General features: G+C 63.9%; 99 protein-coding genes and 4 pseudogenes (2 of these 103 only partly in view). 51 read left to right on the forward strand and 52 right to left on the reverse strand.

Annotated elements, in window-relative coordinates; genetic code table 11:
* A protein-coding gene (locus OOT43_RS02475; protein ID WP_266023099.1) for a hypothetical protein crosses the window boundary here: on the reverse strand, nt 1-111 show its 5' portion. Its footprint begins 27 nt before the window's first position; the window shows 111 of its 138 coding nt (coding positions 1-111); its start codon is at nt 109-111; its stop codon lies beyond the left edge, outside the window.
* A gap of 80 nt (nt 112-191) precedes the next feature.
* Between OOT43_RS02475 and OOT43_RS02480 the strand changes: the two genes are divergently transcribed.
* The 4 genes from OOT43_RS02480 (at nt 192) to OOT43_RS20505 (ending at nt 3,842) form a co-directional block, all read left to right on the forward strand.
* A complete protein-coding gene (locus OOT43_RS02480; RefSeq protein ID WP_266023100.1) occupies nt 192-1,463 on the forward strand; it encodes a hypothetical protein in 1,272 nt (423 codons plus the stop codon).
* The gene (locus tag OOT43_RS02485; RefSeq protein ID WP_266023101.1) at nt 1,447-2,523 is read left to right on the forward strand and encodes a hypothetical protein; all 1,077 of its coding nucleotides are present in this window, start codon (nt 1,447-1,449) and stop codon (nt 2,521-2,523) included. The genes OOT43_RS02480 and OOT43_RS02485 overlap by 17 nt, the downstream gene beginning before the upstream one ends.
* A 7-nt stretch (nt 2,524-2,530) precedes the next feature.
* A complete protein-coding gene (gene mepA, locus OOT43_RS02490; protein WP_266023102.1) occupies nt 2,531-3,370 on the forward strand; it encodes a penicillin-insensitive murein endopeptidase in 840 nt (279 codons plus the stop codon).
* Nucleotides 3,371-3,686: 316 nt separating this feature from the next.
* On the forward strand, nt 3,687-3,842 hold the full coding sequence (locus OOT43_RS20505; RefSeq protein WP_394358029.1) for a PIN domain-containing protein: 156 nt from the start codon (nt 3,687-3,689) through the stop codon (nt 3,840-3,842).
* A gap of 82 nt (nt 3,843-3,924) precedes the next feature.
* Here OOT43_RS20505 and miaA read toward each other — a convergent pair whose 3' ends face one another.
* The 4 genes from miaA to trxB all read right to left on the reverse strand — a co-directional run bounded on the left by miaA (nt 3,925) and on the right by trxB (nt 8,396).
* Nucleotides 3,925-4,863 (reverse strand): tRNA (adenosine(37)-N6)-dimethylallyltransferase MiaA, encoded by a 939-nt coding sequence (miaA, locus tag OOT43_RS02495; RefSeq protein WP_266023103.1) that lies wholly within the window; start codon nt 4,861-4,863, stop codon nt 3,925-3,927.
* On the reverse strand, nt 4,860-6,665 hold the full coding sequence (gene mutL, locus OOT43_RS02500; RefSeq protein WP_266023104.1) for a DNA mismatch repair endonuclease MutL: 1,806 nt from the start codon (nt 6,663-6,665) through the stop codon (nt 4,860-4,862). Before mutL ends, miaA begins: the two co-directional genes overlap by 4 nt.
* Before the next feature lie 127 nt (nt 6,666-6,792).
* Nucleotides 6,793-7,404: a hypothetical protein gene (locus OOT43_RS02505; RefSeq protein WP_266023105.1), complete on the reverse strand. Its 612-nt coding sequence runs from the start codon at nt 7,402-7,404 to the stop codon at nt 6,793-6,795.
* A 38-nt stretch (nt 7,405-7,442) separates the two neighbouring features.
* Entirely contained in the window at nt 7,443-8,396 is a 954-nt protein-coding gene (trxB, locus tag OOT43_RS02510) for a thioredoxin-disulfide reductase (RefSeq protein WP_266023106.1), read from the reverse strand.
* Between the two features lie 192 nt (nt 8,397-8,588).
* Between trxB and OOT43_RS02520 the strand changes: the two genes are divergently transcribed.
* On the forward strand, nt 8,589-10,949 hold the full coding sequence (locus OOT43_RS02520; RefSeq protein ID WP_317134038.1) for a DNA translocase FtsK: 2,361 nt from the start codon (nt 8,589-8,591) through the stop codon (nt 10,947-10,949).
* 15 nt (nt 10,950-10,964) lie between these two features.
* Here OOT43_RS02520 and OOT43_RS02525 read toward each other — a convergent pair whose 3' ends face one another.
* From OOT43_RS02525 to OOT43_RS02550, 6 genes are all read right to left on the reverse strand, one after another.
* The gene (locus tag OOT43_RS02525) at nt 10,965-11,462 is read right to left on the reverse strand and encodes a type II toxin-antitoxin system RatA family toxin (protein ID WP_266023107.1); all 498 of its coding nucleotides are present in this window, start codon (nt 11,460-11,462) and stop codon (nt 10,965-10,967) included.
* A 285-nt stretch (nt 11,463-11,747) separates the two neighbouring features.
* Nucleotides 11,748-12,284: a flavodoxin gene (locus tag OOT43_RS02530; protein ID WP_266023108.1), complete on the reverse strand. Its 537-nt coding sequence runs from the start codon at nt 12,282-12,284 to the stop codon at nt 11,748-11,750.
* A 392-nt stretch (nt 12,285-12,676) separates the two neighbouring features.
* The gene (gene nhaD, locus OOT43_RS02535) at nt 12,677-14,128 is read right to left on the reverse strand and encodes a sodium:proton antiporter NhaD (RefSeq protein WP_266023109.1); all 1,452 of its coding nucleotides are present in this window, start codon (nt 14,126-14,128) and stop codon (nt 12,677-12,679) included.
* Nucleotides 14,129-14,212: 84 nt separating this feature from the next.
* Complete coding sequence (locus tag OOT43_RS02540; protein ID WP_266023110.1) at nt 14,213-15,526, reverse strand: porin; 1,314 nt, start codon at nt 15,524-15,526, stop codon at nt 14,213-14,215.
* A 230-nt stretch (nt 15,527-15,756) separates the two neighbouring features.
* A complete protein-coding gene (locus tag OOT43_RS02545) occupies nt 15,757-16,488 on the reverse strand; it encodes an HAD family hydrolase (protein WP_266023111.1) in 732 nt (243 codons plus the stop codon).
* On the reverse strand, nt 16,488-17,222 hold the full coding sequence (locus OOT43_RS02550) for an SDR family NAD(P)-dependent oxidoreductase (protein WP_266023112.1): 735 nt from the start codon (nt 17,220-17,222) through the stop codon (nt 16,488-16,490). The genes OOT43_RS02545 and OOT43_RS02550 overlap by 1 nt, the downstream gene beginning before the upstream one ends.
* Nucleotides 17,223-17,461: 239 nt before the next feature.
* On the opposite strand from OOT43_RS02550, the gene OOT43_RS02555 reads away from it, so the two are divergent.
* Both OOT43_RS02555 and OOT43_RS02560 read left to right on the forward strand, forming a co-directional pair.
* Nucleotides 17,462-18,757 (forward strand): MFS transporter, encoded by a 1,296-nt coding sequence (locus OOT43_RS02555; protein ID WP_266023113.1) that lies wholly within the window; start codon nt 17,462-17,464, stop codon nt 18,755-18,757.
* A 30-nt stretch (nt 18,758-18,787) separates the two neighbouring features.
* Nucleotides 18,788-19,846, forward strand: a complete 1,059-nt coding sequence (locus OOT43_RS02560) for an ABC transporter substrate-binding protein (protein ID WP_266023114.1) — start codon at nt 18,788-18,790, stop codon at nt 19,844-19,846.
* 15 nt (nt 19,847-19,861) lie between these two features.
* On the opposite strand, the gene OOT43_RS02565 is transcribed toward OOT43_RS02560, so the two are convergent.
* From OOT43_RS02565 to OOT43_RS02575, 3 genes are all read right to left on the reverse strand, one after another.
* Complete coding sequence (locus OOT43_RS02565; RefSeq protein ID WP_266023115.1) at nt 19,862-20,119, reverse strand: SemiSWEET transporter; 258 nt, start codon at nt 20,117-20,119, stop codon at nt 19,862-19,864.
* Nucleotides 20,120-20,434: 315 nt separating this feature from the next.
* Nucleotides 20,435-21,010, reverse strand: a complete 576-nt coding sequence (locus OOT43_RS02570) for a DUF1003 domain-containing protein (RefSeq protein ID WP_266023116.1) — start codon at nt 21,008-21,010, stop codon at nt 20,435-20,437.
* A 118-nt stretch (nt 21,011-21,128) separates the two neighbouring features.
* Nucleotides 21,129-21,959 (reverse strand): methyltransferase domain-containing protein, encoded by an 831-nt coding sequence (locus tag OOT43_RS02575; protein ID WP_266023117.1) that lies wholly within the window; start codon nt 21,957-21,959, stop codon nt 21,129-21,131.
* Between the two features lie 339 nt (nt 21,960-22,298).
* Here OOT43_RS02575 and OOT43_RS02580 point away from each other — a divergent pair.
* Nucleotides 22,299-22,781 (forward strand): annotated as a pseudogene (locus tag OOT43_RS02580) (VOC family protein).
* Between the two features lie 146 nt (nt 22,782-22,927).
* Here the strand turns inward: OOT43_RS02580 and OOT43_RS02585 are convergent.
* The gene (locus tag OOT43_RS02585; RefSeq protein ID WP_266023118.1) at nt 22,928-23,326 is read right to left on the reverse strand and encodes a VOC family protein; all 399 of its coding nucleotides are present in this window, start codon (nt 23,324-23,326) and stop codon (nt 22,928-22,930) included.
* A 204-nt stretch (nt 23,327-23,530) separates the two neighbouring features.
* On the opposite strand from OOT43_RS02585, the gene OOT43_RS02590 reads away from it, so the two are divergent.
* On the forward strand, nt 23,531-23,971 hold the full coding sequence (locus OOT43_RS02590; protein WP_266023120.1) for an antitoxin Xre-like helix-turn-helix domain-containing protein: 441 nt from the start codon (nt 23,531-23,533) through the stop codon (nt 23,969-23,971).
* Nucleotides 23,968-24,444, forward strand: coding sequence for an RES family NAD+ phosphorylase (locus OOT43_RS02595; protein WP_266023121.1), 477 nt, complete (start codon nt 23,968-23,970; stop codon nt 24,442-24,444). The genes OOT43_RS02590 and OOT43_RS02595 overlap by 4 nt, the downstream gene beginning before the upstream one ends.
* A 23-nt stretch (nt 24,445-24,467) precedes the next feature.
* On the opposite strand, the gene OOT43_RS02600 is transcribed toward OOT43_RS02595, so the two are convergent.
* From OOT43_RS02600 to OOT43_RS02615, 4 genes are read right to left on the reverse strand one after another with little or no spacing between them, the layout of a single operon-like run.
* Nucleotides 24,468-25,268 (reverse strand): sulfite exporter TauE/SafE family protein, encoded by an 801-nt coding sequence (locus OOT43_RS02600; protein WP_266023122.1) that lies wholly within the window; start codon nt 25,266-25,268, stop codon nt 24,468-24,470.
* Between the two features lie 14 nt (nt 25,269-25,282).
* Nucleotides 25,283-27,091 (reverse strand): DUF3604 domain-containing protein, encoded by a 1,809-nt coding sequence (locus OOT43_RS02605; protein ID WP_266023123.1) that lies wholly within the window; start codon nt 27,089-27,091, stop codon nt 25,283-25,285.
* Nucleotides 27,092-27,107: 16 nt separating this feature from the next.
* A complete protein-coding gene (locus tag OOT43_RS02610) occupies nt 27,108-28,100 on the reverse strand; it encodes a HupE/UreJ family protein (protein WP_266023124.1) in 993 nt (330 codons plus the stop codon).
* Complete coding sequence (locus OOT43_RS02615; protein WP_266023126.1) at nt 28,097-28,978, reverse strand: peptidylprolyl isomerase; 882 nt, start codon at nt 28,976-28,978, stop codon at nt 28,097-28,099. The genes OOT43_RS02610 and OOT43_RS02615 overlap by 4 nt, the downstream gene beginning before the upstream one ends.
* Before the next feature lie 206 nt (nt 28,979-29,184).
* Between OOT43_RS02615 and OOT43_RS02620 the strand changes: the two genes are divergently transcribed.
* The 4 genes from OOT43_RS02620 to OOT43_RS02635 all read left to right on the forward strand — a co-directional run bounded on the left by OOT43_RS02620 (nt 29,185) and on the right by OOT43_RS02635 (nt 32,506).
* Complete coding sequence (locus OOT43_RS02620) at nt 29,185-30,000, forward strand: alpha/beta fold hydrolase (RefSeq protein ID WP_266023127.1); 816 nt, start codon at nt 29,185-29,187, stop codon at nt 29,998-30,000.
* Nucleotides 30,001-30,030: 30 nt separating this feature from the next.
* Nucleotides 30,031-31,284, forward strand: coding sequence for a bifunctional 3,4-dihydroxy-2-butanone-4-phosphate synthase/GTP cyclohydrolase II (locus OOT43_RS02625; protein ID WP_266023128.1), 1,254 nt, complete (start codon nt 30,031-30,033; stop codon nt 31,282-31,284).
* 27 nt (nt 31,285-31,311) lie between these two features.
* On the forward strand, nt 31,312-31,974 hold the full coding sequence (locus OOT43_RS02630) for an O-methyltransferase (RefSeq protein WP_266023129.1): 663 nt from the start codon (nt 31,312-31,314) through the stop codon (nt 31,972-31,974).
* Between the two features lie 61 nt (nt 31,975-32,035).
* Entirely contained in the window at nt 32,036-32,506 is a 471-nt protein-coding gene (locus OOT43_RS02635; protein WP_266023130.1) for an HAD family hydrolase, read from the forward strand.
* A gap of 15 nt (nt 32,507-32,521) precedes the next feature.
* Here the strand turns inward: OOT43_RS02635 and OOT43_RS02640 are convergent, their stop codons facing one another.
* From OOT43_RS02640 to fae, 13 genes and pseudogenes are all read right to left on the reverse strand, one after another.
* Complete coding sequence (locus OOT43_RS02640; protein ID WP_266023131.1) at nt 32,522-33,181, reverse strand: trimeric intracellular cation channel family protein; 660 nt, start codon at nt 33,179-33,181, stop codon at nt 32,522-32,524.
* A gap of 14 nt (nt 33,182-33,195) precedes the next feature.
* Nucleotides 33,196-34,521, reverse strand: coding sequence for an SLC5/6 family protein (locus OOT43_RS02645; protein WP_266023132.1), 1,326 nt, complete (start codon nt 34,519-34,521; stop codon nt 33,196-33,198).
* A 67-nt stretch (nt 34,522-34,588) separates the two neighbouring features.
* Nucleotides 34,589-34,954: a rhodanese-like domain-containing protein gene (locus OOT43_RS02650; RefSeq protein ID WP_266023134.1), complete on the reverse strand. Its 366-nt coding sequence runs from the start codon at nt 34,952-34,954 to the stop codon at nt 34,589-34,591.
* A 166-nt stretch (nt 34,955-35,120) separates the two neighbouring features.
* Nucleotides 35,121-37,337: an aminotransferase class V-fold PLP-dependent enzyme gene (locus tag OOT43_RS20425; RefSeq protein WP_317134041.1), complete on the reverse strand. Its 2,217-nt coding sequence runs from the start codon at nt 37,335-37,337 to the stop codon at nt 35,121-35,123.
* Complete coding sequence (locus OOT43_RS02660) at nt 37,321-38,250, reverse strand: family 2A encapsulin nanocompartment shell protein (protein WP_266023135.1); 930 nt, start codon at nt 38,248-38,250, stop codon at nt 37,321-37,323. The genes OOT43_RS20425 and OOT43_RS02660 overlap by 17 nt, the downstream gene beginning before the upstream one ends.
* Nucleotides 38,251-38,305: 55 nt before the next feature.
* Nucleotides 38,306-38,653, reverse strand: coding sequence for a hypothetical protein (locus OOT43_RS20430; protein ID WP_317134042.1), 348 nt, complete (start codon nt 38,651-38,653; stop codon nt 38,306-38,308).
* Nucleotides 38,654-38,715: 62 nt separating this feature from the next.
* A pseudogene (locus OOT43_RS20435) lies at nt 38,716-39,243 on the reverse strand (hypothetical protein); the annotation flags it as partial.
* Between the two features lie 256 nt (nt 39,244-39,499).
* The gene (locus tag OOT43_RS02670; protein WP_266023136.1) at nt 39,500-40,978 is read right to left on the reverse strand and encodes a DcaP family trimeric outer membrane transporter; all 1,479 of its coding nucleotides are present in this window, start codon (nt 40,976-40,978) and stop codon (nt 39,500-39,502) included.
* Between the two features lie 185 nt (nt 40,979-41,163).
* A protein-coding gene (locus OOT43_RS02675; RefSeq protein WP_394358030.1) for an IS3 family transposase occupies nt 41,164-42,269 on the reverse strand; the annotation gives its coding sequence in 2 pieces (ribosomal slippage) (nt 41,164-42,011 and nt 42,011-42,269; 1,107 coding nt in all).
* A 342-nt stretch (nt 42,270-42,611) separates the two neighbouring features.
* Complete coding sequence (locus OOT43_RS02680) at nt 42,612-43,658, reverse strand: IS110 family RNA-guided transposase (RefSeq protein WP_266023138.1); 1,047 nt, start codon at nt 43,656-43,658, stop codon at nt 42,612-42,614.
* Nucleotides 43,659-44,130: 472 nt separating this feature from the next.
* Entirely contained in the window at nt 44,131-45,711 is a 1,581-nt protein-coding gene (locus tag OOT43_RS02685) for a hypothetical protein (RefSeq protein WP_266023139.1), read from the reverse strand.
* A 310-nt stretch (nt 45,712-46,021) separates the two neighbouring features.
* Complete coding sequence (locus OOT43_RS02690) at nt 46,022-46,390, reverse strand: rhodanese-like domain-containing protein (protein WP_266023140.1); 369 nt, start codon at nt 46,388-46,390, stop codon at nt 46,022-46,024.
* Between the two features lie 161 nt (nt 46,391-46,551).
* Nucleotides 46,552-47,064 (reverse strand): formaldehyde-activating enzyme, encoded by a 513-nt coding sequence (gene fae / locus OOT43_RS02695; protein WP_266024980.1) that lies wholly within the window; start codon nt 47,062-47,064, stop codon nt 46,552-46,554.
* Between the two features lie 515 nt (nt 47,065-47,579).
* Here fae and OOT43_RS02700 point away from each other — a divergent pair.
* The 3 genes from OOT43_RS02700 to OOT43_RS02710 are packed head-to-tail and all read left to right on the forward strand — an operon-like array spanning nt 47,580 to nt 50,358.
* A complete protein-coding gene (locus OOT43_RS02700) occupies nt 47,580-48,386 on the forward strand; it encodes a class I SAM-dependent methyltransferase (protein WP_266023141.1) in 807 nt (268 codons plus the stop codon).
* Nucleotides 48,387-48,415: 29 nt separating this feature from the next.
* Complete coding sequence (locus tag OOT43_RS02705; protein WP_266023142.1) at nt 48,416-50,032, forward strand: FAD-dependent oxidoreductase; 1,617 nt, start codon at nt 48,416-48,418, stop codon at nt 50,030-50,032.
* On the forward strand, nt 50,029-50,358 hold the full coding sequence (locus tag OOT43_RS02710) for a 4Fe-4S binding protein (protein ID WP_266023143.1): 330 nt from the start codon (nt 50,029-50,031) through the stop codon (nt 50,356-50,358). Before OOT43_RS02705 ends, OOT43_RS02710 begins: the two co-directional genes overlap by 4 nt.
* Nucleotides 50,359-50,364: 6 nt before the next feature.
* Here OOT43_RS02710 and OOT43_RS02715 read toward each other — a convergent pair whose 3' ends face one another.
* Nucleotides 50,365-52,851 (reverse strand): cation-translocating P-type ATPase, encoded by a 2,487-nt coding sequence (locus tag OOT43_RS02715; RefSeq protein ID WP_266023144.1) that lies wholly within the window; start codon nt 52,849-52,851, stop codon nt 50,365-50,367.
* Nucleotides 52,852-52,995: 144 nt separating this feature from the next.
* Here OOT43_RS02715 and OOT43_RS02720 point away from each other — a divergent pair, with 144 nt between their 5' ends.
* Genes OOT43_RS02720 through OOT43_RS02730 form a run of 3 tightly spaced genes read left to right on the forward strand, consistent with a single transcriptional unit; the run spans nt 52,996 to nt 55,728 of the window.
* Nucleotides 52,996-53,685 (forward strand): cytochrome b/b6 domain-containing protein, encoded by a 690-nt coding sequence (locus tag OOT43_RS02720; RefSeq protein WP_266023145.1) that lies wholly within the window; start codon nt 52,996-52,998, stop codon nt 53,683-53,685.
* On the forward strand, nt 53,669-54,376 hold the full coding sequence (locus OOT43_RS02725; protein ID WP_317134044.1) for a response regulator: 708 nt from the start codon (nt 53,669-53,671) through the stop codon (nt 54,374-54,376). The genes OOT43_RS02720 and OOT43_RS02725 overlap by 17 nt, the downstream gene beginning before the upstream one ends.
* Nucleotides 54,373-55,728, forward strand: coding sequence for an ATP-binding protein (locus tag OOT43_RS02730; RefSeq protein WP_266023147.1), 1,356 nt, complete (start codon nt 54,373-54,375; stop codon nt 55,726-55,728). The genes OOT43_RS02725 and OOT43_RS02730 overlap by 4 nt, the downstream gene beginning before the upstream one ends.
* A 49-nt stretch (nt 55,729-55,777) precedes the next feature.
* Here the strand turns inward: OOT43_RS02730 and OOT43_RS02735 are convergent, their stop codons facing one another.
* Nucleotides 55,778-57,142: an LLM class flavin-dependent oxidoreductase gene (locus tag OOT43_RS02735; protein WP_266023148.1), complete on the reverse strand. Its 1,365-nt coding sequence runs from the start codon at nt 57,140-57,142 to the stop codon at nt 55,778-55,780.
* Nucleotides 57,143-57,695: 553 nt separating this feature from the next.
* Between OOT43_RS02735 and OOT43_RS02740 the strand changes: the two genes are divergently transcribed.
* Nucleotides 57,696-59,039, forward strand: a complete 1,344-nt coding sequence (locus OOT43_RS02740; RefSeq protein WP_266023149.1) for an MFS transporter — start codon at nt 57,696-57,698, stop codon at nt 59,037-59,039.
* A 38-nt stretch (nt 59,040-59,077) separates the two neighbouring features.
* Complete coding sequence (locus tag OOT43_RS02745) at nt 59,078-59,836, forward strand: SDR family NAD(P)-dependent oxidoreductase (protein ID WP_266023150.1); 759 nt, start codon at nt 59,078-59,080, stop codon at nt 59,834-59,836.
* 153 nt (nt 59,837-59,989) lie between these two features.
* On the opposite strand, the gene OOT43_RS02750 is transcribed toward OOT43_RS02745, so the two are convergent.
* Nucleotides 59,990-60,688, reverse strand: a complete 699-nt coding sequence (locus tag OOT43_RS02750; RefSeq protein WP_266023151.1) for a hypothetical protein — start codon at nt 60,686-60,688, stop codon at nt 59,990-59,992.
* Between the two features lie 184 nt (nt 60,689-60,872).
* Entirely contained in the window at nt 60,873-61,121 is a 249-nt protein-coding gene (locus OOT43_RS02755; protein ID WP_266023152.1) for a hypothetical protein, read from the reverse strand.
* On the opposite strand from OOT43_RS02755, the gene OOT43_RS02760 reads away from it, so the two are divergent.
* The 5 genes from OOT43_RS02760 (at nt 61,120) to OOT43_RS02780 (ending at nt 66,008) form a co-directional block, all read left to right on the forward strand.
* Complete coding sequence (locus OOT43_RS02760) at nt 61,120-62,286, forward strand: sigma-54 interaction domain-containing protein (RefSeq protein WP_266023153.1); 1,167 nt, start codon at nt 61,120-61,122, stop codon at nt 62,284-62,286. The genes OOT43_RS02755 and OOT43_RS02760 overlap by 2 nt on opposite strands.
* Before the next feature lie 494 nt (nt 62,287-62,780).
* Nucleotides 62,781-63,683 carry a TauD/TfdA dioxygenase family protein gene (locus OOT43_RS02765; RefSeq protein WP_266023154.1) on the forward strand — a complete coding sequence of 301 codons (903 nt, stop codon included), beginning with the start codon at nt 62,781-62,783 and terminating at the stop codon, nt 63,681-63,683.
* Between the two features lie 17 nt (nt 63,684-63,700).
* Nucleotides 63,701-64,522 carry an NADPH-dependent oxidoreductase gene (locus OOT43_RS02770; protein ID WP_266023156.1) on the forward strand — a complete coding sequence of 274 codons (822 nt, stop codon included), beginning with the start codon at nt 63,701-63,703 and terminating at the stop codon, nt 64,520-64,522.
* Between the two features lies 1 nt (nt 64,523).
* Complete coding sequence (gene def / locus OOT43_RS02775) at nt 64,524-65,099, forward strand: peptide deformylase (protein ID WP_266023157.1); 576 nt, start codon at nt 64,524-64,526, stop codon at nt 65,097-65,099.
* Nucleotides 65,100-65,369: 270 nt separating this feature from the next.
* On the forward strand, nt 65,370-66,008 hold the full coding sequence (locus OOT43_RS02780) for a glutathione S-transferase family protein (RefSeq protein WP_266023158.1): 639 nt from the start codon (nt 65,370-65,372) through the stop codon (nt 66,006-66,008).
* Nucleotides 66,009-66,183: 175 nt separating this feature from the next.
* Here OOT43_RS02780 and OOT43_RS02785 read toward each other — a convergent pair whose 3' ends face one another.
* The 3 genes from OOT43_RS02785 to OOT43_RS02795 all read right to left on the reverse strand — a co-directional run bounded on the left by OOT43_RS02785 (nt 66,184) and on the right by OOT43_RS02795 (nt 69,483).
* Nucleotides 66,184-67,506: an MFS transporter gene (locus tag OOT43_RS02785; protein ID WP_266023159.1), complete on the reverse strand. Its 1,323-nt coding sequence runs from the start codon at nt 67,504-67,506 to the stop codon at nt 66,184-66,186.
* A 100-nt stretch (nt 67,507-67,606) separates the two neighbouring features.
* On the reverse strand, nt 67,607-68,656 hold the full coding sequence (locus OOT43_RS02790) for an NADP(H)-dependent aldo-keto reductase (protein ID WP_266023160.1): 1,050 nt from the start codon (nt 68,654-68,656) through the stop codon (nt 67,607-67,609).
* Entirely contained in the window at nt 68,656-69,483 is an 828-nt protein-coding gene (locus tag OOT43_RS02795; protein ID WP_266023161.1) for a class I SAM-dependent methyltransferase, read from the reverse strand. The genes OOT43_RS02790 and OOT43_RS02795 overlap by 1 nt, the downstream gene beginning before the upstream one ends.
* Before the next feature lie 231 nt (nt 69,484-69,714).
* On the opposite strand from OOT43_RS02795, the gene OOT43_RS02800 reads away from it, so the two are divergent.
* The 5 genes from OOT43_RS02800 to OOT43_RS02820 all read left to right on the forward strand — a co-directional run bounded on the left by OOT43_RS02800 (nt 69,715) and on the right by OOT43_RS02820 (nt 77,082).
* Entirely contained in the window at nt 69,715-70,770 is a 1,056-nt protein-coding gene (locus OOT43_RS02800) for an NADH:flavin oxidoreductase/NADH oxidase (protein WP_266023162.1), read from the forward strand.
* Nucleotides 70,771-70,795: 25 nt separating this feature from the next.
* Complete coding sequence (locus tag OOT43_RS02805; protein WP_266023164.1) at nt 70,796-71,767, forward strand: aldo/keto reductase; 972 nt, start codon at nt 70,796-70,798, stop codon at nt 71,765-71,767.
* A 7-nt stretch (nt 71,768-71,774) separates the two neighbouring features.
* On the forward strand, nt 71,775-72,362 hold the full coding sequence (locus tag OOT43_RS02810; protein WP_266023166.1) for a hypothetical protein: 588 nt from the start codon (nt 71,775-71,777) through the stop codon (nt 72,360-72,362).
* A gap of 105 nt (nt 72,363-72,467) precedes the next feature.
* Nucleotides 72,468-73,613 (forward strand): efflux RND transporter periplasmic adaptor subunit, encoded by a 1,146-nt coding sequence (locus OOT43_RS02815; RefSeq protein WP_266023167.1) that lies wholly within the window; start codon nt 72,468-72,470, stop codon nt 73,611-73,613.
* Nucleotides 73,614-74,022: 409 nt separating this feature from the next.
* Nucleotides 74,023-77,082: an efflux RND transporter permease subunit gene (locus OOT43_RS02820; protein ID WP_266023168.1), complete on the forward strand. Its 3,060-nt coding sequence runs from the start codon at nt 74,023-74,025 to the stop codon at nt 77,080-77,082.
* Between the two features lie 173 nt (nt 77,083-77,255).
* Here OOT43_RS02820 and OOT43_RS02825 read toward each other — a convergent pair.
* The 8 genes and pseudogenes from OOT43_RS02825 to OOT43_RS02860 all read right to left on the reverse strand — a co-directional run.
* Nucleotides 77,256-77,891: pseudogene (locus OOT43_RS02825) on the reverse strand (dienelactone hydrolase family protein); the annotation flags it as partial.
* A gap of 230 nt (nt 77,892-78,121) precedes the next feature.
* The gene (locus OOT43_RS02830) at nt 78,122-78,934 is read right to left on the reverse strand and encodes an ABC transporter ATP-binding protein (protein ID WP_266023171.1); all 813 of its coding nucleotides are present in this window, start codon (nt 78,932-78,934) and stop codon (nt 78,122-78,124) included.
* A 14-nt stretch (nt 78,935-78,948) separates the two neighbouring features.
* Nucleotides 78,949-79,776 (reverse strand): ABC transporter permease, encoded by an 828-nt coding sequence (locus OOT43_RS02835; protein WP_266023172.1) that lies wholly within the window; start codon nt 79,774-79,776, stop codon nt 78,949-78,951.
* Nucleotides 79,777-79,814: 38 nt separating this feature from the next.
* Nucleotides 79,815-81,797 (reverse strand): MFS transporter, encoded by a 1,983-nt coding sequence (locus OOT43_RS02840; RefSeq protein ID WP_266023173.1) that lies wholly within the window; start codon nt 81,795-81,797, stop codon nt 79,815-79,817.
* A gap of 11 nt (nt 81,798-81,808) precedes the next feature.
* Nucleotides 81,809-82,882 carry an ABC transporter substrate-binding protein gene (locus OOT43_RS02845; protein WP_266023174.1) on the reverse strand — a complete coding sequence of 358 codons (1,074 nt, stop codon included), beginning with the start codon at nt 82,880-82,882 and terminating at the stop codon, nt 81,809-81,811.
* A gap of 49 nt (nt 82,883-82,931) precedes the next feature.
* The gene (locus tag OOT43_RS02850) at nt 82,932-83,987 is read right to left on the reverse strand and encodes an ABC transporter substrate-binding protein (RefSeq protein WP_266023175.1); all 1,056 of its coding nucleotides are present in this window, start codon (nt 83,985-83,987) and stop codon (nt 82,932-82,934) included.
* A 17-nt stretch (nt 83,988-84,004) separates the two neighbouring features.
* A complete protein-coding gene (locus tag OOT43_RS02855; RefSeq protein WP_266023176.1) occupies nt 84,005-85,552 on the reverse strand; it encodes a hypothetical protein in 1,548 nt (515 codons plus the stop codon).
* A gap of 141 nt (nt 85,553-85,693) precedes the next feature.
* On the reverse strand, nt 85,694-87,211 hold the full coding sequence (locus OOT43_RS02860) for an amidohydrolase family protein (protein ID WP_266023177.1): 1,518 nt from the start codon (nt 87,209-87,211) through the stop codon (nt 85,694-85,696).
* Between the two features lie 290 nt (nt 87,212-87,501).
* Here OOT43_RS02860 and OOT43_RS02865 point away from each other — a divergent pair, with 290 nt between their 5' ends.
* The 3 genes from OOT43_RS02865 to OOT43_RS02875 all read left to right on the forward strand — a co-directional run bounded on the left by OOT43_RS02865 (nt 87,502) and on the right by OOT43_RS02875 (nt 90,635).
* Nucleotides 87,502-88,437 carry a threonine ammonia-lyase gene (locus tag OOT43_RS02865; RefSeq protein ID WP_266023178.1) on the forward strand — a complete coding sequence of 312 codons (936 nt, stop codon included), beginning with the start codon at nt 87,502-87,504 and terminating at the stop codon, nt 88,435-88,437.
* A gap of 174 nt (nt 88,438-88,611) precedes the next feature.
* Nucleotides 88,612-89,958 (forward strand): LLM class flavin-dependent oxidoreductase, encoded by a 1,347-nt coding sequence (locus OOT43_RS02870; RefSeq protein ID WP_266023179.1) that lies wholly within the window; start codon nt 88,612-88,614, stop codon nt 89,956-89,958.
* 80 nt (nt 89,959-90,038) lie between these two features.
* Nucleotides 90,039-90,635 (forward strand): nitroreductase family protein, encoded by a 597-nt coding sequence (locus tag OOT43_RS02875; RefSeq protein ID WP_266023180.1) that lies wholly within the window; start codon nt 90,039-90,041, stop codon nt 90,633-90,635.
* A 138-nt stretch (nt 90,636-90,773) separates the two neighbouring features.
* Here the strand turns inward: OOT43_RS02875 and OOT43_RS02880 are convergent, their stop codons facing one another.
* Together OOT43_RS02880 and bfr are read right to left on the reverse strand one after the other, a co-directional pair.
* Nucleotides 90,774-90,977: a (2Fe-2S)-binding protein gene (locus OOT43_RS02880; RefSeq protein ID WP_266023181.1), complete on the reverse strand. Its 204-nt coding sequence runs from the start codon at nt 90,975-90,977 to the stop codon at nt 90,774-90,776.
* Nucleotides 90,978-91,110: 133 nt separating this feature from the next.
* Complete coding sequence (gene bfr, locus OOT43_RS02885; RefSeq protein ID WP_266023182.1) at nt 91,111-91,590, reverse strand: bacterioferritin; 480 nt, start codon at nt 91,588-91,590, stop codon at nt 91,111-91,113.
* A 177-nt stretch (nt 91,591-91,767) separates the two neighbouring features.
* On the opposite strand from bfr, the gene OOT43_RS02890 reads away from it, so the two are divergent.
* The 4 genes from OOT43_RS02890 (at nt 91,768) to OOT43_RS02905 (ending at nt 95,886) form a co-directional block, all read left to right on the forward strand.
* On the forward strand, nt 91,768-92,292 hold the full coding sequence (locus OOT43_RS02890) for a YcxB family protein (RefSeq protein WP_266023183.1): 525 nt from the start codon (nt 91,768-91,770) through the stop codon (nt 92,290-92,292).
* A 19-nt stretch (nt 92,293-92,311) separates the two neighbouring features.
* Complete coding sequence (locus OOT43_RS02895; RefSeq protein WP_266023184.1) at nt 92,312-94,216, forward strand: ATP-binding cassette domain-containing protein; 1,905 nt, start codon at nt 92,312-92,314, stop codon at nt 94,214-94,216.
* 18 nt (nt 94,217-94,234) lie between these two features.
* Nucleotides 94,235-94,738 (forward strand): hypothetical protein, encoded by a 504-nt coding sequence (locus OOT43_RS02900; RefSeq protein ID WP_266023185.1) that lies wholly within the window; start codon nt 94,235-94,237, stop codon nt 94,736-94,738.
* A 62-nt stretch (nt 94,739-94,800) separates the two neighbouring features.
* A complete protein-coding gene (locus OOT43_RS02905; protein ID WP_266023186.1) occupies nt 94,801-95,886 on the forward strand; it encodes a YkgJ family cysteine cluster protein in 1,086 nt (361 codons plus the stop codon).
* Between the two features lie 380 nt (nt 95,887-96,266).
* On the opposite strand, the gene OOT43_RS02910 is transcribed toward OOT43_RS02905, so the two are convergent.
* From OOT43_RS02910 to OOT43_RS02920, 3 genes and pseudogenes are all read right to left on the reverse strand, one after another.
* Nucleotides 96,267-97,547, reverse strand: coding sequence for a patatin-like phospholipase family protein (locus OOT43_RS02910; protein ID WP_266023187.1), 1,281 nt, complete (start codon nt 97,545-97,547; stop codon nt 96,267-96,269).
* A 139-nt stretch (nt 97,548-97,686) separates the two neighbouring features.
* A pseudogene (locus OOT43_RS02915) lies at nt 97,687-97,833 on the reverse strand (IS5/IS1182 family transposase); the annotation flags it as partial.
* 200 nt (nt 97,834-98,033) lie between these two features.
* Nucleotides 98,034-98,921, reverse strand: a complete 888-nt coding sequence (locus OOT43_RS02920; RefSeq protein ID WP_317134045.1) for a helix-turn-helix domain-containing protein — start codon at nt 98,919-98,921, stop codon at nt 98,034-98,036.
* Between the two features lie 262 nt (nt 98,922-99,183).
* Between OOT43_RS02920 and OOT43_RS02925 the strand changes: the two genes are divergently transcribed.
* The 12 genes from OOT43_RS02925 to nuoI all read left to right on the forward strand — a co-directional run.
* On the forward strand, nt 99,184-99,435 hold the full coding sequence (locus OOT43_RS02925; protein WP_266023189.1) for a hypothetical protein: 252 nt from the start codon (nt 99,184-99,186) through the stop codon (nt 99,433-99,435).
* 267 nt (nt 99,436-99,702) lie between these two features.
* Nucleotides 99,703-101,298 (forward strand): efflux transporter outer membrane subunit, encoded by a 1,596-nt coding sequence (locus tag OOT43_RS02930; RefSeq protein ID WP_266023191.1) that lies wholly within the window; start codon nt 99,703-99,705, stop codon nt 101,296-101,298.
* Between the two features lie 95 nt (nt 101,299-101,393).
* Nucleotides 101,394-102,590: an efflux RND transporter periplasmic adaptor subunit gene (locus OOT43_RS02935; RefSeq protein WP_266023192.1), complete on the forward strand. Its 1,197-nt coding sequence runs from the start codon at nt 101,394-101,396 to the stop codon at nt 102,588-102,590.
* Nucleotides 102,587-105,751, forward strand: coding sequence for an efflux RND transporter permease subunit (locus OOT43_RS02940; RefSeq protein ID WP_266023193.1), 3,165 nt, complete (start codon nt 102,587-102,589; stop codon nt 105,749-105,751). The genes OOT43_RS02935 and OOT43_RS02940 overlap by 4 nt, the downstream gene beginning before the upstream one ends.
* 183 nt (nt 105,752-105,934) lie before the next feature.
* Nucleotides 105,935-106,354 carry an NADH-quinone oxidoreductase subunit A gene (ndhC, locus tag OOT43_RS02945; RefSeq protein ID WP_266023194.1) on the forward strand — a complete coding sequence of 140 codons (420 nt, stop codon included), beginning with the start codon at nt 105,935-105,937 and terminating at the stop codon, nt 106,352-106,354.
* An 8-nt stretch (nt 106,355-106,362) separates the two neighbouring features.
* Nucleotides 106,363-107,004: a NuoB/complex I 20 kDa subunit family protein gene (locus tag OOT43_RS02950; protein WP_266023195.1), complete on the forward strand. Its 642-nt coding sequence runs from the start codon at nt 106,363-106,365 to the stop codon at nt 107,002-107,004.
* An 18-nt stretch (nt 107,005-107,022) separates the two neighbouring features.
* The gene (nuoC, locus tag OOT43_RS02955; protein ID WP_317134046.1) at nt 107,023-108,786 is read left to right on the forward strand and encodes an NADH-quinone oxidoreductase subunit C/D; all 1,764 of its coding nucleotides are present in this window, start codon (nt 107,023-107,025) and stop codon (nt 108,784-108,786) included.
* A gap of 12 nt (nt 108,787-108,798) precedes the next feature.
* The gene (nuoE, locus tag OOT43_RS02960) at nt 108,799-109,272 is read left to right on the forward strand and encodes an NADH-quinone oxidoreductase subunit NuoE (protein WP_266023197.1); all 474 of its coding nucleotides are present in this window, start codon (nt 108,799-108,801) and stop codon (nt 109,270-109,272) included.
* Entirely contained in the window at nt 109,272-110,555 is a 1,284-nt protein-coding gene (nuoF, locus tag OOT43_RS02965; protein ID WP_266023198.1) for an NADH-quinone oxidoreductase subunit NuoF, read from the forward strand. The genes nuoE and nuoF overlap by 1 nt, the downstream gene beginning before the upstream one ends.
* Complete coding sequence (gene nuoG / locus OOT43_RS02970) at nt 110,548-113,289, forward strand: NADH-quinone oxidoreductase subunit NuoG (protein ID WP_266023199.1); 2,742 nt, start codon at nt 110,548-110,550, stop codon at nt 113,287-113,289. The genes nuoF and nuoG overlap by 8 nt, the downstream gene beginning before the upstream one ends.
* Complete coding sequence (gene nuoH / locus OOT43_RS02975; protein WP_266023200.1) at nt 113,286-114,236, forward strand: NADH-quinone oxidoreductase subunit NuoH; 951 nt, start codon at nt 113,286-113,288, stop codon at nt 114,234-114,236. The genes nuoG and nuoH overlap by 4 nt, the downstream gene beginning before the upstream one ends.
* Before the next feature lie 13 nt (nt 114,237-114,249).
* On the forward strand, nt 114,250-114,397 hold the 5' portion of the coding sequence (nuoI, locus tag OOT43_RS02980; RefSeq protein ID WP_266023201.1) for an NADH-quinone oxidoreductase subunit NuoI. 368 nt of this gene lie beyond the right edge of the window; 148 of the gene's 516 nt are visible here — the first part of the coding sequence; it begins with the start codon at nt 114,250-114,252; the stop codon falls past the right edge of the window.

Below are 114,397 nucleotides of genomic sequence, written 5' to 3' on the forward strand. Positions count from 1 at the left end.
GGGACGCACCGTCTCGGGCAGCTTCGGCTTTCGCGCCGTGCGCAATAGGAGCAATGCGTTGCCGACGATGACCAGGAAAGCAATAATGGAGAAAATCAGGAACAGCCCCATGACATCCCTCTTCACATTCGCCCATAGACTCGATCGATGACCTGCCGCCAAGGTTTCCATTCTGCCCGGACGAGGACAACATGAACACATCGGTCTGGCGCATCGGACAGATATTGAACTCGGTGCAGAGCACCTTCGTGGGCCTCCTGCGCATCTGGTCCATTCCGCTGGTGCTGCTGCTCAGCCTCGCCTCCGGCTACACCACCTATTATGGCTTGTCCTACTTCATTACGGACTGGATCGCCCTGATCATCACCGTCGCCGTGCAGTCGGTCATCGTGATCTGCTCCCTGGAATTGGCGGGCTGCCACTGGCGCGCCAACCTGGCGCGCTTCCTCACCGTCGGCGTGACGCTGGCCGTCGCGCTGCTGGTCTCGGTGTCGTTCTCCTATTTCAAGTTCTACGAGCTTTCGCAGCAGGACAACACCTTGCTGACCCGCTACCGCACCCTGGACCAGAACCTGAACGATTATCTCGACCAGGTCAACAAGCTGAAGAGCACGCTGATGGCGCGCCAGCAGAAGCGGACCGAAGCGGCGGCGAAGGAGGCCACCCAGGCCTATCTCGGCACCCTGCAGGGCGTACGCGAGGAAAGCAGGAAACGGGTGGGCAAGGGACCGATGTGGAGCCACTACAACGAACTCCAGCTCGCCGAGGAAAACCGGCTGCGCCAGATGGAGTCGAACTTCGGCGACCTCGACCAGCGCATCGCGGCCGCGCGCGGCACGGTGCAGAAGTTTTCTTCCGATCTCAAGAATCCGGCCGTCTACGCCGAACTCATGGAACAGGTGCGGCAAGTCCAGGCCAAGGCCGACAATCTCGCGTCTGTCCACGGCGCCAAGCCGGTTCCCGCCCCGGTGTGGGGGAGTCACGTCGAATTCGTCCGCGGCATCACCCCCTCGTTCGCGATGTGGGAAGACCTGTCCCTGTTCGCGCTCGCCTGCGCCGCCATGGTGGATTTCTTCACCCTGGTGCTGTCCTACCGGCTGGAGTTCAGCGCGCCGGGGCCGTTGACCGAGGAGGAACAAGTGCTGGCCTTCCAGGGACTCCGGCAGTTCTCGGAATTCGCCATCAACGACAACGACGAGTTGGAGTTCGTGTTCGAGAAGACCGAACTCGAGCGGGCGAGACGTTATCCCGACTGGAGCCGCATGTTCACCGTCGCCTTCCTGCTCAACCGCGGGTTCCTCCGGAAGGTCAGCGAACGCAGCGTGGAATTCGCGCCCAATCTCTACCCCATCATGGCCGAATGTATGAGGAAGGAGCCCGCACAGGCGGGCGCGAACGAGGGTATCGGCGAAGGCAACATACGGCAGTTCATCGAGAGAAAAGCCCATGAACGGCGAGCTTGACGCCGAGCGCTGGGACCCCGGCTTCGTCGGCGACCATTACGTCGTCACCGCGCGGCTCGGGCCATTCCGTAAGCTGTTCCTCAAGCCGCGCGATTTCACGCCGCGCATCTACCACCGGCTCACCGAACTGACCATCGAAGACTGGAGCCTGCCGGTGCCGGACCTGATGCTGGGCGAGGCACTGCGCATCGGCGTCGAACTGTCCGTGAGATTCCAGCCGACCCTGGACTACGCCCGCGGCAACCCGGACAGCCTCGACCAGCTCGCCCATGCCATCAAGCTGCGCTACCAGCGGGTGCTGCTCGACATGGCCCTGGAAGAACTGCGGATGCTGGAAGACCCGTTCTGGCTGACGGAGGGATGTGCGGGGATCGAGCGGCGCGTAGAAATCCTGACCAACGAGGCCCTGGCCGCGCAGGGCATACGCTGCCGCACCCGCTGCGTGCTCACCCCCGAATTCGAAGTGCTGGATGAGGTGGAAGTCGAGAATCTGCCGCCGTGGTCGCCGTACCGTCCGCTCTATCGGGCTTTGCTGCAGCGCCAGCGCGACCTCGCTGCCGAAGCCGAACGGCGACGCCTCGAACAGGAGGCCCAGGACGAAGCGGCCCGACTGAAACGGGAGCACGCACGACTGGCGCTGGAGCGGCGCGAGACTGAATTAAGGCAGGCGAGGCATGAACACGAAACCGAGCGTCTGAAGGCCGAACTCGCCGCGGAAGAAGCACTGCAGGCCGAACGGCGGGCCGCGGAGGCCCGCCAGAAGGAAGAGCAGGTACGCCACGAGCAGAAACTGCGGGAAATGGAAATCGAGGCCGAACTGCAGTCGAAGGCCCGGCGCGCCGAGGCCATGGACGACGCCGACGCCCGCCTGCGCCGGGAAATCGAGCTGCTCGCGCTGGAGCGCCAGCGTCTGCTGCTGGAGGAAGAAGTCAAGGACATCAAGCTCGCCAAGGCCAAGGGCTGGATCATCAATGCCTCGCGCCGGTTCCAGCTCGGCCAGGACGCCGAATTCGACGAGCCGGAACCGCCCGGCCTGCCCCCAGAATTGCCGGAAAAGTGAGTCGCTGATGCCATCGAACCGCTTAACCCTGCTTCTGGCCCTGCTGTCTGTCGTCAGCCTCCCCGCGGCGAGCCGCGACTGGGGGGACGTCCCCTCCCCGACCTCCGGAACGCCCGAAGCCATCGGCGAAACCGGCGCGGGGTGCCTGGCCGGCGGCATACGCCTGCCCACGGAAGGCGAGGGCTATAAGGTCATGCACCTCGAACGCAACCGCAACTACGGCCACCCCGACCTGATCCGCAGCATCGCCGAACTGGGGCGTGCCACCGTACAAGGGCACTGGGGCGAACTCCATGTCGGCGACCTGTCCCAGCCTCGCGGCGGGCCGATGCGGTTCGGCCACCGCAGCCATCAGAGCGGCATCGACGTCGACGTCTGGTTCGCGCTCGACCCGAACCTGGTCCGCAATGCCGACGGGTTGCGCAGCAACATTCCCGCGCCCTCGCTGCTGACCTCGGACCAGACCCGGCTCAACCACATGTTGTGGGACGCCAGTCATGCCCGCGTCCTCGAAGCCGCCGCCCGCGACCACCGCGTCGACCGGATCTTCGTCAACGCTCACATCAAGCAGGAACTTTGCCGCTCGGTACGCGGCGACCGCTCCTGGCTGCGGAAAATCCGCCCCTGGCACCGCCATGACGACCACTTCCACATGCGCCTCGCCTGTCCCGCCAACAGTCCGGACTGTCTGCCGCAAAAGCCGCTCGAACCCGGCGACGGCTGTGACGCCTCACTGGACTGGTGGCTGTCGCTGCCGCCGTTGCGGCCACTGCCCGACAACCATCATGGCCCGGCGCCGTCGCCCGCCCTGCCCAGAGCCTGCAGGGCGGTATTGACTGGTCGGTGATGCCTTGGTTTAACCGATTCGACCTGGTTAAACGGATATCTCCCGCAACTCGGCCGGAGATACAAATGCACACGGTGCGCACAACGGCGAAAGGCCAGGTCGTCATTCCCGCCGAAGTGCGGGGACAATCCGGGTTTGGCCAAGGTGGCGGAACGCCTCGACTCAGCCCGGCGCGGGGGATGTGAAATCCCGATGCGCCAAATCAGTCTGGGCGACGTGGTCTATCGGATCGGCAAAACCCATGGAGGGCCTTGGCCGAACGCAAACGTCACGAAATCACCCTTCTGCCCCTAACGATCGTTCCCTTCGATGACACATGTTCTGGCAGGCAGTCCAGCTCAAGGCGAACTACCCCATGTCATACGCGGATTGCTTCGCCGCGGCCTTGGCCATAGTCCGGGAGGCGACCTTGCTGACCGCTGACCCTGAGTTTGCCTGTTTGGCAGAGCGCTTGACTCGAATCGCAATATAGGAGCCACCTCCGCCACGCGACCTCCTGCTCGAAGATACTGCTCAGAACGCGGTCCGTCGTGATCACGCGTATGCCCAAATAGCTATAGCGCAGCCTTCACCTCCCCCATCGCTCTCTCGATCAAACCAAGCGCCTCGCTCTCCAGCCAGGTCGCCTCCGTCTCCTTTCTCAACCATGTGTACTGCCGTTTCGCGAACTGCCGGGTAGCGATGATGGCTCGCTCGACGAAGCACTCGAAATCGCATTCGCCCTCGAGATAAGTCCAGGCCTGGCGATAGCCCACGGCACGAATCGAGGGCAGGGTTTCGTTCAGGTCGCCGCGCCGGTAGAGGACTTCGACTTCTTGCAGAAATCCCTCCTCCAGCATCCGCCGGAACCGCTCGGCGATCCGCTCCGCCAACACGGCCCGGCTCGACGGCGCCAGCACGAGGCGCAGCGGCCGGAATGGCAGCACGGGAGTGCGGCTGCCTTCGCACAAATCGGACAGCGTCCGGCCGGTGACGTAGAACACTTCCAGGGCGCGTTGCAGGCGCTGGGGATCGTTGGGGTGGATGCGGGCGGCAGCGGGCGGGTCGAGGCGCGCCAGTTCGGCGTGGAGTGTGGGCCAGCCTTCCCTCGCCGCCCGCGCTTCGATCTCGCGGCGGATAGCCGGATCGGCCGAAGGCAGTTCCGCCAGTCCCCGCAACAGGGCGTTGAAATACAGCATGGTGCCGCCAGCCAGCACGGGCACACGGCCGCGGGCGGTGATGGCGGCGATCAGGGCCAAGGCCTGGTCGCGGAATTGGCCGGTCGAGAAGACCTCGCTCGGGTCGAGAATGTCGATCAGGTGGTGCGGCACGGCCGCCCGCTCAGCGGGGGTGGGCTTGGCGGTACCGATGTCCATGCCGCGGTAGACCAGGGAGGAGTCGACGCTGACGATCTCGCCGTTCAGAGCGTCGGCGAGTTCGATCGCCAGCCGTGATTTACCCGACGCCGTGGGCCCCATCAGCACCACGACCGGCGGCAGCTCGGCAGCGGTCATCGGCCGCGAAGGAACAGACGGTCGAGCTCCTGAGTGTCGAGCTGCACCCAGGTCGGCCGGCCGTGGTTGCACTGGCCAGCCCGCTCGGTGGCCTCCATCTCGCGCAGCAGCGCGTTCATCTCCGGCACGGTGAGCTTGCGTCCGGCCCGCACCGAGCCGTGGCAGGCCATGGTGGCAAGGATGATGTTCAAGGTTTCCTGCAAACGCTCGGAAGACCCGTGCTCGCGCAGATCGGCCAGCGTGTCCCGCACCAGGCGCTCGACGTCTCCCCCGTCCAACAAAGCCGGCACCGAACGGACCAGCACGCTGTCCTCTCCCGTGCGCCGCAGCTCTATCCCTAACCGCGACAGACGCTCACCATGTTCTTCAGCCAGATCGGCGTCGGCCCGGCTCAGCTTGATCCTCACCGGCAGCAGCAGGGGTTGGCTGGCGATCCCGCCGGCCTGGTACTGCCGCTTCAAGCGCTCGTAGGAGATCCGCTCATGGGCGGCGTGGCCGTCGACGAGGATCAGTCCCTGTCCGTTCTCGGCCAGGATGTACACGCCTTTGAGATGGGCGAGGGCATAGCCGAGCGGTGGGATTTCCGTTTCGGTTTCCGGTAGATTCGGAACGCTCTCGGGAGCCGGCGCCGAATAGAGCTTGCGCAGATCGCCCAGCGTGTCGACCACGCTGTCGGTCCGATAGGACTGACGCGGCGTCTCCGCCACCCGGAACAAGGGCTGCTGGCGCCCCTGCGGTTGCTCCGGCGGCGAGGCCGGACGTTCCACGGCTGGCGCATCAACCACGCTCGCCGCCTGCCCCGGCCGATGTCCGGCGATCGAGCGATGCAGCGCGCTGAACAGGAAATCGTGCACCATCCGTCCCTCGCGGAACCGCACTTCCAGTTTGGCCGGGTGCGCATTGACGTCGACCAGGGCCGGATCGATCTCGAGGTACAGCACGTAGACCGGCTGGCGTTCGTGGTACATCACGTCCTTGTAGGCCTGGCGGATGGCATGGCCGACCAACTTGTCCCGGATCAGCCGGCGGTTGACGTAAAAGAACTGCAGATCGGCCTGGCTGCGCGAAAACGTCGGCAGCCCGACCCAGCCGTGCAGCCTGAGGCCGCAGGCTTCGAAATCCACCCGCAGCGACTGTTCCAGGAAATCGGGGCCGCACAGCGCGCCGATGCGCTCGGCCCGGTCGGCTTCTTCACCGCCCGGCCGCAGGCGGAGGACTTCCCGCTGGTTGTGCCGCAGGCTGAAGCCGACGTCGAACCGCGCCAGAGCCATCCGCTGCACCAGGGTCTGGATGTGGCCGAGCTCGGTTTTCTCCGCCCGCAGGAACTTGCGCCGGGCCGGGGTGTTATAGAACAGGTCCCTCACTTCGACCGTGGTGCCGTGGGCATGCTGGGCGGGCTGGATGTCGAAATCGCTCTCGCTGCCGTCGGCGCTCACCCGCCAGCCGCACTGGGCATCGACGGTGCGGGAGGTGAGCGTCAGCCGGGCCACGGAGCTGATGCTGGGCAAGGCCTCGCCGCGAAACCCCATGCTCGCCACCCGCTCCAGGTCCTCGAGCGATGCGATCTTACTGGTGGCATGGCGCGACAGGGCCAGGCCCAAGTCTTCGCGGTCGATGCCACAGCCGTCGTCGCGGATACGGATCAACCGCGCTCCGCCCTGCTCGACGTCGAGTTCGATCCGGCGGGCGCCGGCATCGAAAGAATTCTCGACCAGCTCCTTCACGACGGAAGCCGGCCGCTCGATGACCTCGCCGGCGGCGATCTGGTTGATCAGTTGAGGAGGGAGTTGGCAGATGCGCATGCGGGTCAAGGCGGGAAAAAGGCTCGGCGCGGCTCGTCCGGCAAGCGTTTCCGCACTCCTGAAAACATGGGACGCGGCCGGACCTCCCCGGCCATCTCGAAAGGCTGCCGGCCGGGCCGCGGAAGCGTCATTTCCCGGGCGAGTACACCGCTCTGGCTTTGACGCCGGGATCGGCCGAGACCTTCATCCTTCCCCCCTTGTCCCAGATGAGCTGGTACTGGGCGAAACTGGACAGCCAGTAATTCCACACCGGCGCATCCAGCGAAGGCGTATCGCTGGTCAAGGGATAACCGACCGCCATGATGGCCTGTTCCTTGTTCATGCCCTCCGACACTTTGCCGATGCGGATCGCCTCCCGCACGTCGGGCGGAAATGTGGCAAGACGGACTTTCGGATCCTTCGCCACGACGATCTTCTCGACCCACTGCTGCAGCGTTTCCTGTTTGCGGCCGTAGTCGTGGCCGAGCCGCATCTTCCGGCCGCCGATTTCCGCGTAGGCGCGGTCCCCACTGTATCCGTATACCTTGACGGGCGTCCCTGCGGCGATGAAGGGGTACTCCCCGTAGTTACCGTCGCTGATCCAGTCATCCTCGAAATGCAGGTTGCAGCAGGTGTAACCGGTCCTCAGCGCAGGCGCGTTCGGATCGTAATGGGGTGCACATGCCGTCAAGCCAGCCATGGCCAAGCCCGAAAGCGCGAACCGGCAAGCCGTCTGTAAATTACGGACATTCTTCTTCATCTGCGACTCCTCGAGTGATGTCTGTGGATCACGAATACTTAGCCCAAGCTGTCGAGAAATTTCTCGGCATCGAGCGCCGCCATGCACCCCGAGCCCGCAGAGGTAATGGCCTGGCGGTAGATCGAATCGGACACGTCGCCGGCCGCGAACACGCCTTCCACGCTGGTCGCCGTGGCGCCTCCGTCGCTGCCGCCCCTGACCGTGATGTAGCCGTTGCGCATCTCCAGTTGCCCCGAGAATATCTCCGTGTTCGGGCTGTGGCCGATCGCGATGAACACGCCTTCCAGGGCGATCTCCTTGGCAGTACCGTCCTGCACGTTCTTGACGCGCATCCCGGTGACACCCATCTCATCGCCCAGGACCTCGTCGAGCACGCTGTTCCATTCGATGCCGACGTTGCCGCTATCCGCACGCTCCTGCAGCTTGTCCGACAGGATCTTTTCCGACCGGAACTTATCGCGGCGATGAACCACGGTGACCTTCGCCGCGATGTTGGACAGGTACAGGGCTTCTTCGACCGCGGTATTGCCGCCCCCGATCACGGCCACGTGCTTCCCCTTGTAGAAGAACCCGTCGCAGGTCGCGCAGGCTGAGACGCCCCGGCCCTTGTACGACTCCTCCGAAGGTAGCCCCAGATAGCGGGCGGATGCGCCGGTGGCGATGATCAGCGCATCGCAGGTATATACGCCGGAGTCGCCGGTCAGGGTGAAGGGGCGCCGGGACAGGTCCGCCGTGTGGATATGGTCGAAGACGATCTCGGTGTCGAAGCGCTCGGCATGGCGCCGCATCCGCTCCATCAGCTCTGGCCCCATCACGCCGTCGGCATCGCCCGGCCAATTGTCCACGTCGGTCGTCGTGGTAAGCTGCCCGCCCATCTGGATGCCGGTCACCAGAACCGGCCTGAGGTTGGCACGCGCGGCGTAGACCGCCGCCGTATAGCCGGCTGGGCCCGAACCCAGGATCAGTACTCTGGAATGCTTCGGTTCGCTCATGAAATCCTCTATCCTGCTGCAAAAATGAAGGCATTATACGGCGCGGCCGAGCGCGATTTCTAACCGGACGCGCACGGAAACCGCCAGCGCCGTGAACGGTGCGCCTTGCGGATCGCCGCGCACATTTGAAACAATATTCGATTTATTTATTTGATTGATTTGGTGGGCCTTTTGGCGAGAGTGGACAAGAAGATGACGCCGGCGGACGATCTGCGCTCCTCCCTGGTGCGGACCTTGAGAGAGGGAGCGTTTCTGGCCTATCTGGCGCTCGCCTCGTTCTTCCTCATTGCTCTGGTCACTTTCGACCTGGAGGATGCCGGCTGGACCCATACCGGCAGCCGCCGCTCGGTGTCCAACGGTGCCGGCGCGGTGGGAGCCTGGCTGTCGGATTTTTCGTTTTGCCTGTTCGGGATCATGGCCTATTTGCTGCCGTTGCTCTTGGCCGGCTACGGCTACCGCATCTACCGGGGCCGCCGCGCGCAGCACCGGTTCTCACTGCTCGACTCCACCCTGCGATGGCTCGGCCTGGGCGCGGCCATCGCTGCCGGTTCCGGCATCGTCGACCTGCAGTTGCTGCGGGTGTCGCTGCCTCTGCCGGAAACCACGGGAGGCATCGTCGGCCGGGAACTCGCGGACCTCGTGACCGGCTCGTTCGGCGTCAAAGGTGCATCGGTCCTGCTCGGCGGCGCCTTCCTGGCCGGCGTCTCCCTGGCTACCGGGCTGTCCTGGCTGAAGCTGGTGGATGTCATCGGCCAAGCGGTATTGACGCTGGTCCGGCTGGCTACGACGGTTCCCGCTTTCCTGGCCAGAGACAGGCAGCAGCCCCTACCCGCTCCCTCGCCGCCACAGCCGGCCGCAGCCGCTCCGGTAAAGCCGCGCCAAGGCGCGGCGCGGCCCGCCAGGCCGCAGGAACAGCCGGCAGCACCCCAGCATCCCGCCGAGCCTGCCGCACAGCCTTCGGAGCCCGCTGCACCGCGCGCTCCGGTCATTCCATTTCTGCAACCCAAAAAGCCGCCGGCGGTACCTGTCGTCCGGAAGCCCGCCAGCGGCGCCCTGCCCGCCCTGTCCCTGCTGAACGACACTTCGGCCAAGGTGCATGCCTATTCGCCCACAGTGCTGCAGCAGATGTCCGAACTGGTGGAAACGATCCTCGCCGATTTCGGCGTGGACGTGGAGGTGGTCTCGGTCCATCCGGGGCCCGTGATCACCCGTTTCGAGCTGCAGCCCGCGGCCGGCGTCAAGGTCAGCCGGATCAGCGGCCTGGCGAAGGACTTGGCGCGGGCGCTATCGGTCACCAGCGTGCGGGTGGTCGAAGTCATTCCGGGCAAGTCGGTGGTGGGCCTGGAAATCCCCAACCGGGAGCGAGAGATCGTACTGCTGCATTCCGTCCTGGCATCCGATGCCTACCAGCAGGCGCCCTCCCCCCTCACGCTGGTGCTCGGCAAGGACATCAGCGGCCACCCGGTAGTAGCCAATCTGGCCAAGATGCCGCATCTGCTGGTTGCCGGCACCACCGGCTCGGGTAAGTCGGTCGCCATCAACGTCATGATCCTGAGCCTCTTGTACAAAGCCGGTCCGGCCGAAGTGCGGCTGATCATGATCGATCCCAAGATGCTGGAGCTTTCCGTCTACGAAGGCATCCCCCATCTGCTGACGCCGGTGGTCACCGACATGAAGGAGGCCGCCAATGCCCTGCGCTGGTGCGTCGCCGAGATGGAGCGCCGCTACAAGCTGATGTCGCTGGTCGGAGTGCGCAATCTCGAGGGCTTCAACCAGCGGGTACGGGAGGCCGCCGAAGCCGGCAAGCCGCTGCGCGACCCGCTGTGGAACCCGAACCTGGCCCTGGGCGACGAGGAGCCGCCGCAGCTCGAACCCCTGCCCTGCATCGTCATCGTCATCGATGAACTGGCGGACATGATGATGATCGTGGGCAAGAAAGTGGAGGAACTGATCGCCCGGCTGGCACAGAAAGCCCGCGCCGCGGGTCTGCACCTGATCCTGGCGACCCAGCGGCCGTCGGTGGACGTGATCACCGGCCTCATCAAGGCCAACATTCCGACCCGCATTGCGTTCCAGGTCTCGTCACGGATCGACTCGCGCACCATCATCGACCAGGGCGGCGCCGAAGCCCTGCTCGGCAACGGCGACATGCTCTATCTGCCTCCCGGCACCGGCTTTCCCCAGCGCGCCCACGGCGCCTTCGTGTCCGACCACGATGTCCACAAGGTGGTGGAATTCCTCAAGGGCACCGGCGAGCCGGACTATATCGAGGACATCACACGGTTCAGCGAGGACTCGGGAGACGGATCGGGGTTCCGCGGCGGGAACGGCGACGGCGGCGGTGGCGATGAAGGCGACGCCCTTTATGATGAAGCCGTACGGTTCGTGACGGAAAGCCGCAAGGCGTCCATATCCTCCGTGCAGCGCCGCTTCAAAGTGGGCTACAACCGCGCCGCGCGGATGATCGAGGACATGGAGCGCGCCGGCGTGGTCACCCCGGCCGATACCAACGGCAGCCGCCAGGTCCTGGCTCCGCCACCGCCGCCGGTCTGAACGAGCCTCTCCGGCTCAGGCAGGCCCGGTCTGCCCGACGCCGTCGAGCACAGGCCCCTGCGGCAACGCAGGGCCGGCGTTGCCGTAACGCTTGGCCGCCTGGTTGCAGAACGCCGCCACCAGCGACTCCATCACTTCCCTGAAAATCCCGCCCAAGGCCATCTGCAGGAGGGGATTTGCGAATTCAAAATCCACCCGGAACGAAACGTCGCAGCCGCCGTGGGGATTGGGGTCGAAACGCCAGTTCCCGCGCAGATACTTGAAAGGCCCATCCACCAGCTTCATATGGATGTGCCGGCCCGGCTCCATGGTGTTGGCGGTGGTGAAATTCAGCCTCACGGCGCCTTTCGCCAGGGTGATGGTCGCCTTGACGTGGCGCTCCGCCGCGGACAGCACTCTCACGTCGCGGCAGAGCGGCAGATATTTCGGATAGTCGGCCACGTCGTTGACGAGCTCGTACATCTGGTCCTGCGTATAGTTCACGCAGACGCTGGTCGATATTGTCGGCATCATTTCCCTCGGAAGTTCAGCGGTCGTCCCGGCCTCTTGGCTTAGAGCCACAGCGCAGACCGAAACTCGAGATGATAAATCAGTTTGCCGCTTGGATCGAAGGTGAGCGGCCGTCCAGCGCCGGCCGAAAGAGAGGAATGCCAGGCACTCTCGAAAAGTTCGGAATCTCGCTCAAGCCGCGCAGGCCATACAGCCTTTGACCGGGCAACGGGCGGGAAATTCAAGGAAGCTCCGATCGACCCGGAGCTTCCTTTCACAGCGTTGCGAGCCGAAGCAAGCCGGCGGGTATCAGGCGCCCACGAGGGCCGGCTTGACGATCTCCAGCCACTCGTCGAGGCGTTCGTCCGTCATTTCGCTCTGGTTTTCGTGATCGATCACCAGGCCGACGAACTTGCCGTCCACGACCGCCTTGGATTTTTCGAATTCGTAGGTATCCGTGGGCCACGCGCCGACCACACTGGCCCCGCATTCGATCACCTGCTCGTAGATCTCGATCAGTGCATCGACGAATTCATGGCCGTAACCCTGCTGATCGCCCAGGCCGAACAGCGCCACGGTCTTTCCCGACAGGTCCTTGCCCTTGAACTTCGGCAGGAATTCGGCCCAGCTCTCGTCCGATGCTCCGGAGTCCAGGCCCGGCAATTCGCCATCGCCCAGGGTCGGCGTCCCCAGAATCAGTGCATCGTATTTGAGCACATCGTCGATGCTGGCCTTTTTGACATCGACCGGAGCATCCGCGTCATCGCCCAGCTTCTTGGCAAGCTGCTTGGCGACACGGCGGGTATTGCCGGTATCGGAGCCGAAAAAGATCCCTATCTTCCCCATGACTGTTTCCTCTATAACATTTTGTTCAACAAGGATAATACTGCGCCCGAACCGGTCTGGGCGCCGCCTGTGAACTCCCGGCACCGCCTGGCGGTTCCCTACCAGGACAGCGGCGCGTGAGTCCGCGGCAAACGCCAACGGTTCAGGCATCGACCAGGATGAAGCAATAACCAGACCAGTGGTAAGGAAAACGCGGATCACGGGCACTTGAGCGGTTTCCCCGGAAGAAAAATGTCCACAGAATCTGTGGATAAGCATGTGGGCTTGCCTGACAAAAAGGACTCATACCATTGATCAGCAAAGACATTTATGGAATGCCCAGAGCTTTTCCAGCCGCGCGCGAAAAAGGTGCAAGACCCCGTTCGCGATGCCCGCGGCTGTGGCATGGGTTGTCAGAAATATCGCGCGTTCACGACGAAATGGACGCCGATGGCTGCAAAATAACCAAGAAGGATCACCGGGCACCATTTCAGATGGCTGCTGAAGCTGTATTGCCCTTTGCTCATCCCGAGCAATGCAATGCCCGGTGCCGACCCGATGGCCAGCAGGCTGCCGCCCACCCCCAGCGTCAGCGTCACCAGCAGCCACTGCCCTTCGGGCAGAGCGGGGCGCATGCTCAGGACGGCGAACATCAGGGTCCCATTATCGACGAAGGCGGACGAAAGACCGATCAGCACGTTCGCAAGCGTAGCGCTGTGCTGGCCGTACAGCCAGGCCGATACGGCGTCCAGATAGCCGATGAAACCGAGCCCGCCTATGCCCACCATCGCACCGTAAAAAAACAGGAGCGTGTCCCATTCCAGCCTCCCCACTTTTTCGAAGATGTCGAAATGCTGCGTTTCCAGGATGCCGCTGGGCATATCGGGCTCATTCGGGGAGGGCTTCGCTCCTCTCAGGCTCGGGCCGCTCCGGGCTTCAGTCTTGTGCAGATAAAACGTGAAGAACTGCAACAGCGACAGGCCGGCCATCATCCCGGCGGCCGGCGGCAGGTGCAGGTACATGTCTGAAAACACGGCCAACCCGATGGTGACGCCGAACAGGAATATGACCCGCCCGGCCCCCCGCTGCACCGCGATGCGTTCCGCTTCGACCTGGGGCCTGTCCCTGGGCACCGCGAGGTGCATGGCGAGCGCGGGCACCAGGAAATTCACCAGGCAGGGAACGAACAGGGTGAAGAACTGCGTGAACTCCAGCATCCCCTTCTGCCAGACGAACAGGGTGGAGATGCCGCCCAGCGGGCTGAACGAACCGCCGGCATTGGTGGCCACCACGATATTGATGCAAGCCAGCGAAACGAAACGGGGACTGTTCCGTCCCACCGCGACCACGACCACGCCCATGAGCAACCCGGCGGTCAGGCCATTGACCACGCAGGAGATGAAAAACACCAGGGTTCCGGTGACCCAGAACAAGGCCCGGTAGCCCAGCCGCAGCCTCACCAACGCGATCCGCAAGGCGTTGAAGACACCCATGTCCTCCATGGCGTTCAGATAGGTCATGGACACCATGATGAACAGCAGCAGTTCGATATAGGCGAGGAGATTCGAGGCGAACGCCGTCACCGCCGCATCGACCTGCCCGTGCTGCCGGTAAACGAGGGAAATGGCGAACCAGACCAGGGCGGCACCGAGGAGCATGGGCTTGGATTTCCGCAGATGCGTGACTTCCTCCAGCATGGCCGCGGCGTAGGCCGACACCATCACGACCAGCGAGAAATACCCTGCCCAGTGGTGAGTCAGATCCAAGGGCACCGGCGATGTCTCCGCATCTCCCAAGGCGGCCGATGGAAGCCCGACAAGCAGACCCAACAACGGCAAGGCCGATTTCTTCGCGAGCGGATTCATTCGATGTCCTATTTCAAAAAGGCAGTGCAGTGTAAGGGAATATCCTGGAACAACAGCGCTCCGTTGCCGACGAGGCTGTCGGCATCAGAAAGTCACAGTCACGTCGGCGGAAAACAGGAATTGGTCCGAGCGCTTCCCTGCATCGAAAATCTTGATGTTGTCCGACCAGTCGTAGCGGGCATTGGGACGCAGGATGACCCAGTTCAGGGGCTTCCAGTTCAAGCCCACCGTCAGCGCGTAATACCCGCTGCCCTGAAACGGATAGACGGTGGAAAAATCGGGGTTGCAGGCGTAGGGCCGCGCGGCGCCGGCGCCGTTGATGTTCACGCTCCCGCTGCAGCGCGGCGGACCGGACACGCGGAAGCCGTTGTTGTCACGCCACCATTCGGCGCGGAGCCCCGCCGACCAGTGCTCCTCGAACTCATAGGTCAGCCACTGGGCGATACCGTACCACTGGGCGTTTTCCAGCTTTCCGCCGTTGCGGGCGTAATTGGCGGTCTGCACCTGATCCGCGAAACCGTGGGTGTGTTCGATCACATAATGCAATTTGTTATCCAAAAAACTCGTCTTGCCCACCAAGCTGTATACCGCCCAGAGGTCGCCGAACTGTTCGGAACGCCCCCCTGCCATCGACGTCAGGCTGAGCGAATCGCTCTTGTCGTCGCTGGTCCAGACCGCTCCGCCCAGGAAATCCCAGTTTCCGAGCTGCTGGTCCCAGGAACCGTCACCGCCACCGGTGGCGCTGCCGGTGACCGCGCCGGCCGACACCTCCCAGTTGGCATCGATCACGTAATTACCGAGAACGCCGGTGTGCGTGAATGGATTGAACTGAAAGGTATAAGGCTTGGTGATGAAAAAGTTGTCCGGCGCCGTGACCATTTCGTACCCCAGCGGAGTATAGAAATGCCCGGCTTTGACGCCGAGGCCGTTGCCCACCGGCACGTTGAATTCGGCATAGGCCTGGGGCAGAGCGATCCCGTAGAAGCGGTCCGACCAGCTCGAAAGATGGAGGTCCCAATGTCCCCGATTCAGCGGCCGGCCCGTTCTCGGGTCGACATAGGGGATGCCGTAGGCCTGGGTGAAGATCGCATCGGTACCGTACATGAAGTCGACGCGGCCGCCGGCGTCCCAGTCGTCCGGACTGGCCGCGACGGCTCGCTCAAGATACAGATAGAACTGGTTCATCTGAAGTTCGCCCGCGCGGTCGTTGAACGAAACGGGACCGTTGAAATTGTCCGCCGGTCTGCTTGGGTTATAGGTCACGCTGGTATTAACCCATCCACCCAAATGGATACCGGCGTGCCGCAGCCAGGTGCTGCCGTTGACGTCTGCGCCGAGATAATCCAACAGGCCCGACGCGGTATCCGCTGCTGATGCGAGGGAATGGGCGAGGACCAAGCTTATTTTGAGAGCGGATCTGCGGATAACGGGAAACAGCCTCGCCGGCACCAGAGCCATTCGCTTGTCCGATGAAAAAAAGAGGGCAGTGTAGCTACGCGGAGATAAAAAGTGCGTAAAAGACTCTTGCGTTACCGGATTCCCCTGCCCCCGACTTCCACACATGGCAAGTGCACATCGCACCAAGCCGGACGCTTGCCACGAATATTAACTATCATGTTATCAGTCACTTACGTTATTCTGCGTGAAGAGGCTTCGGTACCCACCAGCATGCCTTGCCTGGCGCCGTCCCAATTTTCGCCCAGTTCTGCCAGCGACCTGATGGCGAACACGCCCTCGGGTTTGGATACCGCGGCACGCTGCAACAGCACCGCCCCAAAGCCGGCCTCCAGGGAAGCCCAATAATCCTCCGGCAGCGAATCCCCCACGTGGACGATGGCGGCCGGATCGGCCCCGACGCGACGCGCCACTTCGCCGAAGAAGCGGACGTCGGGTTTGCTCGCGCCGAGTTTCTCCGAATAGAACAAGGCATCGAACAGTGGATGAATTTCGCTCCGCGAAAGGTCGGTATTGCCGTTTGAGGCTGCGACCAGCCCGACGCCGGCGTCCTTCAGCCATCGAAGCGTCGGCAGGACGTCTTCATATAAATGGTGGTGAGTCGCACGGTAACCCGACCACACCCGCCAGAGCGCATCAATGTGGCGGTCGGGATCGGCGCCAAAGCCGGCGAGCGCTCGGCGGAACGATTCGCGCCGTATCGTTTCGAGCCGTGCGCTCCGGTATTCCGACTCGGCCGCCACGCCGTTACGGAACGCCTGCAGCTCATCGAACGAGGCACCGGCCCCGGTGAGCGATTCCAACGCGTTGCCGACCTCCCGCAGCGCGCCGCGCAGCACCGCCAGGAAATCGACCAGAGTGCCGTCGATGTCAAAGCTCACCACTTCTGGCAGGCCGGCTTTCATCAGCCGTCCCGCCGCATCAGGCTGAAACTCTGCGCCGAAGGACCCCGGTCCGGCTGGGTTGCCAGGAACAGCGCCAACGGCACGACGTCTTCCGGCGCCTTGATCCACTCGCTGTCGCCGAAGGTGGCAAGCCCACCCGGCGCGGTGTTCATGGCGGTATCCACCGGCCCCGGCACCAGTTCGTTGACGCTGATGTTGTCGTCCCACAGCTCCTGGGCCAGCACCCGCGTCAGCATCCATAGGCCCGCCTTGGAACAGGAGTAGGCCGAGCTGCCAGGCTTACCGCGGTGGCCCATGCCTGAGCCGAGGGTGATGATCTTGCCCGCGCCGCGCCGCTTCAGATGAGGAATGGCGGCCCGCGCGCAATGGTAGGCACCGATCAGATTGACGTTGACGACCTCGTGCCACTGCTCCGCGTCGCCCGCCTCGACCGGGACGCGGCCGGGCGAGATCCCCGCGTTGATGACCACAATGTCCAGTCCGCCGAAATGCGCCGCCACGGTCGAGACCAAGTGTTCGACGGCAGCCGGTCGAGTCACGTCGGTCGGTACGGCGAGAGCGTTGCCGCCGCGCTTGACGATGGTTTCTACGGTGTCGGCGATCTCGCCCGGCGAGCGCGCGGCACAGCCGACCGCTGCACCGGCTTCGGCATAGGCCAGGGCGATCGCGCGGCCGATCCCGCGCCCGGCTCCGGTGACGATGGCGACTTTGTGTTCGAGGGATTGCGGATTCATGGGGCTTCCAGGTTGTAGATCAGGGGACGGAGTCGGCGCAAGCAGTCCGCATGCCAGGGCAAAACGGTCCATTGCCCATGCGAACGGTGGTTTCTTGCGCGTGGACACGCAGCACCGAAGCAATTCTTGTTGCCCTGCCAGCAGAAAACCCGCCGCGATGTCCGGAAAACCGCGGTAAACCCGACTGGCACGCACCGTGCGACGCCTGCAATTCCACCACTTTCTCGGATTTCACACCCATGGTCCAGTCCGACGCCACGGAGCCCGTCGCTCAGTCCTCGAAAGATTTCATGCTGCTGGCGGCCCTGAACGGCAGCATCGTCGGCCTCGTCACCGTCGCCGCGCCGCTGTTCGCGATGTCGCTGAATGCCTCGACTTTCGAGATCGGCATGGCCACCGGCGTCCTGCTCCTGGGGATAGGCCTTATGAGCATTCCGATCGGCATGGCCATCGACCGCTTCGGCGCGAAGCGGGTGTTCGCCGCCGGCAGCGCGCTGGGGGCCTTGGCCTTCTTCCTGGTGTCCCGCGCCACCACGCCGGGCGGGCTGATCCTGGCCACGGCCCTGGCCAGTCCCGCCGTACCCATGCACTTCCTTTCCATCCAGAGCGATTTCTTCCATCACCTCAACGTCGCCGGCAACCGCAAGGCGGGCTGGATGCGCGCTATGCAGATGGGCGGCTCGGCTGCGGTCGGCCCCTTGCTCGCCAGCGTGCTGATCCGTTACCTGGATTACCCGGCGATCTACGTCCTGGTCGCCGCGTCTTTCGCCTCGATGCTGCTGCTCGGCCGGAAGGTCCTCACCGGCCGCGCCGACGCCCTCGCCCGCCGTTCCGCCCATCACGGCCGGCCGGTGTGGGAACAGCTCAAAGCGCTGTTCGGCCACCGAGAGATCGCCGAGACCAGCCTGATCGCCTTCGCCTCCTACGGCGCGTCGACCTTCTACAGCGCGTTCATCCTGGTCATCGCCATAGAACAGTTCCGGGTTTCCGAAGAAGCGGCGGCGCCGCTGATTTCTGCTCAGGGCGTCAGCTATATCGGGGCCCTGCTGTTCCTCGGCGGGGCACTGGACACTTTGGGCCAGCGCCGTTATTACCGCAGCGCCTACGCCATCGCGGTACTGGGGCTCCTGCTGCTCGGATTCGCCGGCAGCCTTGCCGGCCTGTGGCTGGGTGCCGTGGTGCTCGGCCTGGGGCTCGGCATGGTCGCCGTCGCCAACGTCGTCCGTCAGGCCGCCGTCGCCGCCCAGCTCGGCGGGGGCAACGTGTCCGGCGCGGGCAATCCTCCGGCCGCCCTCGGCGCCTGGGTCGGCGCCCTCATCGGCGGCGCGCTCGGCGACTGGATCGGGCTGCAGAACGTCTTCCTGGTCTTCATCGCCAGCTTCGCGGCGCTTTCCTGGTTCGAATTACCGCGCCATGTTCAGACCCGGATCGGCGGCGGCCTCGCGCGGCTTCGAGATATTCCGGCCCCCGCGTTCCGGCGCCTGAGCGCAGCGGCCATCGACACGGTCCGCAAGCTGGCCGCCAGAACCGCATAGACCATCGTCCCCTGTCCTGAGGAAATACCCATGAGAATCTTTGTAGTCCTGTTGAGCCTGTCCCTGCTCTGGCCATCCGCACGGGCCGCGGACACCCACAAGCCCGCCGTCATCCGCATGGGCGTGGCCGCCACCGGAGTCGGCGGCCGGCCCTTCGTCGGCGGCGGAATTTTCTCCATCGCTCATGTCAACCAATACCTCGAAAAGGAATTCGAGAAGGACGGCATCAAGATCGAATGGCAGTTCTTCAAGAACGCGGGGCCCGCGGTGAACGAAGCCTATTCCGCCGGCCAGCTCGATTTCGCCTGGCAGGGCGACCTGCCCCAGCTCATCGGCCGGGCCGGCGGCCTCAAGGTCAAGTTCATCCTCGGCGGAGGCCGCCGCGGCAATCTGTATCTCGCCGCCCGCAAGGATTCCACCGCCAATGCCATCGAAGACATCAAGGGCCGCAAAGTGGGCCTGCACAAGGGCACCTGCCTGCAGCTCGGCGTCGCCCGCCTCCTGGCCGACCACGGACTCAAGGAAAAGGACCTGAAGATCTACAACATGGACTACCTGACCTCGGCCACCGCCCTCGGCAACGGCGAGCTGGAACTCACCTTCGGCCTGTACAACCTGTATTTCCTGCGCGACCAGGGCCTGGCCAAGCTGATCTACACCGGCAAGGACGATGGCGGCAAATACGGCTGCGCCGGCGGATTCACGGTGACCGAAGCCTTCGCCGCCCAGTACCCCGCCATCACCCAGCGCGTGGTCAACACCCTGGTCAAGGCCGCCCAGTGGACCGCGGAGGAGCCGAACCGGGAGCAGGTCTACGAAATTTGGGCCAAGTCCGGCATCCCCTTGCAGCACTTCAAGGAAGACTGGGACGGCCAGGACTGGAAGCAGAAACTCTCGCCGCTGATCGACGACTATCTGGTGAACAGCTACCGCACCTCCTTCGAAGACGCCAAAAAATTCGGCCTGGTGCGCGGCAAGTTCGACTACGGCGGCTATTTCGACCGCAGCTACCTGGACAAGGCGCTGGCCGAACTCAAGCTGCAGGGCTGTTGGAAAGAAGAAGACGCGGCCGGGAGACCCAAGCCCTGAAGATTGCGCCGCCGGTCAGGAGCGGAATGCGATTTTCATGACGAGGATCGCCGCCACCAGCACCAGCGAAACCGAGTTGGCCAGGATGATGGGCACAGCGTGGATCATGATCCCGTAAACCAGCCACAGCAGCACCCCGGCCGCGAAGATCGAGAACATGCCGAAAGAAATGTCCTCGGCCGACCGGGATTTCCAGAGCTTCCACACCTGCGGCACGAACGACACCGTGGTCAGTGTCCCGGCCAGCGAGCCGAGCAAGTCTTGAGGTTCCATGAGCGCTTCGGGAAAGAGGGGGCAAGAAGGCAATGCCGTTGAGTTAAGCCGTCATTCCGGCATGGATTGCCGGACCAATCCGCCGGGAGCGGATTGGCACCGGCCCGCAGGGTGCCGGGCAGGACAGCCCGGCGTGAATCCAAGGCACAGGGACGTGTTAGGCCTCGACCCTCCTTGGTTCCAGGACCCCGGCATTCCTTGCCGGGGTGACGAGGCAACCCTTAACAACACTGCGCAAGAGCGTCGGTATGCTACCAGAAACTTTCGGCTCGGCTGAGGATGGACATTGATAACAGCGCATACGGTCCCACGATCTCAAGGCTCGTCTTCGCGTTTCCGTGCTGGTTGAGCCAGGGCCGCCGCGAGCGCGTCCAATCGCTTTTCCATGGCCTCGATTCTGCGGTAAGTCTGGATCGTCACCTCGTAATCCAGCTCGGCACGCATGTCGGCATAGGCACTCTGCCGGTTCTGGCTGATCAGGACGAAGCTGCCGATCAGTATCGCCTCGATCGCCAGGATGATGCCGAGCAAGCCGTAGGGATATTCATCGAAGGTATGGAAGAACGCCAGCATCCCCGAATTGGCCAGTATCCACACGGCAAACCATAGCAGGTGGATGGTGAGGAAGTGCGGATGTCCGGTGAAGCGAGTCACGCGATCCGCCAGTTTTTCAAACCGGCTGCGGTGGGCTTTGAGTTCCTCCAGGACGTAGCGAAACTCCCCCAGCGCCTTGTGGCAGACCTGGTTGATGCAGAAGACGGCATCGGCCGGGTTCGCCGTGCCGCATCCCGGACAGATCAGGACGCTGTCGCCCGGCTGCGGCGGTGATTGCCGGCCGTCCGTCAGGTTGGATTCCACACCGCACATAGTCTGGGGATCGATCGTCGCCATCTGGGTCTCCTGAGCCGGTACTGGGGGAAGGATAACGCCGAAGCGTCTCACGGATGTTATCCCAACGGCGCCGTCGCTTCAGCAGAGATCGAACCCTATCCCAAAAAGGGCAACATCATCACACACCCGCTGTGTCGAGCTCCGTCAGCGGACGGCGTCCGATCACCTGGAACACCTGGGCAGTACTCTGGATGGACCGCGGATCGGCCTCGTGTCCCGCCAGGTCGCCAAGCAAGCGGTCGATTTCCTCGCGGCAAGTCAGCCCCACCGCAATCGCGGACTCGGCGATATTCGAGAGTGTGATCCGCGCGACCGTCTTGCCCTCGCCTTGCCGGAAAACGGGCATGGAAACCGCAACCTCCACGTCTTCGAGGCCGGCGTCGATCAGCAATGCGGGAAGACGCGGCCCGATGCCCGGATCGGCGCCCCGAGCGAGCGCGGTGGCGGTGTACAGCTCGACGTAGCGCCGGAACGCCGCGCTCGGCGGCCAGTGGACATGGGCGGAGATGTCGATGTCCTCAACCACGACCCGGCTGAACGGGCGGACAGCCCTGCACATCCGCCGGAGCGCATCGCGAGGATCGGGGAGGTGAGAAAGAAGGAAGCGCGCGTAAACGAGGTCGAAAGCGCCATCTTCGTCGACTTCTTCGATGCGGCCTTGCCGCCACTCAATTGGGAGGCCACTGCCTTCGGAAGCCCTCTTCGCCTCCGCTAGCACGCCGGCATCCATGTCGATCCCCACGACCCGCCCGTTGGCGCCGGCGACCCGCGCGATCTCGAGCGTCATGTCCCCGCTTCCGCAGCCGAGATCCAGCACGTCCATTCCGGGCGCCAAGCCGGCTCGCCCCAGAACCGCAAGGCTCGCTGGCCACATGACGCGGCCGAGCACGTGCAGCCGCTCTGCCCCGGATTCGCCGCCGCGGATGATGTAGTGCGATTCGTTCGCCATACGCCGTATCGGTTTTCGCCCAGTGTGCCGGAGGAGTTTACAAAGTTCCCGAGCCGCCGTCCGGAAATCAGGATGGATTTAGCTGAAGGAGGGATGTCATCCATTGTGCTTCGTCACCTGGGATCGCCTGTACACGGACTGCCCGCACATCCTTCAGGCGTCGACACGCATCCTCCGTCCGGAGTTGGCGAATGTAGCAATCCTCGGCCGGGTTCAGCCTCTCGACGAGACGATCCGCCGGCTGTGAGAACGGGGTCGAGTCTAGCGTTATTTTCCCGAGCCTCATCGGATGACCCGCTCAAGCAAGACCTGACCCCACAGACCTGGAGAAATAATATGATGAAACAACCCAAAAACACGATTTGCCTTTGGTATGACGGCGGTGCCGAAGAGGCGGCGCGCTTTTACGCGCAGACCTTTCCCGACTCATCCGTTGGTGCGGTACTTCGCGCACCGGGCGACTTCCCATCCGGGAAGCAAGGGGATGTTTTGACGGTCGAGTTCACCGTCGTGGGAATTCCCTGTCTCGGACTCAATGGCGGCCCCATCTTTAAGCACAGCGAAGCATTCTCCTTCCAGGTCGCAACCTCTGACCAGGCAGAGACCGATCGTTACTGAGACGCGATCGTGGGCAACGGTGGCGAAGAGAGTGTGTGCGGCTGGTGCAAAGACAAATGGGGTCGCTCCTGGCAGATTACCCCACGGGCTCTGACAGAAGCGATAGCCGACCCCGACCGCGCCGCTGTCAAGCGGGCGTTCGATGCCATGATGCAGATGAGAAAGATCGACATCGCGGCGATCGAAGCGGCGCGACGTGGTTGAAGCGGGGAGTGGGCAATAGTACATCACTGTCGTTCGGACCCCGGCGCTCGCCAAAGCGCGCAGCGAATCCTGCCGAGGCGGCGGATGGCTTTTCTTGCTTAACGTTTACTGCCTGCGCACCACAGGTTTAGCGCACGCTCCACGGGCTAACCGCAGGTGCTGGCGAAGTTGTAGGTGATGGCGGCGATGCTTGCACCTTGGGGGTCTCGAAACACGCAGAACCGGCCGACGGAGGGGATATCGGTCGGCGGCACGCAGATTTGCGCACCGAGTTCTTCGGCTTTTTTCGCGGTGGCATCCACGTCCTCCACGGTGACATAGGTGCCCCATTGCGGGGCCATGCCTTCCGCTTGGGCCGGTATCGTCATGATGCCGCCGACGGGATTTCCGACTGCTTTGAGCATGGTATAAGGCATGCCAGCGGGATTGACTTCTTCCATCTCCCATCCAAACAGAACACCGTAAAACCGCTTCGCGGCTTCGGCGTCGGAGGTAAGCAGTTCGCACCAGCTGAACGCACCGTGTTGCTGACATTTGTCGGTCATGATGTCGTTCCCGAGTGATCTGTCGAATTAGGGTGGCTAAGCGATTGTTTGTGTAACGTAAGCTTTTGAACTCTGGCACACCGTTTGGCGGGGTGCAAGGCTCGCAGATCTTCCAATCTTCATTATGGACGGTGCTTGAGTCCGGACTCATGTATCATATGAATCTTCATTACGTCTCACATGGTCAATCGAGGATTCGATTCTATGGCAGCCACAGTCCATGAAGTAGCGAGTCTGCTCGGCTTTTCGGAGAGCGCAAGCCGGAGCATGTCGCCGATCCAACTGATCCATCTCATCGAGGACGGATTGCCACTTTCGGCCCTCGAACGCGTTTCCCTGCGGGTTTCTCCGCAGGACGCCAACTTCAAATACCGGATCGTCCCGCGGGCGACGCTGGCCCGCCGCCGCAAACCGGGCAAAGAGAAGTTGCAGACCGGCGAAGGCGACCGCTTAGTCCGCCTGGCCCGCGTGTGGAGTTTCGCCCAGGAAGTCTGGGGCAGTGAGGCCGATGCACGCGCCTTCTTCTTCCGCGCCCATCCCCTGTTGGAAGGCCGCCTGCCAATCGACGTGGTGCTTGCCAGCGAGTTGGGGGCGGAACTGGTGAATGGCATCTTAGGGCAGTTGAAGTACGGAACGGCCGCTTGAAGCCGCAGGTGCTGGATCGCGTGCTGAAGTGCTACCGGATCGGCGATCCGGACGGGACGTATCCCCTCTTCGATGCTACCGGGTCGAAGCTGTTTCCGGGGCGCTGGAATACCGCCGCCAGTCCCATGATCTACACCAGCGAGCATTACTCCACCGCGATGCTGGAAAAGCTGGTACACGGCAGCGGCTGCTTGCCGCCCAACCAGCATTTCATCGAAATCACCCTTGCCAACGGCGTTTCCTACGAATTCGTGACCCCCGCCCATCTTCCCCGCTGGGATGAGGCCACCTGCGCGGCCTCGCGCGAGTTCGGCGAAAAGTGGCAGCTCGAAAACCGCTCCTTGCTGCTGTTCGTTCCCAGCGTGGTGGCGCGGCTCGAGCGGAATGTCCTGATCAATCCGGACCATCCGGAGTTTTCCAGAATCACGGCGGACCTTGCCCAGCCTGTGTGGTGGGATTCCCGGTTGTTCTGAAAGCCGCGTCCGGAAACACCGCCTCAAGCCCAGACGAACTTCACCCCGATCCCCATCAGCAGCGTCGCCAGGATCGGCCTCAACACGCCTTCCGAAATCCTCGCGCTGACGTGGCTGCCGACGTAGATGCCGGGCAGCGAGCCGACCAGCAGGAAACCCAGCAGCGGAAAACTGACGCTGCCCATGTGCAGATAGCCGAGGCCGGCGATGGCGGTGAGAGGGATAGCGTGGGCCAGATCGGTGCCGACGATGCGGACCGCCGGCAGCTTGGGGTACAGGAACAGCAGGGCGATCGTGCCCAGCGCCCCCGCGCCCACCGAGGACAGCGTCACCAGGACGCCGATCAGGAGCCCGGTGGCGACGGTGACGGGCAGGGTCCAGGCGCCGAACCGCGGGCCGATGGCGACCGGCGACGCGGCAGCTTTGCGGGCCAGGCGGTCGTAGTAGATCATCGCCAGGCCGGTCGCCAGCGAAGCGACGCCCAACACGGTCTTGATGACCGCGGCGTTTATGCTGATATGCTCCAGGAGGTATAGCACCGCCAGGGTGGCCGGGATGCTGCCGGCCGCCATCCAGCCGACGATCCGCCATTCCACCGAACGGTGGTTGCCGTGGTGGATCAGTACGCCCCCGGTCTTGGTGATCGCGGCGAACAACAGGTCGGTGCCGATGGCGAGCCGCGGGTCGAAACCGAAGGCGAACACGAGGAGCGGCGTCATCAGCGAGCCGCCGCCGATGCCGGTCAGGCCGACGAGGAAGCCGACCACCATGCCGGCGAGGACGTACAGCGGCGCGTCGAGCGGAGAAATGTGTGTCAGGTCCATGCGAGTCGTCTCCGTCAGATCGGTTTGTAGAACACCGGCGAGGTCCAGGCCCGCTCCTGAATGGTCGGGCTGACCCGTTCGGACAGCGGCAACTGGTATTTCACCGCCCAGATCGTGGACCAACGTGGCGTGGGGATTTCCAGCACCCGGGCGTAGTAGGTCGCGGCCGCGGCGGGATCGAACTCCGGGTCTTCCCAGACCGTGGCCAGTTCGACCGCACCTACGGTGTTGGTATAAGTGGCGGTCTTGAGGTCCACGGTGCTGGCGATGGGCTCCAGCCTGCCGGTCTTCGGGTCGATCTTCCGCCCGCCGCCGCTCCAGATCACGTCGAACACCTTCTCCTGGCTCTTGCCGTCCTTGGTCCAGACCTTGACGATCTGCACCCGGTCGAGATTGCCGGCGTCCGGGTCCTTCACCGCGTCGACAATGAAGCGCGGGGCCTTGGCGCCGCCGGGACGGGCCGGCAGGTCGGCGCCCATCGGCGCGCCGCCGGCATAGGCGTCCTTGACCCAGTCGGGCCGGGCGGTCAGACCTTTTGAGTAGTCCCAGCCGCCGAACAGGCGGACTTTGATCCGGTTGCCGGAGGTCGCGAACACCTCCTTGCGCTTGATCGCATCGAAGATCGCCTCGCGGGTGTTCTGCTCGGCCCAGACACCGGTCAGGCCGGCCGCGCCGAGGATGACCGGCGCCGAGCCCGCCAGCGAATCCTGGGCGGTGAGCACGATCTTCGGGTTGCTGTCCATCAGGCCGTGCGCGCCGGGAAAGTTGTTCTCCTCGGTCGAGGTGATGCCGGAATGGAAATCGCTGGCGCCGACCAGGCCGTACTTGAACGGGTTGACCCCGGTGCGGGCGGCGATCTCCTGGCCCTTGCCGTAGCCCTGGCGGATGTAGCTGCCGTCCACCTTGCCCTTGATGTCGGTCGCCAGCAGCAGCTCCCACAGCTCGAAATTGGCGAATTCGTCGTTGGGCGAGAGCACCGGGTGGGTTTCGCTTTGGCCCTTGGCCTGGTCGACCTCAAACACCGGCTCGTTGCGCATCCGCTGTTCGGCGTATTCCTTCGAGATTGGCTTGCCGTCGGAATCCTGGTCGGCCAGCATCAGGCCGTTGCTGGCGTTGGCGTTATGGGGGATGTCCAGCGCCTCGATGCCGTTCTTGCGGCCGTTGTCGAGGAAGGTCCACAGTTCCTCCGGTCGTTGCGAGTCGATCGAAGAGAATGGCTTGGCCGGGACCTTGCCGCTGCGGTAGATCACGTTGCGGTGCAGATTCTGGAAATCCGGGAAAGAAGTCCATTCGTAGGCGATGAAGGTGGTGAACCTGCCCGGCTGGTAATACTTCTCGGCGGCGTCGATTTCGATCTGCCAGTTGCTGCGGATCTTGTCCTCCTGCAGAAACTCGGCGATCGGCTGGCCGTTGGCGATGGTCAGCGCCAGCTTGTGCACCGCGCCCCAGGCCACCTGCGGGTCCGGGTCGGTCAGCAGCTTGTGCCATTCGGTTCCGGCATAGGGACCTTTCGGGTCCAGCAGGGACCGGACTATCCCTAGATATTCGGAATGATCTGTCACGGCCAGGAAATCCAGGGGGCTGCGCCGCTGGACCTTCTGCCCCAGGTATTCCACGGCCTCGCCCTGGGCGAAGCGGTAGGAATCCTCCGGCAGGGTGTTGGTCTTCATCGCCGCCGCATCGAAGGACAGCGAAGTATGCAAGTGCAGATCGCCGAAATAGGCGTTCCTCAACGGATTGGGCGGCGGCAGCGCCTCGGCGGCCAGGGCCGGAGCGGCCACAGCCCAGGCCAGGGCCAGGGTCGATAAGTTGTAGGGTTTCATGAACGAACCTCGTGGGCTAAAAAAGGAATTCCAGGCGCTCCAGGCACCAGAACGCGGCCAGGGAGCCGATGGCGTGGGGCGCGAGCCGGGGTACCCAGCCGGCCGCGCGCGGCAGCAACAGCCTCAGTCCCTTGATGACGAGCAGCACCGCAAGCACGAACGCCACCTGCCCCGCTTCGATGCCTAAGTTGAACAGCAGCAGCGCCGCCGGAATCGCATCCTCGGGCAGCCCCACTTCAGCCAGGGCTCCGGCGAAGCCGAAGCCGTGCAGCAGGCCGAAAGCGAAGGCCACAACCCAGGGATAGCGGCGGGCGAAGCCCGGCCTCCCCCGGTACAAATGCACCAGTTCCACAGCGACATAGACGATGCTCAGCGCGATCACCGCCTCGATCGGCCGGGGCGACACCTCGACGTAGCCCAGCGCCGCCGAAGCCAGAGTGATGCTGTGGGCCAGAGTGAACGCGGTGATGGTCTTCAGCAGGTTGCGCAGGCCGTCCACCAGCAGGATCAGCCCGAACACATAGAGCAGATGGTCGATGCCCAGCCAGATGTGGGTGACGCCGAGCCGGAAGTAGTCCCCCACCGGCAGCGATGACTTGCCGGCCTGCTCGATGGTGAACCTCGCCTGTCCGGGCCTCAGCACCTGGCTCAGCGAACTGCCATCGGCGAAGTTGACGCGCAGCAGGACGTCTGTGATGGTCCGGTCCAGTCCATCGATGGCGACGGTCTGGCCGTTCAGTCCGCCCGGCGGGACCGAATGCTCCCAGCGGCGGAGCATATAGGATTCGGTGAAGGTCGCCGAAGCCGGCGGCGCGTCCAGCCAGCCCGAAGACAGATGGGGGCTGAGCGGCAGGGACAAGCGGCCCGCGGTCGGCTGCTTCCACAGCACATGCACCTGGCCGGAACGGCTTTCGCTGATTTCCAGGTAGGCCGGCCTGACTTCGTGCGCCGCCGCCGGCAGCGAAACCCAAGCCATCGAAAACAGCAGAAAAAGCTTGGCCGCACTCATTCGGTCGGCTCCAGACCGGCGTAACTCACCGCGTAGCCGCGCTTCATTTCCTCGAAACGCCTTTCGTTGCCCTCGCGGCGGGCGGCGTCCAGATACGCTTCCCTTACCTTATCCCGGATGGCGTCGAAGGGCGGCACGGAAGGCTCCTTGCGGGCGCTGACGTACACCAGATGGAGCCCGTAGCCGGATTCGACCGGCCCCGTCCATTGGCCTGGAGGCGCCGAAAACAGAGCATCGAGAATGGGCGTGCGGCCGAAGCTCTGGGCGGCTTCGTCCGGACTCAGACCGGAAAAATCGTACTGCAGCGGAAACCGGTCGCCCGCTTCGGGCGCCCGCTCGGTGCCAGCGGTCTTCAGGCTTGCGAGCGCCTGCTCCGCCCGCTTGCGGGCGCCCTCGGCGCCATCCCGGTCGGGACTGAAATAGACATGGCTGAAGCTGACCGTGGCGGGAACCCGGAAGCGCTCGGGATGTTCGGCGTAGAACTGCCGCAGACCGCTGTCCGTAGGATCGGCGATGGCCTGGAGGTCGCGCTGGAGGAAATCCAGCTTCTGGGTCAGCCGCCGCCGCACGATTTCGTCGTCCCGATCCAAGCCCATCCGGACCGCTTCGCGGAACAGCACCTCCTCCCTCACGTATTCGTCAACCAGCTTGTCCATGCGGGCTTGGGACGGGAGCGATCCGGTCTGCAGCTCGTAGAGCCTGGAGAGACGCTCGATCAGAGGCGGGTCGATCACGATTTCGCGTGCGGCATTCGCCCGATGCCGTTCCACCGCATGGGCCACGGCGAACAGGGCCGCGCCCAGGAAAAAGAACTGCAGCAAGGGTTCGTTCAGCAGACGCCCAAGCGCGGGCGCCTTCACCAAGGTTTTATTCGGCATGGATACGAGGGTTCTGATACTTACGAACCGAAATCCCAGTCAATTTCCAAGCCAACGCCGGAACCGGCGCCATTCGGCCTAACCGCTCCCGCAGAATGGTGCTGCCACAACATCGACTGCCCCAACCCTGACCGGAAACCAGCAGGCGGCCTCGGGCCCGATTTCTGCTGGCAAAGCGAAAAACATCAGGCGAGGCGAACTGCACCATGTATCCGAACGGGATTTCCGACTCCGATTTCGAAACGACACTCAACGATCCGACGGCATCCGTCGCCGTTCATCACCGGCCCGGCAACCGCACCGTGCTGATCGCATTCGGCGGTCTCATCGGCGCGATTGGATTTCCGCCCTTCGAGTTTTTCAATCTGACCCGCAAGCTGCCCGTGACCCGCATCTTCGTCCGGGACATCCGCCAGACCTGGTATCAAAGGGGTTTGCCCGGAATCGCGGACGATATCGACGGCATCGCGGCGTTTCTGCGCGAAACGGTGATCGTCCTGGGCGCCGAGCGGATCGTCGTCGTCGGCAATTCGATGGGCGGCTATGCGGCCATCATCATGGGGCTGCTGCTGGAGGCCGACGCCGTCCATGCCTTCGTGCCTCAGACCTTCATGGACCGCCGCAATGTCCGCGCCCATCGTGATGACCGCTTCTACCGCTACGCCTGCCGACTGCGCTGCGTCCGTGGCGCCCGCTATCTCGATCTCGTGCGCCTGCTGCGCAAGCGGGTACATAGCCAATGCGACATCAACGTCTATTACGCCACCGATCACACCGCGGACCGGATCCACGCCGAACGCCTGCGGGGACTGCCCACCGTCAAGTTGCATCCATTCCATAGCGGCGGGCACGAGTTGATCCGACAGCTTCGTGACGATGGCAGGCTGGCGAAGATCATCGACTGTTCGCTGCGAGGCAGCCATCCCCCAGCGCTTGCTGCTTCCTGGACAGCACTCCGATCTGAAGACGATGTTCCGTCGCCGAGGCCGCGGCATAGTGATTGCTGTCTTCGAGAAACATGACCGAATCCGCGGCGATCCCTAGGTGAAGAGATGACCTACGACACGATAGAAACGGCCCTGACCGCGATCCGCAACGGCGGTTTCGTGGTGGTGGCGGACGATGCCTCGCGCGAGAACGAGGGCGATCTGATCCTGGCGGCGGAGAAGATGACGCCCGAGCGCATGGCCTTCCTGGTCCGCCATACCAGCGGCCTGGTCTGCGTGGGGCTGGCGCCGGAGCGGGTGGAGGCCCTGCAGCTGCCGCCGATGGTGGGGAACAACTCCGATCCGTTCCGCACGGCTTTCACGGTGTCGGTGGACCTGGCCCAGGGCACCAGCACCGGGATCTCGGCCGCCGACCGCAGCGCGACCATCCGGGCCCTGGCCGATCCCGAGGCGGGACCGGCGGCGTTCGCCCGGCCGGGCCATGTGTTCCCGCTCAAGGCGAAACCGAACGGGGTGCTGGAGCGGCCGGGCCATACCGAGGCGGCGGTGGACCTGGCCCGCTTGGCGGGGCTGGCGCCGGCGGGGGCCTTGTGCGAGATCGTGAACGACGACGGCCGCATGGTGCGGGGGCCGGAGCTGGTGGCCTTCGCCCGCCGCCACTGGCTGCCGGTGATCCGCATCGCCGATCTGATCGCTTACCGGCGCCGCACCGAGCGGCTGGTGGAGCACGTGGCGGAGGCGAGATTGCCGACGCCGTACGGAACCTTCACCGCCCACGTCTACCGCTCGGTGGTGGACGGCTCCGAACACCTGGCCCTGGTCAAGGGCTGGGTGTACGGGCGGGAGAACGTGCTGGTGCGGGTGCATTCGGAATGCCTGACCGGGGACATCCTGGGTTCGTTGCGCTGCGACTGCGGCAACCAGCTGAAGATGGCGCTGGAGGCGATCGAGCAGGCGGGCAACGGGGTCCTGGTGTATCTGCGCGGCCATGAGGGCCGGGGCATCGGGTTGGCCCACAAGCTGAAGGCCTACCAGCTGCAGGACCGCGGCCGGGACACGGTGGAGGCCAATCTGGACTTAGGCCTGCCGGTGGACGCCCGCAGCTACGACGTGGGGGCGCAGATTCTCACCGACCTGGGCGTGACCACCCTGCGGCTGATGAGCAACAACCCGGCGAAGTTCACCGAGCTGGCCGGCTACCGCCTGAAGATCGTCGAGCGGGTGCCGCTGGAGCCGGCGCCGCACCCGGAGAACCTCGTTTATCTGCGCACCAAGTCGCAGAAGCTCGGCCATCTCCTCAACCTCGACGCCCTGGCCGGGGCCGGCGACGAGTGGATTCATCCGTCGGTCGGGGGATAATCCCTGCCCAACCCTCCCGAGAACGCCATGTCGAAAAATCTCGCCCTGAGCGACACGCTCTACGACTACCTCCTCGCCGTATCCCTGCGGGAACCGGAGGTCCTGAGGCAACTGCGCGATGAAACCGGCACCTACCCCAATGCGCTGATGCAGATCGCCCCCGAGCAGGGCCAGTTCATGGCGCTGCTGGTCAGACTGACCGGTGCCCGCAGGATACTCGAAGTCGGCGTATTCACCGGCTACAGCTCCACCACGCTGGCCCTCGCCCTCCCGCCCGAGGGCCGCTTGACGGCCCTGGACATCAGCGAACCCTGGACCGCGGTCGCGAAACGCTATTGGGAAAAAGCGGGCGTCACCGACAGGGTCGAATTGCGCCTGGGCCCTGCCTTGGACACGCTGGAACGGCTCATCGGCGAAGGCCGCGCCGGCAGCTACGACCTGGCCTTCATCGACGCCGACAAGGAGAATTACGACGGCTATTACGAAAAAACGCTCGAACTGCTGCGGCCCGGCGGCCTGCTGCTCATCGACAACATCTTCCGCGGCGGACAGGTCGCCGATCCGGAGATTCAGGACCCCGGCACGGCGGCGATCCGGGCGCTGAACGAGAAACTCCACACCGATCCGCGGGTCGACATCAGTCTACTATCTGTTGCCGACGGGCTGACCCTAGCCTTAAAGCATTCGTAAATTGGGCAAAACGAAGCACCGCGATCACACCGTTAGACGTCTAAAGCAGGCTGAAGCCGACATGATAGAAATCGACATTCCAGGTTTTCGAAAGCTCCATTTGGCTCACTTGGTGTCCGACTACAACGGCACCCTGGCAATAGACGGAAAACTGATTCCCGGTGTGCAGGAAGCCGTCAGCGCACTTTCATCGAACATTCGAATCCACGTCATCACTGCCGATACCTTTGGATTGGCTGCAGTCCAACTCGCTGGGCTGCCGGTCAAGCTGACCATCGCTCCTGTCGAAGCCCAAGCCGAGACCAAACTCGAATTTATCTCGCAGTTGGGGGTAGATTCCGTGGTCGCGATAGGCAACGGCCGAAACGACCGAAAAATGCTCGGCGCCGCCGTTCTAGGCATCGCCCTCATCCAAAGGGAAGGCGCATCTGCCGAAACACTGGCAAGTGCAGACATCGTGTCTCCCGGCATTCTTGAAGCCCTCGAACTGCTCCAAAACCCCAAGCGTTTGGTCGCTACGCTACGTTCGTGACCGCCTGACTCCCGCTCAAGTCGGCGCCGGATCGTCCGGCCCGGTGCGGACGCGGGGTATCGGTACGCGCCAGTCATGGACGATGGCGCCGAACCGGAGCAGCGCGATCAATCCCATGCCGGCCAGGGCCGCGGCGTCCCGGACGACGCCCAGGTTCTGCAGGGCGAGGTAGAGTACGGCGCCGACCAGCGCGGCGCTGGCGTACAAGCGGCCGGCCCGGAAGATCAAGGGCACCTCGGCGCTGAGTACGTCCCGCACGACGCCGCCTGCTACGCCGGTAATCACCCCCATCAGCGCCACGATCGTGCCGCCCGCTCCGGTCCGTTCCGCGATCTGGGCGCCGCCGATGGTGAACAAGGCCAACCCCAGTCCGTCGGCGATCAGCATGGCGCGGGGCGGAGGGTGGCGGTGGCGCACGTACAGCAGCGTCAAGCCGGTAGCGATGAAGCACTCCCATAGATAGCCGGTATCGCCGATCCAGAACATCGGATGACGCTGTAGCAGCAGATCCCGCAGGGTGCCGCCGCCCAGGGCCGTTGCCAGGGCTATGACCGCCACGCCGACCAGGTCCATGCCCTTGCGGCCGGCGCTCAGCACGCCGCTGGCGGCGAAGAACATCACGCCGGCGGTTTCGAACAAGGGCCGCGCGGCCAGAGCGCTGACGCTGAGCTCCAAATCCGGACTCGCCTTTAGGAAAACGCCAGGAACGGCGAGACCACCAGCAAGAAGCCGGTCAAGACGATGACCTGGAGCCCGAACCCCTTGTACTTGTGCAGCGCCGGCACCCGGTAGACCAGATAGGCCGGGATCAGACAGCCAACCAGGCCGAAGATGGGGCTGCAGATGGAGGTGAAGCTCAGCACCGGGGCGTTCAGCACGATGGCGCCCCAGGCCAGCAGGATGGCGGCCAGGGCGATGCCTCCATGCAGCCAGGTTTCGTCGATGCCGCCTTGGGGCAGAAAGCGCTGGAACAGGTTCGTCACCAGGCCCTGGCAGGCCTCGCGGAAACCGAGATAGACCCCGAAGAACGCCGTCACCACGGCGAAGATGTTGAGGATGACGCCGACGACGGTAGCCCAGGTGCCGGGAAAGAACTGGGCGGCGATGGCCAGCGCCGAGATGTTCTGTTCGTAGGCCTTGACCGCCTCCTCGTGCCCCATCGCCAGGGTGAACGATACGGCGTAGAAGAACACGGCGGTGAACAGCACCAGAAAGGCGATGTTCATGGCGCGCAGGGCCTTGTAGCGCGCCACTTCCGGGGACTTTTCCCTGGCCCGGAACGAAATCACCATCGGGCTCAGGGTCTGGATGAACAAAATCGAAGTCAGCGTGAACGGCAGCGTGATGACGGCGTCCTTGACCAGCTGCCCTCCCGGCGGCAGGGCGCCTACATTGTAGAGCTTCCACATGCCGATCATCGAGAAGCCGAGCGCGGCGACCACGCTCAGCTTGGTCAACACCATGAAGCTGGAAATCTTGAACAGCAGCTGTTCTCCCCGCGAGGCGATGGCCACGAGGAAGCCGATCAGCCCCAAACCGTAGAAGGGGTTCTTCGACAATAAGGTGTCGGTGACGCCGAAGGTGTAAAGATAAGACGCGCTGTCGTTGGTGATCGCCGCGGAGTAAACGAACATCCAGATGATCAGCATGACGACGTAAAGCACGCCGAGCAGGACGCCCCAGCGCTTGCCGAGATAGCCGGCGATGACGCAGGGGTAGTCCTTGCATTCGGGCGATTCCGCCAGGGTGTTGATGAACAACCGCTGGAACAGGTACATGGCCGGATAGCCGACGACGGCGGAGAGCAGGAACACCCACAAGCCCTTCAAGCCCACCTGCACCGGCAGAAACACGATGCCGGCGCCGATGGCCATGCCGATGCTCATGATGACCCAGCCGAAGTCGGCGCCGTCGAACCGGGTCGCCTCCTTCCAGGCCTCCCGGCTCAAGCCCGCCCGATAGACCGGCTCCGGAACCGCGCCGGGAAATACTGCTTCTTCAGTGACCGTTTCCATCGTCTCGTCCTCTCCCGTGAATCACCCGAAAGCGGCCGCCGGACGCCGTGTAGGCGCCGAGTGGATTTCAGGCGATTTTTCTTGCTTCCGAACTTTCCAGATAGGCTTTCAGACCGCCGCCGAGCGAGGCGACGCTGGTATAGCCCAGTTGCTGCAGCACGTCGGCGCCGATGGCCGAGCGGTGGCCTATGGCGCAATAGACCAGAACCGGTGTGGATTTACCCGGCACGGCGGCCTCGATGGCGGTTTCCAGCGGCCCTAAGCTGACGAGTATCGCCCCCGGAATCTTTCCGGCCGCAAACTCCTTTTCCTCGCGGACGTCGACGATCGCCGCGCCCAGTTCGATCCAAGCGCGGGCGTCCTCCGGCGAGATTTCCTTGATGCGGGTCCGGGCTTCGTCGGCGCGCTTCAGAATGTCTTGTACGTATGGCATGGCTTTCACCTCTTGCTAGTTGTCTAGTCGAATGATTAAGCGGAACCGGCGCCGTCTTCCCGAAGCGCCGGCATCCTGCAGCCGGAAAACCGGGCTCCGCCGCCCCGGCTGCTCCGGTCATATCCGCGACCGGAAGAATCGCGCCGCGATCCCTGCGGCGCAGGGGTCAACGCTTGAGGATGCTACCCCCGCTCTGGATGCGGCGTACCGCATCGACCAGGGCATCGACATCCTCGCGGGTGTTGTACAAGGCCAGCGAGGGCCGCACCGTGGTCTCCAACCCGAACCGCCGCAGGATCGGCTGCGCGCAGTGATGGCCGGCGCGCACCGCGATGCCTTCCTGGTTCAGCGCCTTGCCGATGTCCTCGGAACGGAGCCCCGGCAACACGAACGACAGCACCCCGGCTTTTTCCGCCGCCGTACCGATCAAGCGCAGACCCGGCACGTTCAGCAACCCGGCGGTGGCGTATCCGAGCAGCTCGTGTTCGGCTCGGGCGATGTTTTCGATGCCGAGCCGCTCCACGTATTCCAGCGCCGCGCCCATGCCTACGGCATCGGCGATGTTGCCGGTGCCGGCCTCGAAGCGATGCGGGGCGGTATGGTAGATCGTGCGTTCGTGGGTCACGTCCTGGATCATGTTGCCGCCGCCGGCCTCGAAGCGATGCGGGGCGGTATGGTAGATCGTGCGTTCGTGGGTCACGTCCTGGATCATGTTGCCGCCGCCCTGCCAAGGCGGGGTGGTGTTGAGCAGGTCGAGCTTGCCGTAGACCGCGCCGATGCCGGTGGGACCGAAGATCTTGTGGGCGGAGAACACGTACCAGTCGACGTCCAGCGCCTGCACGTCCACCGCCGCGTGGGCGATGCCTTGGGCGCCGTCCAGCAGCACCCGTGCGCCGTGGCGATGGGCGATCTCGATCATCGTCTTGGCCGGCGTGATCGTGCCCAAGGCATTGGAGACCTGGGTGAAGGACGCCAGCTTGGTCCTGGAATTGAACAGCTTCTCGTACTCCTCCAGGATCACCTGGCCGCGGTCGTCCACCGGCGCCACCCGCAGCTTGGCGCCGGTCTCGGCCGCCAGTTGCTGCCAGGGCACGATGTTGGCGTGGTGCTCCAGCCAGGTGATGACGATCTCGTCGTCCTTGCCGATGTTGCGCCGGCCCCAGGACTTGGCGATCAGATTGATGCCTTCCGTGGTGCCGCGGACGAACACGATCTCGTCCTTGGTCGAGGCGTGCAGGAAGCGGGCGACGGTGTCGCGCGCGCCCTCGTAGGCATCGGTGGCGCGTGCCGCCAGCTCGTGCGCGGCCCGGTGGATGTTGGAGTTCTCGTGCCGGTAGAAATGCACCAGCCGGTCGATCACCGCCTGCGGCTTCTGCGTGGTCGCGCCGTTGTCCAGCCAGATCAAGGGCCGTCCGTGGACCTTCTCCTGCAGGATGGGAAAGTCCCGCCGGATGGCGTAGACGTCGAATCCCGGATGCGCCGAGGATTCGCCCGCGACCGGCTTAGGCTCCGCGGCTTCGACCCGCGGCAGCCCGCCCTGCCAGGTTTCCCCCAGGAAATATGGGGAAGCCCCAGCCGCCGGCGGCTGGGCGCCGACGTCCGGCACCGTGCCGAACGGTTCCTGCCCCCGCAGCGGCGCGGACGCCGCCGAGGCGCCGGGTATCGACGGCGGGATGCTCAGCCACGCCCCCACGACCAGCCCCAGATCCGGAATAGGCTCCAGATCGGCGTCGCGCGGCCGCAGATCCACCAGGGAGGCCCCCCGAGACGCAGACGGATACTCCGACGCCAGGAAGTAAGGACCGGCATCCGTAGGCAGATGACCGGCGCTGGGCGCGATCCCGATGCCCCCGGCGACCACCGCCGTCAAATCGCGGATATGGTCTTCGATCGGCGGGCCGAAGGCCGAGGCCGGCGAAATGGCCCCGGCAAACGGCTGCGCACCCAGCTCGATGCCTGGCGTCGCCGGAGCGGTCGAGCCCAGATGCTGGCCGGGCGCCGCGGTGCGTCCCGGCAGCGAACGCGGATCGGCGGGCAGCAGCGCGGAAGGCACGGTCACTCCCGTCGCCGGGTCCAGGCCCGGTCGATCCAGCCGCAACGCCGGCAGCGTTCCAGGCGTGCCGGGCTGGGCGCTCTGGAGAAAATACAGCAACGGCTCGGCACCGCCCGCCTGACCGGGATCGATCAAGGCCTGCGGACTCTGGCCCGTCGTCCCCGCCAATCCCGCCGGCAAGGTCCTCGACACATCCTCGCTGGGGAAGCCTGAAGACAGGCTGGACACGCCGGGCGTCGGGACCTGCGCCGGGTCGAAGCCGGGCAGGACCGTAGACCCGACGTCGAAGGCCGAACCCGGATCGCCCACGCTGCTAAGGCTGGTAGTCATGATATTTCCCCACTTCGACGTTCTCGAGCACGGCGATCGCATCTTCCGTCAACACGGCGATCGAGCAGTACAAAGAGACCAGGTAGGAGGCGATGGCCTTGCGGCTGATGCCGGTGAACTTCACCGACAGGCCGAGGCCTTGCTCGCCGGGCAAGCCCGGCTGATACAGGCCCACGACGCCTTGGCGGTTCTCGCCGGTGCGCAGCAGCAGGATTTGGGTCTTGCCGTCCGTGACCCTGAGCTTGCTGGTCGGAATCAGCGGAATGCCGCGCCAGGTGATGAACGAGGAGCCGAACAGGGTCACGGTGGCCGGCGGCACGCCGCGGCGGGTCGCTTCCCGGCCGAATGCCGCGATCGCTTGAGGGTGCGCCAGGAAGAAGGCCGGCTCCTTCCACACCTTGGTGATCAGCTCGTCCAGATCGTCCGGCGTCGGCGCACCGGTCAAGGTGGAAATGCGCTGCTCCGGCACGATGTTGTTGAGCAGGCCGTATTCCTTGTTGTGGAGCAGCTCTTCTTCCTGCCGCTCCTTGATGGTCTCGATCGCCAGCCGCAGCTGCTGCTGGATCTGGTTGTGGGGGCTGCTGTACAGATCGGAGACCCGCGTATGGATGTCGACCAGGGTCGTCACGGCGCTGAGAAAATATTCGCGCGGATTATCCTGGTAATCGACGAAGGTCTGCGGCAAATCGCTTTCGTCTCCGCGCTGGGAAATGGCGATGGCCGTTTCCACGCGGGTCGAGTCGATCACCCGGTTCACGCGGTAGATGCCCGCTTCCACGCCCACCCAGGGCAGCAGATGGACCAGCCAGCGCGGCGTGATGGGGGGCAGTTGCGGAACGGTCTTGGTGGCATCGGCAAGCTGGCGGGCCGCCAGATCGCCCAAGGCCAACTGCTTCGAGTCGAGTTCAGCCATGATCTTCTTCCTGAATGATGAGTCGTTAGAGAATCGCGGACTTTGCGGGCCGCGACTACTTACTGTAGGTGTCCTTGTAGTCGTGGTACTTGCCGACCTCGACGTTTTCCAGCACCGCAACCGCATCTTCGGTCAGCACCGCCAGGGAGCTGTACAGCGAGACCAGATAGGAGGCGATGGCTTTGCGGCTGATGCCGGTGAACTTCACCGACAGGCCGAGACCCTGCTCGCCGGGCAGGCCGGGCTGGTACAGGCCGACCACGCCTTGGCGGCTCTCGCCGGTACGCAGCAACAGGATTTGGGTCTTGCCGTTTTCGATCTTGAGCTTGTTGCTCGGCACCAGCGGGATGCCGCGCCAGGTGATAAAAGACGATCCGAACAAGTTGACGGTGGCCGGCGGCACGCCGCGGCGCGGCGCGTCGCTTCGCGCCCGAAGGCCGCGATGGCCTTGGGATGCGCCAGGAAGAAGGCCGGTTCCTTCCAGACCTTGGTGATCAGCTCGTCCAGATCGTCCGGTGTCGGCGCGCCGCTCAGCGTCGAAATGCGCTGCTCGGGCGCGATGTTGTGCAATAGCCCGTATTCCGGATTGTTGACGAGTTCGTCTTCCTGCCGTTCCTTGACGGTTTCGATGGTCAGGCGCAGCTGCTGCTGAATCTGGTCGTGCGGGCTGCTGTACAGATCCGAAACGCGGGTATGGACGTCCACCAGTGTAGTCACCGCGCTGAGGAAATATTCCCGCGGATTCTCGTCGTAGTCGACGAAAGTCTGCGGCAGGTCGCTCTCATCCCGCTGCGAGCAGGCAGTCAGCACACGGGATGCGTCCAGCACCCGGTTCACACGGTAGATGCCAGCCTCCACGCCCACCCAGGGCAGCAGGTGCACCAGCCATCGGGGCGAGATAGTGGACAGCTGGGGGACAGTCTTGGTGGCATTGGCCAACTGACGGGCCGCGGCATCGCTCAGAGCCAATTGTTTCGCTTCTATTTCAGCCATTTCTTAACTCCTTGAATAATGACGTGTTGATTGAACGGGAAGCCTCTATCGCCGTGGCTCAGCACTCCATCAGAAACGCTCTCCCTGATTCCTTGCCCAAAAAAAAGCCGACGCCCCCTATCGAGTGCGCCGGCTTCCGGTCGTCCGGTCAGCTACAGGCCTAAGTTCGCAATAAAAGAATATCAATAGGTGTTTTTATATCAGACGATTATTTTCGAATGATTTAAGTCTTACCGGCTATATGGGGTCTGCGCGCTCAAAACGAGGGATGGAAATGAACATCGTAGTTGTAGCGTACGGAAAACTGGACGCGCGGATCGTTGGCCGCATCGCCGTTCTTGTTCTCCCGCCTCGCCCACATCATTTCGATGCCGGCCAGGAACTTCGGCATCGGCGCATAAAGCAGGTTGACCGAGGCATACCGGCCGATATGGAAGGCATCGGGATTCTGCCCCCCCGAATTGTCCTGCAGCGTCTCGCTGTAACCGATGGACGAACTCCAGCGCTCGCTCCAGTAATGGTCGTAGTAGCCCAGCACGCCGAGCAGCGGCATGACCTGACCGCGCAGCATCGCCTGGGGCGCCAGATCGACGCCGCCGTCCTCGACATAGGAGGCGATGCCCTGGCCGTAGGCCACCTGGCCGAGCAACTGGTCCTTGCCGAAAGTCTTGAAGGCACCGGAAAAATTGAAACCCCAGCCGACGAAATTCTGAGATGGATTGCCGTTGCGCCGCCCGGTCACCTGGTAGCCGACGGAACGCAGCACGCCGGCGGCCTGGGCATGCCCCCAATCCCGGTCGGTGCGGATCTGGCCGACCAGATCGGGCCACTGGGTCTTGCTCGCCACCGTCTTGGCGAGATCCGGGTCCACCGTCTGAGCCTTGCCGGAGTCGATGGCGGAGTTGGGCGACTCCAAGGACATCGCCGCTGACCAGCCGGCACCCAAGTCCGGCGTCCAGCGCAACTGGGGCTGGCGCTGAAAGATCATGCCGCCCGGCCCCCAGTAGTCGATGATGTTGGGCCAGACGTCGGTGTCCATGAACACGCTCCAGGTTTGCCCTGCCCCGAACTGGCCGAGTTCGCCCCAGGCATGGCGGAGTCGGAAAGCGGTTTGGCCGGCGTTGGCGCCGACTCCGAACAAATCGAATTCGAATTTGGTCTTGATGTCGCCCAGCGCGGTGGGAAATAGGGTGTTCATGCCGAAGCGCGATTGGCGGGCGCTGAACGTGGTCTGGCCGCTGGTGCCGCAGCCCGGATCGTTGCCTTGCGGGGGGCAGTTCACCGGGATCATCGAGGCGCGGGTGGTCGCCTGCCAGACGGGGTTCTCGCGGCCCGCGTCGTAGATGGAATCGGCTTCGATGAAGCCGTAGAGATCCACCGTAGTTTGCTTGGTGTAGGTAATCTCGCCCAAACGGCCCGGCTCGGGCTCGGTGCGGAACACGTCGCCGGGATGGGCCTGCTTTTCAGCCCGCTGCGTATCGGGCGCCGCCGCCACGGACCGCGCCCAGGCCGCCTGGCGCGGCGACATCTCCGGCGTGGGCTTGGGCGAGGCCGCCGGTTGAACCTGGGCCGCCAGCGTGGCGACCAGTTGTTCCATGGCCTTCATGCGCGCCTCCATCTCCCGGTTCGAGCGCTGCATCGCTTCGAGCTGCGCCTTGAGATCGGCCACGAATTCCGCGGGATACGCCGCTCCGCTCGAGGCCAGCATGGCGCCCGCCAATGCGGCGGCAGACAACCGCGGGAGGTTTCCGTAGCCTTCCGGGAAGGAGCACAAGGAAGTCGAGCGAAGCGAGCGAGTGCGACGCCCCCCGCGAAGCCGTAGGCCCGGATGTTTTGTCGGAGTCTGCGGCTTCATCGCGTGTGGAGCCAAAACATAGGGGATCCGACACGGCGTCGAGTCATACTGACCTGCTCCCCGATTTAGTCCGAAACGGACATAGAGTCTGTGGTTAAAAATGTGTCTGCAAACTGATCTGGCGTCAGGTAAGCCAACGAACTGTGGGGGCGTTGCTCATTGTATTCCCGACGCCACTCCTCAATGACTTGGCGAGCATGGCGCATCGAGACGAACCAATGCTCGTTCAGGCATTCATCCCGGAATTTGCCGTTGAAGCTTTCGATGTAGGCGTTCTGCTGTGGCTTACCTGGCTGGATGAAGCTCAAGCACAGTCCTTGGCTATCGGCCCATTCATCCAAAGCCTTGCCGGCAAACTCGGGGCCGTTGTCGACGGTGACTGATTTGGGCAATCCGCGGATCTCTGCCAGCCGTTGCAGCACACCGACTACACGTCTGCCAGGCAGCGAAGTATCGACTTCGATGGCCAAGCACTGCTTCGTGAAGTCATCGACGATATTCAGGCACCGCAGCCGCCGACCATCGGCCAAACCGTCCGAAACATAGTCCATAGACCAACTCTCGTTAGGCGCCGATGGCGCGACCTTGATTTGGCGCTCCACGCCGGCAATGCGCTTCCGCTTTCGTTTGCGGACCATCAGGCCGGCCTCGTGATACACGCGATAGGTGCGCTTTCGGTTGATTTCCCAACCCTCTCGGCAAAGTAGCACGTGCAGCCGGCGATACCCATAGCGCCGCTTCTGCGCTGCCAATTCGCACAGTCGTTCCTTGAGCTCCTGGTCTGCTGGCCGCTTAGCTTCGTAGCGATACAGCGACCGAGAAATACCGATCAGCCCACAAGCCCGCGTGACGCCCATCTGGTGCTTTGTCATCAGATGGGAGACCGCCGCCCTCTTGGCTTGTGGGCTTACCACTTTCGGCCTACAACCTCTTTCAACGCAGCATTGTCCAGCATCGCCTCCGCCAGCAGGCGCTTGAGCCGGGCATTCTCGGTCTCCAGTGCCTTGAGCCGCTGCGCATCCGACACTGTCAGGCCGCCGTATTTCGCTTTCCAGTTGTAGTACGTCGCCTCGCTGAGCCCGTGCTTGCGGCACAGCTCCGCTACTTTTAGGCCGGCTTCGGCTTCCTTCAGGATGCCAATGATCTGTTCTTCGGTGAAACGCTTCTTCATGCCGCCTCCTATCGAGGCAGACTCTACATCACGACCGGACTAATCTCGGGGAGCAGGTCAATACATGGTCGCCCCAGTATGACAAGCGTTTCGTACCGAAGTTGAGAAAGGGGAGAATGCAGCCATACATTTGGACTCGTGTGGAAGGGTGACCCTCGGTCCCGGATGGAATCTGCGGGTTGGGGCCTTATCACTGTGCCGCGCTGGATGCGCCATGACTCTAGCAGGTTCGCCCAACGCCGGTCTCGCCGGCTCGCCATCGGTTCGGATCACCTAAGCATTCATGTGGCGGGAAAGCCCTCCGTTAAACTCGGGTGGGTCCAATCGTCAAATGGAGAAACTTCAGGCGGTGGCCGCTTGCGGCACATCACTTGGCCGATAGTCCTGGTCGTGCGCCAAGAGCGCGAAGGCGATGCGGACGTTTTTGTGAGCCAAGGCCACCGCCGCGATGTTGGGTTGACGCCGATCGGCCAGCCGCGTCAGCCAGGCGGCGTTGACGTCCGCTCTCCGCTGAGCGGTGCGGAGAGCCGAACGCGCCCCATGAATCAGCAACGTTCGGAGATAGGTATCGCCACGCTTGCTGATGCCGAGGAGCCGGGTTTTGCCGCCGGTGGAAGACTGCTTCGGTACCAAGCCCAGCCAGGCCGCCAATTGCCGGCCGTTGGCGAATCCCCGGATGTCGCCGATCGAGGCTAACAGTGCGGTGGCGATGAGCGGACCGATGCCGGGAATCTGCGCCAGTCGGCGGGACACGGGGTTCGCGCCGTGGACCGCCTCGATGCGCTGGGTCAGGTCATCCACCTGGCGATTCAGTTCAGCGAGATGAGCCCCCAACGTGTGGAGGAGCTCCCGGAAGGCGCCGGGCAGATCGTTCTCGGCATCCTCCAGAATTTCAGGAAGACGCTGCTTCAAGGTGGCCAGTCCCTTCGGGACCACCAGGCCGAATCCGGCGAGAAGGCCGCGGATCTGGTTGGCCTGCGCGGTTCGTGCGGTGACGAAACCCTGGCGAGCGCGGTGCAGAGCCAACAGTGCCTGTTGCTCGGGCGCCTCGATGGAGACGACACACACGGAGGGCCGGGACACCGCCTCGCAGATGGCTTCCGCGTCGGCGGCATCGTGCTTGTTGGCTTTGACGTAAGGTTTCACGAATTGCGGCGCCATCAGCTTGACCGTGTGGCCCAAGACCGTCAGGCGCCGAGCCCAATCATGGGCGCCGCTGCAGGCCTCGATGCCGATGAGACACAGCGGGAGATTGGCGAAGAACGGCAGAACTTGATGACGCTTGAGCGCCTTACGGATCACGGGCTTGCCCCGGGTATCCACCGCATGGACCTGGATCACGTGCTTCGCGATGTCGAGACCTACAGTGGTGATGATGGGCGTGGTCATGGAATGCTCCTTATCAGTAGCGTGCAAGGGGAAGCCCCAAGGTGGCACGACGGTGCCGGTTAAGGAAGGGGCGACCATCCCATTATTGTGGGAGCCTTGGCGGAGTGCGTCGCGGAGAGACGGACGGAGCCGAGGCGGACGCCGGACGGCGCGGGCCACCGAAGGCAAAGGCGTCGCCACAATTTGCTCCCGAGGGTGACTGGGATGTCCCGTCGGGTTTCGCAAGAAATGGCGACCCTCAAGATGACCCAGAAAATGCCTGGGTTTCGAAACCCCAGCCGAAGACTTTCAGCGGGATATCCTCGACTCAAAATGCTCTGTCGCACTTCAAATTTGAAACCGCCCTCCTTCACAAGCGCAGATATCGTATCTTCCGGCATGCTGGAAGCCCTAAATCGGTCCAAAACCCCAGGTGTCCGATCGCATAAAGGCCGGCCGCCGGGTCGGTACCCGGCGACATACCAGCCCCCAATCAATACAACCGCATCTGAATGATCCCGAACAGGCTACCGGTGTATAGGGTGCCGTCCGGCGCCAGGCTCAGAGGCGCGTAGTGGTTGTTGTAAAGGAAATTATCGCTGGCGCCCCCGATTTGCACCGAGAACAGCGATTTATTCAAATCGTCCGGCGCCAGCCCAGTCAGATACCAATAGCCGTCGATACGCTTCTCGTACACATAGACGACGCCGCTGTGCGAATTGCCCTTCGACACGACCGAGGGTACGGATATCTTTTTATTGACATCGCCAAGCACCGCCCCCGCGGGCGTGACGTCGATACGGGCAAAGCCCGGAGCCGTGATCTTCCTGCCGGTCACGGATTTCGGCCCGGTATAACCCCAATTATTCTCGACGAATAGTGCCACTCCAGACTGGGTGGGATAGGCAATTATGCTGTTTTCGTCCGCGCTCTTGTTAGTAGCGAACGGCTGGACCTGGCTGAACAAACGCGGTTCCTGGCCGACATCGGTTTCGGCGCGATAGATGTTGACATTCATCGGCGTGGCGTTGTCGGCAATGGTGACATAGCGGCGGTCCCCGAGAGTGAATACCGTCGGCGTCGTCCCGGATCCCTGGCTGATCTGGCCCGGCTTTTGTTCCTTGCCACGATCGTAGCGCTCCGACCAGTCGATCACTATCGATCCGGCGCGGCGGCCAAACCGATACAGCTTGTGCGTGGACACGACGTAAACGCCGCTTCCTTCATGTGCGCCGTCCCCTTCATCGACCGCAATGGAATTCGCAATCTCCTGGTAGTTCCAGGCATCGGAAGCGACGCGCACCCCATCGCCTTCGGGATCGTTCAGATCGAAGACCTGGACGCTGTCGTCCGGATCGATGTAGCCGACGATGCCCTGGCTGCTGACCCACCAGATATTCCCGGACTTGTCCGGCATGGCCGAATATAGTTCGTCGCCCTTCGGCAGAAAGCGGTTCAGGTTGACATCCCGCGCCGCTACGAAGGTTCCCGTCCCCGATGGCGAGCCCAGAAGAGGCTGGTAAACGACCAGATGGCCGTCACCTTGGACCACCACCGGGCGGTCCAAATCGTCCAGGTAGAAATAGCCTCCCCCGCCGGCGTTGGTAAGGCTGGTGCTCGCGGACGGCAGCTCTTTCGTTGCGAGCAAATGCATTTCCGGATCGAAGGCCAGCAACTGCTTTTTGCCTTGCTGACCGGGCACCGGATATCCATAACAGACCGAATAGAGATTGCCGGCCGCGTCAAAAGTATGCGTAAGGCATTCGCCGAACGGCACGATCTTTTTCGAGTGGGTCACGGGATTCACCGACACCCCATTGGTGACCAATTTTACGTCCGCACCCACCGCGGCGTTCGGACCGGGAACGGTGTAATTGTCACTCTGGTAGGAATCGTTATGCATGTTGCTGCGGTTATTCGGCGCAAGCCCCGGGTTCTGCCAAGTGCCATCGGAAAACACCGGCGCCGCGGCGAGGCTCAGTACGCTGGATAACATTAAATTACGTGAGGCTTTCATATCACTCCTAACAATCAATAGAAAAAACATCCCTATGTGCCAGCCTTTGTCAGGCACCTGTATTCAATAGAAACGACACGCCAACCCTTCGACCGCCCCAAGACCACAACTTATTAAGGACCATCAAAGTAGTTTCACATGCACCCCTACTCCTTAAGGGGAAGGACGGGAAGAGCTGATATTGAATTACCTTATTAACTATCGATATACTCAAATAAAGCTCAAAATCATGTGACATCCTGCAGACCACGGGCGCAGCCAGTCTGAACGGGGATCGTTCGGTATACGATTGGGTTTAAAAAAGCGAGGCCAGGCTGGTTTTATGTATCCGAGAAACCGCCTCCACAGCATTCTGCGCAAGACGCATTCAGGTAATTTGTCTGGCGTTGAACGCTTCCGTATAGGCTTTCAAGCCACCGGCAAGCGAGGCGACGCTGGCGTAGCCCAGCCGTTGAAGTGCATCGGCGGCACGTGCGGACCGGAATCCTAGACTGCAATATAATAGAACTGGCGTTGACTTAAGAGGCGCAACAGCCTCGATGGACGATTCCAGCCGGTCGAGCCCGACGCGTATCGCGCCAGGGATCCTTCCAGCCGCGAACTCCTGTTCATCCCGTACGTCGATGATCAGCGCCCCCAAGTCGATCCAAACCCGTGCATCCTCCGGCGGAATTTCCTTGGCGATGCGGATGGTGGCTTCATCGGCGCGTTTCAAAATGTCCTGGACATGTGGCATGGCGTTCACTCCGTTTCGATTTGACCAACCCGGCGGCCCCCGCCGCCGGTCCAGATAAAAAGCCCGCCCGTGGGGCCGGGCAGGTACCCCAAGAGGATGATGGGTAACTTCAAGAATTCGGGTCCGCCCCGGGGAATCCCGGAGCGGCTTCGGGCGCAGACCTATTTGTGTGCCTGGAATGGATGGTCGACGCTGGACTTTTTCGCGACCACATCAGCAGCCTTGGGCTCGCCGGCTACGGCCCGCTTGATCGCCAGTCGGGTCGCTTCGTAGTTGAAATCCTGGATCTTGGCGTCGTCTTCCGCCAGCCAGTGGATGAACACCCCGACGGAGATGAAGATGTCGTCGGCTTCGTCGGCGGGGATCGTGCCGTCTTCCACCGAATCGGCAACGGCCAGTGCCACGCCGCGCTGAGCCGGCCCGAAGATCTGGACCGCCTGCTTGCCGTTCTTGATGGTGACTTTGTTGTAAAGGATGGTGTGCGGCTTCACCGCTAGGTTAGGGGCGACCACGGCCAACAGAGTGGTGAACCCGTCCTTGTTGTTGACCAGCGCGTTGGCGAACGCGGTTTCGGCGGCACTGCCGCGCGGCCCCAGAATCAGGTCGATATGGGCGATTTCGTTGCCCTCGCCCACCAGTGCTTCGCCCACCAGCAATTTGTTGATTTTCCCCACTTCGATTTCCTCTCTTGAAAAGAACGAAAAAAATTTGGTTATCAAAGACATGTTTGTGTTCTCCATGGAATTCCCGAGTCGGAAGTCGTCCGGCATCCCCCATTGACTCAGGATTCCGATGAAGCGCGCCGGCATCGATGCATGCGATCTTGATCGCACTGGGGTTTATTCAAGTCGCGTGCCATTCATTGATGAATTGATAACTATTGGAAATATGCAGTCCGCCCCGTCCGGGTGCTGGCGAAGAGACACCGTCTGCTGACCCGCTGCTGCCATGGCACCACCAGGTGGACCAGCGTTGCCGGCATCGAAGACCGAAACCCCTTCCTGTTGACGAAGAAACAGCTTCGTGCTGGCCATCTGTTGCAAGTAAGCCAGAGACTGGACTCCAAAGGCCCATACACCCCCGCAATCCCTGCACTTACGGCTCATCGGCCGTATGGCATGCATCCTGCGCGAGGCGATGGGAGGCGATCCGCCACCCTTGAACATCACCCATGACAGGAATTCGATAGATGAACGCTTTGAGCCTGGCTTTCGACACCCAACGTCTCGCCGAAAAATACGAGGAGCTGAGTAGCGACCGCCAATTCGTGCAAGGCAAACACTTGGCCGAGGAATTGAGCATCGCTGCAGGGGAGCATGTCCTGGACATCGGCTGCGGCACCGGCTCCCTGGCCGAGCATGTCGCGGACCTCGTCGGCCCGGCCGGTTCGGTGGTCGGCATCGATCCCCTGCCATTGCGCATCGAGATCGCCAGGCGCAAAGCCAGACCGAATCTCTCCTATTTCGTCGGCAACGCCTACGCCCTGGACGAATTTTCCGAAGAAAACTTCGACGCCGTGTACCTGAACGCCGTGTTCCACTGGCTCTCGGAAAAGGAGGAACCACTGCAGCAAATCCGCCGTGTGCTCAAGCCGGGCGGCCGGCTGGGGCTGACCACCGGCTCCAAGGAGCATCCCAACCGCCTCCAGCAAGTCCGGCGCGAAGTGCTGGCGCGGGAGCCGTACAACGTCTTTCCCGAATCGCGCTCCGGCTCACCGCATTGGGTAAGCGTCCCGGAGCTGGTCTGGCTGCTGGACCGCACCGGATTTTCCATCGAAAAGGTAGAAGTCCGGGACAACCTCATCAGCCACAGCGACGCCGACGCCGCCATTGACTTCTCGCAGGCGAGTTCCTTCGGCAACTTCCTGGGCCATCTTCCCGACGAGCTGCGGGAGGAGGCGCTCCGGGAAATCAAGCAGGAACTCCACGCCTATCTGACACCAGACGGCATACGGCTGGAAGGCCGCCGCATCATTGCCGTTGCAGTAAGAAAGTAATCCCGAACGCTCACATACAGGAGACGCCAATGGGACAGATCAAATCCAGCAACGCAGGCCATTCGAAATCCGACCGCAAACTCACCGGAAATGTGCTCGTACTCGGAGGCGGACCGGCCGGAACCTGGGCCGCCATCAGCGCAGTCCGGGAGGGCGCCAGCGTGATTCTGGCCGACAAGGGCTTTTGCGGCACCAGCGGCGCGACGGCGCCTTCCGGCACCGGCGTCTGGTACGTTCCGCCCGATCCGGAAGCGCGCCGTCAGGCCCGCGACAGCCGGGACGCCTTGGGCGGTTATCTGGCCGATCACCGCTGGGTGCACCGGGTGCTCGATCAGACTTACAGTGCAGTCAACGAACTGGGCGCCTGGGGGTATCCGTTCCCGAAAGATCCGCACGGCCGGCCCCAGCGCCGCAGCCTGCAAGGCCCCGAATACATGCGGCTGATGCGCAAGCAGGTCCAGCGCGCCGGCGTCCAAATTCTGGACCACAGCCCGGCGCTGGAACTGCTGGCCGACGCCGAAGGCCGGGTCGCGGGCGCCGCGGGCATCAACCGCCAGACCGGAGAACGCTGGACGGTGGAAGCCGGGGCCGTGGTCGTCGCCACCGGCGGCTGCGCCTTCCTCAGCAAGGCGCTGGGATGCAACGTGCTGACCGGCGACGGCTATCTGTTCGCCGCCGAGGCCGGCGCCGACCTCTCCGGCATGGAATTCTCCAATGCCTACGGCCTGGCCCCGGCGTTCTCCTCGGTCACCAAGGGCCTGTTCTACAACTGGGCCAATTTTTATTACGAGGACGGCACCGAAATCGAAGGGTCCGGCGCCCACCAGGGCCGCTCGGCCATCGCCCGGACCCTCTTGAGCCAGCCGGTTTACGCCCGTCTGGACCGTGCCACGGACGACATGCGGGCCTGGATGCGCGCTGCCCAGCCCAATTTCTTCCTGCCTTTCGATCGCTTGGGTATCGACCCCTTCACCCAACTGTTCCCTGTCACCCTGCGCCTGGAAGGCACGGTGCGCGGCACCGGCGGCATCCGCATCGTCGACGACCAGTGCGCCACGACCGTACCCGGCCTCTACGCCGCCGGCGACGCCGCCACCCGCGAACCGATCTGCGGCGCCTTCACCGGCGGCGGCAGCCACAACGCGGCCTGGGCGATATCTTCGGGCATCTGGGCCGGCCAGGGTGCAGCGCGGCATGCCAGACGTCATCCCGGAAAACAGCTCAGGCTGGTCCACCTGGGTGAAGCCGGCCTGCAACCCCAGGCGGCCGGGCTGTCGGGCTTGACCGCCCCGGAGGCCGTAGCTGCGGTGCAAGCCGAGGTCTTTCCCTTCGAGAAGAACCTGTTCCGCACCGGGCCGGTCCTGTCGGAATCGCTGCGGAAACTGGACGGGCTGTGGAAAAACATCCGCCGCGGCCTCGCGCCCGCCGATCCGCTCCGGGCACGGGAAGCCGCGGCCATGGCGGCGACCGCCCGCTGGATGTATGCCAGCGCCCTGGCCCGCACCGAAAGCCGCGGCATGCACAAGCGCGAGGATTACCCGGAGCGCGATCCCCGCCTCCATCACCGGTTGATCAGCAGCGGCCTCGATCGGGTCCAAGTGCGTCCCGAAGCAGTGGAACGGGCGGAGGAGGCGCTGGCCTCATGATCGAACTGCTCAGCCAAACCCGCTGCATTGCGTGCAACATCTGCGTCAGGGTCTGCCCTACCAACGTGTTCGCCGAAATCGCAGGAAACCTCCCGGTCATCGCCCGCAAGCACGACTGCCAGACCTGCTTCCTGTGCGAGGCTTATTGCCCGGTGGACGCGCTGTACGTCGCCCCGCAGGCGGAAGAGCCGGTCGAGGTCGATGAGACCGAGCTGGCCGATGCCGCGCTGCTGGGCAGCTACCGCAGCGCCATCGGCTGGGCCAAGGAGCGAGGCCGGGGCGCAGATTCGGATCTAAGCTGGAGGCTGTTGCAGACCATGCGCTGACAGCGCCTAAGAATTGCGCCGAACCGAACAAATGAGAATGGGCGCGGCCACCGACAGGAAGCCGCCGACGGCAGCGATGAGCCAGTCGTCGCGATGCAAAGGCTGCAGGTGCAGATAGCTCGCCAACACCGGCGTCTGCACCAGCAGCCCGGTCAGCACTAAAGTCGCCAAGGACATGAACCAGGCAGCTCCGGTGCGCAGCCGGCTCAACACCGCCGTGATCGCGGCGCTGGCACAGGACAGCACCACCATGGCCATGGCCCGGGCATGCTCGACGTTGCGGCCGGGCAGCAGGCTGCGGTCATAGCTCCAGATGATCAACGCCGTCAGCAGGGCGCCGGCCAGGGCGATCATGACCCACTCCATCGTGCCGAAAAACCGCTTTGCCTGCCGTCTGCGCACCGGTTGCAGCGGACCGCGCGCCGGCAGCTCCTGGAACACCAGCAGCGCCGTCGGGTGAATGATCGCCTCCAGCCAAACGATGTGGATGGGCAGATAGAGGATGGGATAGCCCGCGAGCGGAATGAAAGTCGCGGTGACGACCAGCGGGATGTGGATCATCAGGATGTACAAGAAGCTCATCTGTAAATTGCGGAACAGCTGCCGGCCTTCGGCGATGGCATGCACGATGGTGCTGAAATCGTCGTCCAGCAGGACGATGGAGGCGGCTTCTCTCGCGCTCCGTGTGCCGCGCCCGCCCATCGCCACTCCGATGTCGGCGGCCTGCAAGGCGGGCACATCGTTGACCCCGTCGCCGGTGACGGCAACGATTTCCCCTTCCGCCTTCAGGGCCCGCACCAGATCCAACTTCTGGGCCGGCAGGGCACGCGCCACTACGTCGACCTTTCCGAGGTCCGTGGTCGCGCCGTTCTCCAGCCGTTTCGCCATCTCGTCACCCGATAGGACCCCTGGGACAGGGTCACCCAGGCCGATTTCCCTCGCGACGCAGGCCGCCGTGGCCGGATGGTCGCCGGTGACCATGATGAGCCTTATCCCGGCTTCCCGGCATTGCCGGACGGCCTCGGGCACACCACCCCGAACCGGGTCTTCGCAGGCCAGCAGGCCGGCGAAGCTGCCGTTGCGGTCCGGCTCCCCGCCCGACCAGCGTTCACCCAATCTCCAGTAAACACAGGCAAGCACCTTGTGCCCTTGGGCGGCTAGGCGGTCGACCTGGTCGCTCCACTCGGCCCGCCGGGCGGAATCCAGGTCCGAGATCGCCAGCATGATTTCCGGCGAACCTTTGCTCGCCGCCAGAATCTCCCCGTCCAGCTTCAGCACGGCGGTTTCGCGCCGCCGCTGCTCGGTATAGGGATACGTGGCGAGGATGGAATCCGGCGTCTTCCGGTCGGGCGCGTCGGCCAGGCGCTCGATGATCGCCAAGTCCATGGGATCGCCGGTTTCGGCCCGGCTGGCGAGCGCCGCCAGGTGCAGGAGCTCGGCGTCCGAACTCGTCTCCGCAGGATACAGATGCTCCAGCCGCAATCGGCCTTCGGTGATCGTGCCGGTCTTGTCCGAGCAGATGCAGGTGAGACGGCCGATATTTTCCACCGAGACCCCGCGCCGGACCAGCGCCTTCCGCCGGGCCAGCCGATACACTCCGACGCCCAGAAAGACCGTGAACACCACCGGAAACTCTTCTGGCAATGCCGCCACAGCCAAAGTCGCGGCGCTGACCAGGGCATCGACCCAGTCATGCCCCTGGCGCAACCGCACGCCGGCCAGGATCAGGCACAGCACCCCGGCGCTGACGACCAGTAAGCCGACCAGATGACCGATGGCGTTTTGCAGCGGCGTACGTTCACGGCCGCCTTGCGCCGCCGCGTGGACGATCTCCCCGTAAAGGGTCTGCGCGCCGGTATACACGACACGGAACTTGGCCTCGCCGGTCAGCAACCGGGTACCGGCGAACCCCCAATGCTCGCCCCCGATCCAGACCGCCTGCCCGGAAGACCGGGCCGCGGGCCAACGCGCCATCGGCCGCTTGGGCGCCGGCAAGGATTCGCCGGTCAGCGAAGATTCATCCGCCTGCAGGTTTTCGCCGCCGATGATCAGCCCGTCGGCGGGAAACGGTTCGCCGGTAGCCACCTGCACCCAGTCCCCCGGCACCAGCTCGACTGCGGGCATCTCCACCACAACGCCGTCCCGGATGACCCGTGCCTTCTGGGCCAGTTGGCGGCTCAGGCCTTCGGTGGAAGCCTGTGTGCGGCGATGCAGGAAAGCATCCATGCCGACGAGGGGAAGAATCGCCAGCAGCAAGGTCGCCGCCTCGGTATAGCTGCCCAAGGCGGCATAAACACCGCCGGTCCCGATCAGGAACCAGATCATCGGATCCTTCAGCGTCTCCTGCGCCAAACCGGCCCAGGGGTTGCCTACGACTTCCAGAATCTCGTTGGCCCCGTAACGAACTCGCCGGGCCGCCGCTTCGACGGCATCCAAGCCCTCGTCTTCTCTGGGCAGGTCGTTAAAGCGTGATGCTGAGACGTCTCGGCGCATGGCTTAGTGGGTTATTGGCGAACAAGATCACATGCTTCCATTATGGCCTCTATCTCTCTCGAACCGGACGTATCGCCATAATGTTCGCTTAATCGATCCCCCGCATGCTGGCCTCCGTCGCACATCCACAGGAGACCACCACACATGAAACAACGCATCCTGGTATGGGACCTTCCCACCCGAATCTTTCACTGGACCCTCGCGCTGAGCTTCGCCGGTGCTTATCTCACTGCCGAAAGCGAGCGCTGGCGGGATATCCACGTGCTGCTCGGCTACACCCTGGCCGGCCTGATCGCATTCCGCCTGATCTGGGGATTTACCGGCACACGCTACGCCCGCTTCGCCGAGTTCGTACGCGGCCCGTCCGCCATCACCCGATATCTGAAGAGTTTGGCCGACGGCAGGCCGGAGCATCATGTCGGCCATAACCCGGCAGGCGCGGTTTTCGTCGTTTTGCTGCTGCTCCTGGGCATCGCCAGCGGGGTTTCCGGCTGGATGGTGTTAGAGGACTCCGGCGGCGAATGGCTGGAAGAGGTACATGAATTCTTCTCCAATGCCATGCTGGCGGTAGTCGCCGTGCATATCCTGGGGGTCATCGTCAGCAGCCGCCTGCACGGCGAAAATCTGACCCTGGCGATGCTCACCGGCAGGAAGCAAGGCGAGGCCGGACAAGCCATCCCCAGCCCCCGTCCGCTGGCGGGGCTGTTCTTGCTGGCTGGCCTCCTGGGATTCTGGGGCTGGTCCGTCTACGATGCCGGAACGCACGCGGAAACCGCCCGGTCTTCGCTCTTCGGCTCGGCCGGGCCGCAAGAAAAGGATGAAGACGACGATTGAACCCCGACTCACAGAGATCGAAACCATGCGGATATTGCTCGTCGAAGACGACGCCTTGCTCGGGGACGGCCTGCGGGCCAGGCTGAAGCAGGCCGGGTTCTCCCCGGACTGGGTCCGGGACGGGCTCTCCGCTTGGCACGCGCTGAACACCGAAACCTTTGCCGCCCTGGTACTCGATCTGGGTCTGCCGAAACTAGCGGGCCTTGAACTGCTCAAACGGCTGAGGGAAGCAAAAAACCCGCTGCCGGTCCTGATCCTGACCGCCCGCGACGCGGTAGCCGACCGCATCGCGTGGCTCGATGCCGGCGCCGACGACTACCTCGTCAAGCCCTGCGACCTGGGCGAACTGGCGGCCCGCCTGCGTGCACTGATCCGCCGCAGCGCCGGCCAAGCGGCGCCGGCACTGGAAGTCGGCCCGCTGGTACTGGACCCGGCCGGCCACAGGGTCAGCTTCCGGGGCCAGCCGGTGGAGCTTTCGGGCCGGGAATTCGCACTGCTGCACGAGTTGGCCCAAGAAGCCGGACGCGTGCTGTCCAAGGAACAGCTCATCCAGCGCTTGTATCCCTGGGGAGAGGAGATCGAGTCCAACGCCATCGAGGTACACATCCATCACCTGCGCCGGAAACTCGCCGCGGATGCGATCGTCACGCTGCGCGGCGTGGGCTACATGATCCCAAGGGACTTGCGATGAAGCCGGCGGGCTCACTGCGCCTGCGCTTGCTGGTCGGCGTGCTGGCCACCGTGGCGGTCGCCTGGATCGCGGTGGCTGCGGCCGGCTATTTCAAGGCGAGGCACGAGCTGGACGAACTGCTCGACGCGCATCTGGCGCAATCCGCCTCCATCCTGCTGGCCCTGTTGGGGGAGGAAGCGGACGAGATCGAACTGGAACACACTCCCCGCCTTCACCGCTATGAGCGCCAGGTGGCTTTCCAAATCTGGGACAGCCACCGGAGGCTGCGGCTGCACTCGGCTTCCGCTCCGGCGGGCCGGCTATCCCCCGCCGACACAGGCTTCAGCACCCAGACCACGGAAGGTAAGCGGTGGCGAGTATTCAGCTTGCGCAGCACAGCCCAAGGGGTGCTGATCCAGGTCGGTGAACGCGTCGAAGCGCGGGAAGATGTCAGCGCTGAAATCGCCGAACAGCTGCTCGCCCCCTTAGGGCTCGCACTGCCCCTACTCGCCGGCATACTGGCGTTCGCCATCGGGCGGGGGCTCAAACCGCTCAACACAATGGCGCGGGAAATCTCGGCCCGTGACGCCCAACGGATGGAACCGATCCTGACGGAGCAGGCGCCCGCCGAAATTATTCCACTGGTGAACCAGCTCAATGCACTGTTCCTTCGTATCCAGCATTCGCTGGAAAACGAACGGCGTTTCATTGCCGATGCCGCCCATGAGTTGCGCACCCCGATCGCCGCCATCCGGGCCCAGGCGCAGGTCGCCCGGGCGGCCGCAGACGAGGCGGAACGACAACTAGCCCTGGACAAAGTGTTGGCCGGATGCGACCGCGCGACCCGCCTCACCGAACAGTTGCTGACGCTGGCACGCCTGGATGCGACCATCACGCCCCCCCCCGCCGCGCTCTGCGATCTCGCCCAAGCCGCACGTGTCGTCCTGACCGACTTGGGCCCTTCCGCCTACGACCGGGGCGTCGAACTCGAACTCGTCGCCCCCGCGCCGGTGTTCGTCCGCGGCGAAGAAACCCTGCTGCAGGTCATGGTGCGCAATCTGGTGGACAACGCCGTCCGCTACAGCCCCGGAGGAAGCCGAGTTGCGGTGCGGCTGTCCATGCAGAAGGAACAAGCCCGGCTCGAAGTCGTCGATCAAGGCCCCGGCATCCCGGCAGCCGAAAGAGAACAGGTCCTGCAACGGTTTTACCGGATCGTCGGCACCGAAGCGTCCGGCTCCGGGCTGGGGCTGTCGATCGTCGCCCGCATTGCGGACTTGCATGGCGCCCGTATTTCGATGAACGAGGGCGGAGGCGGGAAAGGGCTGAGAGTGGCGGTAAGTTTTCCCATCGACCACTCCCGTCCCGGTGTCTGAACGGCGCTGCCGCCCTCCCGGAAGGAGCCGGCAGCGCTTTCGCGGGGGATCAGGCCGACTTCGCCTGAAGCCGGGCCGCAGCATAGCGGTTCTCCGGGATCGGCAGTCCCAGGTTGCCGCGCAAGGTGGAAGCTTCGTACTCGGTGCGGAACAGCCCGCGCTTCTGCAGGATGGGGATGACCAGCTCCGCGAACTCGACCAGGCCGGTCGGATACGTCGGCGCCAGCAGGTTGAAGCCGTCGGCGGCGCCGTTGACGAACCATTCTTCCAGCTGGTCGGCGATGCTTTCCGGCGTGCCGTGGATGACGCGGTGGCCGCGGGCGCCCGCGACCCATTCGTAGAGGCCGCGGATGGTCAGGTTTTCCCTTGCCGCCAGTTCCAGCAGCAGGCGTTGACGGCTCTTGTTGTCGTTGGTTTCCGGCAAATCGGTGGGCACCGGACCGTCGAGGTCGTAGGCGCTCAGGGTGTCCAGGCCGCCCAATGTGCTCAGCAGGGACAGCCCGACCTTGGGATCGATCAGGGCGCGCAGCTGCTCCAGCTTGTCCTTGGCCTCCTGCTCGGTGCGGCCGATCACCGGGTAGACGCCGGGCAAAATCTTGATGTGGTCGGGGTTGCGGCCGTACCTGGGCGCACGGCTCTTGACGTCCTTGTAGAAGGCTTGTGCATCTTCCAGCGTCTGCCAGGCGGCGAAGATGGCATCGGCGTAGCGCGCGCCCAGTTCCTTGCCCGGCTCCGATGCGCCTGCCTGGACCAGTACCGGATGCCCCTGGGGCGAGCGCGGTACGTTCAGAGGCCCTCGCACGCTGTAGAACTCGCCCTTGTGGTTCAGCGTATGCAGCTTGTCGGGATCGGCGAAGACGCCGCTTGCCTTGTCGTAGATGAGGGCATCGTCTTCCCAGCTGTCCCACAGGCCTTTCACCACTTCGACGAATTCGGTGGCGCGGCGGTAACGGTCGCCGTGATCGGGATGGGCCTCCAGGCCGAAGTTGTAGGCGGCATCCCGATTGCCCGAGGTCACCACGTTCCAGCCGGCGCGGCCGCCGCTGATGAGATCCAGCGAGGCGTACTTGCGGGCGATGTGGTAAGGGTCGTTATAGGTGGTCGAGGCCGTCGCCACGAAGCCGATGTTCTTGGTCACGGCGGATAGCGCCGAGTACAGCGTGATCGGCTCGAAGCCCGGTCCGTGGCCGTCGCGGCGCAGCACTTCCTTGTCCGCGGAACGCGACCAGATGCCGTCGCTGTCGGCGGTGAAGATCGCGTCGAATTTGGCTTTCTCGGCGATGGCCGCGAGCTTCTTGAAGTGCTCGAAATCGGTCCCGCCGGCCGGGTGGGTATCCGGATGGCGCCAGGAAGCGGCATGGTGGCCGGTGGGGGCGAGGAACGCGCCGAGCTTGATTTGGCGTTTTTTGCTCATGAAGGTCTCCAGCAAGCTAAGGGGAATCGAGCCCGAGCCGCTTCGACGTGCGAATCGGGTCTTGCGTGTTGCCACACCTTTTCACTCCCCCAAAATCCATGCCATCGGAGCGATCGTCTTGAAACCGGCCGAATTTGCGGTTCAGTGAATGCCGGACAATGTCTGGGACATAGCGAGTGCCCCCGAGCCACCAACCGACCAGCAGTGAAGTGCTGATCGAATAGCAGCAGTGCCGTCTATCACTCCGGCGGAGGTCGACGCCAAGGCGTTAGGGGCCACCCAAACTCGGCCTTCCGCCGGCAGAACCGAGTCGCACCGGCTGATCCGAGCCGAAGCCCGCTTGTTCGCTTCGACTCCGCTCAGTGAACGGCTTAGCTTGGCGGTACTGCGGTTGATAGGGAACGGAACATGGCACGCATTCTGATGCAGCCAAACGCATCCAGCCAGCGAGGAGCCCGCTATCGACGCCCCCAACCCAAGCAGCTACGCCGGATCGACAGCCGGCGCCGGCTTTTCGCGCCATCGATTCCTGCTGGCGTTTTCGCTCCTGTCCGTGCTGATGGGCACCAGCGCCGGAACGGCGGTCGTCGTCGCCGCGCTTTACGGCCTGTCGCTGGGCGCGGACGAACGTATGCTGGGGCTCATCGCCGGCTCCCAGAGCATAGGCATACTGGTGATGGGCCTGCCGGTGGGCATTCTCGTCGACCGCTACGGCCCGACCCGGCTGTTCGTGCTGGGGAACCTGCTGGGCGGCACCGTCTACGGACTCATTCCGCTGGTTCCCACCGCCGAGTTCCTGCTGCAGTGCATGGCCCTCATCAGCTTCTTCATGCCGCTGCGTTTCGTTTCGCTCAACACCGTTTTCATGGAGCGGCTGCCGGCCATCGGCGTCAGCAAAGCCGGCTGGGCCCGCGCCGCCTACATGATGGGGCTGCTGCTGGTCGGCCCCTTGCTCGCCGCCAGGCTGACCGAATTGATGGATTTCCCGTCGATCTACCGGCTGATCGCCGCCAGTTTCGGCCTGACCGTGCTGATCTCGCCCATCGTCTTCGCCGATTGCGCCAAACCTGGACAAACCGTGAAGCGCCTGACCGTTCGGGAAGTCGGCACCGCGTTGGCCCTGCTGGGGCAGGACCGGCAGCTTCGGCGAGTTTGCTCCGCGGAATTCATGGTGCAGGCGCTCAACGCCTATTACGCCTTCTTCATCATCGTCATCGCCGTCGAAGTCCTCGGCCTGAGCCCGGAATCGGCGTCCGGGCTGGCTGCGGTGGAAGGCTGCAGCATGGTCGCCGCACTGCTTTTCCTGGGGCATCCCGTCAGCCGCATGAGCCCCCATTCGGTGTTCAGGATCGGACTGGCAGCGATCCTCACCGCCCTGCCCTTGCTGGGACTGGGCCGCAGCGCTCCCGTTTTGTGGGCCGGTGGGCTGCTGCTCGGCTTGGGGCTGGGGATGCTGCAGATCGTGGTGATCTCCCGCCTGGCCCGGGTCGGCGGCCGCTTCGGCCAAGGCAAGGTGTCCGGCCTGACTGCGGTGGTAGGCCCTTCCGGCTCATTCCTGGGAAGTCTGTTGGGCGGTGTGTTCGGGCATTCGCTGGGTCTGCAGGGCGTGTTCCTGCTGTTCGCCCCGTTGTTCGGGCTGGTCGTCTGGCCTCTGCTGTTCGGCCAAGACTCGCACCGGAACCGGGTGGCTAGCGCCGAGAATCCCCGCCACTGGACACTCAGGCCTAGCCTTGCAGCGGCGCTGGCCATCGCCCTCGTTGCCGGCTCCTACCCGCCGCTGCCGTCGGACCTCGCCGCGCTGGAAGGCAAGGCCGCCGAGCTGTGGCTGAAACTGCGTTCCGCACTCGAGCCGAAACCCGCATCCGCCGCCGCCCGCCCCTACCCACAACCGATTTAGCCGGTTTTCCGGCCCACACCGCAAACAGGAGCACAGCTATGGATCTCGAACTCAAAGGCAAACGCGCCATCGTTACCGGCGGCAGCCGCGGCATCGGCAAAGCCATCGCCAGACAGCTCGCGCTCGAAGGCGCCGATGTGGTGATCGCCGCCCGCACCCGCAAACAGCTGGAACAGACGGCGGACGAATTGTCCAAGGAAACCGGCCGAAGGGTCATCCCTGTGGTAGCCGATACCGGCGACGACGCGTCGGTCGAGCGGCTGATCGCCGCCACGGTGGCCGAACTGAGCGGCGTCGACATCCTGGTGAATAACGCGGCGGTCCCCGGCGGCATTTCACCCGCCACTCGGCTCGACCAGATCGTCAGCGACGAAGTGCTGGAAGACGTTAACATCAAGGTGGTCGGCTACCTGCGCACCGCACGGGCCGCGGCTCCCCACCTCGTCGCCAATGGCTGGGGACGCATCATCAACATCGGCGGGCTCGCTGTGCGCAAAGCGGGACGGCCCGTCGCATCGCTGCGCAACGTCGGCGTCGCGACGATCACCAAGAACTTGGCGGACGAACTGGGTCCCAAGGGCGTTAACGTTACGGTCGTGCATCCCGGAGCCACCCGCACGGAGGGTACCGATCCGGCACTGGAAGCCACATACGCCTCCGCTGTCAGTATCGGCCGCATCGTGGATGCGGAAGAAGTCGCCTGGGTGGTCGCCTTTCTGGCCTCGCCGAAAAGCGTATCGATCAACGGAGACGCGATCGCTACCGGCGGCGGAAGCGTCGGGGCAATCTACTACTGATCACTTTCCGAAGGGCGCGGAAGGCATTCTGCCTTCGGGGATTCCCTCCGACAGCCCTGGTTCCTTCCTATCGCTGAAAAAAGACCCGCCGAAGCGGGTCGAAGGAACGGAACTAAGGAACGCGTTGTTTCGGTGCGGGGCAGCGGATCGATGCTAGCGCGCCGGCGTAAACTCGATGTCCTGGAAAAACTTGTCGGCCTCCTTCTCCGTCTCCGGATCGAGGGGCCGCGGGTTGTTGCGGTAATTGGTTTCGTTGATGTAGGCATGGAGCACGACGGCGCTGTTCTGCGGATGGCGGCAGAGGAATCCGCGGTTCACGTACTCGTAGACCATCTGCTCCACCGACTGCTGAATCGGGGCCGGCTCGATCTGCCTGGCCTTGAAGGTCACGCACGGCGCTCCGTTCTTGGAGTACGGTTCCACCGTCAACTCCACGAGGCTTGAGCGCTCGATGTCTTCGAAATCGTCCGAGATGCCGTCGTAGCGTTTGGCCAGGATGGCCTTGGCCGCATCGGGAAATCCAGCGGCATCCGCCGACTGCGCCTTGCCGGCCGGCAAGGATTCCACACCCAGCCGGGCATGAACGAACTTCGGGCGCTTCTCCCTATCCTCCTCCCTCGGCTTGGTGTTTTTCTCGAACACGATGCTGCTGCTCTTCTCCTCCTTGAGGATCCAACCTTCACCTTGCGGCAATGTGACTCTGAATCCATTGCCTTGAAGCCGGCCTTGAGCGTCGGCCGTTGCCGTCGGATATTTCGCGCAACTCCAGACAAAGGGGGTGAGCAAGCCGAGCACCAGCAGCTTGCGAGCGAGGGGGCGGCGATCCGCACCCCGGTAGGCTGAGAAGTTCATGGGCATCCTTGTATGGTCGTTCGAACAGAAGTGAAACGGTCGCTTGTACTAACGCACATTCGATGCCAAGGCCCTCCGGCATGCATTTTTGCTGCACGCTCAACAGGCATGGTACGCAACGTGCTTTCAGAGCAGCAGGAAGCCCGACAATTTGGCCAGGAGGCGGCGGACTCGGCGCCGCGGCTCAAACGTTCCGGGGTACCGCGCTGCTGTCCTGACAACAATAGGGAAACAGGGGTGTTGGAGCCGCAACAGGCTCCGGCGCAATACGCGCTACAACATAAGAATAAAAATATTCGTATTTATTCTTTATTGTTTTATGCAACGCGTTGTTAGAGTTAGGCAACGTCAGACGATGAACCTCGTCGAAAGCGTCGCCGGCGCATGCACTGGAGCCACCGCAATCACCACCAGAGGCGAAGCGAATCATCATGGAAAACACTCTTCCCGATCGACCAACCGAACTGCTCAAGGAAGGACAACTCTCCCCGGTCCTGACTTTCCAGGAACCTCGTTCGCTCTCGCTCTCCATCCGCGCCAGCGCCTTAGTGTTCGAGGATCCCTCTTCGCGCCGGCTGTTGGATCACGTCGAGCGGATCGCACCCAGCGACGCCACTGTGCTCATCATCGGCGAAACCGGCACCGGCAAGGAACTGATCGCCCGTCACATTCATGCCCTCAGCAACCGGCGCAACGGCCCCTTCGGTGCATTGAACTGCGCCTCCCTGTCTGAGTCGCTGATCGAAAGCGAGCTGTTCGGCCACGAGAAGGGCGCGTTCACCGGGGCCGTGGGGGCCAAGGAAGGCTGGTTCGAAACCGCCCACGGCGGCACCCTGTTCCTCGACGAGGTCGGCGACCTGCCTTTGGGGCTGCAGGCCAAGCTGCTGCGGGTGCTGCAGGAGCGTGAAGTGGTCAGAGTCGGCGCGCGCCGGGCCACGCCGATCGACGTGCGGGTCATCGCCGCCACCAATGTGAACCTGGAAGAAGCCGTGGAAGCCGGTCGCTTCCGGGCCGATCTGTACTACCGCTTCAACGTGGCGAACGTGCGGCTGATCCCGCTGCGGGAACGCTCCGGCGACATCCTGCCCCTGGCCCGCCATTTCCTGAATATCTACGGCAAGCGCCTGGGCTATACCGAGGCCTTGCTGACGCCGGAAGCCGAGCAAATCCTGCTGGACTACGACTGGCCGGGCAATATCCGCGAGTTGGAGAACGCCATCCACCGCGCCCTGCTGGTCTGCCCCGGAGACCGGCTCCGTGCCTGCGATTTCAAGCTCTCCGGCTTGAAGACCCAGGCGCCGGCACCCTCGATTTCCACCTCTTCCCTGGAAAACGCGCTGAAAGTCCTGTGCGAGCGCTCTCCGCCCAAGCTGTTCGAACTGATCGAGAAAACCGTGATCCGAACTGCGTATGACTACTGCGAGCAGAATCAGGTGCAGACCGCGCGCCTCTTGGATATCAGCCGCAACGTCCTGCGCCACCGGCTGGCGATCTACGGCATGCTGCCCGGCGACAAGCCGCCGGAACCGGAGCGGCCCTTACCGGCCCGCCAGCACGGCTACGTTCCGCCGGCAGCCGAACTGGGCTGCTGCGACTGAGCCCAATGCCGTTAAATTAAGAAAAACTTGCCGTTCCGGCAGGGATTGCCGGAACTCAGCAATCAGGGATGGCGAAAGGCCTTCATGTCCATGTGACCTGGATTCATGCCGGGCTATCCTGCCCGGCACCCAGCGGGCTGGTGCCAATCCGCTCCCGGCGGCTTGGTCCGGCGGTCCCTGCCGGTATGACGGCTTAACTTAATGGCATTGGGACTGAGCCCGCATCCTCGCGGCTCCATGACCGATTTGTGTTGCCCCTCCTCCTTGACGACCCGCTCTTGCGGGTCCTTTTTTGTACGCTGCTGACCGGTCAACAGTCGGCAGGCAACCGTTGCTGCTGTCCGGGCAGCGAGTGTGCGCAAGCGGAAGCCATCCATGATCCCGGGGCTCCGGCAATCCGTGCCGGGGCGACGGGAAACTGCGAAAAATTCTTGGCATGCTCCTTTCAATGGAACGGGACGGGAATAACCCGCAACCCTCACCTAGGAGTCCTCATGTCCACCGCACCCAATCTGTACCGCACCGACCAGTCGCTTCGCTTTCTAAAGAATGCCGCCGAAATCGAGCCGACCGGAGGCGCTCTCGGCGCATTCGTATCCGGAATCGACGCCAGCCTCCCGGTCGACCCCGCCACCCTCCTCAAGCTCCGGCAGGCCCTCAACGACCACCACATCCTGATCTTCAGCGGCCAGAAGCTGACCGACGAGGCATTCCTCCGCTTAGCCACCTACTTCGGCGCGGTGTTCATCCCGCCGGAAGACGTGCCGGTACTGGCTTCCGACAATGCCGGCAAGACCCCGGACATCATCCCGATCGCCAACGTCGAAGGCGGCTACACCGGCAACGGCGAGCTGCACGCCCATATCGATCATCAATGGACGCCCTATCCTTCCGCGGGCTCGCTGCTGTATGCGCTGGAAGTGCCGGAAACCGGCGGCGACACCACCTGGATCAACCTCGCCCTGGCCTACGACACGCTCGACGAGGCCACCAGGCACCTCATCGACGGCCTGCAGCTCATCACCTACAATCCGTTCAAGCGCAAGCCGGGCGACCCGCGTCCCCGCTACCGGCTCGACCCGAAAGCTCTCCCCAGCAGTGAGGCCTTCCCCCACCCGCTGGTGCGCACCCATCCCGAGAGCGGCAGGAAGCTGCTGTATCTCAGCGCAGCCACCGAAGTGGAAATCGTCGGCTGGGAGCCGCAGGAGGGCGCGGCCCTGATCGAGCGGTTGCGGACCCATCTGGCAGAGCCGCGTTTCGCCTACCGCCACCACTGGCGCGTGGGCGACATCGTGTTCTGGGACAACCAGGCGACCGTGCATGCGCGAACCCCGTTCCCCGCCGAATCGCGGCGCGTGCTCAAGCGCATCAGCCTGGCAGGAGGGCGGCCCTTCTGAGCCATCGATCGAAAATCATGAGCCAAGCCCGAACGCTACTCGAATCCCGTTACGGCCGGCACGAACCCCTGCCGGCCATCGCCTCGAACGCAGTCCTGGAACACCTGCTTTCCCACCGCTCGGTCCGCGCCTACACCGCCGAGCCCTTGGCGCCAGGCACGCTCGAAGCCCTGGTCGCTGCAGCCCAGTCCGCCGCCAGTTCATCCAACCTTCAGCTCTGGAGCGTGGTCGCGGTCGAAGACGGCGCGCGGCGCGCCCGCCTGGCCGAACTGGCCGGCAACCAGGCCCACATTGTCCAGGCGCCGCTGTTCCTGGTCTGGCTGGCGGACCACGCCCGTCTGCGGCGGATCGCGGCCCAGCGAGGCATCGGCGCGGAAGGGCTCGACTGCCTGGAGATGTACACCATGGCCGTGGTCGATGCCGCGCTGGCGGCGCAGAACGCCGTGGTCGCCGCGGAATCGTTAGGGCTGGGCACCGTCTACATCGGCGCGATGCGCAACCACCCGGAGCAGGTGGCGGCGGAACTCGGTCTGCCGCCAGGGGTGTTCGCCGTGTTCGGGCTCTGCGTCGGCCATCCCGACCCCGCCGCTGTCCCCGCCATCAAGCCGCGCCTGCCGCAGGAGGCGGTGTTACACCGGGAAACCTATGCCCTCGAAAGCCAGGACGGCGCGGTGGAGCGTTACAACGCCGCGATGTCGGAGTTCTATGCCGAACATAACATGGCGGTCTCGGGCGACTGGTCGAAACACTCCGCCTCGCGCATCTCCGGCCCCGCCAAGCTGTCCGGCCGCGACCGGCTCAAGGCGGCCCTGAACGCTCTCGGCTTCGAACTGCGCTGACATGGACGGCCTTGCCCTCAGGCTGAAGATCGTCCAGGCCGGCGAACCGGTGCTGCGGCAGCGGGCGCGTCCCTTGAGCCCGGAGGAAATCCGTAGCGCCGCGATCCAGGCGCTGATCGAGCACATGCGCGAGACGATGCGCGACGCGCCGGGCGTGGGACTCGCCGCGCCGCAGATCGGCCAGGGTCTGCAACTGGCCGTCATCGAAGACCGCGCCGACTACCAGAAGGGCCTGTCGGCCGAGGAACTGGCGGCGCGAGGACGCGAACCGGTGCCCTTCCACGTCATCGTCAATCCGGAAATCGTCGCCCGCTCGGAAGAGACCGACGTCTTCCACGAAGGCTGCCTGAGCCTCGCCGGCTTCAGCGCACGGGTGGAGCGCGCCCGCTCGGTGCGGGTGTCCTGCCTGGACCACCGCGGAGAAACGCGGATCATCGAGGCCAGCGGCTGGTATGCCCGTATCCTGCAGCACGAGATCGACCACCTGCACGGCGGGCTCTACATCGACCGCATGGACCCGCGCAGCTTCGCCAGCCAGGCCAACTACGCCCGCTACGGGGACGGCGAAACCGACTGACGCCGGAGCTGAGGATGCTTGTCCAGCAGCACTTTCGCAGCAGCGCATGGCTCCATGAACACAGGCCTGCCGGCTGAACCGGGAGGAATCGGGGGCTTAGACGAATGGCACGGACCCTGCTCTTTCCGCAATAGGCGAAGACAGGCATAGCGACCGGAAAGCCCGCCGCGGGTCCAGCATCAGCCCACACGCCCCTTCCGGCAACGCGCGCGCCAGGGACAAGGAGCGTCTTCGCCCTTCCCGAAATCACTCAAGCATTGGAGACCGCTCATGCCCACGCTTTACGTCGCCCCCGGCGCCTGCTCCTTCGGAGCCCACGTCGTCTTGAAGGAACTCGGCATCCCCCACGAGATTGCCGTCGTACCGCTGCGCACGCCCGATTCGCCGATCCATCGGGTCAACCCGCTGGGACGGGTGCCGGCACTGAAGCTGGATTCCGGCGAAGTGCTGACCGAAAACGGCGCCATTCTGCCTTTTCTCGGCGACCTCAAACCGGAAGCCGGGCTGTTCGGCCCGGCGGGCTCGGTCGAGCGCGCCCGCATCCAGGAGTGGATAGGATTCCTCAACTCCGAGCTGCATCCCGCCTTCCGACCCGTGAACCGCCCGGAGATTTTCCACGACGACGGCGCAGCCCACGACGCGATCAAGGCGAAAGGCGCCGAACGCCTGCTGCAACTGCTCCACTTCGTGGACCGCAAGCTGGAAGGAAAGACCTGGGCCATCGGCGACCGCTTCACCATTGCCGACGCCTACCTGGGCGTGTTCTGGCGCTGGCTCCATCGCACCCAAAGCCCCTGGCTGGCGCAGTTGCCGAACCTGGCCGCCTTCGGCGCCCGCTTCGACCAGCGTCCCTCGGTGCAGGCCGCACTCGCCGCGGAAACAGCTCCCCCTCAGCAGAAAGCCGCTTGATCGGCTAAGACCGGCATCTACAGGGGCCGCGCCAGGCGGCCCCGCTCATTTACCTCGCGAGGTTGGCGCGCCGTGCTTCCCAGCCCACAGCTTCGACTGATTGGCACCGCCGGCGTGACCTACGGTCAGCCAATACCCGCGTCAGATGTCGAACCCCCGAACTTTCCAAACCCGACTATCTGGCTCCCCGCCGCTTTGGCCCCCCACGGCGGCCCTTCCGCTTGGTGTAGCGCCATTGCGATCCCCCGGCGGGTCCGCGCAGCGCTGAGGCCGAGGCTGCGTGGGGAAACCGGTCCATGGTCCGCAACACCGGAAACAGGTACATCCAGGCCGCGGTCACCACCAGCGTCGCGACGCCGCCGAAGACCACCGCCGGCACCAGCCCCAGCAGCACGACGCTGGCCCCGGATTCGAATTCGCCCAGTTCGTTCGACGCCCCGATGAACACCGAGTTGACGGCGCTGACCCGTCCGCGGATCGCGTCCGGCGTCTCGAACTGGACCAGGATGTGGCGGATGTACATGCTGACCATGTCACCGGCGCCGAGCAGGAACAGCGCCACCAAAGACACGGCAAAGTTCGTCGACAGGCCGAACACGATCGTGGCGGCGCCAAAAACCGCTACGCCGCCGAACATCCAGTGCCCCACCCGGCGCGTGATGGGCGCATGGGCCAGGGCGACCGCCGTCAACGCGGCCCCCACGCCCGGCGCGGTGCGCAGGATGCCCAGCCCCGTCGGCCCGACGTGCAGTACGTCGTTGGCATAAGCCGGCAGCAGCGCGGTCGCGCCGCCGAACAGCACGGCGAACAGGTCGAGCGAGATCGCCCCCAGCACGACCGGACGTGAACGTACGAAGCGCAGGCCTTCCAGCAGGGTATGCCAGGTCGCCGGTTCGCGCTGCCTGCGCTGGAACCCGGTATGCACGAAGGCGATCGAGACCGTAGCCAGCGCGATCAGGCCGGCCACGACGGTGTACACGGTTTCCGGGCCAGCCAGGTACAGCAGCCCGCCGACGGTCGGGCCCCCGATCACCGCCACGTGGAAAGCCGAGGAACTGATCGCGACGGCATTGCCGAAATCCTCCGCGGGCACCAGGCTCATCACGATCGCCTGGGTGGTGGGCATGACGAAGGCCCGCGCCACGCCGAATACGGCCATCACCGCCAGCACCGGCCAGATCTCGCGCAGGCCGAACAGCGTAAACGCCAGCAGGGCCAGGGCGCAGAGCAGGTCGACCGCGAAGCAGACCGCCAGAATCCAGCGCTTGTCGTGATGGTCCGCCACCTGCCCCGCCACCAGCACCAGCGCCGCGAAGGGGAGAAATTGCGCCAGACCGACCAGGCCGAGGTCCAGCGCCTCGCCGGTGATCGCGTAGACCTGCCAGCCGACGGCGACGCTCTGAATCTGCAAGGCGATCTGGACAAGGAAGCGGGAGCCCAGGAACAAGGCGAAATTGCGGTGGCGCAGGGCGGAAAAGCCCTTCAAAGAATCGGACATCGGCGGCTCGAAAAGAAAACAAAAAAGCCCGCCGCAAAAACGAGAGGCCCGGCCCTCGTCGAGAACCGGGCCTTCGACCCTTCCGGCGGACGAACCCGGCTCAGGGCGAGGGGTTCGGGTAGGTATTGTGAATGGCTTCGATGCCTTCGGCCACAGTTGGCGGCAATTCGAGGTCGATGCTGGCGAGATTGCTGCGCAACTGCGCCAACGTCGTCGCCCCGATGATGTTGCTGGTCAGGAACGGCCGGCTGTTGACATAGGCCAGCGCCGCCTGCGCCGGGTCCAAACCGTGGTCGCGCGCCAAGCCGACATAGGCCGATACGGCCTTCTCGGCTTCCGGGCTGTTGTAGCGGGCGAAGCGGTCCCACAGGCTGAGGCGGGCGCCTTCGGGTTTCGCACCGTTCAGGTATTTGCCGGACAGCACGCCGAAAGCGAGCGGCGAATAGGCCAGGAGGCTGACGTCTTCGCGGTGCGAAAACTCGGCCAGACCCACCTCGTAGGTACGGTTCAGCAGGCTGTACGGGTTCTGAATGCTGGCGATGCGCGGCCCCACGCCTTTTTCCGAAAGCGAGAGGAACTGGGACACCCCCCAGGGCGTTTCGTTGGACACGCCGACGTGGCGGATCTTGCCGGCCTTGACCAGATCGCCCAGCACTTCGAGCGTCTCCTGGATCGGCACGGTGAATTCGTCGGCGATATGGCTGTAGCCCAGCCGTCCGAAATGATTGGTGCTGCGGTCCGGCCAATGCAGCTGGTATAAGTCGATGTAATCGGTCTGCAAGCGCTGCAGGCTGCCTTCCACGGCGGCTTCCAGATTCTTGCGGTCGAAGTGCGATACGCCGCCCCGCACATGGGCCGCCTGCGGCAGCAAACGGGACGGACCCGCGGCCTTGGTGGCCAGGATCACTTGCTCGCGCCTGCCGCTCTTCTTGAACCAGGAGCCGATGATGCGCTCGGTGGCGCCGTAGGTTTCCGGCTTTGGCGGCACCGAGTACATCTCCGCCGTGTCGATGAAATTGACGCCGGCGTCCAGCGCCAGATCCAGTTGTTCGTGACCGTCCTTTTCGCTGTTCTGTTCGCCGAAGGTCATGGTGCCGAGACAGATCCGGCTCACTTCGAGGCCGGTGCGTCCCAGGGGAGAAAACTTCATTACGTGGTGCTCCTTGTCGTTGGGGATGGATCAAGCTTTTCCGCCACCGCGAAGATCAGGTTCCGGGTCAGCACGATGCCCTCCGGCCCCCGGAGCTTCGCCAGCTCGGACTTGATTTCTTCGATGGCCGAAGCCCTCAGCGCGGCCGGCAGCGTGCCCAGAAAATTGCCGAAGGAACTCGATCTGGAGAAATCGATGACCGTCGCGGGGTTGTCGAAATGGTCGACGAAGCTGCGGATTTCGAGCGAACGAACCCGGAAACCTGCTCGCTCCAGCAGCGCCGCCAGTTCCGCCGACGTCACCTTGTAGGGCGTCGTGGCAGAAACCACGGGGTGCGCGGCGTAAGGCGGACGCTCGACCACCGACTGCACGATCCGCTCCAGCGCATGCGGCCGCTCCCTGGAGGCGGTGCTGATGCCGAGCCGGCCGCCGGGTTTCAGCACCCGGTAGGCTTCGGCCAGGCTGCCGGCCTTCTCGGGCAGCCAGTGGAAGACGCTGTTAAGAAACACCGCATCGAAACTGTCGGCCGGGAAATCGCGGAGATTCTCGCTGCGGCCCTCGCGGAACAACAGGTTGGCGGCACCGCGCCGCTTGGCGATCTCGACCCGCAGCGGCAGCGGATCGACGCCCACCACCCAGCCTTCTTCACCCACCAGTCCGGCAGCGTATTCGGTCAGCCGGCCGGTGCCGCAACCCACATCCAGCACGCGCTGGCCTCGGCCCAGGCCGAGGTCGCCGAGCAGCAGCTTGCCGTGGTTGTACTGCTTGTCGCTGAGATCTTCGTATTGCCGGGCCAATACCGGCGTATCCAGGGCCAGAGTCGTCATGGCGAATCCTCAAAGGGTGGGGACAAACAGTACGAAGCAGGAACCGGACCAGGCAGCAACCCGCGGGCTCCCGCCCCGAGGCTCCGAAGCCGTGTTGGCCGGCCACCAGCGAGACACCAGGGGATGGTGATATGGCAACATTCGGCGCTGTCCCCAGGGCAGCAGCGGCGGTTCGGGCGTATGCTGGCACCGTTTCTGCTGGAGTCTTGATCCCGTCCCGAGGAAACCTGCATGAGCGCAACCCAACTCAAACCCATCCCAGCCAGCCAAGGGCTGCTGTTCTCTCCGTTCCGGCTGCGCGGCATCGAATTCCGCAACCGCACGGTGCTCTCGCCGATGTGCCAGTACGCCGCCGCCGAAGATGGCCTTGCCAGCGACTGGCACCTGGTTCATTACGGCGCCCGCGCGCTCGGCGGCATCGGCCTCAGCATCGTGGAAGCCGCAGCGGTGACTCCGGGCGGGCGCATCAGCCCGGCCGACTTGGGGCTATGGGCCGACGAACAGGTCCCGGCCCTCAAACGGGTCACAGACTTCATCCGCGCCCAAGGCTCCGTCGCCGGCATCCAGCTCGCCCATGCCGGCCGCAAGGCCAGCAGTCACGGCGCCGCGATCGGGCCGAGCCCGTTGGCATTCGGCCCCGGCTCCCCCGTTCCGCGGGCGTTGGACGACACCGGCCTCGAACAGCTCATAGCCGCCTTCGTCCTGGCGGCGAAACGCGCCCTCGCCGCCGGATTCGAGGTCGTAGAGTTGCACATGGCCCACGGCTACCTGCTGCATTCGTTTCTGTCGCCCTTGAGCAATCGGCGCGACGACGCCTACGGCGGCTCCTTCGACAACCGGGCCCGGTTCCCGCTGGCGGTCGCCGCCGCCGTACGCGCCGTGTGGCCGGACGAACTGCCCTTGTTGGTGCGCATTTCCGCGACCGACTGGGCAGAAGGTGGATGGGATCTGGAACAGTCGGTCCGCTTCGCCGGCCTGCTCGGCGAACTCGGGGTGGATCTGATCGACGTTTCCAGCGGCGGCACGCTGCCCGACGCCGTTCCCCCTGCCGCGCCGGGCTACCAGGTCCCCTTCGCCCGGGCGATCCGGGAGCGCACCGGACTCCCCACCGGCGCGGTCGGCCTCATCACCGAACCACGTCAGGCCGAAGACATCCTCGTGTCCGGCAGCGCTGACGCCATCTTCCTTGGCCGCGAGCTGCTGCGGCGGCCGCACTGGCCGTTGAACGCCGCGGCTCTGCTTGGCGCCGACATCGGCTGGCCGGAACGCTACGCCAGAGCACGTTAACCTCACATACGACTAGAAAACGACCATGACCGTCCCCTATACCCGTCTCGGCCGCACCGGCCTCAAAGTCAGCCGCCTCTGCCTGGGCACCATGAACTTCGGTCCGCAGACCAGGGAAGCCGACAGCTTCGCCATCATGGACAAAGCCCTGGAGCTGGGCATCAATTTCTTCGACACCGCCAACGTCTACGGCTGGAAGCTGGGCGAAGGCGTGACCGAGCAGATCGTCGGCCGCTGGCTGGCCCAGGGCGGACGGCGCGAGAACATCGTGCTGGCCACCAAGGTTTACGGCCGCATGGGCGAAGGCCCCAACGACCAGCGCCTGTCCGCCTACCACATCAGGCGGGCGGTCGAAGACAGCCTGCGGCGGCTCAAGACCGACCACATCGACCTCTACCAGATGCACCACGTCGACCGCGAAACGCCCTTGGAAGAAATCTGGCAAGCCTTCGAGCAACTGGTCCAGCAGGGCAAGGTGCTGTATGTCGGCAGCAGCAACTTCGCCGGCTGGCAGCTCGCCCACGCGCAGGGGCTGGCCTCGGCGCGGCACTTTCTCGGACTGGTGTCCGAGCAGAGCCTGTACAACCTGGCCGAGCGGGCGATCGAGTTGGAAGTGATCCCGGCGGCCCGCGCCCTGGGCATCGGCATCATCCCCTGGAGCCCGCTGGCGCGCGGCGCGCTGGCCGGCGACATCCACGCCAAGAGCGGCCGGCGCGGTTCGGAGCTGACGCAGAAATTCATCGAGAAACACCTAGACCGGATCGAGCGCTACGAGGCCTACTCCGCCGAACTCGGGGAAAAGCCAGCCGATCTGGCTCTCGCCTGGCTGCTGCACAACCCGGCGGTGACGGCGCCCATCATCGGCCCGCGCACGCTGGAACAGCTGGAAGGCAGCCTGCGGGCGCTGGAGATCGAGCTGACGCCGGAGACGCTGAAAACGCTGGACGAAATCTGGCCCGGACCCGGCGGCGAGGCACCGGAAGCCTATGCCTGGTGACATCCCCATGACTCACCGGGAACATGCTTCGCCCGTCGCCAAAGGGACTACTCGCGCAGGGAAACTCTCCCTGCTGCGCCGTCTCGCGCTGCTGAGCCCCTTGCTCCTCGCCGGCTGCGCTTCCGGCCTGATGATCTACGCCGACGACGTGCCGCCCGGCACGCTGCGGGTGGCTCAGGTCCAATCGGTCGCCACCCGCAACGACATCGTGCAGATGCAGAAGACCTACCAGGCCCTGCTCGCCTCGGGCATCAAAGACTCCGCCATCACCAACGGCAGCCTGGGCGCAGCCCGCGTGCTCTGCTGCGGCGGGCCGGCCGAACACGGCTCCGACATCTATTTCTACATCCCGCCCGGTACCAAGCTGGCCTTCGGCGACTTCGTCGAAATCCGCTCCGGCCGGCCGGCGAAGGACGGCAGCCCCGGCATGCCCAGCACCTTCGTCCGGGTGGTCCAGAAGCGCGACGAACGGACGCCGCAATGCCGCTGGGACCCGCCGGAGGAATACAACTGGAAGCGTGTCGTCTACTGCGACTGGATGCCGAAGGAAGGCTGGATCGAACCGGGACTGTTTCCGGTCTGGTACAAGCGGTAACCGACGCCCGGAGCCGGCTTTACATTCCCCTCACAAAATCTTGAACCCCGCCATGAGAGAATCCGGCCCGGCTGCCGCTTCGGCGGCCTCACGCTCCTGAGGGTCATGGAATCGCTTTTTACGTTCGCACGCCGGCACCGTCTGTTTCCATTACTGCTGCTGGGTCCGCTGTCCGGCCTGACGGGCTGCCCGAGCGACGCCGGCAACGCCCAGAAACCGGGACCGGGCGCCAAGGCTCAGGGCAAGGTGCCGGTCACCGTCGCGGTGGCGGTACGCAACTCGGTCCCGATCCGTATCAACGCGGTGGGCAACGTCGAGCCCTACGCCACGGTCGCCGTGCGCTCCAAGGTCGAAGGGGAGTTGCTGCGGATCGCCTTCCGCGAGGGCGACGACGTGGTCAAAGGACAGCGCCTGTTCGAGATCGATCCCAGCCAGTACAAATCCCAGGTCCGGCAGGCCGAGGCCAATCTGGCCCGGGACAAGGCCCAGCTGGAAAACGCCCGCTCGCAGGTCCAGCGCTACGAGCAGCTGCGCAAGATGAGCTTCGTCTCCGAGGAAATGATGCAGCGCGCCCGCACCGACGTGGAGGTGTACGCCGCCAACGTCCAGGCAGACGAAGCGGTGCTGGGCTCCGCCCGGTTGCGCCTGGCCGACGCCTACATCGACGCCCCGATCAGCGGGCGCACCGGGCGGATCATGGTCCACCAGGGCAACCAGGTGAAAGCCGACGGCAACGCGCCGCTGGTCGTCATCAACCAGATCGAGCCGATCCAGGTGAATTTCGCCATTCCCGAACAGCGCCTGGCGGAACTGAAAAGCCATGCCCAAGGCCATCAGGTTGCCGTTTCCGCCGAAGTGGCCGGGGCGCAAGGCCCAAGGCCGGCAGGCGAATTGCGCTTCATCGACAACACCGTGGACACCACCACCGGCACGATCAAACTCAAAGCCACCTTCCCGAACAAGGACCGCGGCCTGTGGCCGGGCCAGTTCGTCAAGGTATTCGTCGAGCTGGGTGAGGATAAGAACGCCCTCACCGTCCCCGCCAAAGCCGTGCTAACCGGCCCCCGCGGCGCCTACGTGTTCGTGGTGAAACCCGATCAGACCGTCGAAATGCGGGACGTGGTGCAGGAACGGCAACAGGGTGAAGAAGCGGTGATCGGGCGAGGGCTGGAAGCAGAGGAAAAGGTAGTGCTGGATGGGCAATCGCGGTTGGTGAATGGGGTTTCGGTGGAGATCAAACCAGCACCCTAAAACGCACTCTCTGAACGGTTACGCGAAGCGTGGCCGTTTCCGCTCTTGACTTTCCCCCGTCAGGCCGCGCCGAGCATCGCAGCTTTCGGCGAGAACAGCCCGAAGGGGAGCCGCAGGGAGGCGGCTCGTCCATCGAGGGGCAAGGAGTCCCTTCGATGGACCCTCGCCGAAAGCGACAACTTTGCTGGGAGCAAAGTTGAACAGCCGTAGGCTGGCCCGCAGGGCGAAAACCATGGACGGTTTTCGTAGAAGCGCAGGAAGCTTTCGCGGCCTCCGGGCGGCCTTTTCTTTGCGTACTTTCTTTTGGCCGCCCAAAAGAAAGTACGTCGGCCGTGGGTCCGAAAACCCAATTTCAATCAAAGCCGCGCGCAGCGCTTCCAATCCGATTTCCTAAAGCGCAAAAATCCCAATGAACCTATCCGCACTCTTCGTGCATAGACCCGTAATGACCAGCCTGGTCATGCTAGGCATCCTCCTGTTCGGTGCCTTCGCATACACCCTTCTGCCGGTCGCAGAACTGCCGAGCGTGGACTTCCCCACCATCCAGGTCTCCGCCGGCCTCCCCGGTGCCAGCGCCGAGACCATGGCCTCGTCGGTGGCGACGCCGCTGGAAAAACAGCTGTCGACGGTGCCGGCCATCGACTCGATGACCTCGAGCAGCACCCAGGGCCAGACCCAGATCACCTTGCAGTTCGCTCTGGAACGGGACATCGACGCCGCCGCCCAGGACGTACAGGCGGCCATCTCCCTGGCCCAGCGGCAGTTGCCGCCGGACATGCCGGTGCCGCCTACCCTGCGCAAGGTGAACCCGGCCGACGCGCCCATCCTGATCCTGACCCTCAGCTCCGCCTACCTGCCGCTGTCCGCGGTGGACGAATACGCCGAGACCCTGCTGGCCCAGCGCCTGTCGATGGTGCCGGGCGTGGCCCAGGTCCAGGTGAACGGTGCGCAGAAATACGCGGTGCGGGTCCGGCTCGACCCGAACGCGCTGGCCAGCCGCGGCATCGGCATCGACGAGGTGCGCAAGGCCTTGAGCGAGCACAACGTCAATCTGCCGACCGGCGTGCTGTACGGCAAGGACCGCGCCTATGCGGTGGAGGCATCGGGCCAGCTCCAGAGCGCCAAGGATTTCCGTCCCATGATCGTGGCCTGGCGCAACGGTGCACCGGTACGGCTGGGCGAACTGGGAGAGATCGTCGACGGCGTCGAAACCGACAAGGTGGCAGCCTCGACCAATCTCCAGCCGGCGATCTTCCTCGCCCTGCTGCGCCAGCCCGGCACCAACACCATCGAGGTGGTCGACACCATCCGCGAACTGCTGCCGAAGCTGCGGGCGCAGATGCCGGCGGGGCTGGAACTCAATGTGTTCTATGACCGCTCGGAAACCATCCGCGAGTCGGTCGCCGACGTGCAGGGCACCATGGGACTGACCCTGGTGCTGGTGGTGCTGGTGATCTTCCTGTTCCTGCGCAACGTCCGCGCCACGCTCATCCCCAGCCTGGCCCTGCCGCTGTCCCTGGTCGGCACCTTCGCCGCCATGCATCTCTTAGGCTTCAGCATCGACAACCTGTCCCTGATGGCGCTCACCTTAAGCATCGGCTTTGTGGTGGACGACGCCATCGTCATGCTGGAGAACATTTCCCGCCACGTCGAGGCCGGCGAATCCCCGCTGCAAGCCACTCTGAAGGGTTCCCGCGAAATCGGCTTCACCATCGTGTCGATGACGATCTCGCTGATCGCGGTGTTCATCCCGGTGCTGTTCATGGGCGGCATCGTCGGGCGGCTGCTCAACGAATTCTCGGCGACCATCATGATCGCCGTGCTGATTTCCGGATTCGTCTCCCTGAGCCTGACGCCGATGATGTGCGCCCGGCTGCTGAAGCCCGACGCGGAACGCATTCCCGGGCGGTTCTACCGGGCCAGCGAAGCGGTGTTCGACGCCGGCCTCGCGGCCTACCGGCGCAGCCTGAACGCGGTATTGGCCCGGCAGAACTGGACGCTGGCGGCGTTCTTCCTGATCCTGTTCGGCACCGGCTGGCTGTTTACCGCCGTGCCCAAAGGATTCCTGCCCAGCGACGACACCGGCCTCCTCATCTGCATCACCGAAGCCGCCTCGGACATTTCCTTCGACGCGATGAAGGAGAAGCAGCGCGCCATCGCCACGATCATCAAGAACGATCCGAACGTGGAATCGATCAACGCCGTGGTCGGCGCCAGCGGCATCAGCCAATCGCTGAGCCAGGGCCGGGTCATCGTCCGCTTGAAGCCCCGCGACCAGCGCCAGCCGGCCGAAGCGGTGATCCAGGGGCTGCGGCCCAAGCTCGCCGGCGTTCCCGGCATCAAGGCCTTCATGCAAAACCCGCCCGTCATCCGGATCGGCGGCATGGTCAGCAAGAGTCAGTACCAGTACACCCTGCAAAGCGTCGACACCGCCGAGCTGTTCCATTGGGCGCCGATCGTCGAGGAACGCATGCGCGGCCTGCCCGGCTTCCTGGACGTGACCAGCGATCTGCAGCTCAACAACCCCAAGGTCCGGATCGACATCGACCGCAACAAGGCCTCGGCCCTAGGCATCACCGCCGGCCAGATCGAAGACGCGCTGTACAGCGCCTACGGCGCGCGCCAGGTCTCCACCATCTACACCGCCTCTAACGAATACGCCGTGATCCTGGAGCTGGACCCGCGCTACCAGTCCGACCCCAACGCCCTGTCTCTGCTATACCTGCGTGCAGGCACCGGTGCGATGGTGCCGCTCAGCGCCGTGGTCAAGATGGAACAAGGCACCTCGCCTTTGTCCATCGCCCATCTTGGCCAGTTGCCCGCCGCCACCCTCTCCTTCAGCCTGCCGCCGGGCGCAGCCCTGAGCCAGGCCATCGACCGCCTCGGCGCCGCCATCGCCGAACTCGGCCTGCCGGAATCCCTCACCGGCCGCTACCAAGGCTCGGCCCAGGCCTTCCAGGCCTCGCTCAAAGGCCTCTGGCTGCTGCTGCTCATGGCAGTGCTGGTCATCTACCTGGTGCTCGGCATTCTCTACGAAAGCTTCATCCACCCCCTCACCATCCTCTCCGGCATCCCCACCGCCGCCCTCGGCGCCCTGCTCGCCCTGCTGGCGTTCCAATACCCGCTGGACCTGTACGGCTTCGTCGGCATCATCATGCTGATCGGTATCGTCAAGAAGAACGCCATCATGATGATCGACTTCGCCCTCGAAGCGCAGAAGCTGCAAAACTTACCCCCCGCCCAAGCCATCTACGACGCCTGCCTGATCCGCTTCCGCCCCATCATGATGACCACCCTCGCCGCCATCATGGGCGCCCTCCCCATCGCCCTTGGCGCCGGGGCCGGAGCGGACAGCCGCCGGCCCTTGGGACTGGCGGTCGTCGGCGGACTGCTGGTTTCGCAGCTGCTGACGCTATACATTACGCCGGTGATTTATTTGAAGTTTGAGGGGTTGAGGAGGAAGAAATAAGTGGAGCCAGCGTAGGATGCGCTGAACGAAGGGAAGCGCATCAATCGATGCTTGCAATAATCCTTATCGGGGGGCGGCAAATATGATCGATGCGCTTCGTACCTCAGCGCATCCTACTCAACCTATGACCGGCTGAGCGAAGCCGAAACCGGCCGATGCGCAGCGCCTTGCCTTCAGACGCCGTGCGCCTTGAACCACTCGCGCAGCCGCCGCCAGCCGTCTTCGGCGGCGTCCTTGCGGTAGCTGGGACGGTAATCGGCGTAGAAGGCGTGGGGCGCGTCGGGATAGACCCGTATCGCCGACGGACTGCCGGCGGCTTTCAGCGCGGCGCGCATCTGCTCCACGGTGTCCAGCGGAATGCCCTGGTCCTGCCCGCCGTACAAGCCGAGCACCGGCGCTTTCAGTTCGCCGGCGAGATCGACCGGATATTTCGGTGTGAGGGCGTTGCGGTCGCCGGTCAGCCGCCCGTACCAGGCCACCCCGGCCTTGAGCCGGGGCTGGTGGGCGGCGTAGAGCCAGGCGATGCGGCCGCCCCAGCAGAAGCCGGTCAGCCCTAAGCGGTCGAGGTCGCCGCCGTTCCTGCCGGCCCAGTCCACCGCGGCGTCCAGGTCCGCCAGGACCTGCCCATCCGGCACCTTGGATAGCACTTTCTCGCGGATTTCGTCGATGCTCGCCAGCTTGGAGACGTCGCCCTGGCGGAAATACAGTTCCGGCGCGATGGCGAGATAACCCAGCTTGGCCAGCCGCCGGGTGATGTCCTTGATGTGCTCGTGCACGCCGAAGATTTCCTGCACCACCAGGATCACCGGATGCTTGCCGCCCCCCCGCGGGCACGGAGCGGTAGGCCGGCAGCGTGCCGCCCGCGGCCGGAATTTCGATCCCGCCCGCGATCAGCCCTTCGCTGCCGGTATGGATAATGGTTTCAGCCGCCAAGGCGGGACGCACGGCCAGGGCGAAACCGGCACTCAAAACCTTGGCGACGAAGCCGCGCCGGTCCGAATGAAAGCTGGGCAGGGTCCTGTCGCTCATCTTTCCTTCCCTAAAATACTCCTAGCCCGCCTCCGACGACCTTGAGCGCGGGCTTGGCGTTGACGGGTTTGAAACCGCTGATTTCGCCGAGCACCTCGTTTTTCAAACGGGCGAACTCCGGATCGGCGCGGTCGCGCGGATGCTCCAGCGGCACCGGCACGATGCGCTTGATCCGGCCGGGCCGGGCATCCATCACCACCACCCGGTCGGACAAGAATACCGCCTCTTCCACGTCGTGCGTCACCAGGATCATGGTGATGTCCTCCTGTAGCCAGATGCGTTGCAGCTCGGTCTGCAGGTAGATCTTGGTGAGCGCGTCCAGCGCCCCGAAGGGCTCGTCGAGCAGAAGGATTTCCGGCCGGTTGACCAGCCCACGGGCGATGGCGGCGCGCTGCGCCATGCCGCCGGAGAGTTGGTGGGGATGGGCGTTCTCGAAGCCGTGCAGACCGACCAGGTCGATATGCTCCTGGATCAGCCGCTCCTTCTCGGCACGCTCCAGGTCGGCGTTGAGCAGGCCCAGCCCGACGTTCTCCCGCACCGTGGCCCAGGGAAACAGCCGGTGCTCCTGGAACACAATGCCGCGCTGCAAACCCGGCCCGGTGATGCGCTCGCCGTCCAGCAGGATGTCGCCGCGGTAGTCGCCCTCCAGGCCGACGACCAGCCGCAGCAGTGTGGATTTGCCGCAGCCGCTGGAGCCGACGATGGCGACAAATTCGCCTGGCTTGACGTCCAGGTCGATGTTTTCCAGTACGCTCAGCGTACTCCCCTTGACCTTGTACTGCTTGCTGACGTTGCGGATGCTCAGTGTGCCGAGTTCGGACATGGCGATGCTCCCGATCAAGCGAACGACTTGCGCCAGTGCAGCAGGCGCGCGCGGGCCAGCCGGACGCTCAGGCTGATGCCGAAGCCGATCAGGCCGGACACGATGACGCCGACGAACACGACATCCATTTCCAGCGATTCCTGCGCGCTTTCCATCATGGACCCGACGCCGCCGGTGGCGTTCATCAGGTATTCCGCGCCGATGGTGGACAGCCAGGCGTAGAGGAAGCCGAGCTCCAGCCCGTTGAGTATGGCAGGCGTAGCGGCGGGCAGCACGACCGAGCGGATGCGCCGGACCGGCGAGAACATCAGGACCCGCGACACCTCGAGCAGTTGCTTGGGCACGCTGCGGATGCCTTCATAGGTGTTCACCACTACGGGGAAAAACACCACCAACGCGATGAAGGCCACCTTGGCCGAATCGCCCAGGCCGAACCACACCGAGATCAGCGGAATCCAGGCGAACGGAGCGATCTGGCGGAAAGCGTGCAGGGTCGGGCCTAACACACGGTCCGCGGTGCGGGACAGGCCCAGGATCAATCCGGCGGCGACGCCGATGAGCGAGCCGGCCAGCCAGCCCAGACCCATGCGGGTAACGCTGAGCTTGAGGTTGAACAGGAGATCGCCCTCGCCGAGCAGGCGCTCGAAGCCGCCGAGGATGACCGAGGGCGATGCCAACAGAACCGGATTGATCCAGTGAGCCTGCGCGGCGATTTCCCACAGCGCCAGCAGCGCCAGAGGAATCACCAGCCCGCGGTAGCGGGATGCGTCGAATGCCGGCAGGGACAAGGCGCGGGCGCGGACCTTGGGCGCGGTACGGATGGCTGTGCTGATCGTAGACATGATGTAATCCTCGGGTAAGGGTTTGAGTCGTTGTTTCTTCAGGCGGTCGCCGGCTGCCAGCGGGTCATGCTGCGTTCGGCGAGGCGCAGCAGCTGATCGAGCACCAGGCCGACGGCGCCGATCACCAGGATGGTCGCCAGCACCACGTCGAGCTGGAACAGCTGCCGTCCCATCACCATCAGGAAGCCGATGCCTTCCGAGGACGCCATCAGTTCGACGGCGACCATGGCCTTCCAGGCGTGGCTCAGGGAAAGACTGATGCCGGCGAAGATGGGCGGGATCGCCGCCGGGAAAATCACCTTGCGCAGCAGCTGCAGCGGGCTGAAGCGGAACACGCGGGCCACTTCGACATAGCCGCGCGGCACGCCCTTCACGCCTTCGAGCGTGTTCAGCGCCACCGGCACCACGCAGCCGATGGCGATCACGGCGACCTTGAGCGCCTCCTCGATGCCGAGCAGCACGATCAGCAAGGGAATCCAGCCCAGCATGGGCACGCTGGCCAGCGCCTTGAAGATCGGACCGAGATAGGCGTCCACCCGCCGCGACAAGCCCATGGCGAAGCCCAGCGCCAGGCCGACGCCTCCCCCCAGAGCGAATCCGGCGAAGACCCGCTTGAGGCTGATCCACAGATTGGTGGACACCTCGCCGCTGGCGATCAGATCGGTCAGCGTGGCCCAGACCACCGCCGGGGGCGGCAGAATCTGTTGCGAGGTCCAGCCGTAGAGCGCCGAGGCGTGCCACAGGGCCGCCAGCGCCACCGGAAACAGCAACAAAACCGCCAGCTTGAACACGCCGGCGAACGAAGCGCCAAGTACGCGGGGCAGGAAACCTCGCGAATCACGGGAAAGAGTGAGCGATGCGATGATAGTCATAGCCGTCATAAGCCCCAGAAATTGGTGTTGAAGAGAGATCCAATGACTCGCGTAGCCGCCACCCGCCGTGCCCGCCAGGGCCCCCAGGGGCCCGGACAGGGCGGATGCGCCCGCGACGGTTCCGCGTCCCAGCGTCTCGCTGACGGATGCCAGCCGAACCACGTTGACGATGCCCAGCATTCCCAACCCCAGTCCGAGCAGCACCCCGCCGAGCTGAAGGTGCGCCAGCTCCTGCGCCATTCCCAGGCACCCCAGCCCGAGCACGGCGACGCCGAAACTCAGCCGGTAAAACCGCTCCTGGCCGATCCTGGCCAGGAGTCCGTTCAGCAGGAACAAGGCAGCCATGAAGCTGAAGCCCTGCAGAGCGATGAGCCGGGCAGCCTCGTCCCGCGAGGCGTGGAACTGCTCCAGCGCGATCAGCACGATGAACACCGTGTAGAACATCAGGGAACCGTGGGCCACCAGGTCGATCAGGCTGGTTTCGACGATGTCCCGGTGGCTGAACAAATCGGCCAGCGCCTTGCGCAGCGGCACCGGCCGGTCCTCGGCCCGGCGCCCGAGGGCTTCGCTGCGCCCGCTCAAGATGCCCCAAGCCAGACCCATGGTCGCCAGGAACGACGCGCCGATCAGCCAGAACGCCCCCTGGTAGTCCAGGAAGCCCAGCAGGTAGCTGCCCAGCATCGGACCGGCCACGAATGCCCCGGCCAGCTGAACGCCGCGCAGCCAGCCGGCCTTGCGCTGGCCGGCGATAGCGAGGTAATGGAAGAACTCGCTCTGGGTCGATATGAAGCGCATCGGCATGAACATGCTGGCCGCGGCGCTGGCCAGCAACAGCCAGTAGGGCGAGTCGGCGAAAGGCGTCAGGAAATAGACCGCCCCGGCCAGAATGCTGCCTAGCATGAACATTCCCCTGGCGCCCACGTACCCGATCGCGATGCCGATGGGCAGGCTGACCAAGGCCATCATCAAGGGCTGCGATCCGGTGATGAAGCCGATCTCCGCCTTGGACGCCCCCAGCGAGAGGGCGAACAGAGGCGTCGCCACCTTCACCATGCCGATGGACAGCCCGGCCAGCAGGACCAGCAGCAGAAAGAGATAAAGGCGCCGCTCGTCCGCCGCCTGGCCTGCCGAGATCCGATGTGCGCTCATGCCGTGCCGCATTATTTGGATTGCCAGGCTTCAGCCTGCTCCGGCTTCCAGCGGTTTTCGTACTTGAGTTCCTTGAGCGCCGCGTCCAGGTAGGTGTGGTCGAACCACTGGTTCAAGTCGATGTCGTTGCGCACCAGGCCGAAGCGCTTGGCGTCGTTGAGGGCCTTGCGGTAGCTGGCGATGAAATATTCGTCCAGCAGCGGCGACTGCTTGACGTCGAAGTCCTGGCCGTCGTTGTCCTGCTGGAAATACTTGAAGGGGAAGCCGGACTTTCCCCAGATCTGGTAGACCTGAGTGCGGTTCTTGGGATCGTTGCTCCAGTCGGCCGCCTTCAGCAGGACCTTGACGACGCGCTTGGTGATATCCGGATACTTTTCGGCAAATTCCTCCGTCACCGTAACGCCGGTCGAGCATCCGTATTTGGCGTCGTTGTCCTTCTGAGCATCGTAGATGATCTTGGCGAGGCCCCGGTCGCGGACCGAGAACAGGGGGTTGCCGCCGAAAGCCGCCTCGATGTCCTTGCTGGCGAGTGCCGCGGTCGTCGTGCCGGTATCCATGTTATAGACCTTGAGATCCTTCTCGGACATGCCGTTGGCTTCCAGGATGCGCGCCGCCGTGAGCTGGAGACAGGTCCCCTTGAAAATGGCGACCTTGCGGCCGGCCAGGTCTTTCACCGAACTGGCGCTGGAATCTTCCGTCGCCGCCACGTAGATCTGGGCACGGCGCCCCGTCGCCATGATGAATTTGGTCGGAAGACCGTTGGCTTTGCCGATGATCTGCGGCAGATCGCCCTGCCAGGCCAGGTCGAGCAGGTTGTTGGTGTACGCCTCATTGACGCCGGGACCCGCGGTCTTGAAGAAATGCCAGCGCACTTTGATGCCGTCCGCCTTGAATTCCTCTTCCAGCAGCCCTTTGGCGTGCGCCGTCGCGACGAAGCTGCCGCCCACCTGTGGCCGGCCACCCTGGCCCACCGTGGCGACGCCGAAATTTATGACCTCCGGCTTGTCCTCCGCCTCGCCGTCGTAGGCCACGAGGATGAGGGAGAACGCCAATAGGATGGATATCCACTCGATTCTTATGCTCATGTTTCCGATCTCAGTCTTTGTGGTGTTGGTGTAAAAATCGCTTAGCCTGCTACGGCTTCCCGCCGCTGGCTTCGGGCTTCCAGAACCCCCCCAGCTTCAGCTCCGCCAATGCCGCATCGAGGTAGCTGCGGTCGATCCAGCGGTCGAAATCGACGCTGCCCCGCACCAGGCCGAACTGCTTCGCGTCATCCAGCGCGACCCGATAGCGGTTCACCTGGTAATCGTCGATGAGGGGGGAAAACTTCTGCTCGAGGTCCTGGCTGTCCCACTCTTCCTGGAAGTATTTGACCTCGACGCCCGACTTTGCCCATATCTGGTACAACTCCGCCCGGTTCTCCGGCTGGGCGGCCCAGTGAGCAGCCTTGACCAGGATCTTGACCACCCGGCGGGTGAGATCGGGGTGACGGTCCGCGAAGCCTTCGGTGACCGTGAATCCGGTGGAGCAGCCGTATTTGCCGCCGTCCTCGGCGCCGGAATAGATGATCTTCACCAGCCCCTGATCGCGGACCGGGAGCAGGTTGAAGGAGCCGAACGCCAGTTCCAGGTCCCCGCTGCTCAGGGCGGAGACCGCGGCCAGCGCGTCCAGGTTGTAGACCTTGAGGTCCTTCTCCTTGAAGCCGTGGGCGGCGAGCAGGCGGGCGACCGACAGATGCGGGCAGGTGCCCTTCTGGATCGCCACGCTGCGGCCCTTGATGTCGCCGATGCCCTTGGCCGTCGAGTCCTTCCGCGCCGCGAGGTAAAAGTACTGACGGCGGCTCGCGCCCAGGATGAGCCGGGTCTTCAGTCCGCTGGCCCGGCCGATGAGCTGGGGCAGGTCGCCCTGCCAGGCGAAATCCAACTTGCCGTTGGTGTAAGCCTCGTTCACGCCGGGACCCGCGGTCTTGAAGAAATGCCAGTTGACCCGGATGCCATCCGCCTTGAACTCCTCCTCCAGCCAGCCCTTCACATGGGCCACGGCGGCCACCGAACTGCCGACATAGGGACGTCCGCCCAGGCCGATGGAAGCCACGCCGATGTTGATCTCCTTCGGCACCTCGGCCGATGCGCCGCCGAGGCCGCCGAGAACGGCCAGGGCTCCGAACATCGCTTTCAAGACCGCATTCATGTCCTGTCCCTCCTGCTTCAGAAGCCGAACTGCACCTGGGCCCAGAACTCGTCGTTGCGCGGCTTGTCCGCTTCCAGGGTCTGGTGGTAGTAGTTCAGCTGAAGCTTGGTGGTCTCGGCGAAGAAGATGTTGATGCCGGGAATCAGGTAAGTGAGCTTGTCGTTCCTGGAATGAATATTCGGATCCCAGGTATCCCAGCGGAAGAACACCTGGTAGGTCTTGGGCCACCAGTCGTCGTAGCGCCCTTGCGCCCGGTAGCTCTTCACGAACTGCGCGCCGAAGTTGTAGAACACGGTGGTGGTGTAACCTTCACCCTCCTGGACGACGGTGTAGGGCGATGCGTTCTTGGTGGGCGCCACGCCGGGGTAAGTGGTATCCCAGGTGTGAACCCATTCGAAGGTCAGGCCGAGCGGATGGTGGTTGTACGAAAGGTCCACGCCGACGCGATTCCTGTCGCCGTTGTCCAGGTATTGGGTCGCCTTGGTCTTCGTCGTCGGATTCGAGTAATAGGTTTCCTGGACGTTCTGGGTGCCGAAGTAGGCCGACGTGCCGATCTTGAGTTCGCGGAACCAGGAGTTGTAGTCGACCGGCGCGGTGAGGGCCAGACGCCCCATCCAGTCCTTCATGCGGTTGTTGTCCAGCTTGTTCGGGCCGTTGCCGTTGAACACGCCGACCGCGTATTCGAGGATGGGTGCGCGGTAGTTGGCACCGTAGTCGACCTGCGGAAATGCGTCGCCGCGGACAAAGGCGCCGATCTGGCGGTCGCCGAGGCCCGTGGTCCCCGGCTGGGTCCACATCGCGTTGCGGATCAAGGGTTTCAGGTCTTCCGTCGCGTTGACCTCGATGCCGAATGGAATCAGCTGCTGGCCGAGGGTGAACTTGAGGCGTTCAGACTCCTGGTTGATGGTAGGCAGAAAGTTGTAGCTGATCTGGGCGTCGAGCAGGTTGAACGAAGGCGACCCGGTCTGGGGTGAGACACCGGTACTGATCTGGTACTCCAGGTTGCGGCCTTCCTCGTAATCGCGGTACAGGTTGCCGGTGAACCGCAGCAATGCGGTGTTGATGTAGAAAGAGTTGTTGGCATTGACGCTGTTGGCCGGCGAATACGACAGATTGGACTGGTTCCATTCGTACCCGGCCTGCACGATACCGCCGATGGTCAAGTTGCGGGTGCTGAGCGCGGTGTGGGTCTCGCGCTCGCGCTGCCATTGCCATTTGAAGCTTTCCAGGTCCGACTGGATGCCCTGGATGTCGTCCTGGGTCGCCGGCGGCGCGCCCCCCGGCGCGACCTGGGCCACCTGGCTCTCGGTGTTCTCCACCCTGGTGCTGAGTTCCGCGGTCTGGCTCTCGGCCTTGGCCGCTGAGGACTCCGCCTTTTCCACCCGGCTGTGCAATTTGGTCGTCTGAGTCTCCGCCTTGGATGCCGTGGACTCGGCCTTTTCCACCCGCTTCTGCAGCGTGACGACGGTGCTCGTCAGTAGCTGAATCTGCTTCTTCAGTTCGGCGAGCTCGGAGTCTTTCGATTCGGCATACGCTCCCCTGGACAGCGTTGCGGCGACCGCCAATCCCGCGTACCCGACCGTTTTTAGGACTAGCGCAGTACCCGTCCTGTTTGTGCGCTGTGCAATCAACATTTGCGAATAACCTCTGGAAGTATCGGATGGCCGGCCGCTCCCTCGGTCGGCCGGTCCCGTTTCATGGGCCGCTTAGGCGGCTTTCTTCACCACGGCGACGCCGCCGTCGATGGCGGTTCCCTTGAAGAAATCCGGGTTCTTGCCGGCGTAGAAGTTGTAGGGGTTGGTGTACACCAGGTCGCGGAAATCCTGCTCCGACAGCGCGCCGTTCTCGACCAGGCGGTAGGTATCGGACAGCACCTGGGTCAGGTCCGGCACATCCCAGTGGCCGCTGTCGGAGGCCCAGAAGGCATTCAGCCGGGTGCCCAGCGCCTTCTCGTTGAAGGCGAAGGTCACGGTCGGATCGTCCGCCTCGGCGCCGAAATAGAAATTGGGGACGAAGCGCGCGGCGATGTCCTCGACCTTCTCGATGCCGGCGGCGATGAAGTCGTCCAGGGCGTTCGGGTCCTGGTCGCGCAGATTGTTGGCCCGTCCCAGCGCGCCGCCGATCAGGTTGCCGCCGTCCTGCAGCGGCTTGCCCTTGGTGAGCTTGGAACCATAGCGCTCGAACAGCTTGACGAGCAGCTCCTGGTCAACGTTGGCGGGGTTGTAGTTCTGGATAGCCTGGCCGTTGCGTTTCTCCCAGTGCCCGACCAGGTCGGCGTACAGGTTCGCGCCCCAGGCCGCGCCGCCTTCCAGCAGGCCCACGCGAAGGTCGGGGAAGCGCCGGGTCACGCCGCCGAAGAACAGCGACTTCGCGAGAGCATGCGAGGCATCGGCGAAATGGCCGATATGGTTGTACATGTAGTTGGATGGCGAGCGGCGGGCGGTCCAGCCCATGCCGGCGGAGTGGGTGGTCAGGACCACCTTCAGCTCCACCGCCTTGGCCCAGAACGGATCGTAGTCGTGCTCGCTGTCCAGGCCATAGGTGTCCACCCACCAGCCGTTCTGAGCCACTTCCGGATGCTGGTCGCGCGGATACTTGTCCGCCAGCGCCTTGATAGGACGGTTGACATAGCCCGGAATCAGCGCCGCTTTCAGGCCCAGCTCGTTGATCGCGTACTCCAGCTCCTCGATGCCTTCCTGCGGATCGTGCAGCGGAATGGCTGCCACCGGGGTGACCCGATCCGAATATTCGCGGAACAGGTCGGCGTTGAAGCGGTTCACCGCCCTCACCACCACCCGGCGCAACTCGGGATTGCCGATGTGGGGGGCGAAAGTAGCGACGTTCGGGTACAGCACGCCGAAGTCGATGCCCGCTTCCTGCAGACGCTCGCTCAGCAGCTCCGGCAGGGTCACCGTCGCCAGGTCCAGGGTGTTCCTGGTCGGCAACGCCCACCACGGCGGACGGGTGGAACGCTTATTGCGGCGCTCCTCCCAGGACTGGTCGTACCAGGCATTGCCCAGATAGCCGAAACCGCGAGCGATGGCGCTGCGAAACTGGTCCACCGCAGCCGCGCCGCCCACGTCGGCGATGTATTCTTCCAGCAGCGGCGTGTATTCGATGGTATGGACGTCCGTGTCGATGACCTTGTGGTTCAGCCGTTCGCGGATGGCGAGCGACGGCGAGGGTTTCTTCTGAAACTCGCGATACGAAGGAATATGGCTCATCAGTGGTCTCCTGCTTTCTCGGCGGGGCCGAATCCGGCCATGCGCCTTGCGGTCAGTCGGCGTCGCCCGCTGGGCCTGGGTGGATCTTTCCGGAATGGCTTGCGGCGACGGTCTTGGCCGGCGGGTTGGCCGGTTATAACCACCTATCGCAGGATCGATGCCAATCTATAACGCATTGTTTTATATGAGACTTCGTCGATTCTGAGTCCATGACGCTGGTCGGCGGAGAACACCCCATGTTGCCGAGCTGTCCCCACAGCAGCAGCAACGCCTTGATTTTGGAGAGATAGATGAAAGGAGAACCCAGGCCTCTGCACGAGGCCGTACGCCACACGACGCTGGTCGAATCCGAGCGTCTGTCCCGGCGCTTGAAAGCCCGCGTGGCCCTGGTCAGCGAGACCTTCCAGCACACCGGCAGCTTCAAGTTCCGCGCCGCCTACAACCTCGCATCGAAAGTGCCGCAGGAACTGATCGTCACGGCCTCCTCCGGCAACTTCGGCCAGGCCCTGGCCTATGCCTGCGGCTTGCTGGGAAAGCGCGCGATCGTGGTCATGCCCGCCACGGCGGCGGCAGTGAAGATCGAAGCGGTCAGGGACTACGGCGCCACCGTGGAACTGGTCGACGTAAACACCAGGAGCCGGGCCGAACGCGTGGCCGAGCTGGCCGAGGCATTTCCGCTAGCCTATGTTGCCAGCGCTTACGACGATCCTTTTGTGATCGAAGGCAACGCCAGCCTAGGTACCGAGATCGCGAACCTGGACCGCGAACTCGATTGCGTCCTCGCGCCGGTCGGCGGCGGCGGGTTGAGCGCGGGGCTGATCCAGGGGCTGCGCCAGGCCGGGAGCCGGGTGCCGGTGCTGGGTGCGGAGCCCCTGCTCGCCAATGACGCGGCACGCTCGCTGCAACTCGGCCGCATCGTCGCCAACGCTTGCGAGCCGCAGAGCCTCGCCGACGGCGCCCGCACGCTCAGCCTGGGGCGGTGCAACTGGGAGATATTGCGGAAGGAAATGGCCGGAATCGTGGAAATCCCGGAATGGGCGATCGCAGAAGGACTGCGCCTGCTGTTCGAACTGGCTAATCTCAAGGCCGAACCCACTGCGGCCTTGAGTATCGGTGCACTGCTCGCCGAACCGGAGCGGTTCCGGAACCGTTCGGTGTGTTGCGTCATCAGCGGCGGCAACGTCGACCCCGGCGTCTACCAAAGCCTGCTGGCTCGAGCCGGTTAGCTGCGCCTCATTCAACAGCCGTCAAGCAGCACTGTTGCTGATTCAGCAGCTTAACCGCCAACACGACGCTATAAAGCTGCGGAAACAGCCATCACTGCATCAGGCGCGGTTCTTGCGGAAGCGGCTGCACCGGATATCCCTTCCGGACATCAATGCTGATAAGAGGAGCCAACCATGACCGACCGCAAACTCAGACTCGGTGCCTTCATTCCCGGCGCAGGCCAGCACGTGGCCGCCTGGCGCCATCCCGATGCCCAGGCCGACGGCGGACTCAATCTGGAACATTACAAGCGGATCGTGCAGACCGCCGAGCGGGGCAAATTCGACGCGATGTTCCTCGCCGACGGCCTCGCGGCGAACTTCGGCGGCAACCTGTCCGAGGGACGCAGCGACAAGGGCGCTACCTTCGAGCCGGTCACGCTGTTTTCGGCGCTCTCCGTCGTCACGACAAACATCGGCTTCATCGCCACCGCCTCGACCACCTACGAAGAGCCCTACCAGCTCGCCCGGAAGTTCGCTTCGCTCGATTACCTCAGCAATGGACGCGCGGGATGGAACGTGGTGACCTCGGCGGGCGACGCCACCGCGAAGAATTTCAACCGTGACCAGCAGCTCGAACATGCCCAACGCTACGAGCGCGCCAACGAGTTCGTCGACACCGTGAAGGAACTGTGGGACAGCTGGGAGGACGACGCGATCGTCAAAGACAAGGAATCCGGCGTCTTCTTCGATCCCGCCAAGGTCCATGCACCCAACCACAAGGGCAAACACTTCCAGGTCGCGGGGCCGCTGAACGTCGCCCGGCCGCCGCAAGGCTATCCGGTGATCGTCCAGGCCGGCCAATCCGAGCCCGGCAAGGAACTGGCGGCGCGGACCGCCGAAGTCATCTTCACCGCCCAGCAGACGCTGGAAGACGCCCAGACGTTCTATAAGGACGTGAAGAGCCGCCTCGCCAAGTACGGACGCACGCCCGATCAGCTCAAGATCATGCCGGGGGTGTCTCCCTATGTCGGCCGAACCGAGGCCGAGGCCCGCGCCAAATACGAACAATTGCAGGAGCTGATCCACCCCGATGCCGGGCTCGCCCTGCTGTCCGGGCTTTCCGGCGGCGAGATCGATCTGTCGCAGTATCCGCTCGACGGCCCGCTGCCGGAGCTGCCGGCCACCAAGGGCATCGTCAGCCGCCAGGGCATGATGATCGACATCGCCCGCAAGCACGGCTTTACCATCCGCCAGCTCTACCAATGGGTCGCCGGCGCGCGCGGGCACTGGACCCTGGTCGGGTCGGCCGAGCAGATCGCCGATCATCTGCAGGAATGGTTCGAAAAGGGTGCCGCCGACGGCTTCAACGTGCTGCCGCCGTACCTGCCCGGCGCGCTGGATGACTTCGTCGATCTGGTGATCCCGGAACTGCAGCGGCGCGGCCTGTTCCGTGCCGAGTACGAAGGCCGCACCCTGCGCGAAAACTTAGGGCTCGCCCGCCCGCAGAACCAGTTCGGCGTGCGCGCGAAAGCAGCCTGACCCGAAACCCGGCCCGCCCAGTTCCGGCGGGCTCGACGCCGAACCCCGCCGTCCCCGTTTTCACTCCACAGGAAACATGCATGTCCCAACCCCGCACCCCGGAGCATCCCGTCGATGCCCTGTTCTTCCAACGCTGGTCTCCCCGCGCGTTCACCGGCGAAGCGATCGACGAGGCTACCCTGCTCACATTGTTCGAAGCCGCACGCTGGGCGCCTTCGGCCTACAATTCGCAGCCCTGGCGCTTCATCTACGCGAGGAAAGGCAGCGACAGCTGGCCGAGGTTTCTCGAACTGCTTTCGGAATATAACCGCTCATGGGCGCGAAGCGCCTCGGCCCTGGCGATCCTGCTGTCCAAAACGACCTTCGTTCCGCCCGGAAAGACAGAGCCGCAACCGGCCTCCAGCCACGCCTTCGACGCAGGGGCCGCCTGGCTCAGCCTGGCCTTGCAGGCATCGCTCTCCGGCTGGCATGCCCATGCCATCGGCGGCTACGACAGGGACAAGGCACGGTCGATTCTGGGAATTCCGGGGGGCTACCAACTGGAAGCGGCCATCGCCATAGGCAGGCAAGCCGACAAATCCGCCTTGCCAGAAGCCTTGCGCAGCCGCGAAATACCGAATTCCCGCAGGCCGCTCGGAGAGCTGATCGCGGAAGGGCGTTTTACGTTTTCGGAATGAGCCGGATTGGGCCGTGAGGAATGGGCTGAAGCGCTCTGTGCTCGGCCGGATAGCGGAGGGAGAATCCGCGGTCTGAGGAAGAGGTTTGGCCGCCGCCACGCGCGGCGGCGCCAGGTTCGCCGACGATCCTGAGGATGCTCAGGCGGCCATGTCCTGCTGTTCCAACACGGCGTTCTCTGCCAGGGTTTCCTGGATGAGTGTCTTTACCTCCAGCGCGCATTTTCCGCACTGGCTGCAGGTATCCACACGCTTCCGCAGCGTGCGCAGATTGCACGCGCCGTGGCGAACGACGGCTTCCCGAACCTGGGTTTCAGTGACGTTCCTACAGATGCAGACATACATAAGCATGGACCTCAAAAACTGGGTACGAGCTTAGACTAGCAGAACTGAGAACGTTTCTCAAACAAGAATCGGAAGAAATTTTGTTTCCGAATCGGGACATCAGCATTTCCCGATCCGGCGGTCGAAGCTGTGCCTAAGCCCCTTCTTCCATTTGGCTTTGCAGATAGTTCTCCAGGCCGATGTTCTCGATCAGCCGAAGCTGGGTCTCCAGCCACAGGCAGTGGTCCTCCTCGGTGTCGTCGAGCAGCACCTGCAGGATCCGCCGGGTCTCGTAGTCGCCGTTCTCTTCGCACAGGCCGATCACCTCGCGCAAATGGCCGATCACGGCATATTCGACGCCGAGGTCGCTTTTCAGCATCTCCGGGACGTTCCGGCCGACGTGGATCGGGTCGCGGGTGGCCACGTCCGGAATCCCCTCCAGGAACAGGATGCGCTTGATCAGCGCACTGGCGTGCGCCTGCTCCTCCTGCATTTCGTGGGCGGTGTGCTCATGCAAGGCATGAAACCCCCAATCCCGGTACATCATCGCGTGGATGAAATACTGGTCGATGGCGGCAAGCTCGCCAGCCAGCAGCCGATTCAGCGCCGTTATCACTTCAGGTTGACCTTTCATTTCCCTATCTCCCAGGACGCGGCCCTTCAGGGCCATTATGGTTGTCGTACGTAATTGAAACAGAATTACGTATACTAGTCAGCTCCAAAAAACATCCTGCCACATTCGAATATACGCCCGATCCGCGGCGCTCGCGGCAAGAAAACTACAACATCGGCGACCGGAACACCTCAACAGATGAACGAAATCGAATACGAACTGCGCGAACAGGACCTGCTGGCCTTCAGCGAATATCAGATACGGGAAACCAAGGCGCTGAAGAAACGGCGGCAACGGCATCAGTCGACGATCCCTGCCTTCTTCGTCGCCATTTCGTTGTTTCTCTGGTTCTATTACAAGGACCTGGTGTCCGCGGCCTACGTCGGCGTCGTCGCACTGGCCTGGGGTTTCCTGGTTCCCGCCTACATGCGCTGGACCACGCGCAAGCAGTTGCTAACCATGTACTCGGACGAAGACAAGCGGCGCATCCTGGGCCGCTACCGCCTGAGCGTAGCCAAGGACGCACTGATCGAAAAGAAGCTGGACGGCGAGGAAAGCCGGATTCCCTGGAGCGAAATCCTGAGGATCGAACTGACCGATAAGTACGCATTCATTTTCGTGGCGATCGACGCGGCCCTGATCGTACCCCGGGCCACGGCCAATGCCGCCAAGCTGCGCGACTTCGTGCGGGCTGCGGACGAACGGATCGCCGCCGCGGACTGAAGCGGCCGCACCTTTCACGATGATCGAATTTCGCGACGTCACCCTGAGGATCGGCGGCCGGATACTGTTCGAGCACGCATCGTTCAGCATCTTCCCGGGCCACAAGGTCGGCGTGACCGGCGCCAATGGGGTCGGCAAGTCCAGTCTGTTCAAGCTGGTGACAGGCAGCGGCCAAGCCGACACCGGCGAAGTTCGGCTTCCGCCGAACTGGGTCATCGCACACGTCGCTCAGGAGACGCCGACGGACGCACGGGCGGCGATCGAGTTCGTCATGGACGGCGACGCCGAACTGCGCGAAGTCGAGCGCGAGATCGCGGCGGCAGAAGCTTCGGAAGACGGCCTCGCGCTCGCCCGCGCCCACGCCCGCTATGAAGCCATCGGCGGCTACCAGGCCAGGGCCAACGCCGGGCGGCTGATCGCGGGTTTAGGGTTTGCGGCGGGCGATGGGGAGCGTCCGGTCGACGCCTTCTCCGGCGGCTGGCGCATGCGCCTCGCGCTGGCCCGGGCGCTGATGTGCCGCTCGGACCTCCTGCTGCTGGACGAGCCGACCAACCACCTCGACCTCGACGCCGTGCTGTGGCTGCAGGAGTGGCTGGCGGCCTATCCCGGCACCCTGCTGTTCGTCTCGCACGACCGCGACTTTCTCGACGGACTGGCCGACCACATCCTCCACATCGAAAACGGCGAAGTGGTCCTGAACACCGGCAATTTCTCCGCCTTCGAACAGGCCCGGGCCCAGCGGCTGGCCCAGAACCAGGCGGCCTTCCGCAGACAGCAGACCGAGATCGGACGCCTGCAGGGTTTCGTCGACCGGTTCCGGGCTAAGGCGACCAAGGCGCGCCAGGCCCAGAGCCGGCTCAAGCTGCTGGCGAAGATGGAGGTCATTTCGCTGGCCCACGTGGATTCACCCTTCGAATTCGCCTTCCGCCCGCCGGAAAAGCTACCCCGTCCATTGCTGCAGGCCGAAGGCGTGGCGGTGGGATACGAAGGCGTTCCGCTCTTGGAAAACGTCGGGCTGTCGCTGATGCCGGGCGACCGGGTCGGATTGCTGGGCCGCAACGGGGCCGGCAAATCGACCTTGATCCGGCTGCTGGCGGGGCTGCAGCCGCCGCTCAACGGCGACCGCAGAGTTTCCGGCGAACTGCGGCTGGGTTATTTCGCCCAGCATCAGCTGGAGCTGCTGCGTCCCGAGGAAAACGCGATCTTCCATGTCCAGCGGCTGGACGAAAAGGCTGCGGAAAAGGACATCCGCGATTTCCTCGGCGGCTTCGGCTTCAGCGGCGAACGGACTTTCGAGCCCGTTGCCGGGTTTTCGGGCGGCGAGAAGGCCCGCCTGGTGCTGGCTCTGATCGTTTACCAGCGCCCCAACCTCCTGCTGCTGGACGAACCGACCAATCATCTGGACCTGGAAATGCGCCTGGCGCTGATCCGAGCGCTGCAGGATTTCGAAGGCGCGGCTGTACTGGTTTCCCACGACAGCTACCTGTTGCGGGCAGTAGCCGACAATTTCTTCCTGGTCGCCGACGGCCGGGTCGCCCCTTTCGACGGCGATCTGGACGATTACCGCGTCTGGCTGCGCAGCCGTAACGCTATCGAATCCCCTGCCGCCGACGGTCGCCGCGACGCCGGATCTTCCCGCCGCGAAACCCGGCGGGCCGACGCCGAAAGACGCCAGCAGCTCCGGCCTTTGCGCCTGCAGCTCGAACGTGCCGAAGCGGAGCTGGAGCGATGTTCGACACGGCGGAACGAACTCGAGGCGCAGTTGGCCGATCCCGCCGTTTACGCCGATGAAGCCAAGGACCGGCTCAAACTGCTGCTGCTGGACAAGGCCAAGGCGGAAGAGTCACTGGCCCGGGCCGAAGCGGCCTGGTATGCCGCCACCGAGGCGCTGGAACAGGCCCAGGTCCTGGCCGACATGGCCTGAATCCGGAGAAGACACCGCATGCCGCTGATCCGACTGTTCATCGAAATCTGCCTGTTCCGCAAAGGTCCGCAAGATATCCCGCCGTCGATGCTACTGTTGTGGCTCACCGCGTGCACCTACCTCATGGTCGGCTTCATCCTGCTGGGGCTGGAAGTGGACTGGCTGCCGGCTGTCGTCGAGTCGCTGGCGGAACTGGCGATGCTCCTCGGATTCGTCTGGCTGCTGCTGGCTCTCTTCAAGAAAACGCCGCGCTGGCAGAAGACGGCGACCGCCATGCTCGGCAGCGACGTCGTCATCAGCGCGCCCGCCATCCCCTTGGTGGGCTGGACCCTTGCAGTTCCCGACGCCGCCGGCATCCATCTCATCCTGTTCGGCATGATGCTCTGGCACGTCGCCGTCGTTGCGCACATCCTCCGGCACGCGTTGTCCAAACCCTGGACTACCGGCTTGCTGCTTGCCGTCGCGTATGTGGCGGGCAGCTACAGCGTCATGATGACGCTGTTCCCCCCTACCGCCGTTTGACGGCATCGGCAATCCTCGCTTTCCGCATTGCTCCTTTCCGTGCGCACAGTCGCTTCCGGCACATGACCGCATTCCTGCGCCAGCCCCATCACCGTTACCAAGACCCTCTGGCGCGGATCTGGATCGCCTGCGCCGAAAACGTAGGCTTCCGCATCGCGCGCAGCCCCGATGTCTACGCATCCACCGATGGGCGCGGCACGATCCTGATCGGCAGCGATGACTTGCTCGACCCGGACGACTCTCTCGCCCAGATGATCTTCCACGAGTTGTGCCATGCGCTGGTCGAGGGCGAGGCCGGCGAAGCCCAGGTGGATTGGGGACTGGACAACACCAGCAACCGCCATCTGTGGCACGAGCAAGCCTGCCTGCGGCTCCAGGCTTATCTCTCCGACAGCATAGGCCTGCGCGATTTCTTCGCCCCCACCACCGACTTTCGCGTCAAATTCTGGCCCGCCCTCGGCGACGATCCGATGGCAGCGCCGGCGGACAAAGGCGGCCGCCGCGAACCTTCCTGCGTCGCCGCACGGCTGGCGGCCTGGCGCGCTTCGCAGCCGCGGTGGGCGCCGCACCTTCAGGCCGCCCTGGCGGCGACCGCGGCCGTTGCCAGCGTCGTCCCCGGCTACGTCAGGAGCGATGACGCCGGCGAGGGGGGAATGCCGTCTCTGTGGGGCACGGCCGTACCGCCTCCCCCTTTGCATCCGGCGGGCCATGCCGCCGTCGCTCTCTATCGGCCGGACAACGGCTGCGCCGGTTGCGCGTGGTCATACGCCGAGCGCCAGGGGATTCGCTGCCGGCACGCACCGAAAGTGCGCATCGCCCCCGACGCGCCGGCCTGCATGCGCTGGGAGCCTGCCGGGGAGCTCGATTGCCTCACTTGCGGCGCCTGCTGCCGGGAAGCCTACCAAGCGGTGGAAATATCGGCGCGCGAACCGGTTGTCCGCCTGCATCCTGAACTGGTCATCGCTGCCGGGAACCGCCGGAAACTGCGCCGCGATGGCGAGCGCTGCGCCGCCCTGGCGGGTGGCCACGTTCCGGCTGAATCCTATGCCTGCCGTATTTATGAAGACCGTCCCCGCACCTGCCGGGATTTCGCCCGAGGCAGCGCGAATTGCCTGGATGCCCGCCGCCGAGTCGGAGTTTCGCTCTGAGAGCCGGTTCACGATTTGAACCCACTGCCGTTCGGAGCAAACGGAGAACAAGACCTGCATCAGGCCGGTGCGTAACAGGCATTCCGCTGGAATCCATGCCCGACCCGTCCGGGCGTAGAGGGCACCGAGTTCCGAATCCCGCGCGGTCAGCAGGATGCCGACCACGGCACGGCGCATACGGGGGAGGGTCCCTGGGAGTCCTGTCTTCGCAGATCGGGTAGCTGAACAGTTCTGCTTGGGTCAAGTCAACGCCGCGCATGGACATTCCACGGCCTGTTGGAATAACGATATTCGACCATGCAAAACAATCCGTTGGCAATTTTCGGCGCTCAATCCAGCGAGCTTCTGCCGCTTCTTGGGCCGAGAAAATCAATAGCCTGTTAAGGCCGCTCCACCCGATCGTCTACGACGCCGTCACTCGGCATCGCTCCATGCAGCCAAGGGTGCTTGTGCCAGCGATAGCCATTTTTCGCTTCATTGAAGCCGAAAGCATACAGCCTACGCATGTATTCCTGATCGAAATAACCGTCATGGTGTGCGTCAAAGCTCTCAGGAACATATGCCAAGTTATATTCAACGCCATGTTGCTTAGCCGTCAAATATATCCTATAGAGATCGGTGACCCCCCTGGAGAAGATCAAGATCCGCATGGCGCGAGCTAGAATATCGACAGTTTTTCGACTGACGTCCATTGCCCGCGGCTCGTGTCGCGCATTCCGGATCAGATAGAGCCTGCGCTCCCTGACAATGTCGGAAAGCTCGCTAATGCCGCTCTCGACGAGCCAGGGTGGATAAACAAACATCTGCGTAATTATGCCGCCGTCGGCATGCATTTCTTCATAACGCTTTCCTCCTGCCTCTACCGTAAACATTACTGGAGGAAACACTCCCGGAATCGACGCAGATGCCAGCAACACTTTCCGGAAAAGCCCCAAAGCCGTCCTGTTGCCGCCGGCGGCGAACGAGGCAATTTTCGTCATGTTCCAGACAACCGTGCGACGGGAATCCAGATTGGTGGTTGTAACGACCAGCAGGCGCCCATTTTTATATTGATCTGCAATCTTATTCAAAAGCTCGCGGGTGATATAACGATCGATCGTATCGCGCAGAGGAGAAGTGTCGGCGACTGCGTCGTCGAACAACGACGCAACAATATTGCGCCAAGCAAAAATCTTTCCCGAATAACTATTTGTGTAAACGGTTTCGAGTGTACCATCATACTCAGAACCGAGAAACGCAAACGGCGCGATCAGAGCGCCCGTACTGACTCCCGACACCACATCGAACTGAGGCCGGTTGCCCGCAACCGTCCAACCGCTCAGGAAACCTGCTCCGTAAGCGCCGCCATCTGAACCTGAAGATAATGCCAACATATTGACAGGCTGATATTTTCCCGTACCCATTAAGCTCAGATCCTGCTTTCCGGTCCCTTCGATCCCCACCTCGCTTTCGAACAAATCCAACAATATCAGCGATTCCGATTCCAGAGTGTGGCGCACCCCTGGAAAACCGATGACCTCGGCCTTCGCCCGCAATTCTTCCGGCACTGCCGCCTGCCGGGATGGTGACGGATACAACGAGATCAAGAAAAGAAGACAGAATAGATACAATCCGGGGAGGACTACAAACAGGGCCATCTTCTTGGCAGAGTTAACGCGCATAGCCGTGTCCTTCACCGAATTTAAATCGTCTTGTTATCGTCCCCAGCAGGGAAGGCCCGCCCCGGTAAAAACATATCACGCCGATAATCAGGCTTTTGAAACGGGTGAAGGGCACCGAAATTCCTTGCTTACTGTCGCACCGGCCGGCTTTCGGGTAGTAGGTTTCGATTACCGCCAGCAGCTCCGGCCACGGCACCGCCCGCTCCGTCTCGGCCGGGAACTTTTCACGCCGGGTCTGTTTCTTCTTCCGCGCAAAAGCCAAGGAGGCAAAGGTCGTCGGTTTCATGCGGTCACCGCGTTGACGGGCTTTGTCGAGGATAGCTTACCCGCAGGATTTGTTCAGAGTTTCCTTAGCGCACAGAACAGCAAAAGCCATTTTTTCACCTGTCGCTGATCGTTCCCGGCTGGCATCGGCGGAATAGGATTTGCCGACAAACCTTTTGGGAGACATCAATTGGAATATCAGGTTTCGAGACTCTCCGGCCATCAGTGTGCCGTTTCCTTGGGAACGATGAACCTGGCAGAGATACGATTGGTCTTATACCCATGGTCGTAAGCCCGCCCGTTATATTCCAAATGGGTGTCGGCCGGACGGCCAAGGGTTATCTTGAACGGGGCCTTGCCCTGGACCGTCTTGACCTGCCCCTTGGCCACGTTTTCGAAGAGCAGTTTTTTCCCCTCGGCGTCGGTGACGCTGGCCCAGGATTCCCCTGAGAAGCTCAGGGTCAAGGTGTCACCCTCGGGCTGCGGGGGGGCGCCAGGGGGCTGCGCTGGCGGAGACGCCGGAACGACCGGTGAGCGAGGCGCTTCGACAGCAGCTATGGAGCTCGGAGCGGGTGCCGGTTCGCCGAAAGGAGGCGGAACTTCCGCTTCCCCGGGGATGCCTGCGCCGTTCACAGCCGGTTCCACGGGTGCGGGTTCGGAAAGCTCGACTGGGGAAGGAACCGGCACGGGATTCTGGGACGAACGCCAAAACTGGTAGCCCCAGATACCCGCCAGGCCCAAGAGGACCAGTCCCAGCGGACCGAGCCAGGAAGCGGGTTTTGCCTCGCCTTGACCACGCGCCACGGGCCGCAGCTCCGGATCTGGCCCCTCCCCTGCGACGCGGTTGTAGGCGTCGACGATTTGCTGCTCAGGCAGATCCAGCAGGCGCGCGTAACTGCGCAGGTATCCGCGCACGAAAGCCGCAGGCGGCAGGCTGGCGTAGTCGTCCCGCTCCAGCGCGGAGATGGCCGCTGCCGGCAGGTGGAGTTCGCGCGCCACCGTATCGACTCCGATTCGGCGAGCCTCCCTCGCAGCCCGAAGCATCGGTCCTACGCTCCCCCGCTCAGGTCCTGGCCGGCCTGCAGGATCGTTATCCGTCGCATCGCCCATGTCGTCGTTCCGCCTTCCGAAAAACGAAAAATTTTATGCACTTGCCGGTCCTCGCGCTCAAACGCATCCGGTCGCGGCTAGGCAAATTCGATTCCGCCGCCTCCCCCCGAACCACAGCGCAGTAAGGCGTGCCACGGCCAGCCCTGAGGTGTCAGAATAACCGCGCCGGACGAGCGTTACGGCACAACCTTAAGGTTAGGCAGTCTCCACTCCCAAAACAACAAAGGGCCTTTGGCCCGGATCGCAGAACGAGGAGAAAAACATGGAACTCGGCACCTGTGCGAACTGCGGAGCCAAAGTCTCCGCACCAGCAGGCATCTGTCCAAGCTGCGGAAAATCGATCGAATCGTCCGCCTACGAAAGCGAACCCCCCATCAGGAAGCTTGGCGGAAAATTCCAGGCCATCGGAATCCTGACTCTTGCTGCCGGCATCGTGGCGACCCTTGCCGGCGCCTGGTGGGGACCGGCGCTGGTGATGCCGGGCGTGGTGTTATTCATGCTTGGAAAGATGTAAGCGGATGCGGGCACGAAGGGAGGGAACCCCTTCGTGTTCCTGCGGCGGCGACAACGCCGGAGCGCGCCGGGGCGGACAACCGATCGGCCGGACACACCGCCGTATTGATTACAATTCCAAGGCATGGCTCGACACAATGGGGACGCTTAAGGCATGCTTGGCACGTACTGCGGGCATTCGGCCCGAACGGCCATGGCATGTTCCGACGAACGGTCGATGAGACACGACCATCACCAGGACTTTGACTGAAGCAGGATTCCCTAAAGGATGGAGCCCAAAATCGATTCGTTGAAAATCGCCGGACGCCGGCTGCTTCTGATCCTTCCGGCGATTCTCGCCGCCGGCTGCAGCAATAAGATCGGGCCGGATTACCAGACTCCCGAAACCCGGGTTTCCCCAGACTGGCTCGAGAGCGAGGACACCAGGGTTTCGAAGAGAGAAGGCAATTTCCGGGAATGGTGGCGGGTGTTCAAGGACCCGGTTCTGAATAAACTCGTCGAAACCGCTTATTCGCAGAATCTTCCGCTCCAGATCACCGCCGTTCGCATTCTGGGTTCGCGCTCGGAACTGGGCGTGGCTACCGGCAATCTGTTCCCGCAGAGCCAGGGCTTCGAAGGCCAGACCGAGAAATTCAGCATGCCTTTCCTCCGGGATTTGGGATTGGGAAGTGGCGACAGCCTCTGGTACACCCGCGTCGGCGTCATGTCGAACTGGGAAATCGACATCTGGGGCAAGTACCGCCGGGCCATCGAGTCTGCCGATGCGCAATTGATGGCGTCCGTCGCCGAGTATGACGACATCCTGGTCACCCTCACCGCCGACGTCGCCAATACCTACGTGCAGATCCGGACCCTGGAAAAGCGCCTCGACATTGCCCGCCATAATGTCACGACCCAAAGCGAAAGCCTGCGAATCGCAGACGCCAAATTCCACGGAGGCACCAGCACCCAGCGTGACGTGGAACAGGCCAAGACCGTGCTCGCCAGCACCCAGGCGACCATTCCGGTGCTGGAAGGACAGCTTCGGCAGGCGAAGAACACGCTTTGCTATTTGCTCGGCATGCCGCCCGACAAGCTCGACAAGCCGTTGGGCTCCGAAACCCAGTTCGGCCAGATCCCCGCCCCGCCGGTCCAGGTCGCAGTCGGCATTCCGGCCGATTTGCTGCGGCGGCGGCCGGACGTGCGAAGAGCGGAACAAACCGCCGCGGCCCAATCAGCCCGCATCGGCATCGCCAAAGCCGCGCTTTACCCAGCCTTCTCGATCAGCGGCAGCTTCGGCTTCGTTTCCACCAACTCCCAGGGCCACAGTCTGGGCGACATTTTCAATTGGGGGCAGCATTTCTATCGCTTCGGCCCTTCGGTGCAGTGGAACCTGTTCAATTACGGCCAGCTCACCAATCAGGTCCGGGCCCAGGATGCCCGCTTCCAGGAACTCGCACTGAGTTATCAGAACACCGTGCTGAAGGCGCAGCAGGAGGCCGAGAGTGCGTTGATCGGCTTCCTCAAGACCCAGAATTCCGCCGAGTTCCTGGCCGAGAGCACCGCCGCTGCGCAACGTTCACTGGATCTGGCCACGCTGCAGTACCGCGAGGGTATCACCGATTTCACCACCGTACTGACGGCCGAGCAGGACTTGCTGAAACAGCAGGACAATTTTGCCCAGACTCTGGGCAACATCGCTACCAATCTGGTTGGCGTCTACCGCACCCTCGGCGGTGGCTGGCAGATTCGCGAGGGCAAGGATTTCGTCCCCGAACCGATCCGGCAGGCGATGGCGGAGCGGACCAATTGGGGCGATCTGCTGAAGCCGGGGGCAGTGCCCGAGAAACCGCCGTCCAGCCTCATTCGGGCGCCAGACTGGTAAGCCGTTAACCCCAACTTGTGATTTGAGACTTCGCGGCGGGTAACGCTCAAGACGATCCAGCCGCCGCCGGAAACGATTTCAGGGAGACTCTTCCAGTGATTCGCACGACTCAACACCGCCAGGGAATCTTGTGGCGCACTCTCGCCGGCACCGGCACATCCATGCTGCTGCTGTCCTCCGCCAGCTGCGAAAAACCCAACACCTATGTGCCGCCTCCCGCGCCGCAGGTGGTGGTCAGCCAGCCCATCGAAGGTCCGGTCACGCCCTACCTCGAACTCACGGGAAACACCCAGGCGATCAAGACCGTGGAGCTCCGGGCTCGCGTCGAAGGCTACCTGGAAAAGATCCTGTTCCGCGAGGGTGAGATCGTCAAGGAAGGGCAACTGCTTTTTCTCATCCAGCAGAACACCTATGAGGCCAAGTTGAAGGAAGCCAAGGCCCAGGTGCTGGCGGATAAGGCCCGGCTGATGCACGCCGAGACCGAGTACGTCCGTTTTTCCGGACTGCTCAAGCAAAACGCCGCCGCCCAGACCGACGTCGACAAATGGCATTACGAGCGGGATTCGGCGCAGGCGGCGGTCATGGCGGCGGAAGCCAACGTCGATCTGGCCAAGCTCAATCTGGACTACACCGAGGTCAGGGCCCCGTTCACCGGCCGCGCCGGGCGACGCATGAAGGATCCGGGCAACCTGGTCGGCGCCGGCGAAAAAACCGTACTCGCCGAGATCAACCAGATCGACCCCATCTATGCCTATTTCACGATCAGCGAGCAGGATCTGCTGAGAGTCAGGGGCAGGCACCAAAGCGAGGCGACCAGCCCTCGGATGCCGGACGTCCCTGTCGCTTTGGGTCTGGTCAACGAAGACGGTTATCCGCACCAAGGCAAACTCGACTTCGCCGGCATCCGGCTGGACCCCACCACCGGCACCCTGCTGCTGCGCGCCATCTTCCCGAACCCGGACTATTCGATCCTTCCCGGCCTGTTCGCCCGGCTCAAGGCTCCGGTCGACAACGCCCAGTCCGCGCTGCTGATCCCCACCAAAGCCATCAGTTACGACCAGATCGGCCCGTACGTACTCGTAGTCAACGACAAAAATCTGGTCGAGCGGCGCAGCATCACGACCGGTCCTCCCTCCGGCCTCATGATTTCTGTCAGCGATGGGCTCAAGAACAGCGACTGGCTCATCATCGACGGCCTGCTGCGCGCGATCCCCGGCAAGGAAGTCGCGCCGGTCAGGCAGCCGCTCTCCGCCTCGCCGGCCGGTAATCCCCCAGGAGCGGCCGGCCGATGATCTCCAAGTTTTTCATCGAACGTCCGATCTTCGCCAACGTCATCGCGATCATCACCATCATCCTGGGCGTCGTCAGCCTGATTGAGCTGCCGGTCGCCCAATACCCGGACATCGTGCCGCCGACCATCCAGGTCACCACCCGCTATCCAGGCGCCAGTGCCGAGATCATCGCCAACACGGTCGGTATTCCGATCGAGCAGGCCGTCAACGGCGTGGAGAATTCGCTGTATCAGTCCTCGACCAGCGGAAGCGACGGCTCCTACACACTGACCATCACCTTCAGGGTCGGCAGCGACCTCAACACCGCCCTGGCCCTGGTGCAGAATTTCGTCAACAGCGCTCTGGCCCAGTTGCCGGACACCGTGCAGAAACAGGGGGTCACCGTCAAGAAGGTCTCGACCGACATGCTGCAGGTCATCAGCCTGTATTCGGACGACGAGCGCTTCGACGAGACCTACCTTTCCAATTACGCCGTCATCAACCTGCAGTATCCGTTGGCGCGCATCCATGGCGTCGGCCAGATCCGGGTCGTCGGTGCCGGCTCCTACAGCATGCGGGTTTGGCTGAATCCGGAGCGGCTGCGTTACTACGGCCTTACGGCCAAGGACGTGGCCGACGCGATTCAGCAGCAGAACGTCGAGGTCGTGGCCGGCCAGCTCGGCGGCCCGCCAGTACCCGAAGACCAACCCTACCAGTTCACCATCAACGCTCTGGGCCGTCTGTCCGAGATCTCGCAGTTTGAGGACATCATCATCAAGACCACGCGGAACAAACCGCAGCAGTCGGTCACCAGCGAGGATACGGCCCGGATCGTGCGCGTGAAGGATCTGGCCCGGGTCGAGCTGAGTCAGCAGACCTATGCCAACTATGCCGAGGTCAGCGGCCACAAATCGACCCAGATCGTGGTCTACACCCTGCCCGGCGCCAACGCCATTGACGTCGGCGAACAAATCAAAAAAATGATGGAGAAAATGAGCCAGGACTTCCCGGACGGGCTCAAGTACGCCATCCACTACGACACCACCAAGTTCATCGAACAATCGATCCACGCCGTTTACGAGACTCTGTTCGAAGCCGGCGTACTGGTGCTGATCGTCATCATGGTGTTCCTGCAGAACTGGCGTGCGACCCTGGTGCCTGCGACGACCGTGCCGGTGACCATCATCGGCGCCTTCGCCGCGATGGCGATGCTAGGTTTTTCCGTCAACCTGATGACGCTGTTCGCCTTGATCCTGGCGATCGGCATCGTCGTCGACGACGCCATCATGATCGTAGAGAATGCCTGGCATTACATCGAGAAGGGGCTGACGCCTAAGGAGGCGTCGATCAAGGCCATGAGCGAAATGACTGGCCCGGTCATCGGCATCACCCTGGTGCTGACGGCGGTATTCCTGCCTTCAGCTTTCCTGCCTGGCATTACCGGACAGATGTTCCGCCAGTTCGCCCTGGTGATCGCCTCCACGGCGGTCATCAGCGCCATCAACGCCTTGACCCTGAAACCCGCGCAGTGCGCTCTCTATCTCAAGGCCAGGCCGGCGGACCACCGTCCAAATGCGTTCTACCGCGGATTCAACACGGTCTACGCGAAAATCGAAGCGGCCTATACCCGGCTGGTGCGCTGGATGGTGAACCGGACCGGAATGATGGCCGCCGTCTTCTTCGCCGTCATCGCCGTTGGTGGCTGGCTGTTCAGCATCCACCCGACCGGCTTTCTGCCCGCCGAGGACCAGGGCTATGCGATGATCATGACTCGCCTGCCGGACGGCGCCGCGCAGCCCAGACTCCGGGAAGCCAGCCGCAAGCTCGACGAAGTCCTGAAGAAAAGCCCCGGTATCAAAGCCTGGGTCGTCATCGGCGGCTTGTCCATTCTCGATACCGCCAACCTTTCGAACGCTTCCACCACTTTCATCATTTACGAGGACTGGGACAAACGCGGCGAAGCGCTCGATCAGCGCCATATTCTCGGCGGCCTGAAAAAGCAGCTCGATGCCATTCCGGAGGCCCAGTTCGCGATCATGATTCCCCCGCCCATCCGCGGCCTCGGCCAGGCCGGCGGCTTCCAGATGATGGTCGAAGACAAGCGCAGCCTCGGCCTGCCCGAATTGCAGAAAGGCGTGTTGGAACTGACCCGCGCCGGCTCCTCGCAATCCGGCATCGGCTTCGTGGGCTCGACCTTCAGCAATCGCAGTCCCCAGCTCTATCTCGATATCGACCGTACCAAGGCGCAGTCGCAGGAAGTTCCGATGAACAACGTGTTTGCCACGTTGCAGGCGTATCTCGGGTCGGCTTACGTCAATCTGTTCAACAAATTCAACCAGTCGTTCCAGGTCTACGTGCAGGCCGAAGCGCCCTACCGGCTGCGTCCGGAGGACATACAGAATCTGTACGTGAAGAACGTTCGGGAGGAAATGGTACCGCTGGGCTCCCTGTTGACCGTGAACCACAAGCTGGGGTCTGAGCTCGTTACGCGCTACAACCTCTATCCGGCTGCGCCGGTTTTCGGCACCGCGGCCCCGGGTTTCAGTTCCGGCGAAGCGATCCGGCTGATGGAGCAGGTCGCCAAGAACACCTTGCCGCAAGGCATGAACTTCGAATGGACCGCAACCGCATTCCAGGAACAGCAGGTTGGCAACCAGGCGTATTACATCTACGCCCTGTCCATCGTCCTGGTGTTCCTCGTGCTGGCCGCCCAATACGAAAGCTGGGCCAGCCCCGCCGCAGTGATCCTGGTAGTGCCCATGGCCCTGGTGGGTGTCATCGTCTCCCTCATCATCCGGCACTTCGACAACAACCTGTACACCCAGGTCGGGCTGGTGCTGATGATCGCGCTGGCCAGCAAGAACGCTATTCTGGTGGTGGAATTCGCCCGGGAACTGCGCGCCGAGGGCATGGCCATCGCCGACGCCGCAGTGGAAGCCACCCGGCGCCGGTTCCGGCCCATCATCATGACCTCGTTCGCATTCATTCTGGGCGTCGTCCCGCTGATGAAGGCCGGCGGCGCAGGCGCGGCCAGCCAGCAGGCGATCGGCACCGTGGTGTTCGGCGGCATGCTGGCCTCGACCATCCTGGCCATCCCCTTCGTGCCGGTGTTCTACGTCATCACCCAGCGCTGGAGCGAGCGGAACAAAGGAGGGAAGCCGGGATCCTCAGCGCCCGGCTGATGCGGGCCGTACGGGTATCCCGGGCTCACCGGCCCCGCGGGAACGCGTTGGTAACGGGCTATGGCCCGCTTCCATAATGGCGATTGACAACCCGGCTCCGCTTGACGAAAGTGTAGCCAGCTTTGTGGTACATCGTCCGCCCCGGCGGGTGATGCTTACGCGAACATCGGGAGACATGAGTACATGAGTTCCGCTGGCGTTCCACATACCGATCTTTGGCCGCTCCTGCTCTATTTCGGGCTGGTGCTGATCGTCGTGGGCACGATGCTCGCGCTACCTCCCCTCCTGGGCGAACGCCGCACCCGCCGCACCCAGGCGACGGAACAACCGTACGAATCCGGCATCGTCGCGGTGGGCAGCTCCCAGCTCCGTTTCTCCGTCCGCTTCTACCTCATCGCGATCTTCTTCGTCATCTTCGACCTCGAAGCCGTCTTCATCTTCGCCTGGGCCATCGCCTTCCGCGAAAGCGGCTGGCCCGGCTACATCGAAATCCTGATCTTCATCGGCGTCCTGGCCGCCACGCTGGTTTATCTGTGGCGGATCGGCGCCCTCGACTGGCGCACGCCCCGCCAGCGCATCGTCGAAGCCAAAATCCACCTGTAGGAGCCCCCATGCGCTGGAGCCTGACACGAGCGGACCAGACCCCGGCCCCCCAGCCGGGCCGGCAGACCTACGAGGAAGCCCTGCGGCGCAACATCCTGTTCGCCCAGTTGGACGACTTGGTGCGCTGGGGCCGCAAGAATTCGATCTGGCCGTTCAACTTCGGCCTCTCCTGCTGCTACGTCGAAATGGCGACCGCGTTCACCAGCCGCTTTGACATCGCCCGTTTCGGCTCGGAAGTCATCCGCGCCAGCCCCCGCCAGGCCGATCTGATGGTGATTTCCGGCACGGTGTTCCGCAAGATGGCGCCGGTGGTCAAACACCTCTACGACCAATTGCTCGAACCCAAGTGGATCATTTCCATGGGCTCCTGCGCCAACTCGGGAGGGATGTACGACATCTACAGCGTGGTCCAGGGCGTGGACAAGTTCCTGCCGGTGGACGTCTACGTGCCGGGCTGCCCGCCGCGGCCGGAAGCATTGCTGGAAGGGCTGATAATGCTGCAGGAATCGGTGGGGAAGGAGGAACGGCCTCTGAGCTGGGTGATCGGCCCCCAAGGCATCGAAAAAGCCCCCGCCCCCAGCCGGCGCGACCTCAAACAGGCCGAGCGCAATCGGGCCTCCGAACTGCACGATCCGTTCAGCCTGGATTGAACGAGAGGGAATCCGGACATGGTAGCCTCGATGACGGAACATGCTGGAACCATCGTCCCGGACCTGTGCCGCCGCTTCGGCAGCGAGACCTTTATCCCGCAAATCACCGCCGACGGCATCCCCACTCTGTGGATCAATCCCGGCGATCTCGTTGCCGCCGTCGGCTACCTGCGCCGGGAGATCGACCGCCCCTACGCCCTGCTGTTCGATCTGACCGCCGTCGACGAACGGACCCGGAAGCATCGGGACGGCCTGCCCGCCAGCGCCTTTACCATCGTCTACCATCTGATTTCCCTGGAGCGCAACGCCGACATCCGGCTGAAAGTCGCCCTCCCGGAATCCGATCCGTCACTCCCCAGCATCGCTGCGGTCTGCCCCGCCGCCGACTGGTACGAGCGGGAAGTCTGGGACATGTTCGGCATACGTTTCCACGGGCATCCGAACCTGCGCCGCATCATCATGCCGCCGACCTGGCAGGGCCATCCCTTGCGCAAGGACCACCCCGCCCGCGCCACCGAGATGGAACCGTTCAGCCTGCCGGACGATGTGCAACAGCAGGAGCAGGAGGCCCTGCGCTTCGTGCCCGAGGAATGGGGCATGCAGCGCCGGAGCGAGGACACCGATTTCCTGTTCCTGAACTTAGGGCCCAACCATCCCAGCGTGCACGGCGTGTTTCGGGTCGCCCTCCAGCTCGACGGCGAGGAGATCGTCGACGCCGTACCCGACATCGGCTACCACCACCGCGGCGCGGAGAAGATGGGGGAACGCCAGTCCTGGCACAGCTACATCCCCTACACCGACCGGGTCGACTACCTCGGCGGTTCGATGAACAACCTGCCTTACGTCATGGCGGTGGAGAAGCTGGCCGGGATCGAAGTGCCGGAGCGCGCCCGGGTCATCCGGGTCATGATCTCCGAGTTCTACCGGATCGCCAGCCACCTCCTGTTCTATGGCACCTTCGCCCAGGACGTGGGACAGATGTCGCCGATCTTCTACATGTTCATCGACCGCGAGAAGGTGTTCGAGATTATCGAATCCTTCACCGGCGCCCGGATGCATTCCAGCTTCTTCCGCATCGGCGGCGTCGCCATGGACCTGCCGGAAGGCTGGGACAGGCTGATCCGCGAGTTCATCGCCTACTTCCCCAAGCGCCTGGCCCAGTACGACAAGGCGGTGATGGCCAACAAGCTGATCCAGCGCCGCACTCGCGGCATCGGTGCTTACACCACGGCGGAGGCCATCGACTGGAGCGTGACCGGCGCGGGGCTCAGGGCCACGGGCCTGGCCTGGGACTACCGCAAGGCCCGGCCCTATTCGGGCTATGAGAACTTCGAATTCGAGATTCCGACCGGCGCGAACGGCGACTGCTACGACCGCTGCGCGGTGCGGGTGGCAGAGATGCGGCAGAGCCTCCGGATCATCGAGCAGTGCGTGAACCAGATGCCGTCCGGCCCCTACAAGGCCGAGCACCCGCTCACCACGCCGCCGCCCAAGGAACGCACGATGCACGACATCGAGACGCTGATCCAGCATTTCCTCAGCGTATCCTGGGGCCCGGTGATCCCGCCCGGCGAAGCCTGCATGACCATCGAGGCGACCAAGGGCCTGAACGGCTATTACCTGACCTCGGACGGCGGCACCATGTCCTACCGCACCCGCATCCGCACCCCGTCCTTTCCCCACCTGCAGATGATCCCGCTGATGAGTCGCGGCATGATGGTCGCCGACCTGATCGCCATCCTCGCCAGCATCGATTTCGTGATGGCCGACGTGGACCGCTGAAGGAGCCGGAGCATGATCCTCACACCCGACGAAATCCAAGCCATCCGCCAGGAAGCCGGTCACTTCCCCTACCCTTCCGCGGCCGCGATCGAGGCACTCAACATCGCCCAGCGAGGGCATGACTGGATTTCGGACGAACTGCTGAGGGAGGTCGCCGAAGTGCTGGGCATATCGCCGGCGGACCTGGACAGCGTCGCCACCTTCTACAACCTGATCTACCGCCGTCCGGTGGGAAAGCGCGTCATCCACTACTGCAACAGCGTGAGCTGCTGGATGCTGGGCGCCGAAGACAACCGCCGCCATTTGAGTGAAAGGCTCGGCATCGGGCTGGGGGAAACCACCGGCGACGGCGAATACACCCTGCTGCCCATCGTCTGCCTGGGCGCCTGCGACAAGGCGCCGGTGCTCATGATCGGCGACGAGACCCACTTCAACGTCGATCCGGCCAAGCTGGACGACATTCTCGGCGAAACCGGAGCGCCCTGATGGACAAGCCGCTCACCCGCAACATCAAGCCCGATGGCTCCGCCGCCAGCCTGGCCGAATACCGGGCCGGCGGCGGCTACGAAGGATTGAAAAAAGCCCTCGCCGAACTCGCGCCGTTGGAAGTGCAACAGCAGGTCAAGGATTCGGGGCTGCGCGGCCGGGGCGGCGCCGGCTTCCCGACGGGAATGAAATGGAGTTTCGTGCCGATGGGCGAGGACGCGCCAAAAACCAAATACCTGGTGGTCAATGGCGACGAAATGGAACCGGGCGCGTTCAAGGACCGGCTGCTGCTGGAAGGCGATCCGCACCAACTGATCGAAGGCGTCGCCATCGCTTCCTACGCCATCCAGGCCAACATCGCCTATATCTTCCTCCGCGGCGAATACCGGCTCGCGGCGGACCGGCTGCGGCGGGCGATCGCCGAGGCCGAAGAGTACAAGCTGCTCGGCGCGAACATTCTCGGCTCGGGTTTCAGCCTGGACCTGCGCCTGCACACCAGCGCCGGGCGCTACATCTGCGGCGAGGAAACCGCCCTGCTCAACTCGCTGGAAGGCAAACGCGCCAATCCCCGCGCCAAGCCGCCGTTCCCGCAAGTGTCCGGCCTGTTCGGCAAGCCCACCATCGTCAACAACGTCGAGACCTTGTGCAACCTGCCGCACATCCTCCGCAACGGGGTGGAGTGGTACAAAGGACTCAGCCGGACCGGCGAGCCGGGCACCAAGATCTACGGCGTCAGCGGCCGGGTCAAGCGCCCCGGCGCCTGGGAGCTGCCCATGGGCACGACGGCGCGCGAGATCATCGAGGAACACGCCGGCGGCATGCGCGACGGCTACCGTTTGAAGGGCTACATGCCGGGCGGCGCGTCCACCGACTTCCTGCTGCCCGAACACCTGGACATCCCCATGGACTACGGCTCGATCGGCAAGGCCGGCAGCCGGCTCGGCACCGGCACGATGATCCTGCTGGACGACCGGACCTGCCCGGTAAGGATGGTGCTCAATCTCGAACAGTTCTTCGCCCAGGAATCCTGCGGCTGGTGCACGCCCTGCCGGGATGGCCTGCCCTGGACCGTCAGCCTGCTCGAAAGGCTGATCGAAGGGCGCGGCCGACTGGAGGACCTCCACACCCTGGAACGCTTGTGCGGACTGCTCGGCCCCGGCAATACCTTCTGCGCCCTCGCGCCCGGCGCGGTGGAACCGCTGCAGAGCGCCCTCAAATACTTCCGCGCCGATTTCGAGCGCTATCTCCAGCCGCAAAGCACCCGCGGAGGCGTGTATGCCTGACAAAATCGTAGGGAACGATTTTGGACCGCCGAAGGCGGGTCCGGAGGACGGACCCCAGGGAAGGAGTCCGCACATCGAAATCGACGGCAAGCGCTATCCGGTCAAGGCGGGGGACAACCTGCTGCAGGCGATCCTCTCGCTCGGTCTGGATCTGCCCTATTTCTGCTGGCATCCGGCCATGGGCTCGGTGGGCGCCTGCCGCCAGTGCGGCGTGATCCAGTTCAAGGATGCGGACGACACTCAAGGCCGGCTGGTGATGGCCTGCATGACGCCCGTGACCGAAGGCATGCGGATATCTCTGCAAGGCGAAAACGCCAGGAATTTCCGCGCCGGCATCCTGGAACTCTTGATGACCAACCACCCGCACGACTGCCCGGTGTGCGAAGAAGGCGGCGAATGCCATCTGCAGGACATGACCGTGATGACCGGCCATACCTTCCGCCAGTACCGCGGCCTCAAGCGCACCCACCGCAACCAGGACCTGGGGCCGTTCATCAACCACGAGATGAACCGCTGCATCGCCTGCTACCGCTGCGTCCGCTATTACCAGGACTATTGCGGCGGCGACGACCTGCAGGTGTTCGCCTCGCACAACCACGTCTATTTCGGCCGCCATGAGGACGGCGTACTGGAGAACGAATTCAGCGGCAATCTGGTCGAGGTCTGCCCCACCGGGGTGTTCACCGACAAGACCTTCAGCCGGCATTACAGCCGCAAATGGGATCTGCAGACCGCGCCTTCGATCTGCGTCCACTGCGGAATCGGCTGCAACACCAGCCCCGGTGAGCGCTACGGCAGCCTGCGGCGGATCGTCAACCGCTATCACGGCGAGGTCAACGGCTATTTCCTCTGCGACCGCGGCCGCTTCGGCTACGGCTTCGTCAACGGCCCGGCGCGCCTCCATCAGGCCCGCTCGGCCGAGGAAGGTCCGCTGGACCTGAACATCGCCGCCGGCCGGTTCGCCGCCGCGATCCGGGACGCGCGAGGGATCATCGGCATCGGATCGCCCCGCGCCAGCCTCGAGGCCAATTTCGCACTGCGGGAACTGGTCGGCGCGGAGCGTTTCCATGCCGGCATCGGCGACACCGAACACGGCTGCCTTCGAACCCTCCTCGGCATCGTCCGGGATTTCCCGGTGCACCTCGTGTCCCTGCGCGAAGCCGAACGGGCCGATGCGGTGCTGGTGCTGGGCGAAGACCTGACCCAGACCGCGCCGCGGCTGGCGCTGGCGCTACGCCAGGCGGTGCGCAGCCGGGCCCATGCCATCGCCGAGGGTCTGGGCATCCCGCATTGGCAGGACGCCGCCGTGCGTGAGGCGGCCCAGGCCGAAAAAAGCCCGCTGTTCGTCGCCAGTCCGGGGCCGACCCGGCTGGACGAGGTCGCTACGCGGACCTGCCGCGCCGGCCCCGACGCCATCGCCCGGCTGGGCTTCGCCGTCGCGCACAACATCTGCTCCGAGGCGCCGGCCGTTGCGGGCCTGACGCCCGAACATGAGGCGCTGGCTGCGGAAATCGCCGACGCGCTGGCAGGCGCCGAACGGCCCCTGATCGTATCCGGCACCGGCTGTCTGAGCGAGGAGGTGCTCCGGGCGGCGGGCCAGATCGCCGCTGCGCTGGCGGCGAAACGTCAGGGCCGACCCACGGGTGTGCATTTCGCCGTGCCGGAATGCAACAGCCTGGGGCTGGCGATGATGGAGGCGCAAGCTCTGGCGCACGCCTTCCAGACCATCGAGTCCGGAGTAGCCGACACGCTGCTCATCCTGGAAAACGATCTCTACCGGCGGGCGGACCGGACCGCGGTCGACGCCCTGCTCGAGCGGGCCAGACAAGTGATCGTGATCGACCATACCCTGCACGAAACCGCCGAGCGCGCCGATCTTGCGCTGCCCGCCGCAAGCTTCGCCGAGACCGAAGGGACACTGGTCAGCAGCGAAGGCCGCGCCCAGCGTTTCTTCTCTGCAATGCCCCCCATCGGTGACAGCCGCGACGCCTGGCGCTGGCTCGGGCCCTGGACCCGCATCGACGATCTCAGCCGGGCGCTGGCCGAATCGCTGCCGGTGTTCCGGGAAATTACCGGTTGCGCGCCCGGAGCGGCCTTCCGCATCGCGGGCCAGAAGATTCCGCGCCAGCCGCACCGCTACAGCGGACGCACCGCGATGCTGGCCGACGTCCGCATCCATGAACCGAAGCAGCCCGAGGACGCGGACTCGGCGCTGGCCTTCTCCATGGAAGGCGCCGCGCAGGACCATCCGCCGGCCTTGAATCCCTTCGTCTGGGCGCCGGGCTGGAATTCGAACCAGTCGGTCGGCAAGTTCCAGGACGAAGCCGGCGGTCATCTGCGCGGCGGCGATCCCGGCATCCGCCTGATTGGCGACGGCGGAACCGGCCCGCAGTGGTTCGTACCGCCCGAGGCCGGCGCCGCTCCCTCGGACGCCCTGCGGCTGGTACCGCTGCACCGCATCTTCGGCAGCGACGAGACCAGCATGCACTCGCCCGCGGTGGCGGAACGGGCACCGCATCCCTATGTGGCCCTCAACCCCGCGGACGCGATCCGCCTCGGTCTCGCCGAAGGCGAAGAAGTCGAACTTGCTACGGACGTCTGGCTGCCGGTGAAGCTCCTCCCCGGCCTCGCGGCCGGCATCGCCGGCGTGCCGGCCGGTCTGCGCGACCTGCCTTTCCTGGAAACCGCGTCGCGGCCATGGACGCCGAACAAGCCCGGAGAAGTTACGCCATGACCGTCGGATCGCCCTATGTCGTCGTCGGCATCCTGCTCTCGGTCGTGGTCGTCGCGGCCTGGCTGATCTGGGTGGAGCGCCGCCTGATCGGAATCTGGCAGGACCGGCTCGGGCCCAACCGGGTGGGCCCGCTGGGGCTGGGGCAGGTGGTGGCGGACATGGTCAAGATCTTCTTCAAGGAGGACTGGATTCCGCCTTTCGCCGACAAGCCGGTGTTCGTCATCGCGCCGGCCGTCGTCATGGTGACCATGCTGCTCGGCTTCGTCGTCGTGCCGTTCGCACCGGGCGTGGGCGTCATCGACTTCAACTTCGGCCTGCTGTATTTCTTCGCGCTGTCTTCCCTGGCGGTCTACAGCCAAGTGCTGGCGGGCTATGCCTCGAACAACAAATACTCGCTGCTGGGGAGCCTGCGCGCCGCCGCCCAGAGCATCAGCTACGAGGTGTTCATGGGCCTGGCCGCGATGGGCGTGGTGATGCTGTCCGGCAGCTTCAACCTGCGGGAGATCGTCGAGGCGCAGAAGGATTGCTGGTACGTGCTGCCACAGTTTGCAGGCTTCCTCGCATTTCTGGTGGCAACGGTGGCGGAATGCCATCGCGCGCCCTTCGACCTGCCGGAAGCCGAGCAGGAGATCACCGGCGGCTTCCACACCGAATACTCCGGCATGAAGTTCGGCATGTTCTTCGTCGGCGAATACTTAGGCATCACCCTGAATTCGGCCATCCTGGTGACGCTTTTCTTCGGCGGCTGGCTGGGGCCGGGCTTCCTGCCGCCTCTGGCCTGGTTCGTCCTCAAGACCCTGGTCTTCATCCTGTTCTTCGTCCTGCTGCGGGCGGCGCTGGCCCGGCCGCGCTACGACCAGCTCATGAGCTTCGGCTGGAAGGTGATGCTGCCGCTGACCCTGGTCAATATCGTCGTCACCGGGGCCGTCGGCCTGTCGGCGCCATGAGGGAGGAAGCGAGATGATCAGCCAGTTGCGCACCCTGTGGATCGTGCTCAAGCACACCTTCACCCGGGCGGACACGGTCCAGTACCCCGAACAGCGGCCGAAGCTGTTTCCGCGCTACCGCGGCCGCATCGTGCTCACCCGCGACCCCGACGGCGAGGAGC

The sequence above is a fragment of the Methylococcus mesophilus genome, assembly GCF_026247885.1.
Classification (GTDB): domain Bacteria; phylum Pseudomonadota; class Gammaproteobacteria; order Methylococcales; family Methylococcaceae; genus Methylococcus; species Methylococcus mesophilus.

Excerpts from the sequence above, each read along its gene's own strand:
- OOT43_RS02620 (WP_266023127.1), top strand. The coding sequence starts at position 29,185 with ATGTATCCGAACGGGATTTCCGACTCCGATTTCGAAACGACACTCAAC.
- OOT43_RS02555 (WP_266023113.1), top strand. The coding sequence starts at position 17,462 with ATGGTCCAGTCCGACGCCACGGAGCCCGTCGCTCAGTCCTCGAAAGAT.
- OOT43_RS02550 (WP_266023112.1), bottom strand. The coding sequence starts at position 17,222 with ATGAATCCGCAATCCCTCGAACACAAAGTCGCCATCGTCACCGGAGCC.
- OOT43_RS02710 (WP_266023143.1), top strand. The coding sequence starts at position 50,029 with ATGATCGAACTGCTCAGCCAAACCCGCTGCATTGCGTGCAACATCTGC.
- OOT43_RS02630 (WP_266023129.1), top strand. The coding sequence starts at position 31,312 with ATGTCGAAAAATCTCGCCCTGAGCGACACGCTCTACGACTACCTCCTC.
- OOT43_RS02845 (WP_266023174.1), bottom strand. The coding sequence starts at position 82,882 with ATGAGCATAAGAATCGAGTGGATATCCATCCTATTGGCGTTCTCCCTC.
- OOT43_RS02880 (WP_266023181.1), bottom strand. The coding sequence starts at position 90,977 with ATGTATGTCTGCATCTGTAGGAACGTCACTGAAACCCAGGTTCGGGAA.
- OOT43_RS02795 (WP_266023161.1), bottom strand. The coding sequence starts at position 69,483 with ATGACGACTCTGGCCCTGGATACGCCGGTATTGGCCCGGCAATACGAA.
- OOT43_RS02815 (WP_266023167.1), top strand. The coding sequence starts at position 72,468 with ATGGAATCGCTTTTTACGTTCGCACGCCGGCACCGTCTGTTTCCATTA.
- mutL (WP_266023104.1), bottom strand. The coding sequence starts at position 6,665 with ATGCGCATCTGCCAACTCCCTCCTCAACTGATCAACCAGATCGCCGCC.
- OOT43_RS02570 (WP_266023116.1), bottom strand. The coding sequence starts at position 21,010 with ATGGCGACGATCGATCCCCAGACTATGTGCGGTGTGGAATCCAACCTG.
- OOT43_RS02635 (WP_266023130.1), top strand. The coding sequence starts at position 32,036 with ATGATAGAAATCGACATTCCAGGTTTTCGAAAGCTCCATTTGGCTCAC.
- OOT43_RS02600 (WP_266023122.1), bottom strand. The coding sequence starts at position 25,268 with ATGGACCTGACACACATTTCTCCGCTCGACGCGCCGCTGTACGTCCTC.
- OOT43_RS02875 (WP_266023180.1), top strand. The coding sequence starts at position 90,039 with ATGTCCCAACCCCGCACCCCGGAGCATCCCGTCGATGCCCTGTTCTTC.
- OOT43_RS20505 (WP_394358029.1), top strand. The coding sequence starts at position 3,687 with ATGTTCTGGCAGGCAGTCCAGCTCAAGGCGAACTACCCCATGTCATAC.
- OOT43_RS02560 (WP_266023114.1), top strand. The coding sequence starts at position 18,788 with ATGAGAATCTTTGTAGTCCTGTTGAGCCTGTCCCTGCTCTGGCCATCC.
- OOT43_RS02820 (WP_266023168.1), top strand. The coding sequence starts at position 74,023 with ATGAACCTATCCGCACTCTTCGTGCATAGACCCGTAATGACCAGCCTG.
- OOT43_RS02895 (WP_266023184.1), top strand. The coding sequence starts at position 92,312 with ATGATCGAATTTCGCGACGTCACCCTGAGGATCGGCGGCCGGATACTG.
- OOT43_RS02860 (WP_266023177.1), bottom strand. The coding sequence starts at position 87,211 with ATGAGCCATATTCCTTCGTATCGCGAGTTTCAGAAGAAACCCTCGCCG.
- nuoF (WP_266023198.1), top strand. The coding sequence starts at position 109,272 with ATGGACAAGCCGCTCACCCGCAACATCAAGCCCGATGGCTCCGCCGCC.
- OOT43_RS02590 (WP_266023120.1), top strand. The coding sequence starts at position 23,531 with ATGGCAGCCACAGTCCATGAAGTAGCGAGTCTGCTCGGCTTTTCGGAG.
- OOT43_RS02940 (WP_266023193.1), top strand. The coding sequence starts at position 102,587 with ATGATCTCCAAGTTTTTCATCGAACGTCCGATCTTCGCCAACGTCATC.
- OOT43_RS02705 (WP_266023142.1), top strand. The coding sequence starts at position 48,416 with ATGGGACAGATCAAATCCAGCAACGCAGGCCATTCGAAATCCGACCGC.
- OOT43_RS02585 (WP_266023118.1), bottom strand. The coding sequence starts at position 23,326 with ATGACCGACAAATGTCAGCAACACGGTGCGTTCAGCTGGTGCGAACTG.
- OOT43_RS02565 (WP_266023115.1), bottom strand. The coding sequence starts at position 20,119 with ATGGAACCTCAAGACTTGCTCGGCTCGCTGGCCGGGACACTGACCACG.
- OOT43_RS02730 (WP_266023147.1), top strand. The coding sequence starts at position 54,373 with ATGAAGCCGGCGGGCTCACTGCGCCTGCGCTTGCTGGTCGGCGTGCTG.
- miaA (WP_266023103.1), bottom strand. The coding sequence starts at position 4,863 with ATGACCGCTGCCGAGCTGCCGCCGGTCGTGGTGCTGATGGGGCCCACG.
- OOT43_RS02790 (WP_266023160.1), bottom strand. The coding sequence starts at position 68,656 with ATGAAGTTTTCTCCCCTGGGACGCACCGGCCTCGAAGTGAGCCGGATC.
- OOT43_RS02865 (WP_266023178.1), top strand. The coding sequence starts at position 87,502 with ATGAAAGGAGAACCCAGGCCTCTGCACGAGGCCGTACGCCACACGACG.
- OOT43_RS02950 (WP_266023195.1), top strand. The coding sequence starts at position 106,363 with ATGCGCTGGAGCCTGACACGAGCGGACCAGACCCCGGCCCCCCAGCCG.
- OOT43_RS02690 (WP_266023140.1), bottom strand. The coding sequence starts at position 46,390 with ATGCCACATGTCCAGGACATTTTGAAACGCGCCGATGAAGCCACCATC.
- nuoE (WP_266023197.1), top strand. The coding sequence starts at position 108,799 with ATGATCCTCACACCCGACGAAATCCAAGCCATCCGCCAGGAAGCCGGT.
- nuoH (WP_266023200.1), top strand. The coding sequence starts at position 113,286 with ATGACCGTCGGATCGCCCTATGTCGTCGTCGGCATCCTGCTCTCGGTC.
- OOT43_RS20425 (WP_317134041.1), bottom strand. The coding sequence starts at position 37,337 with ATGACTACCAGCCTTAGCAGCGTGGGCGATCCGGGTTCGGCCTTCGAC.
- OOT43_RS02805 (WP_266023164.1), top strand. The coding sequence starts at position 70,796 with ATGACCGTCCCCTATACCCGTCTCGGCCGCACCGGCCTCAAAGTCAGC.
- bfr (WP_266023182.1), bottom strand. The coding sequence starts at position 91,590 with ATGAAAGGTCAACCTGAAGTGATAACGGCGCTGAATCGGCTGCTGGCT.
- OOT43_RS02505 (WP_266023105.1), bottom strand. The coding sequence starts at position 7,404 with ATGAAGAAGAATGTCCGTAATTTACAGACGGCTTGCCGGTTCGCGCTT.
- OOT43_RS02735 (WP_266023148.1), bottom strand. The coding sequence starts at position 57,142 with ATGAGCAAAAAACGCCAAATCAAGCTCGGCGCGTTCCTCGCCCCCACC.
- OOT43_RS02760 (WP_266023153.1), top strand. The coding sequence starts at position 61,120 with ATGGAAAACACTCTTCCCGATCGACCAACCGAACTGCTCAAGGAAGGA.
- OOT43_RS02930 (WP_266023191.1), top strand. The coding sequence starts at position 99,703 with ATGGAGCCCAAAATCGATTCGTTGAAAATCGCCGGACGCCGGCTGCTT.
- OOT43_RS02785 (WP_266023159.1), bottom strand. The coding sequence starts at position 67,506 with ATGTCCGATTCTTTGAAGGGCTTTTCCGCCCTGCGCCACCGCAATTTC.
- OOT43_RS02905 (WP_266023186.1), top strand. The coding sequence starts at position 94,801 with ATGACCGCATTCCTGCGCCAGCCCCATCACCGTTACCAAGACCCTCTG.
- OOT43_RS02770 (WP_266023156.1), top strand. The coding sequence starts at position 63,701 with ATGAGCCAAGCCCGAACGCTACTCGAATCCCGTTACGGCCGGCACGAA.
- trxB (WP_266023106.1), bottom strand. The coding sequence starts at position 8,396 with ATGAGCGAACCGAAGCATTCCAGAGTACTGATCCTGGGTTCGGGCCCA.
- OOT43_RS02720 (WP_266023145.1), top strand. The coding sequence starts at position 52,996 with ATGAAACAACGCATCCTGGTATGGGACCTTCCCACCCGAATCTTTCAC.
- OOT43_RS02480 (WP_266023100.1), top strand. The coding sequence starts at position 192 with ATGAACACATCGGTCTGGCGCATCGGACAGATATTGAACTCGGTGCAG.
- def (WP_266023157.1), top strand. The coding sequence starts at position 64,524 with ATGGACGGCCTTGCCCTCAGGCTGAAGATCGTCCAGGCCGGCGAACCG.
- OOT43_RS02485 (WP_266023101.1), top strand. The coding sequence starts at position 1,447 with ATGAACGGCGAGCTTGACGCCGAGCGCTGGGACCCCGGCTTCGTCGGC.
- OOT43_RS02890 (WP_266023183.1), top strand. The coding sequence starts at position 91,768 with ATGAACGAAATCGAATACGAACTGCGCGAACAGGACCTGCTGGCCTTC.
- OOT43_RS02870 (WP_266023179.1), top strand. The coding sequence starts at position 88,612 with ATGACCGACCGCAAACTCAGACTCGGTGCCTTCATTCCCGGCGCAGGC.
- OOT43_RS02725 (WP_317134044.1), top strand. The coding sequence starts at position 53,669 with ATGAAGACGACGATTGAACCCCGACTCACAGAGATCGAAACCATGCGG.
- OOT43_RS02610 (WP_266023124.1), bottom strand. The coding sequence starts at position 28,100 with ATGAGTGCGGCCAAGCTTTTTCTGCTGTTTTCGATGGCTTGGGTTTCG.
- OOT43_RS02625 (WP_266023128.1), top strand. The coding sequence starts at position 30,031 with ATGACCTACGACACGATAGAAACGGCCCTGACCGCGATCCGCAACGGC.
- OOT43_RS02900 (WP_266023185.1), top strand. The coding sequence starts at position 94,235 with ATGCCGCTGATCCGACTGTTCATCGAAATCTGCCTGTTCCGCAAAGGT.
- nhaD (WP_266023109.1), bottom strand. The coding sequence starts at position 14,128 with ATGAATCCGCTCGCGAAGAAATCGGCCTTGCCGTTGTTGGGTCTGCTT.
- OOT43_RS02920 (WP_317134045.1), bottom strand. The coding sequence starts at position 98,921 with ATGGGCGATGCGACGGATAACGATCCTGCAGGCCGGCCAGGACCTGAG.
- OOT43_RS02750 (WP_266023151.1), bottom strand. The coding sequence starts at position 60,688 with ATGAACTTCTCAGCCTACCGGGGTGCGGATCGCCGCCCCCTCGCTCGC.
- OOT43_RS02575 (WP_266023117.1), bottom strand. The coding sequence starts at position 21,959 with ATGGCGAACGAATCGCACTACATCATCCGCGGCGGCGAATCCGGGGCA.
- OOT43_RS02520 (WP_317134038.1), top strand. The coding sequence starts at position 8,589 with ATGACGCCGGCGGACGATCTGCGCTCCTCCCTGGTGCGGACCTTGAGA.
- OOT43_RS02840 (WP_266023173.1), bottom strand. The coding sequence starts at position 81,797 with ATGAGCGCACATCGGATCTCGGCAGGCCAGGCGGCGGACGAGCGGCGC.
- OOT43_RS02700 (WP_266023141.1), top strand. The coding sequence starts at position 47,580 with ATGAACGCTTTGAGCCTGGCTTTCGACACCCAACGTCTCGCCGAAAAA.
- OOT43_RS02835 (WP_266023172.1), bottom strand. The coding sequence starts at position 79,776 with ATGTCTACGATCAGCACAGCCATCCGTACCGCGCCCAAGGTCCGCGCC.
- OOT43_RS02755 (WP_266023152.1), bottom strand. The coding sequence starts at position 61,121 with ATGATGATTCGCTTCGCCTCTGGTGGTGATTGCGGTGGCTCCAGTGCA.
- OOT43_RS02525 (WP_266023107.1), bottom strand. The coding sequence starts at position 11,462 with ATGATGCCGACAATATCGACCAGCGTCTGCGTGAACTATACGCAGGAC.
- OOT43_RS02650 (WP_266023134.1), bottom strand. The coding sequence starts at position 34,954 with ATGCCATACGTACAAGACATTCTGAAGCGCGCCGACGAAGCCCGGACC.
- OOT43_RS02715 (WP_266023144.1), bottom strand. The coding sequence starts at position 52,851 with ATGCGCCGAGACGTCTCAGCATCACGCTTTAACGACCTGCCCAGAGAA.
- OOT43_RS02545 (WP_266023111.1), bottom strand. The coding sequence starts at position 16,488 with ATGAAAGCCGGCCTGCCAGAAGTGGTGAGCTTTGACATCGACGGCACT.
- OOT43_RS02780 (WP_266023158.1), top strand. The coding sequence starts at position 65,370 with ATGCCCACGCTTTACGTCGCCCCCGGCGCCTGCTCCTTCGGAGCCCAC.
- ndhC (WP_266023194.1), top strand. The coding sequence starts at position 105,935 with ATGAGTTCCGCTGGCGTTCCACATACCGATCTTTGGCCGCTCCTGCTC.
- OOT43_RS02645 (WP_266023132.1), bottom strand. The coding sequence starts at position 34,521 with ATGGAAACGGTCACTGAAGAAGCAGTATTTCCCGGCGCGGTTCCGGAG.
- OOT43_RS02680 (WP_266023138.1), bottom strand. The coding sequence starts at position 43,658 with ATGACCACGCCCATCATCACCACTGTAGGTCTCGACATCGCGAAGCAC.
- OOT43_RS02745 (WP_266023150.1), top strand. The coding sequence starts at position 59,078 with ATGGATCTCGAACTCAAAGGCAAACGCGCCATCGTTACCGGCGGCAGC.
- OOT43_RS02800 (WP_266023162.1), top strand. The coding sequence starts at position 69,715 with ATGAGCGCAACCCAACTCAAACCCATCCCAGCCAGCCAAGGGCTGCTG.
- OOT43_RS02830 (WP_266023171.1), bottom strand. The coding sequence starts at position 78,934 with ATGTCCGAACTCGGCACACTGAGCATCCGCAACGTCAGCAAGCAGTAC.
- nuoG (WP_266023199.1), top strand. The coding sequence starts at position 110,548 with ATGCCTGACAAAATCGTAGGGAACGATTTTGGACCGCCGAAGGCGGGT.
- OOT43_RS02910 (WP_266023187.1), bottom strand. The coding sequence starts at position 97,547 with ATGCGCGTTAACTCTGCCAAGAAGATGGCCCTGTTTGTAGTCCTCCCC.
- OOT43_RS02660 (WP_266023135.1), bottom strand. The coding sequence starts at position 38,250 with ATGGCTGAACTCGACTCGAAGCAGTTGGCCTTGGGCGATCTGGCGGCC.
- OOT43_RS02615 (WP_266023126.1), bottom strand. The coding sequence starts at position 28,978 with ATGCCGAATAAAACCTTGGTGAAGGCGCCCGCGCTTGGGCGTCTGCTG.
- OOT43_RS02810 (WP_266023166.1), top strand. The coding sequence starts at position 71,775 with ATGACTCACCGGGAACATGCTTCGCCCGTCGCCAAAGGGACTACTCGC.
- OOT43_RS02605 (WP_266023123.1), bottom strand. The coding sequence starts at position 27,091 with ATGAAACCCTACAACTTATCGACCCTGGCCCTGGCCTGGGCTGTGGCC.
- mepA (WP_266023102.1), top strand. The coding sequence starts at position 2,531 with ATGCCATCGAACCGCTTAACCCTGCTTCTGGCCCTGCTGTCTGTCGTC.
- OOT43_RS02850 (WP_266023175.1), bottom strand. The coding sequence starts at position 83,987 with ATGAATGCGGTCTTGAAAGCGATGTTCGGAGCCCTGGCCGTTCTCGGC.
- OOT43_RS02530 (WP_266023108.1), bottom strand. The coding sequence starts at position 12,284 with ATGGGGAAGATAGGGATCTTTTTCGGCTCCGATACCGGCAATACCCGC.
- OOT43_RS02925 (WP_266023189.1), top strand. The coding sequence starts at position 99,184 with ATGGAACTCGGCACCTGTGCGAACTGCGGAGCCAAAGTCTCCGCACCA.
- OOT43_RS02765 (WP_266023154.1), top strand. The coding sequence starts at position 62,781 with ATGTCCACCGCACCCAATCTGTACCGCACCGACCAGTCGCTTCGCTTT.
- nuoC (WP_317134046.1), top strand. The coding sequence starts at position 107,023 with ATGGTAGCCTCGATGACGGAACATGCTGGAACCATCGTCCCGGACCTG.